Source organism: Polynucleobacter sp. MWH-S4W17 (assembly GCF_018687535.1).
In the GTDB taxonomy this organism is placed as follows: domain Bacteria; phylum Pseudomonadota; class Gammaproteobacteria; order Burkholderiales; family Burkholderiaceae; genus Polynucleobacter.
Map to the genome: position 1 here is coordinate 1 of NZ_CP061295.1, position 111,873 is coordinate 111,873.

General features: G+C 46.1%; 122 protein-coding genes, 7 tRNA genes, 3 rRNA genes and 2 pseudogenes (1 of these 134 only partly in view). 116 read left to right on the forward strand and 18 right to left on the reverse strand.

All coding sequences use genetic code 11. The annotated features are described in order from the left end of the window. The 26 genes from dnaA to priA all read left to right on the forward strand — a co-directional run bounded on the left by dnaA (position 1) and on the right by priA (position 26,720). Positions 1 to 1,428, forward strand: coding sequence for a chromosomal replication initiator protein DnaA (gene dnaA / locus C2755_RS00005; RefSeq protein WP_251368483.1), 1,428 nt, complete (start codon positions 1 to 3; stop codon positions 1,426 to 1,428). Between the two features lie 264 nt (positions 1,429 to 1,692). Next, positions 1,693 to 2,808: a DNA polymerase III subunit beta gene (gene dnaN / locus C2755_RS00010; RefSeq protein ID WP_215321242.1), complete on the forward strand. Its 1,116-nt coding sequence runs from the start codon at positions 1,693 to 1,695 to the stop codon at positions 2,806 to 2,808. An 11-nt stretch (positions 2,809 to 2,819) separates the two neighbouring features. Continuing rightward, positions 2,820 to 5,318, forward strand: coding sequence for a DNA topoisomerase (ATP-hydrolyzing) subunit B (gene gyrB, locus C2755_RS00015; protein ID WP_215321243.1), 2,499 nt, complete (start codon positions 2,820 to 2,822; stop codon positions 5,316 to 5,318). A gap of 3 nt (positions 5,319 to 5,321) precedes the next feature. Continuing rightward, a complete protein-coding gene (locus C2755_RS00020) occupies positions 5,322 to 5,816 on the forward strand; it encodes an SET domain-containing protein (protein WP_215321244.1) in 495 nt (164 codons plus the stop codon). Positions 5,817 to 5,826: 10 nt separating this feature from the next. Beyond that, complete coding sequence (locus tag C2755_RS00025) at positions 5,827 to 6,042, forward strand: DUF3717 domain-containing protein (protein WP_215321245.1); 216 nt, start codon at positions 5,827 to 5,829, stop codon at positions 6,040 to 6,042. 106 nt (positions 6,043 to 6,148) lie between these two features. Then, positions 6,149 to 6,916 (forward strand): ABC transporter ATP-binding protein, encoded by a 768-nt coding sequence (locus C2755_RS00030; protein WP_215321246.1) that lies wholly within the window; start codon positions 6,149 to 6,151, stop codon positions 6,914 to 6,916. Then, positions 6,913 to 7,617, forward strand: a complete 705-nt coding sequence (locus tag C2755_RS00035) for an ABC transporter ATP-binding protein (RefSeq protein ID WP_215321247.1) — start codon at positions 6,913 to 6,915, stop codon at positions 7,615 to 7,617. The genes C2755_RS00030 and C2755_RS00035 overlap by 4 nt, the downstream gene beginning before the upstream one ends. Positions 7,618 to 7,639: 22 nt before the next feature. Then, positions 7,640 to 8,863, forward strand: coding sequence for an ABC transporter substrate-binding protein (locus C2755_RS00040; protein ID WP_215321248.1), 1,224 nt, complete (start codon positions 7,640 to 7,642; stop codon positions 8,861 to 8,863). An 18-nt stretch (positions 8,864 to 8,881) separates the two neighbouring features. Continuing rightward, the gene (locus tag C2755_RS00045; protein WP_215321249.1) at positions 8,882 to 9,802 is read left to right on the forward strand and encodes a branched-chain amino acid ABC transporter permease; all 921 of its coding nucleotides are present in this window, start codon (positions 8,882 to 8,884) and stop codon (positions 9,800 to 9,802) included. 2 nt (positions 9,803 to 9,804) lie between these two features. Then, positions 9,805 to 10,734 carry a branched-chain amino acid ABC transporter permease gene (locus C2755_RS00050; RefSeq protein ID WP_215321250.1) on the forward strand — a complete coding sequence of 310 codons (930 nt, stop codon included), beginning with the start codon at positions 9,805 to 9,807 and terminating at the stop codon, positions 10,732 to 10,734. A 115-nt stretch (positions 10,735 to 10,849) separates the two neighbouring features. Beyond that, entirely contained in the window at positions 10,850 to 11,587 is a 738-nt protein-coding gene (locus C2755_RS00055) for a TSUP family transporter (protein WP_215321251.1), read from the forward strand. A 106-nt stretch (positions 11,588 to 11,693) separates the two neighbouring features. Then, on the forward strand, positions 11,694 to 13,616 hold the full coding sequence (gene mnmG / locus C2755_RS00060) for a tRNA uridine-5-carboxymethylaminomethyl(34) synthesis enzyme MnmG (RefSeq protein WP_215321252.1): 1,923 nt from the start codon (positions 11,694 to 11,696) through the stop codon (positions 13,614 to 13,616). Further along, positions 13,609 to 14,277: a 16S rRNA (guanine(527)-N(7))-methyltransferase RsmG gene (gene rsmG, locus C2755_RS00065; RefSeq protein ID WP_215321253.1), complete on the forward strand. Its 669-nt coding sequence runs from the start codon at positions 13,609 to 13,611 to the stop codon at positions 14,275 to 14,277. Before mnmG ends, rsmG begins: the two co-directional genes overlap by 8 nt. A gap of 18 nt (positions 14,278 to 14,295) precedes the next feature. After that, positions 14,296 to 15,066, forward strand: a complete 771-nt coding sequence (locus tag C2755_RS00070) for a ParA family protein (protein WP_072582045.1) — start codon at positions 14,296 to 14,298, stop codon at positions 15,064 to 15,066. A gap of 24 nt (positions 15,067 to 15,090) precedes the next feature. Then, on the forward strand, positions 15,091 to 15,981 hold the full coding sequence (locus tag C2755_RS00075; protein WP_215321254.1) for a ParB/RepB/Spo0J family partition protein: 891 nt from the start codon (positions 15,091 to 15,093) through the stop codon (positions 15,979 to 15,981). A 68-nt stretch (positions 15,982 to 16,049) separates the two neighbouring features. Beyond that, on the forward strand, positions 16,050 to 16,541 hold the full coding sequence (locus C2755_RS00080; protein ID WP_215321255.1) for an ATP synthase subunit I: 492 nt from the start codon (positions 16,050 to 16,052) through the stop codon (positions 16,539 to 16,541). 40 nt (positions 16,542 to 16,581) lie between these two features. Next, on the forward strand, positions 16,582 to 17,457 hold the full coding sequence (gene atpB, locus C2755_RS00085; RefSeq protein ID WP_215321256.1) for a F0F1 ATP synthase subunit A: 876 nt from the start codon (positions 16,582 to 16,584) through the stop codon (positions 17,455 to 17,457). 45 nt (positions 17,458 to 17,502) lie between these two features. Continuing rightward, complete coding sequence (gene atpE, locus C2755_RS00090; protein WP_011901869.1) at positions 17,503 to 17,769, forward strand: F0F1 ATP synthase subunit C; 267 nt, start codon at positions 17,503 to 17,505, stop codon at positions 17,767 to 17,769. Between the two features lie 63 nt (positions 17,770 to 17,832). Further along, positions 17,833 to 18,303 (forward strand): F0F1 ATP synthase subunit B, encoded by a 471-nt coding sequence (locus tag C2755_RS00095; RefSeq protein WP_072582048.1) that lies wholly within the window; start codon positions 17,833 to 17,835, stop codon positions 18,301 to 18,303. A 1-nt stretch (position 18,304) separates the two neighbouring features. Further along, positions 18,305 to 18,841 (forward strand): F0F1 ATP synthase subunit delta, encoded by a 537-nt coding sequence (locus C2755_RS00100; protein ID WP_215321257.1) that lies wholly within the window; start codon positions 18,305 to 18,307, stop codon positions 18,839 to 18,841. A 45-nt stretch (positions 18,842 to 18,886) separates the two neighbouring features. Beyond that, on the forward strand, positions 18,887 to 20,428 hold the full coding sequence (gene atpA, locus C2755_RS00105) for a F0F1 ATP synthase subunit alpha (RefSeq protein WP_072582050.1): 1,542 nt from the start codon (positions 18,887 to 18,889) through the stop codon (positions 20,426 to 20,428). Between the two features lie 17 nt (positions 20,429 to 20,445). Further along, positions 20,446 to 21,315, forward strand: a complete 870-nt coding sequence (gene atpG, locus C2755_RS00110; RefSeq protein ID WP_215321258.1) for a F0F1 ATP synthase subunit gamma — start codon at positions 20,446 to 20,448, stop codon at positions 21,313 to 21,315. Positions 21,316 to 21,370: 55 nt separating this feature from the next. After that, positions 21,371 to 22,771: a F0F1 ATP synthase subunit beta gene (gene atpD, locus C2755_RS00115; RefSeq protein WP_072582052.1), complete on the forward strand. Its 1,401-nt coding sequence runs from the start codon at positions 21,371 to 21,373 to the stop codon at positions 22,769 to 22,771. 12 nt (positions 22,772 to 22,783) lie between these two features. Then, positions 22,784 to 23,200: a F0F1 ATP synthase subunit epsilon gene (locus tag C2755_RS00120; protein ID WP_215321259.1), complete on the forward strand. Its 417-nt coding sequence runs from the start codon at positions 22,784 to 22,786 to the stop codon at positions 23,198 to 23,200. Between the two features lie 9 nt (positions 23,201 to 23,209). Next, positions 23,210 to 24,328 (forward strand): uroporphyrinogen decarboxylase, encoded by a 1,119-nt coding sequence (gene hemE / locus C2755_RS00125; protein ID WP_215322229.1) that lies wholly within the window; start codon positions 23,210 to 23,212, stop codon positions 24,326 to 24,328. Positions 24,329 to 24,593: 265 nt separating this feature from the next. Next, a complete protein-coding gene (gene priA / locus C2755_RS00130; RefSeq protein ID WP_215321260.1) occupies positions 24,594 to 26,720 on the forward strand; it encodes a primosomal protein N' in 2,127 nt (708 codons plus the stop codon). Between the two features lie 13 nt (positions 26,721 to 26,733). Here the strand turns inward: priA and gcvH are convergent, their stop codons facing one another. After that, positions 26,734 to 27,126 carry a glycine cleavage system protein GcvH gene (gene gcvH, locus C2755_RS00135; protein WP_072582056.1) on the reverse strand — a complete coding sequence of 131 codons (393 nt, stop codon included), beginning with the start codon at positions 27,124 to 27,126 and terminating at the stop codon, positions 26,734 to 26,736. A gap of 79 nt (positions 27,127 to 27,205) precedes the next feature. On the opposite strand from gcvH, the gene C2755_RS00140 reads away from it, so the two are divergent. Continuing rightward, positions 27,206 to 27,850, forward strand: a complete 645-nt coding sequence (locus C2755_RS00140) for an MBL fold metallo-hydrolase (protein WP_216860748.1) — start codon at positions 27,206 to 27,208, stop codon at positions 27,848 to 27,850. A gap of 35 nt (positions 27,851 to 27,885) precedes the next feature. Here the strand turns inward: C2755_RS00140 and C2755_RS00145 are convergent, their stop codons facing one another. From C2755_RS00145 to C2755_RS00155, 3 genes are all read right to left on the reverse strand, one after another. Beyond that, entirely contained in the window at positions 27,886 to 28,071 is a 186-nt protein-coding gene (locus C2755_RS00145) for a hypothetical protein (RefSeq protein WP_041396810.1), read from the reverse strand. A 40-nt stretch (positions 28,072 to 28,111) separates the two neighbouring features. Continuing rightward, the gene (locus C2755_RS00150) at positions 28,112 to 29,254 is read right to left on the reverse strand and encodes a fatty acid desaturase (protein ID WP_251368484.1); all 1,143 of its coding nucleotides are present in this window, start codon (positions 29,252 to 29,254) and stop codon (positions 28,112 to 28,114) included. 82 nt (positions 29,255 to 29,336) lie between these two features. Continuing rightward, positions 29,337 to 29,412: transfer RNA gene (locus C2755_RS00155), tRNA-Arg, on the reverse strand. Between the two features lie 104 nt (positions 29,413 to 29,516). Here C2755_RS00155 and C2755_RS00160 point away from each other — a divergent pair. Continuing rightward, entirely contained in the window at positions 29,517 to 29,744 is a 228-nt protein-coding gene (locus C2755_RS00160) for a hypothetical protein (protein WP_251368485.1), read from the forward strand. 51 nt (positions 29,745 to 29,795) lie between these two features. Here C2755_RS00160 and rsmI read toward each other — a convergent pair whose 3' ends face one another. Beyond that, positions 29,796 to 30,689 carry a 16S rRNA (cytidine(1402)-2'-O)-methyltransferase gene (gene rsmI, locus C2755_RS00165; RefSeq protein WP_215321261.1) on the reverse strand — a complete coding sequence of 298 codons (894 nt, stop codon included), beginning with the start codon at positions 30,687 to 30,689 and terminating at the stop codon, positions 29,796 to 29,798. A 104-nt stretch (positions 30,690 to 30,793) separates the two neighbouring features. Here rsmI and C2755_RS00170 point away from each other — a divergent pair, with 104 nt between their 5' ends. The 3 genes from C2755_RS00170 (at position 30,794) to C2755_RS00180 (ending at position 32,453) form a co-directional block, all read left to right on the forward strand. Further along, positions 30,794 to 31,396, forward strand: a complete 603-nt coding sequence (locus C2755_RS00170) for a phosphoheptose isomerase (RefSeq protein WP_215321262.1) — start codon at positions 30,794 to 30,796, stop codon at positions 31,394 to 31,396. Positions 31,397 to 31,430: 34 nt separating this feature from the next. After that, entirely contained in the window at positions 31,431 to 32,081 is a 651-nt protein-coding gene (locus tag C2755_RS00175; protein WP_215321263.1) for a BON domain-containing protein, read from the forward strand. Between the two features lie 78 nt (positions 32,082 to 32,159). Then, positions 32,160 to 32,453, forward strand: coding sequence for a c-type cytochrome (locus C2755_RS00180; protein ID WP_251368486.1), 294 nt, complete (start codon positions 32,160 to 32,162; stop codon positions 32,451 to 32,453). 9 nt (positions 32,454 to 32,462) lie between these two features. Here the strand turns inward: C2755_RS00180 and C2755_RS00185 are convergent, their stop codons facing one another. Further along, entirely contained in the window at positions 32,463 to 33,119 is a 657-nt protein-coding gene (locus C2755_RS00185) for a GNAT family N-acetyltransferase (RefSeq protein ID WP_215321265.1), read from the reverse strand. A gap of 482 nt (positions 33,120 to 33,601) precedes the next feature. On the opposite strand from C2755_RS00185, the gene C2755_RS00190 reads away from it, so the two are divergent. From C2755_RS00190 to dsbD, 53 genes and pseudogenes are all read left to right on the forward strand, one after another. After that, positions 33,602 to 35,134: ribosomal RNA gene (locus tag C2755_RS00190) — 16S ribosomal RNA — on the forward strand. A 58-nt stretch (positions 35,135 to 35,192) separates the two neighbouring features. Further along, positions 35,193 to 35,269 (forward strand) — tRNA-Ile (locus tag C2755_RS00195). Positions 35,270 to 35,299: 30 nt separating this feature from the next. Next, a tRNA-Ala gene (locus C2755_RS00200) sits at positions 35,300 to 35,375 on the forward strand. A 268-nt stretch (positions 35,376 to 35,643) separates the two neighbouring features. Next, positions 35,644 to 38,517: ribosomal RNA gene (locus C2755_RS00205) — 23S ribosomal RNA — on the forward strand. Between the two features lie 106 nt (positions 38,518 to 38,623). After that, positions 38,624 to 38,737, forward strand: a 5S ribosomal RNA gene (gene rrf / locus C2755_RS00210). The 16S, 23S and 5S rRNA genes sit together here with 5 tRNA genes alongside, the layout of an rRNA operon. Positions 38,738 to 38,842: 105 nt before the next feature. Next, positions 38,843 to 38,927: transfer RNA gene (locus C2755_RS00215), tRNA-Tyr, on the forward strand. 5 nt (positions 38,928 to 38,932) lie between these two features. After that, positions 38,933 to 39,006 (forward strand) — tRNA-Gly (locus C2755_RS00220). Positions 39,007 to 39,027: 21 nt separating this feature from the next. Continuing rightward, a tRNA-Thr gene (locus C2755_RS00225) sits at positions 39,028 to 39,102 on the forward strand. 64 nt (positions 39,103 to 39,166) lie between these two features. Next, positions 39,167 to 40,357: an elongation factor Tu gene (gene tuf / locus C2755_RS00230; RefSeq protein WP_215321266.1), complete on the forward strand. Its 1,191-nt coding sequence runs from the start codon at positions 39,167 to 39,169 to the stop codon at positions 40,355 to 40,357. A 27-nt stretch (positions 40,358 to 40,384) separates the two neighbouring features. Then, positions 40,385 to 40,460 (forward strand) — tRNA-Trp (locus C2755_RS00235). Between the two features lie 20 nt (positions 40,461 to 40,480). Then, on the forward strand, positions 40,481 to 40,858 hold the full coding sequence (gene secE, locus C2755_RS00240; protein ID WP_215321267.1) for a preprotein translocase subunit SecE: 378 nt from the start codon (positions 40,481 to 40,483) through the stop codon (positions 40,856 to 40,858). A gap of 7 nt (positions 40,859 to 40,865) precedes the next feature. After that, a complete protein-coding gene (nusG, locus tag C2755_RS00245) occupies positions 40,866 to 41,438 on the forward strand; it encodes a transcription termination/antitermination protein NusG (protein ID WP_215321268.1) in 573 nt (190 codons plus the stop codon). 147 nt (positions 41,439 to 41,585) lie between these two features. Further along, positions 41,586 to 42,017: a 50S ribosomal protein L11 gene (gene rplK, locus C2755_RS00250; protein ID WP_068320088.1), complete on the forward strand. Its 432-nt coding sequence runs from the start codon at positions 41,586 to 41,588 to the stop codon at positions 42,015 to 42,017. Positions 42,018 to 42,019: 2 nt separating this feature from the next. Next, entirely contained in the window at positions 42,020 to 42,721 is a 702-nt protein-coding gene (gene rplA, locus C2755_RS00255; RefSeq protein ID WP_215321269.1) for a 50S ribosomal protein L1, read from the forward strand. Between the two features lie 238 nt (positions 42,722 to 42,959). Beyond that, a pseudogene (gene rplJ / locus C2755_RS00260) lies at positions 42,960 to 43,478 on the forward strand (50S ribosomal protein L10); the annotation flags it as partial. A 159-nt stretch (positions 43,479 to 43,637) separates the two neighbouring features. After that, on the forward strand, positions 43,638 to 44,012 hold the full coding sequence (gene rplL, locus C2755_RS00265; protein WP_173941805.1) for a 50S ribosomal protein L7/L12: 375 nt from the start codon (positions 43,638 to 43,640) through the stop codon (positions 44,010 to 44,012). Positions 44,013 to 44,238: 226 nt separating this feature from the next. Next, on the forward strand, positions 44,239 to 48,339 hold the full coding sequence (gene rpoB / locus C2755_RS00270; protein ID WP_215321271.1) for a DNA-directed RNA polymerase subunit beta: 4,101 nt from the start codon (positions 44,239 to 44,241) through the stop codon (positions 48,337 to 48,339). A gap of 1 nt (position 48,340) precedes the next feature. Beyond that, entirely contained in the window at positions 48,341 to 52,603 is a 4,263-nt protein-coding gene (rpoC, locus tag C2755_RS00275; protein ID WP_215321272.1) for a DNA-directed RNA polymerase subunit beta', read from the forward strand. Between the two features lie 177 nt (positions 52,604 to 52,780). Continuing rightward, entirely contained in the window at positions 52,781 to 53,161 is a 381-nt protein-coding gene (gene rpsL, locus C2755_RS00280) for a 30S ribosomal protein S12 (RefSeq protein WP_072582063.1), read from the forward strand. 161 nt (positions 53,162 to 53,322) lie between these two features. Continuing rightward, positions 53,323 to 53,793, forward strand: a complete 471-nt coding sequence (rpsG, locus tag C2755_RS00285; RefSeq protein WP_011901897.1) for a 30S ribosomal protein S7 — start codon at positions 53,323 to 53,325, stop codon at positions 53,791 to 53,793. 27 nt (positions 53,794 to 53,820) lie between these two features. Continuing rightward, on the forward strand, positions 53,821 to 55,923 hold the full coding sequence (gene fusA, locus C2755_RS00290) for an elongation factor G (RefSeq protein WP_215321273.1): 2,103 nt from the start codon (positions 53,821 to 53,823) through the stop codon (positions 55,921 to 55,923). 50 nt (positions 55,924 to 55,973) lie between these two features. Further along, the gene (tuf, locus tag C2755_RS00295; protein WP_215321266.1) at positions 55,974 to 57,164 is read left to right on the forward strand and encodes an elongation factor Tu; all 1,191 of its coding nucleotides are present in this window, start codon (positions 55,974 to 55,976) and stop codon (positions 57,162 to 57,164) included. 123 nt (positions 57,165 to 57,287) lie between these two features. Next, on the forward strand, positions 57,288 to 57,599 hold the full coding sequence (gene rpsJ, locus C2755_RS00300) for a 30S ribosomal protein S10 (protein ID WP_011901899.1): 312 nt from the start codon (positions 57,288 to 57,290) through the stop codon (positions 57,597 to 57,599). 197 nt (positions 57,600 to 57,796) lie between these two features. Continuing rightward, the gene (gene rplC, locus C2755_RS00305) at positions 57,797 to 58,453 is read left to right on the forward strand and encodes a 50S ribosomal protein L3 (RefSeq protein ID WP_072582122.1); all 657 of its coding nucleotides are present in this window, start codon (positions 57,797 to 57,799) and stop codon (positions 58,451 to 58,453) included. Positions 58,454 to 58,464: 11 nt separating this feature from the next. Next, the gene (gene rplD / locus C2755_RS00310; RefSeq protein WP_011901901.1) at positions 58,465 to 59,085 is read left to right on the forward strand and encodes a 50S ribosomal protein L4; all 621 of its coding nucleotides are present in this window, start codon (positions 58,465 to 58,467) and stop codon (positions 59,083 to 59,085) included. Continuing rightward, the gene (gene rplW, locus C2755_RS00315) at positions 59,082 to 59,396 is read left to right on the forward strand and encodes a 50S ribosomal protein L23 (RefSeq protein ID WP_072582065.1); all 315 of its coding nucleotides are present in this window, start codon (positions 59,082 to 59,084) and stop codon (positions 59,394 to 59,396) included. The genes rplD and rplW overlap by 4 nt, the downstream gene beginning before the upstream one ends. A gap of 2 nt (positions 59,397 to 59,398) precedes the next feature. Next, positions 59,399 to 60,229 carry a 50S ribosomal protein L2 gene (rplB, locus tag C2755_RS00320; RefSeq protein WP_215321274.1) on the forward strand — a complete coding sequence of 277 codons (831 nt, stop codon included), beginning with the start codon at positions 59,399 to 59,401 and terminating at the stop codon, positions 60,227 to 60,229. Between the two features lie 20 nt (positions 60,230 to 60,249). After that, complete coding sequence (gene rpsS / locus C2755_RS00325; RefSeq protein ID WP_046329379.1) at positions 60,250 to 60,528, forward strand: 30S ribosomal protein S19; 279 nt, start codon at positions 60,250 to 60,252, stop codon at positions 60,526 to 60,528. 7 nt (positions 60,529 to 60,535) lie between these two features. Then, complete coding sequence (rplV, locus tag C2755_RS00330) at positions 60,536 to 60,868, forward strand: 50S ribosomal protein L22 (protein ID WP_202816811.1); 333 nt, start codon at positions 60,536 to 60,538, stop codon at positions 60,866 to 60,868. Positions 60,869 to 60,876: 8 nt separating this feature from the next. Next, the gene (rpsC, locus tag C2755_RS00335; protein WP_215321275.1) at positions 60,877 to 61,704 is read left to right on the forward strand and encodes a 30S ribosomal protein S3; all 828 of its coding nucleotides are present in this window, start codon (positions 60,877 to 60,879) and stop codon (positions 61,702 to 61,704) included. A gap of 2 nt (positions 61,705 to 61,706) precedes the next feature. Continuing rightward, complete coding sequence (gene rplP, locus C2755_RS00340) at positions 61,707 to 62,120, forward strand: 50S ribosomal protein L16 (RefSeq protein ID WP_011901907.1); 414 nt, start codon at positions 61,707 to 61,709, stop codon at positions 62,118 to 62,120. A gap of 14 nt (positions 62,121 to 62,134) precedes the next feature. Beyond that, positions 62,135 to 62,329, forward strand: a complete 195-nt coding sequence (gene rpmC / locus C2755_RS00345; RefSeq protein WP_215321276.1) for a 50S ribosomal protein L29 — start codon at positions 62,135 to 62,137, stop codon at positions 62,327 to 62,329. 12 nt (positions 62,330 to 62,341) lie between these two features. Further along, positions 62,342 to 62,611 (forward strand): 30S ribosomal protein S17, encoded by a 270-nt coding sequence (rpsQ, locus tag C2755_RS00350; protein WP_011901909.1) that lies wholly within the window; start codon positions 62,342 to 62,344, stop codon positions 62,609 to 62,611. A 183-nt stretch (positions 62,612 to 62,794) separates the two neighbouring features. Beyond that, positions 62,795 to 63,163 carry a 50S ribosomal protein L14 gene (rplN, locus tag C2755_RS00355; protein WP_072582069.1) on the forward strand — a complete coding sequence of 123 codons (369 nt, stop codon included), beginning with the start codon at positions 62,795 to 62,797 and terminating at the stop codon, positions 63,161 to 63,163. Between the two features lie 9 nt (positions 63,164 to 63,172). Continuing rightward, entirely contained in the window at positions 63,173 to 63,481 is a 309-nt protein-coding gene (gene rplX / locus C2755_RS00360) for a 50S ribosomal protein L24 (protein ID WP_011901911.1), read from the forward strand. Between the two features lie 16 nt (positions 63,482 to 63,497). After that, a complete protein-coding gene (gene rplE / locus C2755_RS00365; RefSeq protein WP_046329383.1) occupies positions 63,498 to 64,040 on the forward strand; it encodes a 50S ribosomal protein L5 in 543 nt (180 codons plus the stop codon). Positions 64,041 to 64,049: 9 nt separating this feature from the next. Beyond that, a complete protein-coding gene (gene rpsN / locus C2755_RS00370) occupies positions 64,050 to 64,355 on the forward strand; it encodes a 30S ribosomal protein S14 (protein WP_011901913.1) in 306 nt (101 codons plus the stop codon). A gap of 24 nt (positions 64,356 to 64,379) precedes the next feature. Continuing rightward, positions 64,380 to 64,775 (forward strand): 30S ribosomal protein S8, encoded by a 396-nt coding sequence (gene rpsH, locus C2755_RS00375; RefSeq protein ID WP_011901914.1) that lies wholly within the window; start codon positions 64,380 to 64,382, stop codon positions 64,773 to 64,775. Positions 64,776 to 64,785: 10 nt separating this feature from the next. Next, positions 64,786 to 65,319 (forward strand): 50S ribosomal protein L6, encoded by a 534-nt coding sequence (gene rplF / locus C2755_RS00380; RefSeq protein WP_215321277.1) that lies wholly within the window; start codon positions 64,786 to 64,788, stop codon positions 65,317 to 65,319. Between the two features lie 13 nt (positions 65,320 to 65,332). Continuing rightward, positions 65,333 to 65,686 (forward strand): 50S ribosomal protein L18, encoded by a 354-nt coding sequence (rplR, locus tag C2755_RS00385; protein WP_046329386.1) that lies wholly within the window; start codon positions 65,333 to 65,335, stop codon positions 65,684 to 65,686. An 18-nt stretch (positions 65,687 to 65,704) separates the two neighbouring features. Next, positions 65,705 to 66,223, forward strand: a complete 519-nt coding sequence (rpsE, locus tag C2755_RS00390) for a 30S ribosomal protein S5 (protein ID WP_011901917.1) — start codon at positions 65,705 to 65,707, stop codon at positions 66,221 to 66,223. Between the two features lie 24 nt (positions 66,224 to 66,247). After that, positions 66,248 to 66,436 carry a 50S ribosomal protein L30 gene (gene rpmD / locus C2755_RS00395; protein ID WP_215321278.1) on the forward strand — a complete coding sequence of 63 codons (189 nt, stop codon included), beginning with the start codon at positions 66,248 to 66,250 and terminating at the stop codon, positions 66,434 to 66,436. Positions 66,437 to 66,463: 27 nt separating this feature from the next. After that, entirely contained in the window at positions 66,464 to 66,904 is a 441-nt protein-coding gene (rplO, locus tag C2755_RS00400; protein ID WP_071464448.1) for a 50S ribosomal protein L15, read from the forward strand. A gap of 17 nt (positions 66,905 to 66,921) precedes the next feature. Beyond that, entirely contained in the window at positions 66,922 to 68,259 is a 1,338-nt protein-coding gene (gene secY, locus C2755_RS00405) for a preprotein translocase subunit SecY (protein ID WP_215321279.1), read from the forward strand. Positions 68,260 to 68,263: 4 nt separating this feature from the next. Then, positions 68,264 to 68,482, forward strand: coding sequence for a translation initiation factor IF-1 (gene infA / locus C2755_RS00410; RefSeq protein WP_068320132.1), 219 nt, complete (start codon positions 68,264 to 68,266; stop codon positions 68,480 to 68,482). 35 nt (positions 68,483 to 68,517) lie between these two features. Then, complete coding sequence (gene rpmJ, locus C2755_RS00415) at positions 68,518 to 68,634, forward strand: 50S ribosomal protein L36 (RefSeq protein WP_012357167.1); 117 nt, start codon at positions 68,518 to 68,520, stop codon at positions 68,632 to 68,634. Between the two features lie 24 nt (positions 68,635 to 68,658). Next, positions 68,659 to 69,024 carry a 30S ribosomal protein S13 gene (gene rpsM, locus C2755_RS00420; protein WP_071464450.1) on the forward strand — a complete coding sequence of 122 codons (366 nt, stop codon included), beginning with the start codon at positions 68,659 to 68,661 and terminating at the stop codon, positions 69,022 to 69,024. Positions 69,025 to 69,042: 18 nt separating this feature from the next. Then, positions 69,043 to 69,450, forward strand: coding sequence for a 30S ribosomal protein S11 (gene rpsK, locus C2755_RS00425; protein WP_011901923.1), 408 nt, complete (start codon positions 69,043 to 69,045; stop codon positions 69,448 to 69,450). A 118-nt stretch (positions 69,451 to 69,568) separates the two neighbouring features. Next, positions 69,569 to 70,192, forward strand: coding sequence for a 30S ribosomal protein S4 (gene rpsD / locus C2755_RS00430; protein WP_215321280.1), 624 nt, complete (start codon positions 69,569 to 69,571; stop codon positions 70,190 to 70,192). Positions 70,193 to 70,215: 23 nt separating this feature from the next. Then, positions 70,216 to 71,196, forward strand: a complete 981-nt coding sequence (gene rpoA / locus C2755_RS00435) for a DNA-directed RNA polymerase subunit alpha (protein WP_215321281.1) — start codon at positions 70,216 to 70,218, stop codon at positions 71,194 to 71,196. Between the two features lie 16 nt (positions 71,197 to 71,212). Beyond that, a complete protein-coding gene (gene rplQ, locus C2755_RS00440; protein ID WP_072582073.1) occupies positions 71,213 to 71,605 on the forward strand; it encodes a 50S ribosomal protein L17 in 393 nt (130 codons plus the stop codon). A 69-nt stretch (positions 71,606 to 71,674) separates the two neighbouring features. Then, positions 71,675 to 72,025, forward strand: a complete 351-nt coding sequence (cutA, locus tag C2755_RS00445; RefSeq protein WP_215321282.1) for a divalent-cation tolerance protein CutA — start codon at positions 71,675 to 71,677, stop codon at positions 72,023 to 72,025. Further along, the gene (gene dsbD, locus C2755_RS00450; protein WP_215321283.1) at positions 72,022 to 73,701 is read left to right on the forward strand and encodes a protein-disulfide reductase DsbD; all 1,680 of its coding nucleotides are present in this window, start codon (positions 72,022 to 72,024) and stop codon (positions 73,699 to 73,701) included. Before cutA ends, dsbD begins: the two co-directional genes overlap by 4 nt. A gap of 17 nt (positions 73,702 to 73,718) precedes the next feature. On the opposite strand, the gene hemB is transcribed toward dsbD, so the two are convergent. Together hemB and yihA are read right to left on the reverse strand one after the other, a co-directional pair. Further along, entirely contained in the window at positions 73,719 to 74,753 is a 1,035-nt protein-coding gene (hemB, locus tag C2755_RS00455) for a porphobilinogen synthase (protein WP_251368487.1), read from the reverse strand. Next, on the reverse strand, positions 74,731 to 75,396 hold the full coding sequence (gene yihA / locus C2755_RS00460) for a ribosome biogenesis GTP-binding protein YihA/YsxC (RefSeq protein WP_215321284.1): 666 nt from the start codon (positions 75,394 to 75,396) through the stop codon (positions 74,731 to 74,733). The genes hemB and yihA overlap by 23 nt, the downstream gene beginning before the upstream one ends. 114 nt (positions 75,397 to 75,510) lie before the next feature. Here yihA and C2755_RS00465 point away from each other — a divergent pair, with 114 nt between their 5' ends. Then, positions 75,511 to 76,236, forward strand: coding sequence for a cytochrome c (locus tag C2755_RS00465; RefSeq protein WP_215321285.1), 726 nt, complete (start codon positions 75,511 to 75,513; stop codon positions 76,234 to 76,236). Between the two features lie 98 nt (positions 76,237 to 76,334). On the opposite strand, the gene lysA is transcribed toward C2755_RS00465, so the two are convergent. Both lysA and C2755_RS10435 read right to left on the reverse strand, forming a co-directional pair. Continuing rightward, the gene (gene lysA, locus C2755_RS00470; protein ID WP_215321286.1) at positions 76,335 to 77,633 is read right to left on the reverse strand and encodes a diaminopimelate decarboxylase; all 1,299 of its coding nucleotides are present in this window, start codon (positions 77,631 to 77,633) and stop codon (positions 76,335 to 76,337) included. Beyond that, a complete protein-coding gene (locus C2755_RS10435; protein WP_223146583.1) occupies positions 77,633 to 77,824 on the reverse strand; it encodes a lipoprotein in 192 nt (63 codons plus the stop codon). The genes lysA and C2755_RS10435 overlap by 1 nt, the downstream gene beginning before the upstream one ends. A 2-nt stretch (positions 77,825 to 77,826) precedes the next feature. On the opposite strand from C2755_RS10435, the gene cyaY reads away from it, so the two are divergent. Continuing rightward, positions 77,827 to 78,249: an iron donor protein CyaY gene (gene cyaY / locus C2755_RS00475; RefSeq protein WP_251368488.1), complete on the forward strand. Its 423-nt coding sequence runs from the start codon at positions 77,827 to 77,829 to the stop codon at positions 78,247 to 78,249. Here the strand turns inward: cyaY and aroB are convergent. From aroB to C2755_RS00495, 4 genes are read right to left on the reverse strand one after another with little or no spacing between them, the layout of a single operon-like run. Further along, entirely contained in the window at positions 78,246 to 79,328 is a 1,083-nt protein-coding gene (aroB, locus tag C2755_RS00480; RefSeq protein WP_251368557.1) for a 3-dehydroquinate synthase, read from the reverse strand. The two genes, cyaY and aroB, sit on opposite strands and share 4 nt — an antisense overlap. 16 nt (positions 79,329 to 79,344) lie before the next feature. After that, positions 79,345 to 79,869, reverse strand: a complete 525-nt coding sequence (locus C2755_RS00485) for a shikimate kinase (protein WP_215321288.1) — start codon at positions 79,867 to 79,869, stop codon at positions 79,345 to 79,347. A gap of 12 nt (positions 79,870 to 79,881) precedes the next feature. Further along, the gene (locus C2755_RS00490) at positions 79,882 to 81,003 is read right to left on the reverse strand and encodes a secretin and TonB N-terminal domain-containing protein (protein ID WP_251368489.1); all 1,122 of its coding nucleotides are present in this window, start codon (positions 81,001 to 81,003) and stop codon (positions 79,882 to 79,884) included. Continuing rightward, positions 81,000 to 81,692 (reverse strand): hypothetical protein, encoded by a 693-nt coding sequence (locus C2755_RS00495; RefSeq protein ID WP_215321289.1) that lies wholly within the window; start codon positions 81,690 to 81,692, stop codon positions 81,000 to 81,002. The genes C2755_RS00490 and C2755_RS00495 overlap by 4 nt, the downstream gene beginning before the upstream one ends. 141 nt (positions 81,693 to 81,833) lie before the next feature. Between C2755_RS00495 and C2755_RS00500 the strand changes: the two genes are divergently transcribed. From C2755_RS00500 to hisD, 16 genes and pseudogenes are all read left to right on the forward strand, one after another. After that, positions 81,834 to 84,170, forward strand: coding sequence for a penicillin-binding protein 1A (locus tag C2755_RS00500; protein ID WP_215321290.1), 2,337 nt, complete (start codon positions 81,834 to 81,836; stop codon positions 84,168 to 84,170). 12 nt (positions 84,171 to 84,182) lie between these two features. Next, positions 84,183 to 84,887: a transposase gene (locus tag C2755_RS00505; RefSeq protein ID WP_215321291.1), complete on the forward strand. Its 705-nt coding sequence runs from the start codon at positions 84,183 to 84,185 to the stop codon at positions 84,885 to 84,887. A 194-nt stretch (positions 84,888 to 85,081) separates the two neighbouring features. Beyond that, positions 85,082 to 89,827: a glutamate synthase-related protein gene (locus C2755_RS00510; protein WP_215321292.1), complete on the forward strand. Its 4,746-nt coding sequence runs from the start codon at positions 85,082 to 85,084 to the stop codon at positions 89,825 to 89,827. Positions 89,828 to 89,874: 47 nt separating this feature from the next. Continuing rightward, positions 89,875 to 91,338, forward strand: coding sequence for a glutamate synthase subunit beta (locus C2755_RS00515; RefSeq protein WP_215321293.1), 1,464 nt, complete (start codon positions 89,875 to 89,877; stop codon positions 91,336 to 91,338). 10 nt (positions 91,339 to 91,348) lie between these two features. After that, positions 91,349 to 92,203, forward strand: coding sequence for an ABC transporter ATP-binding protein (locus C2755_RS00520; RefSeq protein ID WP_215321294.1), 855 nt, complete (start codon positions 91,349 to 91,351; stop codon positions 92,201 to 92,203). Continuing rightward, entirely contained in the window at positions 92,200 to 92,988 is a 789-nt protein-coding gene (mlaE, locus tag C2755_RS00525; protein WP_215321295.1) for a lipid asymmetry maintenance ABC transporter permease subunit MlaE, read from the forward strand. The genes C2755_RS00520 and mlaE overlap by 4 nt, the downstream gene beginning before the upstream one ends. 21 nt (positions 92,989 to 93,009) lie before the next feature. After that, the gene (mlaD, locus tag C2755_RS00530; protein ID WP_215321296.1) at positions 93,010 to 93,492 is read left to right on the forward strand and encodes an outer membrane lipid asymmetry maintenance protein MlaD; all 483 of its coding nucleotides are present in this window, start codon (positions 93,010 to 93,012) and stop codon (positions 93,490 to 93,492) included. Beyond that, the gene (locus tag C2755_RS00535) at positions 93,492 to 94,241 is read left to right on the forward strand and encodes a VacJ family lipoprotein (protein WP_215322234.1); all 750 of its coding nucleotides are present in this window, start codon (positions 93,492 to 93,494) and stop codon (positions 94,239 to 94,241) included. The genes mlaD and C2755_RS00535 overlap by 1 nt, the downstream gene beginning before the upstream one ends. Before the next feature lie 53 nt (positions 94,242 to 94,294). Then, a complete protein-coding gene (locus C2755_RS00540) occupies positions 94,295 to 94,936 on the forward strand; it encodes a phospholipid-binding protein MlaC (protein ID WP_215321297.1) in 642 nt (213 codons plus the stop codon). A 3-nt stretch (positions 94,937 to 94,939) separates the two neighbouring features. Then, positions 94,940 to 95,212 carry a lipid asymmetry maintenance protein MlaB gene (locus C2755_RS00545; RefSeq protein WP_251368490.1) on the forward strand — a complete coding sequence of 91 codons (273 nt, stop codon included), beginning with the start codon at positions 94,940 to 94,942 and terminating at the stop codon, positions 95,210 to 95,212. Continuing rightward, positions 95,212 to 95,901 (forward strand): annotated as a pseudogene (locus tag C2755_RS00550) (ABC transporter ATP-binding protein); the annotation flags it as partial. The gene C2755_RS00545 and the pseudogene C2755_RS00550, both read left to right, overlap by 1 nt. Positions 95,902 to 95,966: 65 nt before the next feature. After that, on the forward strand, positions 95,967 to 96,755 hold the full coding sequence (locus C2755_RS00555; RefSeq protein ID WP_215321299.1) for an ABC transporter permease: 789 nt from the start codon (positions 95,967 to 95,969) through the stop codon (positions 96,753 to 96,755). Positions 96,756 to 96,788: 33 nt separating this feature from the next. Next, entirely contained in the window at positions 96,789 to 97,037 is a 249-nt protein-coding gene (locus C2755_RS00560) for a BolA family protein (RefSeq protein ID WP_215321300.1), read from the forward strand. 56 nt (positions 97,038 to 97,093) lie between these two features. Then, positions 97,094 to 98,368 (forward strand): UDP-N-acetylglucosamine 1-carboxyvinyltransferase, encoded by a 1,275-nt coding sequence (murA, locus tag C2755_RS00565; RefSeq protein ID WP_215321301.1) that lies wholly within the window; start codon positions 97,094 to 97,096, stop codon positions 98,366 to 98,368. A 20-nt stretch (positions 98,369 to 98,388) separates the two neighbouring features. Further along, positions 98,389 to 99,015 carry an ATP phosphoribosyltransferase gene (gene hisG, locus C2755_RS00570; RefSeq protein ID WP_215321302.1) on the forward strand — a complete coding sequence of 209 codons (627 nt, stop codon included), beginning with the start codon at positions 98,389 to 98,391 and terminating at the stop codon, positions 99,013 to 99,015. A 29-nt stretch (positions 99,016 to 99,044) separates the two neighbouring features. After that, positions 99,045 to 100,367, forward strand: a complete 1,323-nt coding sequence (gene hisD / locus C2755_RS00575) for a histidinol dehydrogenase (RefSeq protein WP_215321303.1) — start codon at positions 99,045 to 99,047, stop codon at positions 100,365 to 100,367. 34 nt (positions 100,368 to 100,401) lie between these two features. On the opposite strand, the gene hisC is transcribed toward hisD, so the two are convergent. Beyond that, positions 100,402 to 101,469: a histidinol-phosphate transaminase gene (gene hisC, locus C2755_RS00580; protein WP_215321304.1), complete on the reverse strand. Its 1,068-nt coding sequence runs from the start codon at positions 101,467 to 101,469 to the stop codon at positions 100,402 to 100,404. Between the two features lie 116 nt (positions 101,470 to 101,585). Here hisC and hisB point away from each other — a divergent pair, with 116 nt between their 5' ends. Genes hisB through hisF form a run of 4 tightly spaced genes read left to right on the forward strand, consistent with a single transcriptional unit; the run spans position 101,586 to position 104,419 of the window. Further along, a complete protein-coding gene (hisB, locus tag C2755_RS00585; RefSeq protein ID WP_215321305.1) occupies positions 101,586 to 102,173 on the forward strand; it encodes an imidazoleglycerol-phosphate dehydratase HisB in 588 nt (195 codons plus the stop codon). Positions 102,174 to 102,224: 51 nt separating this feature from the next. Continuing rightward, positions 102,225 to 102,881, forward strand: a complete 657-nt coding sequence (hisH, locus tag C2755_RS00590) for an imidazole glycerol phosphate synthase subunit HisH (protein WP_215321306.1) — start codon at positions 102,225 to 102,227, stop codon at positions 102,879 to 102,881. Between the two features lie 18 nt (positions 102,882 to 102,899). Continuing rightward, on the forward strand, positions 102,900 to 103,661 hold the full coding sequence (gene hisA, locus C2755_RS00595; protein ID WP_215321307.1) for a 1-(5-phosphoribosyl)-5-[(5-phosphoribosylamino)methylideneamino]imidazole-4-carboxamide isomerase: 762 nt from the start codon (positions 102,900 to 102,902) through the stop codon (positions 103,659 to 103,661). Continuing rightward, entirely contained in the window at positions 103,661 to 104,419 is a 759-nt protein-coding gene (gene hisF / locus C2755_RS00600) for an imidazole glycerol phosphate synthase subunit HisF (RefSeq protein ID WP_215321308.1), read from the forward strand. The genes hisA and hisF overlap by 1 nt, the downstream gene beginning before the upstream one ends. 9 nt (positions 104,420 to 104,428) lie before the next feature. Here hisF and C2755_RS00605 read toward each other — a convergent pair whose 3' ends face one another. Together C2755_RS00605 and C2755_RS00610 are read right to left on the reverse strand one after the other, a co-directional pair. After that, a complete protein-coding gene (locus C2755_RS00605; protein ID WP_215321309.1) occupies positions 104,429 to 104,821 on the reverse strand; it encodes a type II toxin-antitoxin system HicB family antitoxin in 393 nt (130 codons plus the stop codon). Between the two features lie 11 nt (positions 104,822 to 104,832). After that, the gene (locus C2755_RS00610) at positions 104,833 to 105,015 is read right to left on the reverse strand and encodes a type II toxin-antitoxin system HicA family toxin (RefSeq protein WP_215321310.1); all 183 of its coding nucleotides are present in this window, start codon (positions 105,013 to 105,015) and stop codon (positions 104,833 to 104,835) included. Between the two features lie 134 nt (positions 105,016 to 105,149). Between C2755_RS00610 and hisI the strand changes: the two genes are divergently transcribed. The 8 genes from hisI (at position 105,150) to tatC (ending at position 108,683) form a co-directional block, all read left to right on the forward strand. Further along, entirely contained in the window at positions 105,150 to 105,539 is a 390-nt protein-coding gene (gene hisI, locus C2755_RS00615) for a phosphoribosyl-AMP cyclohydrolase (RefSeq protein ID WP_215321311.1), read from the forward strand. An 83-nt stretch (positions 105,540 to 105,622) separates the two neighbouring features. Continuing rightward, positions 105,623 to 105,886 carry an antitoxin gene (locus tag C2755_RS00620; RefSeq protein ID WP_370623801.1) on the forward strand — a complete coding sequence of 88 codons (264 nt, stop codon included), beginning with the start codon at positions 105,623 to 105,625 and terminating at the stop codon, positions 105,884 to 105,886. Further along, a complete protein-coding gene (locus tag C2755_RS00625; protein ID WP_251368491.1) occupies positions 105,886 to 106,281 on the forward strand; it encodes a type II toxin-antitoxin system VapC family toxin in 396 nt (131 codons plus the stop codon). The genes C2755_RS00620 and C2755_RS00625 overlap by 1 nt, the downstream gene beginning before the upstream one ends. Positions 106,282 to 106,297: 16 nt before the next feature. Continuing rightward, on the forward strand, positions 106,298 to 106,699 hold the full coding sequence (locus C2755_RS00630) for a phosphoribosyl-ATP diphosphatase (protein ID WP_215321312.1): 402 nt from the start codon (positions 106,298 to 106,300) through the stop codon (positions 106,697 to 106,699). A gap of 24 nt (positions 106,700 to 106,723) precedes the next feature. Then, the gene (locus tag C2755_RS00635; RefSeq protein WP_215321313.1) at positions 106,724 to 107,080 is read left to right on the forward strand and encodes a histidine triad nucleotide-binding protein; all 357 of its coding nucleotides are present in this window, start codon (positions 106,724 to 106,726) and stop codon (positions 107,078 to 107,080) included. 16 nt (positions 107,081 to 107,096) lie between these two features. Beyond that, positions 107,097 to 107,318, forward strand: coding sequence for a Sec-independent protein translocase subunit TatA (tatA, locus tag C2755_RS00640; protein WP_215321314.1), 222 nt, complete (start codon positions 107,097 to 107,099; stop codon positions 107,316 to 107,318). A gap of 57 nt (positions 107,319 to 107,375) precedes the next feature. After that, a complete protein-coding gene (gene tatB, locus C2755_RS00645) occupies positions 107,376 to 107,852 on the forward strand; it encodes a Sec-independent protein translocase protein TatB (RefSeq protein WP_072582109.1) in 477 nt (158 codons plus the stop codon). Positions 107,853 to 107,891: 39 nt separating this feature from the next. Beyond that, the gene (gene tatC, locus C2755_RS00650; protein WP_215321315.1) at positions 107,892 to 108,683 is read left to right on the forward strand and encodes a twin-arginine translocase subunit TatC; all 792 of its coding nucleotides are present in this window, start codon (positions 107,892 to 107,894) and stop codon (positions 108,681 to 108,683) included. On the opposite strand, the gene C2755_RS00655 is transcribed toward tatC, so the two are convergent. After that, the gene (locus C2755_RS00655) at positions 108,659 to 110,119 is read right to left on the reverse strand and encodes a sel1 repeat family protein (protein WP_215321316.1); all 1,461 of its coding nucleotides are present in this window, start codon (positions 110,117 to 110,119) and stop codon (positions 108,659 to 108,661) included. The genes tatC and C2755_RS00655 overlap by 25 nt on opposite strands. Positions 110,120 to 110,327: 208 nt before the next feature. On the opposite strand from C2755_RS00655, the gene C2755_RS00660 reads away from it, so the two are divergent. After that, positions 110,328 to 111,578: a porin gene (locus tag C2755_RS00660; RefSeq protein WP_215321317.1), complete on the forward strand. Its 1,251-nt coding sequence runs from the start codon at positions 110,328 to 110,330 to the stop codon at positions 111,576 to 111,578. A gap of 222 nt (positions 111,579 to 111,800) precedes the next feature. Then, on the forward strand, positions 111,801 to 111,873 hold the beginning of the coding sequence (locus C2755_RS00665) for an amino acid ABC transporter substrate-binding protein (protein ID WP_215321318.1). Its footprint extends 836 nt past the window's final position; the window shows 73 of its 909 coding nt (coding positions 1-73); its start codon is at positions 111,801 to 111,803; its stop codon lies off the right edge, out of view.

A 111,873-nucleotide genomic window follows, 5' to 3' on the forward strand; every position in this document is an offset into this window, starting at 1 on the left:
ATGAGCAACCTACACAATCCTCCCGCCTTGAATTCAATTAGCCCACTGGGGTTCTGGGATGATGCTATAGGCATTTTATCCCGCGAACTGTCGCCCCAACAGTTTAAAACATGGATTCAACCCCTTACTTTATTGTCTTTTATTGAAAGTGATGACTCACTAACAATTGGAGCCCCCAATCGATTTAAGTTGGACTGGACCAAAAAGACCTTTGCAGACCGATTCCAAGAGTTAGCCTCCCAGTATTTTGGGCGCCCCATTAATGTCGGTTTTACGCTTTCTGTAGAGGGTGGCACAACCAATACCGCGCCCTCCATAACAACGGAAGAGCCTATAGAAAAAAATGTTTCTATAGAGGTCCCGGCACCAAACATATCGGTAGAGGAGAGCGCTTTTGAGATTGAGGACCACTCAAAGCTCAATCCAAACCTCACTTTTGAAACATTTGTTACTGGCAAAGCCAATCAACTTGCCAGGGCGGCATCGATTCAGGTGGCGCATAACCCTGGAACCTCTTACAACCCCATGTTCTTATATGGTGGGGTAGGTCTGGGTAAGACCCATTTAATTCATGCGATTGGTAACCACCTCTTAAAAGAAAAGCCTAACGCCCGAATTCGTTATATCCACGCTGAGCAGTATGTTTCTGATGTGGTTCGTGCCTATCAGCAAAAAGCGTTTGACCGCTTTAAGCGCTACTACCACTCCTTAGACCTCTTGCTAATTGACGACATTCAATTCTTTAGCGGTAAATCCAGGACTCAGGAAGAGTTTTTCTATGCTTTTGAGGCTTTATTAAGCAATAAGGCTCAAGTTATTATTACTAGTGACACCTACCCCAAGGAAATGGCGGGTATCGATGATCGCCTTATTTCCCGTTTTGATTCTGGATTGACAGTTGCAATTGAGCCCCCAGAACTTGAAATGCGTGTAGCCATTTTGATGAAAAAAGCTATTAGTGAAGGCATCCCCATGAGTGAGGATGTTGCATTTTTTGTGGCAAAACACTTACGCTCAAACGTTCGTGAGCTAGAGGGGGCTTTGAGAAAGATTTTGGCGTTTGTTCGGTTCCACGGTCGTGAAGTAACGATTGAGGTTGCCAGAACAGCCCTAAAAGACCTGCTTTCTATTCAAAACCGGCAAATTTCTGTCGAGAATATTCAGAAGGCGGTTGCTGATTTCTATAGTATCAAGGTCGCAGACATGTATTCCAAGAGGCGCCCAGCCAACATTGCTCGACCCCGTCAAATTGCAATGTTTATGGCCAAAGAGTTGACACAAAAAAGCCTGCCGGAGATTGGTGAATTATTTGGCGGTAGGGACCACACAACAGTCCTTCACGCCGTTCGTAAAATTGCAGAGGAACGAGCACACGATGGGCAGCTAAACCATGAAATTCACGTTATTGAGCAAACTTTAAAAGCGTAGTTTTTTACTTGTGGATAAGGTTGTGGACAACCCTAGGGATAAGTTTGGGGATTAGATGTGGATAAATTGTGGAAAGATTCAGCTTCATGCAAAAATAGGGTGTTGATAAAAAGTTATCCCCTTTTTATGCAGCGCTTATACAAGAGTTTTCCACAGGTTTTTTAGTCTCCAATGTGTTGTTTTGTAAGGGGTTTTTGACTTATCCACGGAATTTCGAACCCTTATTACTATTACTACTAAGATATATACAAGGATTTAAAAGCAATGCAACTCGTTAACACTTCTCGCGATAGCCTACTAAAACCACTTCAGGTTGTTAGTGGAATTGTTGAACGTAGACATACGCTGCCAATTTTGGCAAACCTCTTATTTAAAAAAGTTGGGGAAAAAGTTTCATTCATCTCCACTGATATTGAAATTCAAATTACAACGAACGCTAATTTTGGTGTTGGTACGGAGGATGTAACAACAACCGTTGCCGCCAGAAAACTTCTAGATATATTGCGTGCATTACCAGAGGGCCCGGTATCCTTAAATCTTAAAGATAACAAAATGGTTGTTCAAAGCGGCAAAAGCCGCTTCTCTTTGCAAACACTTTCTGCAACTGAATTTCCAGTAATGCAAAGTGTGGGTGAAGTAACCGCTGCTTGGAAGATGTCACAAAAGAGTTTCCGTCAACTCATTAGCCAAGTACATTTTTCAATGGCTCAACAAGATATTCGCTACTACTTAAACGGGATGTTGTTGGTGGTTGAAGGTAAAGAGGTGGTTGCGGTGGCAACAGATGGCCACCGCCTTGCTTACTCTCAAGTTGAACTGGCAGAGACCCCATCGGGCTCTGGTCAAAAACAAGAAATTATTATTCCCCGCAAAACAATTTTGGAGTGCCAACATTTACTTGAGGATTCTGATGAATCTTTAGAAATTAGCTTGACAGCTAATCAAGTGAAGTTTGCATTTGGTGATATTGAATTAATTTCGAAATTAGTTGAAGGTAAGTTTCCAGATTTCCAAAGGGTCATTCCAAAGGGTCATAAAAACTCACTCGTAGTTGGTCGTGATACCCTTCAATCAGCACTACAGCGTGCCGCTATCTTGACAACAGACAAATTTAAGGGTGTCCGTTTCTCTCTTTCCCCAAACCGCATCACCATTCAATCAACCAATGCTGAGCAGGAAGAAGCTCAAGAAGAGATTGAGACTGACTATGCTGGTGATGCAGTAGAAATTGGATTTAACGTTAGCTACTTGTTGGATGTTTTATCAAACCTAAAGAGCGAAAAGATTCAAATTAGCTTAGGTGATGCAAACAGCAGTGCTGTAATTACTCTGCCTGGCTCAGAGAGTTTTAAGTATGTTGTGATGCCAATGCGTATTTAACTTAGAAAAAAATGACTGAAGAAAAAAAAGTAGTAGAGCAGTACGGCGCTGCATCGATTCAAATCCTAGAGGGTCTTGAGGCTGTTCGTAAACGTCCTGGGATGTATATCGGAGACACATCCGATGGCACGGGTTTGCACCACCTTGTATTTGAGGTTTTGGATAACTCCATTGACGAAGCTTTGGCTGGTTATTGTTCTGAAATCACAGTAGTTATCCAAACTGATAACTCTATTTCTATTGTCGATAATGGTCGTGGTGTCCCAACAGGGATTAAATATGACGATAAGCATGAGCCGAAACGTAGTGCTGCTGAAATTGTCATGACTGAGCTCCATGCTGGTGGTAAGTTCGATCAAAATAGTTATAAAGTTTCTGGCGGCCTTCATGGTGTGGGTGTTAGTTGTGTAAATGCGCTATCTAAATGGTTAAAGTTAACCATTCGTCGTGATGGTAAAGCTCACTACATGGAATTTGCACGCGGCGTTATTCAAAATCGCAATGTTGTTGATGAGAATGGTGTTTTAGTTTCTCCAATTACCGTTACTGGCGACACTGAGTTATCGGGAACTGAAGTTCACTTTTTGGCCGACGAGACAATTTTTGGAAATGTTGAGTTTCATTATGAAATCTTGGTTAAACGTATTCGTGAACTCTCGTTTTTAAATAATGGTGTTCACATCAAACTTATTGACCAACGTACCGGTCAAGAAGAAGATTTTGCTTTCTCTGGTGGTGTAAAAGGCTTTGTGGAGTACATCAACCAAACTAAAAACGTACTGCACCCTAATATTTTTTATGCTGAGGGTAATCGCCCTTCAGACTTAGGTGGTCAAATTACCGCTGAAGTATCTATGCAGTGGAATGACAGCTTTAGTGAGCAAGTACTTTGCTTTACTAATAACATTCCACAACGGGATGGTGGAACACATTTGACCGGTTTGCGTGCCGCAATGACACGCGTCATTAACAAATACATTGATGAGCATGAAGTTGCTAAGAAAGCAAAAGTAGAAATTTCTGGCGACGATATGCGTGAGGGTTTAGCCTGTGTTTTGTCGGTGAAAGTTCCAGAGCCAAAATTCTCTAGCCAAACAAAAGATAAATTAGTTTCCAGTGAGGTCCGTGGGCCTGTTGAGGAGATTGTTGCTGAGGCCTTAAGTGCATATCTGCAAGAGCGCCCAGCGGATGCCAAGATTCTGTGCGGCAAGATTGTTGACGCTGCCCGCGCTAGAGAGGCGGCACGCAAAGCGCGTGATATGACCAGGCGTAAAGGTGTGTTGGATGGACTTGGTCTGCCCGGCAAGTTAGCCGACTGCCAAGAAAAAGACCCAACGAAGTCTGAACTCTTTATTGTTGAGGGAGACTCTGCGGGGGGCTCTGCGAAACAGGGGCGTGATCGTCGCTTCCAAGCAATTCTTCCTTTAAAAGGAAAAATCCTTAACGTTGAAAAAGCTCGTTTTGACAAAATGCTTGCTAGCCAAGAGGTGGTTACTTTAATTACCGTTCTGGGCACCGGCATCGGGATCGAAGAATATAAAGCAGACAAATTGCGCTATCACCGCATCATCATCATGACCGACGCGGACGTTGACGGTAGCCACATTCGCACCCTGCTATTAACCTTCTTTTATAGACAGATGCCTGAGTTGATCGAGCGTGGCCATATCTATATTGCCCAACCACCCCTTTACAAAGTAAAGTTTGGTAAGAATGAGCAGTACATTAAAGACGACAACGAGCTAAATCAGTTGTTATTAAAAATTGCACTTGAAACAGCATCCCTACAAACACCATTGGGTGAAATTATTGAGGGTGAGGCGCTCAATGAGTTAGCAAAACACTATCAAGTGATTCAGTCCATTGTTGACCGCTTGTCTCGCACCATTGATGAAGATGCTCTGCGAGCAATTGCTTCAGGAACACCATTAAATTTGGATACAGAAAAATCAGCAAATGAATCTGCTGATCGTTTAAGGCAAGCGCTTGCGGACTCTTTGAATCCTTTAGCTTTGCCACCAGAAATTATTGTTCAAAAAGAAGACCGTACTGAGCGCTTCCGTTTATTGTTATCGCGCCGCATTCATGGGAATCTGAAGCTCTCTTCCATTAATTCTGACTTTGTTCATGGCGATGATTATCAAAGCCTTGCAAATGCCGCAGCTGTTTTATCAGGTAAAGTTGTGGCGGGCTCCAAGGTTCGTCGTGGCGACCCAGACAAAAACCAAAAAGAGCAAACTATTGGCGACTTTAGAGCAGCCTTTGCCTGGTTGTTGTCTGAGGCGGAGCGCGTATTGAGTCGTCAACGCTATAAGGGTCTTGGTGAGATGAACCCTTCGCAGCTATGGGAAACCACGATGGATGCAAGCTCCAGGACACTTTTGCAGGTAAAGATTGAAGATGCAATTGCTGCAGACCAAGTCTTTACTACACTCATGGGGGATGAGGTGGAGCCTCGTCGTGCATTTATTGAAAAAAATGCCCTCATTGCCCGCAACTTAGACGTTTAATTTATGACATCCAAAAAATTAAAACCACCTAAGGTGGACCGATCCTCTATTGTTGTGAAGTCTTCGCCGATTCATGGAAAAGGGGTCTTTGTTGCTAAGCCCATTAAAAAGGGTCAAGCAATCATTGAATATAAAGGCGAGCGCATTAGTTGGAAGCTTGCTGAGAAGCGCCACCCACATGACCCCAAAGACCCCAATCACACCTTTTACTTTTCCTTAGAAGATGGCCGTGTGATTGATGCGAAATATGGCGGGAATGCTGCGCGCTGGATCAATCATTCATGTAAGCCAATTTGCGAAACTCGGGAAGATAGTTTTGATGGTGAGCCCCGCGTGTTTATTTATGCAAAGCGCGCCCTTAAGGTTGGTGAAGAGTTGTTTTATGACTACTCACTTGATATTGAGGGCAAAATTACCAAGCAAATGAAAAAAGATTACGAGTGCCGTTGTGGTGCAAAAAAATGCCGTGGCACTATGCTTGCAACCAAAGATAAGTAAAAACAATTTAATGTTGTTTGTAACAATCCAAGAATTAGAGGCTGCCATCAATTACTGGCGCAGCCAGTCCCCATCAGAGGGTGATGAGTTGCGGCTCTGCCCTGAAGCTTCGGCCCTCGCCAAACCATATGCGTTAATGATTGTGCAGGGCGCCCAAAGGGTTCCGGTTGACGTCTTAGACGAATTGGCCCGTTCAGCAATTCAGGAATTTCAAAAACTTTCCTAAAATTTTTTTAGCGTTGCCACTTTAATTGTTTAGGGTTATTGCTATATAAACCCAAGTCATCTTCGGGTATTCTCGTATTCTTGCTCCCAAGTAGGGGGTAGAGGGTATGACATTGCAAGAAACAATATTAAAAACAATTGGACTGGGGAAATCCTTCAAGGGATTTTCCGCGGTCACCGATGTGAACCTAGATGTCGCTCGGGGAACCATTCACGCTTTAATTGGGCCCAATGGAGCCGGTAAAACAACTTGCTTCAATTTGCTGACTAAATTTTTAGAGCCCAGCAGCGGACAAATCTTATTCAACGGTTTTGACATTACTAAAGAGGCCCCCGCACAAATTGCGAGACGGGGCATTATTCGCTCTTTTCAGATTTCTGCAGTTTTTCCACATTTAACGGTTATTGAAAATGTTCGTGTTGCACTGCAGCGAGAATTGGGTACCGAGTTTCACTTCTGGAAATCTGGAAATTCCTTGAATGTGCTTAACGAGCGCGCACTAGAGCTGCTTCATGAGGTTGGCTTAGAAGATTTTGCCAACGAGGAAACTCTCAACCTAGCTTATGGCCGTAAAAGGGCGCTTGAAATTGCAACAACTTTAGCTATGGAGCCAGAGTTAATGCTTTTGGATGAGCCCACCCAGGGAATGGGCCACGAAGATGTTGAGCGTGTAACAGAGTTGATTGATCGAGTGGCCAAGGGCCGTACTATTCTGATGGTTGAACACAATATGAAGGTGGTTTCTTCAATTGCAGATCGTATTACCGTTTTACAGCGTGGATCCGTGCTGGCTGAGGGTTCTTATCATGAGGTTTCAAACAACCCATTGGTTGTTGAGGCTTATATGGGTAGCCACGGGGGAGATAACTCATGAGCACCATGGCGCTAGAGGTTAAAAATTTAGAGTCTTGGTATGGCGAATCCCATATTTTGCATGGCGTGAATTTTGCTGTGCGTGATGGTGAGGTGGTTACTTTACTTGGACGAAATGGCGCCGGTCGAAGCACCATTCTGAAGACCATCCTAGGATTAACTAGCAAAAGAGCTGGTTCTGTAGAGGTGTATGGGGCGGAAACCATCTTCATGCCCACTTATAAGATTGCTCGTCTGGGGGTTGGTTTTTGCCCAGAAGAAAGAGGCATTTTTGCTAGTTTGAGTACAGAGGAAAACCTTTTGCTATTACCGGAGATTGCTCCTGGCGGCATGGGTTTGGATGAGATTTATGAAATGTTTCCAAATCTCTATGAAAGAAGAAATAGCCCTGGCACCCGCCTATCTGGTGGTGAGCAGCAAATGCTAGCGATGGCGCGAATTCTGAGAACCGGCGCAAAGCTATTGTTATTGGATGAGATTACTGAGGGGTTGGCGCCCGTGATTGTGCAAAAGCTTGGTGAAGTTGTTACCAGTTTGCGCAACAAAGGTTTCACGATTGTGTTGGTTGAGCAAAACTTTCGTTTTGCTGCACCCTTGGCTGATCGTCATTATGTTGTTGAGCATGGAAATGTGGTTGAGGTAGTGCAACAAAGCGAGCTTGCCGAAAAAGCAACCTTATTAAATGAGTATCTTGGTGTTTAGTGGATTTCTATAGGAGACGGTAATGAAGTTAAAGCAAATAACCGCGTGTCTGGTTGCGGCGACTATGTTTGGTACAAACCCAGCGTTTGCACAAAGTGGATCTAAGGTAAGTGGCGATGTTGTAAAGATTGGTGTATTAACCGACCTTTCATCAACCTACTCTGATTTGGCTGGCCCTGGTGCGGTAATTGCGGCAAAGATGGCGATTGCCGACTTTTCCAAAGACGGCACTGTAATTGGCAAGAAGATTGAGCTCGTAAGCGCTGACCACCAGAACAAAGCCGACATTGCTGCTAACAAAGCACGCGAATGGTACGACAAAGATGGTGTGGATGTAATTGTTGAATTGGTTTCAACCAACGTTGCCTTAGCTGTGATGGAAGTCGCAGAGCAAAAGAACAAGATTACTTTGGTTTCTGGCGCAGGCTCTTTAACCATTACCAATGAAAAATGCACGCCAAACAATGTGCATTGGGCTTATGACACCTATGCGCTGTCAAACGGCACAGGTAAAGCAGTTGTAAAACAGGGTAAAAAGAATTGGTACTTTATTACTGCCGACTATGCTTTCGGCGCTGCTCTTGAGAAAGATGCGACAGCTGTTGTGACTGCTAATGGCGGTAAAGTTTTGGGTACCAGCAAACACCCTTTCCCTAATAGCGATTTCTCTTCATACCTTTTAAAGGCGCAAGCTAGTGGTGCAGACGTAGTTGCTTTGGCAAATGCTGGTCAAGATACCATCAACACCGTTAAGCAAGCCTCTGAGTTTGGTATCAACAAAAAACAAACGGTTGTTCCTTTGTTGATGTTTATCTCCGATGTGCATTCTTTGGGCCTGCCTGCCGCACAAGGCATGTACCTTACAGAAGGCTTCTATTGGGACAAGGATGACAAGACCCGCGCATTCTCCAAACGTTTTATCTTGCAACACAAGCGTATGCCAACCATGGTTCAAGCCGGTGTTTACTCATCCGTTCTTGCTTATTTGAATGCGGTTCAAAAAGCTGGTACAGACGATACGCAGGCTGTAATGAAGGCGCTTAAATCAACCAACATCGATGACGGCCTCTTCAAAGGCAAGATTCGTGCGGATGGCAAGTTTGAGCATGACATGTATTTGTTGGAAGTGAAGAAACCTGCTGACTCTAAGAGCCCGTGGGATTATTACAATGTGCGCGCGACGATCCCTGCTGCTGAAGCAACTTTGCCGCTTTCGCAATCGAAGTGCAAGTTAGTTAATAAGTAAGAAATTTAGAAATCAAGAATGTTTGAACTTCTCGGAATTACCCCTCAAGGGCTGGTAGCCCAGCTCTTGGTGGGGCTTATTAATGGCTCGTTCTACGCCATATTGAGTTTGGGATTGGCCATTATTTTTGGCCTTCTCAACATCATTAATTTTGCACATGGCGCTCAGTACACTATGGGCGCTTTTATTGCCTGGATTGGTTTAACCCAGATTAGCCAATGGCTTGGCTTTCCTGACCTATCTATTAATTATTGGTTTGCTCTTATTGTTGTGCCATTGGTTTTGGCGGGATTTGGCTTAATTTTGGAGCGCACGATGTTGCGCCGCCTGTACCACCTTGACCACCTATATGGTTTGTTGTTGACTTTTGGTTTGGCTCTCATTATTGAGGGCATGTTCCGTCATTGGTACGGCATCTCTGGAGAGAGCTATCCAGCCCCTGAGATACTGCAGGGGGCAATCCCCCTTGAGTCTCTTGGCATCATCTTGCCGAAGTATCGCATCTGGGTTGTGGTCATTTCTATGACGGTATGTTTCTCAACCTGGTATGTGATTGAGAGAACAAAGTTGGGTGCCTATTTGCGCGCTGGAACCGAAAATCCTAAATTACTACAAGCCTTTGGTATCAATGTCCCGCTGATGATTTCTTTGGCCTACGCCTATGGCGTTGGTCTAGCAGGTTTTGCTGGTGTATTAGCAGCCCCCATTTTCCAGGTGAACCCGTTGATGGGTTCCAACCTCATCATTGTTGTGTTTGCGGTGGTGGTGATTGGTGGTATGGGCTCGATTATGGGTGCCATCCTTACTGGTTTGGGCTTGGGTCTGGTTGAGGGCCTGACTAAGGTCTTTTATCCAGAGGCCTCCGGCGTTGTGATTTTTGTGATCATGGCAATTGTTCTTTTGATTCGCCCTGCTGGACTGTTTGGGCGGGAGAAATAAGCATGAGTCCAAAAACAAAATTGCTTTACGGCATCTTGGTTTTAATTGCCCTGTTATTGCCCTTCCAAGATTTTATTTATCTCGTGTTTGCAATGAAGGTGTTGTGCTTCGCCCTTTTTGCATGCGCATTCAATTTGCTTTTGGGTTTTACCGGGCTTCTATCTTTTGGCCATGCAGCATTTTTTGGAACTGCTGCTTACATTACCGCCTACTTCTGCAAAGAAGCGGGCCTCTCCCCTGAGTTAGGAATTCTGTTGGGCGTTGTTGGCTCTGGTGTTTTGGGATTCTTAATTGGATCGTTGGCCATTCGCAGACAAGGCATTTACTTTGCGATGGTGACTTTGGCTCTTTCGCAAATGGTTTACTTTTTAGCTGTTCAGCTTCCATTTACGGGTGGCGAAGATGGAATACAGGGTGTCCCCCGCGGCATGTTATTTGGCTTGATTGACCTAAAGGACGATGTTGCGATGTATTACTTTGTTTTGGCGGTTTTCTTATTTGGTTTTGCCGTCATCATGCGTACAGTGCACTCTCCGTTTGGTCAGGTTCTTAAGGCAATTCGCGAGAATGAGCCCCGCGCTATTTCCCTGGGCTATGACGTTGATCGTTTTAAGTTGATGTCTTTTGTGATCTCGGCCGCATTATCTGGCTTGGCTGGTTCCATGAAATCTTTGGTATTCCAGTTGGCAACACTGACCGATGTTCATTGGCATATGTCTGGCGAGGTTGTGTTGATGACCTTGCTTGGTGGTATGGGAACCATTCTGGGCCCAGTGGTTGGCGCGGGAATTGTCGTTGGCCTGCAAAATTATCTTGCCAATATTGGCTCATGGAGCACAATTGCAACAGGCTTCATTTTTGTCATTTGTGTTTTAGCATTCCGTCGAGGCGTTGTTGGCGAGATTGCTGCGCACTATAAAAACAAAAACTGAGTTTTTGTTTTTCCTTTTATTATTTGATTTTTAGTGCGGCGCTTTCGCCGCACTCATTCAATTAAAAGAGACTCTCATCGAATTTTCAATTTTCATATGGCCACTGCTTTTGGCAATGGCTTTCTTTGCTGGTCTGGTTGATGCCGTAGCCGGAGGTGGTGGCTTGATTCAGGTGCCCGCCCTGTTTGCTGCTTACCCCAATGTTCCACCCGCAACTTTGCTAGCGACGAATAAGGTTGCTGCGGTTGGTGGGACTTTTAATGCTGCGCGTAAATTTTTGCGCCATGTTTCTTTACCCTGGGCAATTGTTTTACCAGCAATTGTTGCGGGTTTTGTAGGCTCTCTTTTGGGTGCAAATGCAGTGAGCAATTTTCCAGCCGAGCCTTTGCGCAAAGCGTTGCCATTTGTTTTGTTGTTCCTGCTTCTGTACACCTGGTTTCAACCTTCGCTTGGAGAGGCGCATGCGCCGAAAATTCTTGGGCGTTTTCAACAGCTCAAGGGTTTAGTCCTTGGTTTAACAATTGGTTTTTATGACGGCTTCTTTGGTCCTGGTACCGGCAGTTTTTTGTTGTTTGGTTTCGTGCGCTTTTTTGGTTTTGATTTTCTTCATGCGTCTGCGGCAACGAAATTGGTAAATGTGGCAACCAATCTGGCAGCTATTTTGATGTTGGCTAGTCTCGGTCAAATTAACTGGCCTCTTGGGTTTGCAATGATGATTGCTAATATTGCAGGCAGTCAGTTTGGTAGTCGCTTGGCAATTAAGCATGGCAGCGCCTTTGTGAGAAAGGCCTTTTTGCTTATTGTTAGTGTGCTGATATTGAAGTCAGCCTGGAATGCTTATTTTATCAATTAAATCAATTACTTAGAAATCTGCCTATTGTTTTTCTAGGAATTTTTAATCTTTTGTTTCACGTGAAACAAACAAAATGCTATGATCATCGCCCTATCTGAGGCAAATCATGCGTTATTCCAAAAGTTTCGATGTCATTGTGGTTGGAGGCGGTCACGCTGGGACTGAGGCCGCGCTTGCGTCGGCGCGTATGGGGTGCGACACCCTATTAATTACCCATAGCATTGAAAACTTGGGCGCCATGAGCTGCAATCCTTCCATCGGCGGGATTGGTAAGGGCCATCTAGTAAAAGAAATTGATGCCATGGGCGGCGCTATGGCTGCGGCTACTGATGAAGCCGGCATTCAGTTCCGCATTCTAAATTCTAGTAAGGGCCCTGCTGTTCGGGCTACTCGTGCTCAAGGGGACCGAGTTCTGTATAAGGCCGCCATTCGGCGCCGTCTAGAAAATCAACCTAATTTAACCCTCTTCCAGGCCGCAGTTGATGACTTATTGGTTAAGGGTGATGAGGTTCAGGGTGTGGTTACTCAAATGGGCCTAGAGTTTGCTGCAAAGAAAGTTGTTCTTACGGCGGGCACCTTTTTAGATGGAAAGATCCATGTAGGCTTAAATAACTACGCCGGTGGGCGTGCGGGTGATCCTGCAGCAGTTTCCTTATCGGCTAGATTAAAGGAATTGAAGCTTCCTCAGGGAAGATTGAAGACTGGTACTCCACCTCGCATTGATGGTCGAACAATCGACTTTTCAGTCATGCTTGAGCAGCCTGGGGACTTGGATCCAGTGCCGGTATTTTCTTATTTGGGGCGTCCAGAGCAGCACCCCAAGCAGGTTCCTTGCTGGATTTCTCATACAAACGAAAAGACTCACGATATTATTCGAGGCGGTTTAGATCGTTCACCTATGTATACCGGTGTGATTGAGGGAGTTGGCCCCCGTTACTGCCCTTCTATTGAGGACAAGATTCATCGTTTTGCCTCCAGAAACAGTCACCAGATCTTCTTGGAGCCAGAGGGCCTAACAACTAACGAGTTTTACCCCAATGGGATTTCTACCAGCTTACCTTTTGATGTTCAGTGGGACTTAGTCCGCAGCATTCGGGGTATGGAGTCTGCGGTGATTGTCCGCCCTGGGTACGCAATTGAGTACGACTTCTTTGATCCACGCCAATTACGTCATAGCCTTGAGACAAGGGCAATTGGCGGGCTTTACTTCGCTGGCCAGATCAATGGCACCACAGGCTATGAAGAGGCTGCAGCGCAAGGTATGCTGGCCGGAATCAATGCCGGCTTGGCAGCGAAGGGCAAAGAGCCTTGGCTGCCTAAGCGCAGCGAGTCCTATATTGGTGTTTTGGTTGATGATTTGATTACCCGTGGTGTCCAGGAGCCTTATCGCATGTTTACAAGCCGGGCAGAGTATCGCCTGAGTTTGCGGGAAGACAATGCAGATATGCGTCTAACCACGATTGGGCGCGAACTTGGCTTGGTGGATGACTATCGTTGGGAAGTATTTTGCAGAAAACAGGAGGCTGTTTCACGTGAAACATCTCGCTTGCAAGACATTTGGGTTGGGCCAAAACATGAGGCTGCCCCCCTAGTTTCTCAGTTGCTGGGTCAAGACCTGTCCCATGAATGCAACTTAACCGAGTTATTGAGGCGCCCAGGGGTTACTTATGAAGCAATTACCGCTTTGGGTAATGGAATGTGGGCTCCAGCAACTCTAGACGAAGATCTTGGCTTGGCTGCTCAAATTAGCGATCAGGTAGAAATCTCAGTTAAATACCAGGGTTACATCGATCGTCAGGCGACTGAAATCGCTCGTCAAGAACACAATGAATCATTTCCCTTATCGGAATCATTGGATTATTCCCAGGTTATTGGCTTATCTAAAGAGGTTCAGCAAAAGCTGAATTTGCATAAACCCGAAACATTAGGTCAGGCTGGCCGCATTTCAGGGGTCACGCCTGCAGCACTTTCGCTTCTATTGGTGCACCTTAAAAAAGGCTTGGGCCGCACTCAAGAGACCCATGAGTGAGGGTTTGCTTGCTTTAGGGATTGGTGATCTTGGGTTGGAATTAAGCCCAAGCAATATCGCCGATTTAGAGCTATTTTTGCAAGAAATGGGGCGCTGGAACCAGGTTCATAATCTCACGGCAATCGAGGGTGAGAAGGATTCTATTCGACTGCATCTTATTGATTCTATTGCAGTTTTGCCAGTATTGAAACGCTTCTTAAGGGGCCCGTCTCCTAAGATTGCTGACCTTGGTTCAGGAGGCGGGTTACCGGCCATCCCTATTGCCATTGTTCAGCCGGAGTGGCAGCTTTCGCTGATTGAGGCCATCCGCAAGAAGACGGCATTTCTGCAGCATGTGCGCGGAAAACTGAAATTGAAAAACATTGAGGTGCTGTGCGAGAGAGTGGAAGATGCTGCAATGCAACATCCAGCACAATTTGATGCAGTCATTTCTCGGGCATTTACAAATCTCGCACGTTTTTTGGATCTGTCATTGCCCTTCTTAAAGCCCGATGGCCTGGTATTTGCAATGAAGGCCAAGCGCGCTGACGACGAAATGAAAGATGTTTCCATGGACGATTGGCGCTTAGTTGCCGATGTGCCCCTTCACATCCCTAATTTAGCGGTGGAGCGACGCCTTTTGGTGTTGGCCCCCGTGAGAAAATCCACCCTCACCTCTTAAGTAAACTCAAAAGTAGCCATGGCAAAAATTTTCTGTATTGCAAATCAAAAGGGTGGTGTTGGTAAAACCACAACCGCCGTTAATTTGGCGGCAGGCTTAGCGGGACTACAGCAGCGCGTTTTGTTGGTGGACCTTGATCCTCAAGGTAATGCCACCATGGGCTCAGGGATAGAGAAAGCAGATTTAAACGCGAGCGTATATCAGGTGTTAATTGGCATGACATCAGTTAAAGAATGTGTGCAGCTTTGCGAAAGCTCCGGGTACGACGTATTGCCGGCTAATCGTGATTTAGCGGGCGCCGAAATTGAATTGGTAGATTTGGATTTACGCGAAGCGCGTTTGAAAGATGCGCTTGCTCAGGTCGCAAATGATTACGACTTTATTTTGATTGATTGTCCGCCCGCCTTGTCTTTGTTAACGCTCAATGGATTGTGCGCAGCCAACGGAGTGATTGTGCCAATGCAATGCGAATACTTTGCATTGGAAGGCCTGTCTGATTTAGTAAACACCATCAAACAAGTGCATGCAAATTTGAACCCCGACTTGGTCATCATTGGTTTATTACGCGTCATGTTTGATGCGCGAATGACTTTGCAGCAACAAGTCTCCGATCAGTTGCTTGAACACTTCGGTGACAAGGTATTTAAGACCATTATTCCGCGCAATGTACGTCTTGCCGAAGCCCCCTCTTATGGGCTTCCTGGTGTGGCTTTCGATAAATCATCACGTGGCGCAAAAGCCTATTTAGAGTTTGGTGCCGAGATGGTTGAGCGCATCAAGCACATGTAATTTTTAGAAAGAACAGTAAAGATCATGGTTGCCATTAAGAAAAAAGGTTTAGGTAGAGGCCTCGAGGCGTTGCTTGGAGAAAAGACGCAGCAAGCAAGTCCTTCCACCGAAATCAATCGTTTGCCATTAACTGCTTTGCAGGCAGGCAAATATCAGCCGCGTCAAAAAATGGAAGCCGGTGCATTGCAAGAGTTGGCAGAAAGTATTCGTGAGCAAGGTGTTATGCAGCCCTTACTGGTTCGCCTGGTGGCTCCCGGTAAGTACGAAATTATTGCGGGTGAAAGACGTTTTCGTGCGGCAACTATTGCGGGCTTAAAAGAGGTTCCGGTTTTAGTTTCTGGCGCCGATGATCAGGCTGCGGCGGCAATGGCCCTGGTAGAAAATATGCAGCGAGAGGATTTAAATCCTCTCGAAGAATCACAGGGCTTAGCTAGGTTGATTGAGGAGTTTGGATTTACGCACGAGCAGGCAGCAAAGGCTGTAGGCAAGTCTCGCAGTGCAATTACCAACTTATTGCGTCTTGCCCAGCTCGCAAAGCCGGTCCAAGCCATGCTGTTGGCCGGCGATATCGATATGGGACATGCGCGTGCGCTATTGCCCCTTCCCGGGTCGAGCCAGGTGGCTTTGGCCCAGAGAATCTCGGCACAGGGTCTGTCTGTCCGTGAGGCGGAGAGAATGACTGCTGCTTTGGTGATTGCGGGCGGTCAAATTGGAGACAAAAAGGCTAAAAGTAAGCCAAGTACTTCTTCACCCAGCAGCGATCCAGATATGCAGCGTTTGACGCAAGAAATTGCAGATTTGATTGGTCTAAGCACGGAATTCAAGCTTAAAGGCAAGGGTGGAGAGCTCAGGCTTCGCTTCAGCCAGTTCGATGAATTAGATTCCCTATTAAAAAAACTGGGTATTGAGTCTTAAATTAGGTCAAAAATGTACCCAAATCCTTTGACATATTGCACTGCACACACTAAACTTTCGGGGCTAAATTGATTCCTCAAAAAAATCAATTTTCCGAGGTGGATGAGTGGGATGAGCCCGAAGAAGTTGTCCGGGTTTACAGCAAAGAGGAAATTGTTGCGCTGCAGCAAAGTGATGCAACAAAGTACCGATCCCTTTCACCATGGAAAATTATTTTGGCCCAAGTGTTGATTACGGCTATCAGCATGGTGTTTTGGTCAATTTTTGGGGAGCCGGTACGGGTAAGCCTTTATACTCAGTCGGCCTTTTTAGGTGGTTTAATTAGCGTCTTGCCTACAGCCCTGTTTTTAGTCAGGCTGGAGTTAGCAAAAAAATCGCAAAGATTGAATCCGGGAAGATTTTTGGCGGCATTGGTTTCGGGTGAATTTATCAAAATCGCCGTGACATTGATGTTGTTTGTAGGGATTGCGTATTACGTCCCTGGCGTGCTTTGGGTTCCCTTGTTGGTGACTTACCTGCTTGCCTTGAAGTGTGTGTGGCTGGCGTGGTTGTGGCGCTAAGTAGTGACAAATGAGATTGAAACAAAGGACTAGTTAAGAGATGTCTAGCGAAGTACACCAAGCCCACGAGGCAGCCGAGCAAATGACGCCAACTGCGTACATTTCTGAGCATTTACAAAACCTCACCAGCACTGGTGAGCACCAATCCTCCATTGTTGATTTCAGCGTCATCAATTTAGACACCATTTTTTGGGCTTCATTGATGGGCTTCATAGCGGTATTTATTTTGTTGATTGCGGCGCGTCGCGCAACTCCTGGTGTTCCTGGTCGGTTTCAGTCTTTGATTGAGATGATTGTGGAGATGGTCGATACACAAGCCAAGAGCATTGTTCATGGCGATCGTACTTTCATTGCGCCTCTCGCGCTCTTCGTATTTTTCTGGATCATTCTCTTAAACACCCTCGACTTAATTCCTGTGGATTGGGTGTTGGGCGTAAATCATTTCATCGGTAACTTTGGTGGTCATGTACCGCATAACCGCATGGTTCCAACAACCGATTTAAACGCAACGATGGGCATGTCCCTTTCAGTGTTGGTTTTGGTGTTCTTTTACAGCTTCAAGGTAAAAGGTTTCGGCGGCTTCTTGCACGAACTCATTTCCGCTCCTTTTGGCGCGAAATGGTATTTAGCCCCATTTAACCTCGCTTTGAATATTATTGAGTATTTGGCGAAAGGCGTTTCCTTAGGAATGCGACTTTTCGGCAATATGTACGCTGGCGAATTGGTCTTCTTATTGATTGCCTTGCTTGGTAGCGTATGGACCTTTAATTTAGATTTATCCCTGTTCGGATTGGTGGGCCACGTTATTGCTGGATCAGCTTGGGCCATCTTCCACATTTTGGTTATTTTGTTGCAAGCCTTTATTTTCATGATGTTGACTTTGGTTTACATCGGGCAAGCGCATAGCCATCACTAAGATTTTATTTTTAACTTACCTCTTTTAACTTCAGGAGTCAGCAACATGCAAGCATTTTTAGCAACTATTCAAGGTTCAACAGCTATCTGTATCGGCATCATCATCGGCCTCGGCGCGATCGGTGCATGTTTGGGCATCGCATTGATGGGCGGCAAGTACATCGAAGCTTGTGCACGTCAACCAGAATTGATGGAGCCACTCCAAACTAAGATGTTCCTTTTGGCAGGTTTGATCGACGCTGCGTTCTTGATCGGCGTTGGTGTTGCAATGTTGTTTGCTTTCGCAAACCCACTGCTCGCAGTTATTAAGTAATTGTTTTGGCGTGGATGACCAACAAGTCATCCAACTGTTCTCAACAATACTGAAAGGAATATCGTGAATCTGAACGCGACCCTATTCGCGCAAATGATCGTTTTCTTCGTCTTATGGTGGGTTGTTGCACGCTTCGTGTGGCCACCGCTGGTTAAGGCGTTAGATGAGCGTTCAAGCAAAATTGCTGATGGTTTAGCTGCTGCCGAGCGTGGTAAAGAAGCTCTCGCACTAGCCAGCAATGAAGCTGAGCAAGAATTAACTAAAGCACGTCAAGAAGGTGTTCAACGCGTTGCCGAAGCTGAGAAACGTGCACAAATGTCAGCCGAAGAAATTCGTGCTAACGCACAAGCTGAAGCCGCTCGAATCATTTCTCAAGCCCAACAAGATGCAGCTCAGCAAGTTACTCGTGCCCGTGAAGTTCTGCGTGCTGAAGTGGCTGTTCTCGCTGTTAAAGGCGCCGAGCAAATTTTGCGTCGTGAAGTTGATGCAAAAGCGCATGGCCAATTACTTGACCAACTAAAGGCAGAACTTTGATATGGCTGAATTAGCCACTATTGCACGTCCTTACGCTGAAGCGCTTTTTCAAAGCGCTAAGCCAGCTGAGCTTACAGGCTGTTTGGAGCAATTAAACGAATTGGCTCAGCTTGCTGCTTTGCCAGAAGTTGCTGCACTGTCAAACAACCCAAAAGTATCGGCTGATGATTTAAGCAAGTTACTTTCTGGCATGGTGAAAACCAAGCTAGATGGCAAGGTTGCCAGCTTTTTGAATCTTGTTAATCAAAACCACCGCTTAGCAGCCGTTCCTGAAATTGCCCATCAATTTGAAGCAATGAAGAACAAAAGCGAAGGCGCTGCAGAAGTAAATATTACTAGCGCATTCCCTTTAGAGGGTTCTGCGTTAAATGATTTGTTGTCAAGTTTGAAGAAGCGCTTTGGGGGTAAAGAATTGCGCCCAACCATCCAAATTGATCCAACATTGATTGGCGGAGTTCGCATTCAAGTTGGCGATGAAGTAATGGATAGTTCAGTTAAGGCTCAGTTAGCTCAAATGCAAGCAAGTCTTGGCGCATAAGTGATCCCTATTAAGAACATACGAAATAAGACCCAGGAGTAAGTAATGCAACTCAACCCTTCCGAGATCAGCGAGCTGATCAAAAGCCGAATTAGCGAATTGGGCGTTGACTCCCAAGTTCGCAACGAAGGCACTGTAATTTCAGTGACCGACGGTATTTGCCGCGTACATGGCTTGTCAGGCGTTATGCAGGGCGAAATGTTGGAGTTTCCTAACAACACTATCGGCCTTGCATTAAACCTTGAGCGTGATTCTGTTGGTGCCGTAGTGTTGGGTGAATACACCCACATTAAAGAAGGCGACCCAGTGAAATGTACGGGTCGCATTTTGGAGGTTCCAGTTGGCCCAGAGTTGCTTGGTCGCGTTGTAAATGCGCTCGGTCAGCCAATTGATGGCAAAGGCCCAATCAATACTAAGTTAACTGACTTTATCGAAAAAGTTGCTCCAGGCGTTATCGCACGTCAATCCGTTAGCCAGCCAGTACAAACTGGTTTAAAGGCGATTGATGCGATGGTTCCAATTGGCCGCGGTCAGCGTGAGTTGATCATTGGCGACCGTCAAACTGGTAAAACTGCCGTTGCGGTTGACGCGATCATTAACCAAAAAGGTAAAGGTGTTTATTGCGTTTACGTGGCGATCGGTCAAAAAGCTTCAACTATTGCTAACGTTGTTCGTAAGCTCACAGAATTGGGCGCGATGGAGTACACCGTTGTTGTTGCAGCGAGTGCGTCTGAGTCTGCAGCGATGCAGTACCTCTCTGCTTATGCAGGCTGCACCATGGGCGAATACTTCCGCGATCGCGGCGAAGACGCTTTGATTGTTTACGATGACTTAACTAAGCAAGCAGTTGCTTATCGTCAAATTTCCTTATTGCTCCGTCGCCCACCAGGCCGCGAAGCTTATCCTGGCGATGTTTTCTACCTCCACTCACGCTTACTCGAGCGCGCTGCACGTGTAAATGCTGAGTATGTTGAGAAGTTCACCAATGGCGCCGTAAAAGGTAAGACAGGTTCATTGACTGCATTGCCAATCATTGAAACTCAAGCTGGCGACGTTTCTGCATTCGTTCCTACCAACGTAATTTCTATTACTGACGGTCAGATCTTCTTGGAAACTGATTTGTTCAACGCTGGTGTACGTCCTGCGATTAACGCCGGTATTTCTGTTTCCCGCGTTGGTGGTGCTGCACAAACTAAAGTGATTAAGAAGTTATCTGGCGGTATTCGTACTGACTTGGCGCAATATCGTGAATTGGCAGCGTTTGCTCAGTTCGCATCTGACCTTGACGAAGCAACCCGCAAGCAGCTCGAGCGCGGTCGTCGCGTTACGGAATTGTGTAAGCAAGCTCAGTACAAGCCACTCCAAGTCTGGGAAATGGCCGCTTCACTTTATGCTGTTAATAACGGCTACTTCGATGATCTCGAGGTAAAGAACGTATTGCCATTCGAAAAAGGCTTGCAAGATCATTTGAAATCTAAATTCGCTGACTTAGTTGCGCGTATTGAAGAAACCAAGGATTTGAGTAAAGATGACGAAGCTGCATTGCGCGCTGCTATTGAGGATTACAAGCGTTCTGCCTCTTTCTAAGAGGGCTCGCATAAATCATGGCAAGCACAAAAGAGATACGATCTAAGATCAAGAGCGTGCAAAACACGCGCAAGATCACGAAGGCAATGGAAATGGTCGCCGCATCCAAGATGCGTCGCGCCCAAGAGCGCATGCGTAATGCGCGTCCATACGCTGAAAAAATTCGTGAGATTGTTGCCAATCTATCAAAAGCTAATCCTGAGTTCCGCCCTGCTTACATGGCAACTCGTGAGGTGAAGAAAGTTGGCACGATTTTGGTTACTACAGACAAAGGCCTGTGCGGTGGTTTAAATACCAACGTCTTGCGTTTGATTGCTAACCAAGTGCGCGATTTGCAAGAAAAAAATGTTGAGATTGCGTACACCGCAATTGGTTCAAAAGGTTTGCAATTTTTGAATCGCTCAAAAGCAAAATTGATTTCTCAAACAATTCAAATTGGTGATACACCACATATGGATGTTTTGATTGGCGCAATTGTTGCCCAATTAGAAGCGTTTGAGCGTGGCGAGATTGATGCCGTTTATTTGGCATTTACCCGCTTTGTAAATGCAATGAAACAAGAGCCTGTTTTAGAAAAACTCTTGCCTTTGGAGCCAGAAGCTTTGACTCCACAAGAGAAAACAGGCAATTCTTGGGATTACATCTACGAACCTGATGCAGAGTCTATTTTGAATGGCCTGCTTAAGCGTTACGTTGAAGCAATGATTTATCAGGCAGTTGCTGAAAACATGGCTTCTGAGCAGTCTGCACGTATGGTCTCTATGAAGGCCGCTTCAGATAATGCGAAGAACGTCATTGGCGAATTGCAATTGGAATACAACAAAACACGACAGGCTGCTATTACTAAAGAGTTGTCAGAAATTGTTGGCGGAGCGGCTGCGGTTTAAGCAGTCAGCGTTTAGGAATACGAAAGAATTCAGGAATTAAAAGCGGAGAAATGCGATGAGTAACGGAAATATCGTGCAATGTATCGGTCCAGTGGTGGACATTCAGTTCCCACGCGACAAAATGCCAAACATTTATGATGCTTTGACATTAGTTGATAGCGGTGAAAAATCATTTGCTGAAAAAGGTTTGACCTTTGAAGTTCAGCAACAAATTGGTGACGGCGTAGTTCGCGCGATTGCCATGGGCGCCAGCGATGGCTTGCGTCGTGGCATGGAAGTGAAATCTACTGGCGGTCCAATTTCTGTGCCTGTTGGCCCAGCAACACTTGGGCGCATTATGGACGTTTTAGGTCGCCCAATTGATGACGCAGGCCCGATTGCAACTGAAGAGCGTCGTGCTATTCACCAGCCAGCACCGAAGTTTGATGAGCTTTCACCTTCTGTGGACTTGTTAGAAACTGGTATTAAGGTTATTGACTTAGTTTGCCCGTTTGCTAAAGGCGGTAAGGTTGGCTTGTTCGGTGGTGCGGGTGTTGGTAAGACCGTGAACATGATGGAGTTGATTAACAACATCGCTAAGCAACACTCAGGTTTATCAGTGTTCGCCGGTGTTGGTGAGCGTACTCGTGAAGGTAATGACTTCTACCACGAGATGAAAGAATCTAACGTTATCGACAAAGTAGCGATGGTGTTTGGTCAGATGAATGAACCTCCTGGCAACCGTTTGCGCGTTGCGTTAACTGGTTTGACAATGGCTGAAGCGTTCCGTGACGAAGGCCGTGACATTTTGTTCTTCGTTGACAATATTTATCGCTACACATTGGCCGGTACTGAAGTTTCTGCGTTACTCGGTCGTATGCCTTCTGCTGTGGGTTACCAGCCTACATTGGCTGAAGAGATGGGCAAATTGCAAGAGCGTATTACTTCTACCAAGACTGGTTCCGTTACCTCTATTCAGGCCGTTTACGTTCCTGCGGATGACTTGACCGATCCGTCACCAGCTACAACCTTCTTGCACCTTGACTCCACAGTTGTGTTGTCACGTGATATTGCTGCATTGGGTATTTATCCAGCGGTTGATCCATTGGATTCCACTAGCCGTCAGCTCGACCCACAAGTAGTTGGTCAAGAGCACTACGAAGTAGCTCGTGAAGTACAGATGACATTACAGCGTTACAAAGAGTTGCGCGACATTATTGCTATTTTGGGTATGGATGAGTTGTCACCTGAAGATAAGTTATCTGTATCACGTGCTCGTAAGATTCAGCGTTTCTTGTCCCAGCCTTTCCACGTTGCCGAAGTGTTTACTGGTTCACCAGGCAAATACGTTCCATTGAAAGAAACTATTCGTGGTTTCAAAATGATCTGCAGCGGCGAATTGGATCACTTGCCTGAGCAAGCGTTCTACATGGTGGGTTCAATTGATGAAGCCATCGAGAAAGCCAAGAAGCTTTAATCTAGGGAAATTATGTCAACCATACGCGTCGATGTAGTGAGTGCTGAGCAGTCTATTTTCAGCGGGGAAGCCAAGTTTGTTGCGCTTCCTGGCGAAAGTGGAGAGCTCGGCATTTTGCGCGGCCACACTCCTTTGATTACACGTATTCGTCCAGGCTCAGTTCGTATTGAAAAAGCTGATGGTGATGAAGAGTTTGTTTTCGTAGCAGGTGGCTATTTAGAAGTTCAGCCAGATCGCGTTACTGTTTTAGCGGATACCGCTATTCGCGGACACGATCTTGATGAAGCTAAAGCGATTGAAGCTAAGAAACGTGCTGAAGAAGCGATGCAAAACCGTGGCACTGATTTTGATTTGGCTTTGGCTCAATCTGAGTTTGCAATGGCGGCTGCACAGCTAGCTGCAATTGCTCGTTTCCGTCGTAAAAAGTAATAGCCGGTCATCTCCTTGCTGTTAAATGATCGGTTTTTAAAGGCCTGCCTGGGCGAAGCGGTTGATCAAACACCGCTTTGGCTCATGCGTCAAGCCGGTCGATATCTTCCCGAGTACAACGCTACTCGCGCCAGAGCTGGAAGTTTTTTAGGGCTCGCAAAAAATCCTGCATACGCTACTGAAGTAACCCTTCAACCTTTAGATCGCTATCCATTGGATGCGGCGATTTTATTCTCCGATATTTTGACTATCCCTGATGCCATGGGATTGGGCTTGAAATTTACTGCTGGTGAAGGCCCAAGCTTTGAGCATCCTCTTCGCACTGAAGAGGCAGTTAAGAAATTGCGTGTGGCCGATATGGATCAGCTCAAATATGTATTTGATGCGGTTTCAGAAATTCGGAAAGCATTGATACAGGATGGCAAGCAGCGTGTTCCATTAATTGGTTTCTCGGGAAGCCCGTGGACATTGGCGTGCTATATGGTTGATGGTTCAAGTGCCGATGATTTTCGTCATGCCAAAACGATGATGTTTAGTCGTCCTGACTTGATGCAGCATATCCTTGATATTAATGCTCAGTCAGTGGCAGCCTATTTGATAGAGCAAGTTAAAGCAGGCGCTCAAGCTTTGATGATTTTTGATACTTGGGGTGGAATGCTGCCAGATGGCTGGTATCAAAAAATGTCTCTGGCCTCAATGCAAAAAGTGATTTCTTTATTGCCACGCGAACATGAAGGCAGAAAAATTCCAGTAATCATGTTTACCAAAGGCGGCGGGATTTGGTTGAACGATATGGCGCAAGTTGGTGCTGATGTTATTGCCATTGATTGGACAATGTCGCTGAGTCGCGCACGCAAACAATTGCTGGCATTGAACAAGCCATTAGCATTGCAAGGTAATTTAGACCCGCTTATTCTGTTCTCAGAGCCAAAACAAATTGCGCAGCAAGCAAACCTCCTGCTTGAGGATTTGGCGAGTGCTCCAGCCCTTAAATCGGGCTTACATCCTCTAGACGGACATGTCTTTAACCTAGGGCATGGGATTTCTCAATTTACCCCTCCTGAAAGTGTTACGGCTCTCGCCGAAGCGGTCATTGAGCGCTCAAGGGCTCTCAGGATAAAGTCGTAATACTGAGTGATTGCTAACTTGCCGCTAGGATTTTTGGCGAAAGTTATGCACAGATAGCGGGAAAATTCGAAATTCAGTGAGATTGCGAATAAAGATGAAAATTCACTTTCGAATATCTTTGTAAGTTACTGATTTATATAAATAATTACTAAAAAGCTTTAAAAGGGTGCAGAATCCGAAAGCTGATAAATTAGCTTATAAATCAGAATCCTCGGATGATATCCACAGACTTATCCACAAGCAAACTAGAGATTTGAAGTAAATCATGCCCCCTCCAATCGTTGTCCAAGTTGTTGTTGATAAGCCCCTTGCCCAGGGCTTTGACTACTTGTGGGACGAAGAGGCATTAGGGTGCGACCCACAAGTGGGGGCAATAGTTGAGGTTCCCTTTGGGCGCAGTTCACTGGTGGGATTGGTAATTAAAGTAAGCGCTCACTCAGACTATGATCTTGATAAATTAAAAGGGGTAAGCAAAATTGCGCCCCTTCCCCCCTTGGACCCAGCAGTATTGAAGTTAATGAACTTTGCCAGCCAGTATTACATTCATGCGCTAGGCGAGACCATTATTCCCACCATTCCACAGATGTGGAAAAAGCCAGATGATTGGGAAAAGATCCCCAAGAAATTAGCGGCGGACGAAGAAAAACAAAAGAAAAAAATCAAATTAGAAGCAATTGAGGGTTATGTTGATGAGGTCCATCTGAACGATGGCCAAAAACTTGCCTTAAAAAAATTGCGTACCATTCCTTCAAGTGAATTCAAAGCAATACTGTTGCAGGGACAAACTGGTAGTGGAAAGACTGCTGTATTTTTAAATTGGTTGAGTGGTATTTTGGAAGATGCAAGCGCACAGGCATTGCTCTTGGTGCCGGAAATTAATTTAACGCCACAGTTGGAGCGCAGAGTGCGCGCTTATTTTCCAGATAAAAAAATGGTCGTGCTTCACAGTGGCGTGAGTGAAAAAGTTAGAGGCATCGCCTGGCATGATGCGATGAGTGGTAAAGCCCAAATTATTTTGGGAACAAGATTGGCTGCATTAACTCCCCTGCCTAATCTGCGCGCCATTGTTGTTGATGAAGAGCATGATCCATCTTATAAACAGCAAGATGGTATCCGTTACTCTGCAAGGGATCTTGCGATATGGCGTGCCCACGACCTTAAGATACCGATCTTATTGGCCTCTGCTACACCATCGCTTGAGACTTGGATGGCTGCCAGGGCTAGCCGTTATGAATATATTCGTCTGGATCAGCGCGCGCAAGGCGCAAGCTTGCCAAAAGTGCATTTGATCAATACGCGCGATCCACAAACACAATTTAGTCCGGGCGATATAGAGAAGCCAAAATCCAAAAGCCTGATTACTAAAACCCTTGCGAAGGCTGTTAGCCAGAATCTACAAAATAAGCAGCAAAGCCTAATACTCATCAATCGACGAGGTTATGCTCCAGTGCTTAGCTGCGGCGCTTGCTCATGGCTCTCAAGATGCGAGCAATGTAGCTCCTATATGGTGCTGCATAAAGCAGGAGCACTAGGCAGGAAGTCGGTTTTAAGTTGCCACCACTGCGGCTTGGTTAAATCGATTCCAAACCATTGCCCTGATTGTGGCAATGCCGACTTGAAGACCTTGGGACAGGGAACTCAAAAGATTGAAGATGCTATTGAGGAGATGTGGCCGGCTGCAAGAGTGCTGCGAGTCGATACAGACTCCAGCAGAAAGAGTAAGGGTGCCGAAGAGCTCTTTCAGGAAATTCACGAAGGCAATGTCGATATTGTGGTTGGGACCCAGATGATTGCCAAGGGGCACGATTACCAAAATATTGGCTTAGTAGCTGTATTGGATGCTGACAGCAGATTGTTTTCTCAAGATTTTAGGGCTGCAGAGCGATTATTTGCACAGCTAGTTCAGGTTGCAGGACGGGCTGGGCGATCCAATAAGGATGGTGAAGCAGGCGGCGCTATTTATATTGAAACCCAGTTCCCAGAATCTGCGGTTTTTCAGTTTTTACTGCGCCATGACGTAGATGGGTTTTTAAGCTTTACGGCCAATGAAAGAAAAGAAGCGGGTTTGCCGCCATTTGCCTATCAGGCTCTCATCCATGCTGAGGCTAAAAGTTTAGATAAAGCAATTCAGTTTTTGAGTGGTTTGAAAGGATATTTAAAGTCTCGGGGCCACATCAATAAAGGCCTCAGAGTCTATGATCCAGTACCTAAGGCGATGATGCGAGTAGCTGGATCGGAGCGCGCTCAACTTCTGGTGGAGTCTGATGATCGAAAAACCCTGCAAGAAATCTTAGAGGCGATGGATCTTTATTTGCGAGAGAACTCTCAGGGGCGCATTAGTAAAGAAGGGCGCATTCGTTGGTTAATTGAGCGCGACCCTATTTCAATCTGATTGATTTCAGATATCAGGCGCCAGGGCCCGCGTTATATATTTCTGGGGTCAGGAGTTGATTGAGTTCTTCGTTAAGAATTTCATCGGAGGCGGGTTTGATTTTGAATAGCCAAACACCGTATGGATTTTCATTGACGATCTCGGGTGATGCATCCACTGCTTCATTGAGGGCAACAATCTCACCGCTTACTGGCGCATGAATATCACTGGCCGCCTTCACTGACTCAATAACGGCAATAGCCTCCCCCTGCTTTACTTGTTGCCCAAGCTTTGGGGCCTGAAAGAACATCACATCGCCTAGCGCCTCTTGCGCATGATTACTAATACCAACCCACACTAAGCCATCATTTTCCTGATCGGCCCATTCGTGAGTTTCTGCAAATTTAAATGTATCTTGGCTATTCATTGTTTTATCCTTTAGGTGCATTTTATGCCGACTCCCCTAAACTAGCTTTCCCCAATGATTCACTTAACTATTTGTACATATGCCAATTAAATTAGGAATTGTTCCTGTTACTCCGTATGAGCAAAATTGCTCGATTTTGGTTTGCCAGGAGACTGGCGATGCTGCTGTCGTTGATCCTGGCGGGGATATTGAAAAGATCCTTGAGGGCGTTAAGCAGATGGGTGGCAAGGTTAAAAAGATATTACTGACGCATGGACATTTAGATCACTGCGCGGCCGCCAAAGACTTGGCTGATCAGCTTGGTGTGCCTATTGAGGGGCCACAAGAAGAGGAGCGTTTTTGGATTGATCAGCTGCCAGAACAAACAGTGCGTTTTGGTTTTGGGCATGCCAAAGTTTTCGAGCCTGATCGTTGGTTAAATAATGGCGATCATGTGCAGGTGGGAAATATTGATCTAGAGGTATTTCATTGCCCTGGGCACACACCTGGTCACGTTGTATTTTTTGACAAAGAAGATCGTCTTGCAATTGTGGGCGATGTTTTATTCGCGGGCTCAATTGGCAGAACTGATTTTCCGCGTGGTAATCATGCAGATTTAATTAATGCGATTAAAACCAAATTGTGGCCCTTGGGAGATGATGTACAGTTTGTTCCTGGTCATGGACCAATGTCCACGTTTGGTCAAGAGCGCAAAACGAATCCCTATGTGGGAGATGGCGCGTAGCTAATGAATCTAGCCATTTGAACTACAAGTGAGTATTAGGTTTTGGCTGAACCGGTACGATGCGTACGGTTGTATAAACAGCTGGCGCAGATCCAGCGCTGCTTGCGATTACTTGTCGGAATCCATGTGCCACCCTCAAGTCGTTTTTCACGGCTGCAAGAAGAGCAAAATTTCAGGCTCTGGGAGGTTTCTTGGGTAGCTGCTGGAGTCGATGTAGTCATGGGCAATCCGGGTAAGGCAAATCTTATACAGAGATCTATTTTACCCGTTTTGTCCCGCTGGGGCTGGGGTTAGCACAACCCGTACCGAATCGGCCGTTTTGTTCCCGTCAAAATCTAACCAAGCCTTGTTTTCAAAGTCATAGAGCTTGCACTTGCGCGCAGTATCGAAATACCAGCCCCAAGAGAACTTTTGTACAAAAATACGCTCTGGAAGGATCGTTTCTAGGGTCTGTTGGGCCTCTGGCAGGCGATAAAGCGGTACGCTCATATCCACATGATGCGCAGTGTGCTCCATGATGTGGTGCATCAATTTGCCCCAAATCCAGTTAAAAGTCAGGTGAACAGTTGTGGATACAAACGGCTGGGCGCGTAACCACTCCGATTTCTTGTCATACCAAGAGACTTTTGGATGGGTATGGTGCACGTAAACCACAAATCCAATCATGCCGTTCCAGAACAAGAATGGCACCGCAAAGCCAGTGATCAAGCCAATCCAAATAGACTGCCCGGTAGCGATGGCTCCAGCAATTAAGCAACCAATCCAAATGATTGCAAATGCGGTAACAAGCAAATTGTCTTTTAAGAAAATAGGACGATCACCAGGCTTGTTTTTTGCATTTGGGAAGTACTCACGTCTCCACCAAATTTCAATGAGGTAATAAAAAACAGGGCCCCAGCCGCTACGGTAAAGGCGTTCTAGAGCCTTACGCAGCGGGGGAAGCGCGTCGTATTCTGATTTTGATAGGGGTGCCCATACAAAATCAAAACCTTTTAGATTGGTTTGACCATGATGCACAACGTTATGACCAACATCCCACAAGCTATATGGTGTGAGAGATGGCAAGAACGCAATACGACCCAATACTTTATTCAGTTCGCGATTGGGTGTGTAACTTTGATGGCAAGCATCGTGACCCAAAATAAAGATGCGACCTGTTACAAAACCGGCAATCAAACCAAAAACAATTTTGAGTAAAACGCTCTCTACGAAGATCGTTCCTGCAATACAGCCTAGCCAGAGGAAGGCATCGATTGCTAGGAGCATGATTGCGCGCCCAGTTTCGCCTTGTGCCATCGGGATTAGCCAGCTTCGAATGATTTTTCGATGCGGTAATGGCGCCTCTGGGTGCAAAGGGTTAGTTAAGGAAGGCTCTGAAAGGGCGGTATTTAGATGTGTAGACACGATAAGAATCAATAAGTTAGGTGCAAATGATAGCGGTTTTCGCAATTTTCCGCATGATGTAGGTCAAAAACCCCTTGATTTTTGGCGCGCCCGGCAGGAATCGAACCTGCGACCCTTGGCTTCGGAGGCCAATACTCTATCCACTGAGCTACGGGCGCTAGTGGAAAAACTGGTTACCCCTCTATTGTAAGTGTCTATAACCCTTCTCTCTAGTTATAATCTCGACAAAACCACCCTAAAACCCGTCAAACGATAAATTCTTATGAGCAACGAGCACGGAAGTCTAATTAAGTCCCCAAAACAACTCATCATCATGGTGTTTGCAAGCTTTTTTGTGCCACTCATCATCATTTTGTTGTTAATGGTTTTTGTGAACAATGGCAAGCGCGCAGATTCATCTGCTTCTGCTGATCAAATCATTAAGCCAGTAGCGCAATTGAATTTTAAAGATGCTAACGAGCCTGCGGCTCCTGCCACTAGCGCCAAATAAGCCCTCGGTGCATATTGAAGAGCTGGCCTTGTGCCAGCTTTTTATTTTTAACTACTCACTCTTTGCATCTAAAGCAATTTGGTAGGCTTCTTTTTTTGTGAGGCCTAAAGTTTGCGAAAGAACGGCAGCAATTTCTTTGCTCCCCATATAGGGGCTCAGCGCATTAGCCCACAACAAGAGAGCTGAATGCTCTGGAGTTTCATCGCTATTGGCTGATCGCCCTGCAACCACAATGACAAATTCACCCTTAAGGCTCTCTGCTGCCTCTAGCCAGTGAGTAACGTCTTGCGCTTGAAGTGGCACCAGCTGCTCAAATTTTTTGGTTAATTCACGGCAGACTAAAAGCTGACGATCGGCCTCTAAATTTTTTGCAAGCAATGTAAGGGTATCTCTAATATGGTGTGGAGACTCAAAAAAGATGCTTGCCTTTTTACTGCTGGAGATGTCCTGCAGTAGAGCATCGCGTTCTTTAGTTTTGTTGGGCCAAAAACCTAAAAACTGAAAGCGCCCTTCCGAGTGATGCATCACTGAGCCGGCTGCTGAGATGGCGCTTGATACAGCGCTTGCGCCCGGAATGGGAATTACTCTTAGCCCTGCTTTTTGAACCTCATTTACCAGCTTTGCCCCTGGGTCCGAGACTCCTGGGGTTCCGGCATCTGAAATATAGGCCCAGCGCTCATTATTTAAGAGGTGTTGTATGACTGTTTGAGCGCCGCCAATTTCATTGTGTTCGTGCAACGCTAAACATTTTTTATGAATGCCAAATTGTTGGAGTAATGCCGCGCTATGTCTAGTGTCCTCACAGGCGATCCCATCGACTGAATTGAGAACATGCAGGGCCCGCAAAGTAATGTCACCCAAATTGCCGATAGGTGTCGCAACCATGTACAAAGCCCCAGCAGGCAAGTCCTGCTGCTTTAAAAAATCGAAAGAGCTAAATTCCATGGGGGTTGCCTGCAAAAAGTTAAACAATTAGTAAGAGGATACGTTGCTTTTGGGATAAGCTGATTGCTACTGAGATTAGGACATCTTTGGCGCATAATATTGTTATGGAAAAAGATATCAACGAACGTTTGCGTCAGCGTGCCTCCCAGCATTTTCTGGATAGCATTGCCGTAAAACAAGAGGCTGAAAAACTGCTCCCCGAATCTGTTGCTAGGGGCGTACTGGCGATGGTGGATTGTTTGCGTACCGGCGGTAAGATCATGGCCTGTGGCAATGGCGGCTCTGCCGCTGATGCGCAACACTTTGCAGCAGAACTCGTTGGTCGCTTTGAGAGAGAGCGTCAAGAGTTGGCTGCGATTGCTTTGACGACAGACACTTCAATTCTTACGGCTATTGGAAATGACTATAGCTACGACGAGATTTTTAGTAAGCAAGTTCGCGGTCTTGGGAAAAAAGGCGACATTCTGTTGAGTATTTCAACCTCAGGGAATTCGAAGAACGTGATTAAAGCCATTGAGGCTGCCAAAAAGCTTGGTATGAAAGTCATCGCATTCACTGGCAATGGTGGTGGCAAGATTGCACAACTATTAGATAAAGATGATGTCCACTTGTGTGCACCATCTACGCGAACTGCGCGCATTCAAGAAACGCATTTGGTTTTGCTACATGCTTTATGTGATGGCGTAGATCACGTACTACTCGACTGAAAATTATTGTTACTTCAATACAGAAATTACCCAAATGAAAATCTCATTCCTCAGAAAACTGTTTCTCGCTACTCTCGTTGTTTCACAACTTTCTGCATGCGCAGTGGTTGCTGTTGGCGGGGTAGCGGCGGGCGCTGCCGTTATGGCGGATCGACGCACACCAGCCGTGCAAGCAATTGACAAAGGCATTGAGTTAGAGGCAGAGAATGCGCTAGCAAAAAGATTTGGTGATAACGCACACATTAACGTGACTTCGTTTAATCAAAAAGTATTGCTCACTGGCGAAGTGAAGGATGCTGATATTAAGGGTGACGCAGGAGCTTATGTCAAGGCGATGAAGAATGCGCGCTCCGTGTTTAATGAATTGGTTGTTGGGCCAAACAGTAACTACACATCACGCGCAAATGACTCTTATCTGGAGTCTAAGATCAAAACACAAATGGTCTTTACTGACCAGTTACCGTCAAACTCTATGGTTATAGTGGCGGAAGGGGGTAGCGTCTATCTTATGGGGATCTTGACGCAAAGTGAAGCTGACCTTGCCAAGAAAATTGCGAGCAATACCAATGGCGTAAAAGATGTTTATGTTTACTTCGACATCATTTCTCAAGAAGAAAAAGTTCGCTTAGAAAAGCAAGGCAAAGCAGATCAAACTCAATCTAGTAGCCCTCCAAAATTTCAATAATTTTTTCGTAGGTTGTCGATGCTAAAAAAGCGAGTGATTGTAAAAATAGTTTTTTTATTTACAACGCTCGCTCTTTTCATGTCTGTTGCGCAGGCGAATGTTGAAGATGAGAATGCATTCGTACTTGCAAAACAAAACGCTTGCTTGGGTTGTCATGCAGTGAATAAAAAAATTGTGGGCCCTAGTTTTCAAGCGGTGGCAGAAAAATATAAAAACGATTCAAACGCTCAAGTATTTTTAAAAAATAAGATTGCTAAAGGGGGGTCTGGTTCATGGGGCGTTGTACCTATGCCGGCCAACTCAAAATTAAGTAATGCAGATCTATCTACATTAAGCGGCTGGATCTTGCGTGGAGCGCCCTACAAAAACTAGAGCTGTAAATTAGCGCGCTAAGCCTGGTCTGCCTAGAAACCACCACCAGGCTTCATTAGAGCGCTTGAGGTTTTCTTTTAGGGCGTAGTCCATGCCAGCCCACTGCTCATTGGCGGCCTCTTCCACAATAGTTGCGGTATTTGCTGGGGGCAGCTTAAGGCAAGCATCAGCATCGCCATAGGCGTACTCAACTGTCATCCCTGCCTTTTGCGCCAGATGCATCATGGCTTTGTTATTGGCAAGGCAATGAACGTAAAGGGTTTCAATGCTGGTATTGCGTGAGTGAACGGCTGAGCGTTGTAACAATGCTGTGCCCAGGCCCTGAGAGCGCCCTTCTGGTAGCACTGACACACCAAATTCAGCAGCTCGTGCCTCGCCTTTGTGCTCTGGCAAATAGGCTAAATGGGCCATGCCAACAAGTTTCAGATCTAAGTTGAAAACACCAAAAATGACATCCCGATTGAAATCTAGACCCTCAACATAGTGACGAATCACTTCGTCGGGGGTCTGAGTACCAAATCGTAGACGTCTATCTTCATCATTTAGTTGCAATAAATGATTCAGTATTTCCTGTTTATATCCAGCGTGAAGTTCGCGAACAGGCACAGCTCTCCCGGCAGAATGCGGGCTTGAGGGTGAGTGGCTATTCGCTAATTTATTGTGCATAGCAATATTTTAGCAGGGATAAGGGAAAATTTCAGGGTTTTCCCTATGTTTGTTGGAAATACGCCAAATAAGAATGAAAAAACAGCGTAATTTTTGGGTTGACTAGGCCTAAACCTTAAAAAATAGGATTTTTTTAAAAAAAGTTGAAATTTTTTTTAAAATCTAAACCATTGTTTTAATTGACTATATTTTTAAAGTAAGAAAAAACTTAGCCTTTTTTAAGTAAAAGAGTACGAAAGGTGTTGACGACCCTGAAAATGTGGGATATAGTCTCACCTCTCTGCTGAATGTTTTATGAAATACGAAACAAGTCAGCCCTCTTTAAAAATTAGTCAACCGATAATTGTGGGTACTAAGTGAAAGCATCCAGTCCTTCGGGACAGATGTAAATAAATAGTACTCATAGACAGTAAAAAGATTTGGTTTTATTACCAAGTCAATTTCTTGAATGAGTGCGACGATCCGCAAGGATCACAGGAATTGAACTGAAGAGTTTGATCCTGGCTCAGATTGAACGCTGGCGGCATGCCTTACACATGCAAGTCGAACGGCAGCACGGGTGCTTGCACCTGGTGGCGAGTGGCGAACGGGTGAGTAATACATCGGAACGTACCTTATCGTGGGGGATAACGCAGCGAAAGCTGTGCTAATACCGCATACGCCCTGAGGGGGAAAGCGGGGGATCGAAAGACCTCGCGCGATTAGAGCGGCCGATGCCTGATTAGCTTGTTGGTGGGGTAAAAGCCCACCAAGGCGACGATCAGTAGCTGGTCTGAGAGGACGATCAGCCACACTGGGACTGAGACACGGCCCAGACTCCTACGGGAGGCAGCAGTGGGGAATTTTGGACAATGGGGGAAACCCTGATCCAGCAATGCCGCGTGAGTGAAGAAGGCCTTCGGGTTGTAAAGCTCTTTTGTCAGGGAAGAAACACCGGCTCTAACACAGTCCGGGAATGACGGTACCTGAAGAATAAGCACCGGCTAACTACGTGCCAGCAGCCGCGGTAATACGTAGGGTGCGAGCGTTAATCGGAATTACTGGGCGTAAAGCGTGCGCAGGCGGTTATACAAGACAGGCGTGAAATCCCCGGGCTTAACCTGGGAATGGCGCCTGTGACTGTATAGCTAGAGTGTGTCAGAGGGGGGTAGAATTCCACGTGTAGCAGTGAAATGCGTAGATATGTGGAGGAATACCAATGGCGAAGGCAGCCCCCTGGGATAACACTGACGCTCATGCACGAAAGCGTGGGGAGCAAACAGGATTAGATACCCTGGTAGTCCACGCCCTAAACGATGCTGACTAGTTGTTCGGGATTTACATCCTGAGTAACGTAGCTAACGCGTGAAGTCAGCCGCCTGGGGAGTACGGTCGCAAGATTAAAACTCAAAGGAATTGACGGGGACCCGCACAAGCGGTGGATGATGTGGATTAATTCGATGCAACGCGAAAAACCTTACCTACCCTTGACATGTCACTAACGAAGTAGAGATACATTAGGTGCTCGTAAGAGAAAGTGAACACAGGTGCTGCATGGCTGTCGTCAGCTCGTGTCGTGAGATGTTGGGTTAAGTCCCGCAACGAGCGCAACCCTTGTCTTTAGTTGCTACGCAAGAGCACTCTAAAGAGACTGCCGGTGACAAACCGGAGGAAGGTGGGGATGACGTCAAGTCCTCATGGCCCTTATGGGTAGGGCTTCACACGTCATACAATGGTGCATACAGAGGGTTGCCAACCCGCGAGGGGGAGCTAATCTCAGAAAATGCATCGTAGTCCGGATCGTAGTCTGCAACTCGACTACGTGAAGCTGGAATCGCTAGTAATCGCGGATCAGAATGTCGCGGTGAATACGTTCCCGGGTCTTGTACACACCGCCCGTCATACCATGGGAGTGGGTTTTGCCAGAAGCCGTTAGCCTAACCGCAAGGAGGGCGACTGCCACGGCAGGGTTCATGACTGGGGTAAAGTCGTAACAAGGTAGCCGTATCGGAAGGTGCGGCTGGATCACCTCCTTTCTAGAGAAAAGATGCTGAATCCTAGTGCCCACACTTATCGGTTGACAATAAAAGCCACGGGTCTGTAGCTCAGCTGGTTAGAGCACTGTGTTGATAACGCAGGGGTCGTAGGTTCAAGTCCTACCAGACCCACCACCAGCCAGAAACAAGACTTAGTGGGACGTTGGGGGATTAGCTCAGCTGGGAGAGCACCTGCTTTGCAAGCAGGGGGTCGTCGGTTCGATCCCGTCATCCTCCACCATCATCTAAATGTCAAAACTAAGCGAATATTTAATCGTTTAGTTTTGCCATTTATGGCTGTTCTTTAAAAATTTGAGTAAGCAAAGTGTCAAATGTTTCTTTGAGAGGACATTTGGCAATGTAATAAGGGTAAAGATTGAATCATCAATCAGTAATACAAACGAGTTTTACCAAGTTCTTAACAAAGTACTTACAGTTTGGATTACGGCAAACATGTCAGAAGTAGAAGTAAAACCTTTAACAGGTACTAGCAATGGTGCTCGTTATAGGATCAAGTGAATAAGTGCACATGATGGATGCCTTGGCGATTACAGGCGACGAAAGACGTTATAACCTGCGATAAGCCCCGGGGAGCTGGTAAATAAGCTTTGATCCGGGGATTTCTGAATGGGGAAACCCACCACTTTTGTGGTATCCATACCTGAATACATAGGGTATGAGAAGCGAACCTTGTGAACTGAAACATCTAAGTAGCAAGAGGAAAAGACATCAACCGAGATTCCCAGAGTAGTGGCGAGCGAAATGGGAACAGCCTTCTAGTGATATCTCAGTAATTAACAGAATGGAATGGAAAGTCCAACAATAAAGGGTGATAGTCCCGTATGTGAAAATTATTGAGTGGTACTAGGCTAGAGACAAGTAGGGCGGGACACGTGAAATCCTGTCTGAATATGGGGGGACCATCCTCCAAGGCTAAATACTCGTAATCGACCGATAGTGAACAAGTACCGTGAGGGAAAGGCGAAAAGAACCCCGGGAGGGGAGTGAAATAGATCCTGAAATTGTGTGCATACAAACAGTAGGAGCCTCGTAAGGGGTGACTGCGTACCTTTTGTATAATGGGTCAGCGACTTACATTCAGTAGCAAGCTTAACCGAATAGGGAAGGCGTAGCGAAAGCGAGTCCGAATAGGGCGCTAGTTGCTGGGTGTAGACCCGAAACCAGTTGATCTATCCATGGCCAGGTTGAAGGTGCGGTAACACGTACTGGAGGACCGAACCCACTAACGTTGAAAAGTTAGGGGATGAGCTGTGGATAGGGGTGAAAGGCTAAACAAAACTGGAAATAGCTGGTTCTCTCCGAAAACTATTTAGGTAGTGCCTCGTGTATCACTGTAGGGGGTAGAGCACTGTCATGGTAGTGGGGTCCATTGCGGATTACTGCGCCATAGCAAACTCCGAATACCTACAAGTGCAAGCACGGGAGACAGACATCGGGTGCTAACGTCCGGTGTCAAGAGGGAAACAACCCAGACCGCCAGCTAAGGTCCCTAATATATGCTAAGTGGGAAACGAAGTGGGAAGGCTAAAACAGTCAGGAGGTTGGCTTAGAAGCAGCCATCCTTTAAAGAAAGCGTAATAGCTCACTGATCGAGTCGTCCTGCGCGGAAGATGTAACGGGGCTAAGCATATAACCGAAGCTGCGGATCACAGCAATGTGATGGTAGGAGAGCGTTCTGTAAGCCTGTGAAGGTGTCTTGTAAAGGATGCTGGAGGTATCAGAAGTGCGAATGCTGACATGAGTAGCGATAAAGGGGGTGAAAAGCCCCCTCGCCGTAAGCCCAAGGTTTCCTGTTCAACGTTCATCGGAACAGGGTGAGTCGGCCCCTAAGGCGAGGCAGAGATGCGTAGCTGATGGGAACAAGGTTAATATTCCTTGACCATTGTTAGATGCGATGGGGGGACGGATCGCGGAAAGTTGTCCGGGTGTTGGAAGTCCCGGTTCTTGCGTTGGAGATGGCTATTAGGTAAATCCGGTAGCGTAATTCAAGGGCGTGAGACGAGCGAATTTATTCGCGAAGCAATTGGAAGTGGTTCCAAGAAAAGCCTCTAAGCTTCAGTCTAACAAGACCGTACCGCAAACCGACACAGGTGGGCGAGATGAGTATTCTAAGGCGCTTGAGAGAACTCAGGAGAAGGAACTCGGCAAATTTGTACCGTAACTTCGGGATAAGGTACGCCCTGGTAGTTTGACCCTGTACAAGGGGAGGACGAAAGGGTTGCAATAAAAAGGTGGCTGCGACTGTTTAATAAAAACACAGCACTCTGCAAACACGAAAGTGGACGTATAGGGTGTGACGCCTGCCCGGTGCTGGAAGATTAAATGATGGGGTGCAAGCTCTTGATTGAAGTCCCAGTAAACGGCGGCCGTAACTATAACGGTCCTAAGGTAGCGAAATTCCTTGTCGGGTAAGTTCCGACCTGCACGAATGGCGTAACGATGGCCACACTGTCTCCTCCTGAGACTCAGCGAAGTTGAAATGTTTGTGATGATGCAATCTACCCGTGGCTAGACGGAAAGACCCCATGAACCTTTACTGTAGCTTTGCATTGGACTTTGAATCGGTCTGTGTAGGATAGGTGGGAGGCGTTGATAACAGGATGCTAGTTCTGTTGGAGCCAACCTTGAAATACCACCCTGATTTATTTGAGGTTCTAACCTTGGCCCGTTATCCGGGTCGGGAACAGTGCATGGTAGGCAGTTTGACTGGGGCGGTCTCCTCCCAAAGTGTAACGGAGGAGTACGAAGGTACGCTTGGTACGGTCGGACATCGTACCTAAAGTGCAATGGCAAAAGCGTGCTTAACTGCGAGACCGACAAGTCGAGCAGGTGCGAAAGCAGGTCATAGTGATCCGGTGGTTCTGTATGGAAGGGCCATCGCTCAACGGATAAAAGGTACTCTGGGGATAACAGGCTGATACCGCCCAAGAGTTCATATCGACGGCGGTGTTTGGCACCTCGATGTCGGCTCATCTCATCCTGGGGCTGTAGCCGGTCCCAAGGGTATGGCTGTTCGCCATTTAAAGAGGTACGTGAGCTGGGTTTAAAACGTCGTGAGACAGTTTGGTCCCTATCTGCCATGGGCGTTGGAGATTTGACGGGGGCTGCTCCTAGTACGAGAGGACCGGAGTGGACATTCCGCTGGTGTACCTGTTGTTTCGCCAGAAGCATCGCAGGGTAGCTATGAATGGAAGAGATAACCGCTGAAAGCATCTAAGCGGGAAACTTGCCTGAAGATGAGATCTCCCGTAGGTTTAACCTACATAAAGGGTCGTTGAAGACCACAACGTTGATAGGTCGGGTGTGGAAGTGCAGTAATGCATTAAGCTAACCGATACTAATTGCCCGTTAGGCTTGATCCTATAACCAGCACTATTGTGTTGGATGTTTGCCAGATTTAATCTGCATCCTTATTACATGCTTACTCAAATAGAGTTGTTGATTTAATCAGCAACTCGACCCTCTACGCCCGGTGACCATAGCAAGTTGGAACCACTCCTTCCCATCCCGAACAGGACAGTGAAACGACTTTACGCCGATGATAGTGCGGATTACCCGTGTGAAAGTAGGTAACTGCCGGGCACCAATGCGACGCCCAGACCCTCTTAGGTCTGGGCGTTTTTACTTGTGCAAAGCGTTTAGAGATATTGACAGAAACTCCATTTGGAGTCAGAATATTGGGTTCGCGGAGGGGTGTCCGAGCGGCTAAAGGAGGCAGACTGTAAATCTGTTGGCTATGCCTACGTAGGTTCGAATCCTACCCCCTCCACCAGATGTGCGGGATTAGTTTAATGGTAAAACAGCAGATTTCCAATCTTCGGTCAAGAGTTCGATTCTCTTATCCCGCTCCAGAATTTGTTGCATTAGATTTCGCCCATGTGGCTCAGTGGTAGAGCACTCCCTTGGTAAGGGAGAGGTCGGCAGTTCGATCCTGCCCATGGGCACCATGTTTGATTTTATTAATTGTGTATTTCGTGTTTGGTTTAAGAGTTAACTAAAGGCAGATTAAAAATGGCAAAAGAAAAATTCGAGCGGACAAAACCGCACGTAAACGTAGGCACCATCGGTCACGTTGACCACGGTAAAACCACATTGACAGCAGCAATTGCAACCGTGCTTTCTAAAGCATTCGGTGGCGAAGCTAAAGCATACGATCAGATCGATGCTGCTCCTGAAGAAAAAGCACGTGGTATTACGATTAATACTGCGCACGTTGAGTACGAGACTGCAAACCGTCACTACGCACACGTGGATTGCCCAGGACATGCTGACTACGTGAAGAACATGATTACTGGTGCTGCTCAGATGGACGGCGCAATTTTAGTTTGCTCTGCTGCTGACGGCCCAATGCCACAAACTCGTGAGCACATCCTCTTGGCACGCCAAGTGGGCGTTCCTTACATCATCGTGTTCTTGAACAAGTGCGACATGGTTGATGACGAAGAGTTGTTAGAGCTCGTAGAAATGGAAGTTCGTGAGCTTTTATCTAAATACAAATTCCCTGGCGATGACACACCAATCATCCGTGGTTCTGCTAAGTTAGCTCTTGAAGGCGACGAAGGCCCATTGGGTAAAGAAGCCATCATGAAATTGGCTGAAGCTTTGGATACCTTTATTCCTACTCCAGAACGTGCTGTTGACGGCGCATTCTTGATGCCAGTAGAAGATGTGTTCTCTATCTCCGGTCGCGGTACTGTTGTGACTGGTCGTATCGAGCGCGGTATTGTTAAGGTTGGTGAAGAGATCGAAATTATCGGTATCAAGCCAACACTCAAGACTACTTGTACTGGTGTTGAAATGTTCCGCAAATTGCTCGACCAAGGTCAAGCAGGCGATAACGTTGGTATCTTGTTACGCGGTACAAAACGTGAAGAAGTTGAGCGCGGCCAAGTATTGGCTAAGCCAGGTTCAATCACCCCACATACTCACTTTACAGCCGAGGTTTATATCTTGGGTAAAGATGAAGGTGGTCGTCATACTCCATTCTTTAACAACTATCGTCCACAGTTTTACTTCCGTACTACGGACGTAACTGGTTCAATCGAGTTGCCAAAAGACAAAGAAATGGTGATGCCTGGTGATAACGTTTCGATTACCGTAAAGCTCATCGCTCCAATCGCGATGGAAGAAGGTTTACGTTTTGCGATCCGTGAAGGTGGCCGTACTGTTGGCGCTGGCGTGGTTGCAAAGATTTTGGCTTAAGTAGTAAGTTTTAATTAGTTTTTATAAAGGGGTGTAGCTCAATTGGCAGAGCGTTGGTCTCCAAAACCAAAGGTTGGGGGTTCGATGCCCTCCGCCCCTGCCACGATTTGAACTGAAAGCAAAATGTCTCATCAAACAGCAAGTCATACTGAAGAAAAAAGCGGCTGGGTCTCTGGACTAGCTGCTTTAGTCGTCGTTGCAGCGCTAGTCTTGTACTACACGCTGGTAGATCAATCTATGTTGATTCGTCTCGCTGTTTTGTTTGGCGGTATTGCTGCTGCAGTTTTAATTGTGGCGATTTCACCAGATGGGCGCCGTTTTATCGCCTACGCAAAAGATTCTTGGTATGAAGTAAAAAAGGTTGTTTGGCCAACTCGTAAAGAGACCACCCAAATGACTCTAGTCGTATTTGGCTTTGTTCTGATCATGTCCTTATTTTTATGGATTGCAGACAAATTGATTGAATGGCTAGTTTTTTCAGTCTTTTTGGGCTGGAAGTGAGTAAAAAATGATTGATTCTGAAGTAGCTACTAATCCACAGGCTATCGGCAATATGCGCTGGTACGTCATTCATGCTTATTCCGGAATGGAAAAGAGCGTGAAAAGAGGCCTTGAAGAGCGTATTGCACGCTCTGGAATGCCTGAGAAATTTGGCCGTATTTTGGTCCCTTCCGAAGAGGTTGTGGAGATCAAGTCCGGTACCAAGTCAGTTTCTGAGCGTCGTTTCTTCCCAGGCTATGTCCTAATTGAGATGGAAATGACCGATGAGAGCTGGCATTTGGTGAAAAATACACCAAAAGTAACCGGTTTCGTAGGCGGCGTACGCAACCGCCCAAGCCCGATTTCCACTACGGAAGTAGCAAAAATCATGGATCAAATGCAGGCTGGGGTGGATAAACCCAAGCCTAAGACCCTATTTGAAGTTGGCGAGATCGTGCGAGTTAAAGAAGGACCATTTGTTGATTTCAACGGAAATATCGAAGAAGTCAATTATGAGAAGTCAAGATTGCGCGTTTCTGTTACAATTTTCGGCCGCGGTACCCCAGTTGAGCTGGAGTTCGGCCAGGTAGAAAAGATGTAAAAACAAGGACTTAGTCCTGGTTTTAGTAGTTAGTAGTTAAGTGGTTAGCAATAACCGAGGAGCGGAGCTAGAAAGCCAAAAATTAGCGAAGCGTTTACTCAACGGCGGTCTTTCCTTATGAGGTTAGGCGCGCTTTAAGGAGCACACATGGCAAAGAAGATTATTGGATTTATTAAGCTGCAGATCCCTGCAGGTAAAGCAAATCCATCACCACCCGTAGGTCCAGCATTGGGTCAACGCGGTCTTAACATTATGGAATTCTGTAAGGCGTTCAATGCTCAAACTCAGAGCATGGAACCTGGCCTACCAATTCCAGTCGTGATTACAGCGTTTGCTGATAAGAGCTTCACATTCATCATGAAGACTCCTCCAGCAACCATCATGATTAAGAAGGCTGCGAAGATTGAAAAAGGATCACCACGTCCTCATACCGATAAAGTGGGCTCCATTACTCGTGCTCAGGCGGAAGAAATCGCTAAAGCAAAAATGCCAGATTTGACAGCAGCTGATATGGACGCAGCTGTTAGAACAATCGCTGGTAGCGCCCGTTCCATGGGCATCACTGTGGAAGGTCTCTAATCATGACTAAATTATCTAAACGCGTTAAAGCAATTCAATCTAAGGTTGATAGCAACAAGTTCTATTCATTAGATGACGCATTGAACCTCGTTAAAGAGTGTGCAACTGCTAAGTTTGATGAGTCTATCGATGTTGCTGTTCAGTTAGGCATTGATGCTAAGAAATCTGACCAAGTTGTGCGTGGCGCGGTAGTGCTCCCAGCTGGTACAGGTAAGCATGTTCGTGTAGCCGTTTTTGCTCAAGGCGAGAAGGCTGAACAAGCTAAAGCCGCTGGTGCAGAAATTGTTGGCATGGAAGAGCTTGCAGAACAAATTAAAGGCGGCAAAATTGATTTCGATATTTTGATCGCATCTCCAGACACAATGAAAATTGTTGGTACTTTAGGTCAAGTATTGGGCCCGCGTGGTTTGATGCCGAATCCAAAAGTTGGAACAGTGACTCCTGACGTTGCTACTGCAGTTAAAAATGCAAAAGCTGGTCAAGTTCAGTTCCGTGTGGACAAAGCCGGTATCGTGCACGCAAGCATTGGCCGTCGTTCATTCGAGCCGACTGCATTGAAATCAAACTTGCTCGCATTGCTCGAAGCTTTGAATAAAGCGAAGCCACCTGCATCTAAGGGTATTTATTTAAAGAAGGTTGCCGTAAGCAGCACTATGGGTGCAGGCGTACGCGTAGACCAAGCATCGTTACAGGCAGCAGCTTAATTAGCCTGTAACAAAAAAGAACTTTGGGTCGACTCCTGCTCTTCGAGTGAGAGTCGAACATCAAAGACCGTTGGTGAATGAGCTTGCTTTTATAGAGATGAATTCTTAATCGTTACGAAAGTAATAACCAGCGCAGATGGCGACCCTGAAAAGATTTTCACAAGAACTTTGTGAACAAATGATCAGACGCTGGTGTGTAACCCCAACTGGAAACAGTTGGTTTTTATGGAGTTAAACCGTGCCTTTGAATGTACAAGACAAAAAAGCGATTGTTGCTGATGTCGGCGCTCAATTGGCTGGAGCCCAAACTGTCGTGCTCGCTGAATACCGTGGTATTCCAGTAGAGCAGTTGACAAAGCTACGTGCTAGCGCACGTGACCAAGGTGTATATCTTCGCGTTTTGAAGAACACATTGGCACGCCGTGCTGCACAAGGCACACAGTTTGAGCCCCTTGCTGATTCGATGGTTGGCCCCTTGATCTACGGCATCTCTGCTGATCCGATTGCTTCGGCAAAAGTATTGCAGAACTTTGCTAAGACTCAAGACAAGCTAGTCATTACTGCTGGCTTATATAACGGCAAGTTGTTGGACGTAGCGGGTGTTAAATCCCTCGCGTCTATTCCAAGCCGCGATGAGTTGTTATCTCAGTTGTTGGGTGTGATGTTGGCGCCTGTATCTGCGATGGCTCGCGTATTGGGCGCAGTAGCAGCACAAAAGGCAGAAGGAGCACCTGCTCCTGTTGCAGCACCGGTAGCAGAAGTAGTGGCAGCCCCAGCAGAAGTAGTTGCTGAAGCCGCCGCTCCAGAAGCAAGTGCTGAGCCTGCAGCCGCAGCCCCAGAAGCTGGAACAGAAACACCTGAAACCCCTGCCGCTGAATAAGCGACAAATTAACTATTTAAGTATTAGGAGCTAAAAATGGCGATTACTAAAGAAGAAATCATTGATGCAGTAGGTAGCATGTCCGTTATGGATTTGAACGACTTGGTTAAGGCGTTCGAAGAGAAGTTTGGCGTTTCAGCTGCAGCGATGGCTGTTGCTGGTCCTGCTGGTGCAGCTGGCGGCGCTGCTGCTGAAGAGCAAACAGAATTCACTGTTAACTTGCTCGAAGCTGGCGCAAACAAGGTTTCAGTAATTAAGGCAGTTCGCGAAATTACTGGTCTTGGCTTGAAAGAAGCTAAGGACTTGGTTGATGGTGCACCGAAGCCAATCAAAGAAGCTGTTGATAAGAAGACAGCTGAAGAAGCTAAGAAGAAGCTTGACGAAGCAGGCGCTAAGTCAGAAATCAAGTAATACAAACTTTTCTAGCGCCTCCCAAAAGGAGTCGTTAGTTACGTTGGGTTTGATCTTTAGAGGTCAAACCCGATTTCATTTCTGATTGAAATCGGGTTTGCCTTCTGATACGACTGCAGAATGCAAGTTTGGTCGGACACTAAATCTATCGGTTTAGTGTTGTCCGCCAGTGATTGGTAGTGGCCAATCGCCAAATCTTTGTACAGTCGCTGAATTCGGAGATGAAATGAACTATAGCTTCACCGAACGCAAGCGAGTCCGTAAAAGCTTTGCTAAGCGAGTAAATAACCACCAGGTTCCGTACCTGATCGCAACGCAGCTGGAATCCTACGCTAAATTTTTACAGGCTGAAAAGCCAGCAATGTCTCGTCTTACTGAGGGACTTCAAGCTGCCTTTACATCAGCATTCCCAATTGTGTCTAACAACGGCTATGCACGTATGGAATACGTGTCTTACCAGTTATCACAGCCACCATTTGACGTTAAAGAATGTCAACAGCGTGGTTACACATACCACTCTGCCTTGCGCGCAAAAGTTCGCTTGATTATTTATGATCGCGAAGCGCCTACTAAGGTTAAAGAGGTAAAAGAGAGCGAAGTCTACATGGGTGAAATTCCACTCATGACAGAAAATGGCTCTTTTGTGATCAATGGTACTGAGCGCGTGATCGTTTCTCAGTTGCACCGTTCCCCAGGTGTGTTCTTCGAGCACGATAAGGGTAAAACACATAGCTCAGGTAAGTTGCTGTTCTCAGCACGCATCATTCCTTACCGTGGTTCATGGCTCGATTTCGAGTTTGATCCGAAAGACATTCTCTATTTCCGCGTTGACCGTCGTCGTAAGATGCCTGTCACCATTTTGCTCAAAGCAATTGGTTTAAACAACGAACAGATTCTTGCTAACTTCTTTAACTTTGACCATTTCTCATTAACTGCTAACGGCGGTTCAATGGAATTTGTGCCAGAGCGTTTGCGTGGTCAGTTGGCTAGCTTTGATGTGCTCGACAAGAATGGCGTTGTTGTCATTCAAAAAGACAAGCGTATCAATGCAAAGCATATTCGTGAACTCGAAGCTGCTAAAACTAAAACAATCGCTGTACCAGACGACTATTTAATTGGTCGTGTAGTGGCACGCAATATTGTTGATCCAGATTCTGGTGAAATCTTGGCCTACGCTAATGATGAAATCACTGAAGAGGTATTGGCTACATTGCGCGATGCAGGCATCAAGCAATTAGAAACTATCTACACCAATGATTTGGATTCTGGTGCATACATTTCTCAGACATTGCGTACTGATGAAACAGCGGATCAAATGGCTGCTCGTATCGCCATCTACCGCATGATGCGTCCTGGCGAGCCTCCAACAGAAGATGCTGTTGAAGCCTTGTTCCAGCGCTTGTTCTACAACGAAGATAGTTACGATTTATCACGCGTTGGCCGTATGAAAGTTAACAGCCGTCTCGGTCGTTCTGAGATGGAAGGCAAAATGGTTTTATCGGATGAAGACATCCTCGACACCATCAAGTCTTTGGTTGACTTGCGTAACGGCAAAGGCGAAGTCGATGACATCGATCACTTAGGCAATCGTCGCGTACGTTGCGTAGGTGAATTGGCTGAAAACCAATTCCGTGCTGGTTTGTCACGTGTTGAGCGTGCGGTTAAAGAACGTCTCGGCCAAGCCGAAACAGAAAACCTCATGCCTCATGACTTGATTAACAGCAAGCCAATCTCTTCTGCTATTCGTGAGTTCTTCGGTTCTTCACAGTTGTCCCAGTTTATGGACCAAACCAACCCACTTTCAGAGATCACGCACAAGCGTCGTATTTCTGCATTGGGACCTGGTGGTTTGACCCGCGAGCGCGCAGGCTTTGAAGTGCGCGACGTGCATCCAACCCACTACGGACGTGTTTGCCCAATTGAAACTCCAGAAGGACCAAACATTGGTTTGATCAACTCACTCGCGTTATTTGCGCGTCTGAATGAGCACGGCTTCTTAGAAACTCCGTACCGTAAGGTTTCCAATAGCAAGGTAAGCGACGAAGTGGTTTACCTCTCTGCTATTGAAGAAGCAAAGTATGTGATTGCTCAGGCAAACGCAACAATCGACAAGAGCGGTAAGTTGGCCGACGAATTGGTTTCTGCTCGTCAAGCTGGTGAGACCATGATGGTTAGCCCAGAGCGCATCGATTTCATCGACGTTGCTCCTAGCCAGATTGTTTCTGCTGCTGCTTCACTCGTTCCATTCTTAGAGCACGATGATGCAAACCGTGCGTTGATGGGTGCGAACATGCAGCGTCAAGCAGTTCCTTGCTTGCGTCCAGACAAGCCATTGGTTGGTACAGGTTTAGAGCGTATTGTTGCGGTTGACTCTGGTACTGTGATTTTGGCTTCCCGCGGCGGTATCGTTGATTATGTTGACGCAAACCGTGTAGTTATTCGTGTAAACGATGACGAGACAGCGGCTGGTGAAGTTGGTGTGGATATTTATAACCTCATCAAGTACACCCGTTCAAATCAAAATACCAACATTAACCAACGCCCAATCGTTCAGGCTGGTGATCGTGTTGTCCGCGGCGACGTAGTTGCTGACGGCGCATCTACCGACTTAGGTGAATTGGCTTTGGGTCAAAACATGACTGTGGCATTTATGCCATGGAACGGTTACAACTTCGAAGATTCAATCTTGATCTCTGAAAAAGTTGTTGCTGACGACCGCTACACCTCTATTCATATTGAAGAGTTGTCGGTTGTTGCCCGTGATACCAAGCTGGGTTCAGAAGAAATTACTCGCGATATTTCCAATTTGGCTGAGTCACAACTCTCCCGCTTGGATGAGAGCGGTATTGTTTACATCGGTGCTGAAGTTGAAGCTGGCGACGTATTGGTTGGTAAGGTAACTCCAAAGGGTGAGACAACTCTCACTCCGGAAGAGAAGCTGCTCCGTGCGATCTTCGGTGAAAAAGCATCTGACGTTAAAGATACTTCATTGCGCGTTCCATCTGGAATGATTGGTACTGTTATCGATGTTCAAGTCTTCACCCGTGAAGGTATTGAGCGCGATGCACGTGCACAGTCAATCATTCAAGAAGAATTACAACGCTATCGTTTGGACTTAAACGACCAGCTCCGTATTGTTGAGGGCGATGCCTTCATGCGTTTAGAAAAGCTGTTGATTGGCAAAGTTGCCAACGGTGGCCCTAAGAAATTGGCTAAAGGCACCAAGATCGACAAGGAATATCTTGCTGATTTGGACAAATACCATTGGTTCGATGTTCGTCCAGCGGATGATGAGGTTGCCTCACAAGTTGAAGCGATTAAATCTTCTATCGAAGCGAAGCGTAAACAGTTTGATGAAGCTTTTGAAGAGAAGCGCACCAAGCTTACCCAGGGCGATGATTTACAACCTGGCGTAACGAAGATGGTTAAGGTGTACTTGGCCGTTAAGCGTCGCTTGCAGCCTGGTGACAAGATGGCCGGTCGTCACGGTAACAAGGGTGTGGTTTCTAAAATCGCCCCAGCAGAAGATATGCCATTTATGGCTGACGGACGCCCTGTAGACATCGTCTTGAACCCATTGGGCGTTCCTTCCCGTATGAACGTTGGACAGATCTTGGAAACCCACTTAGGTTGGGCTGCCCAAGGTATTGGTAAGCGTATCGATGAGATGGTTCGTGAGCACGCTAAGCAAACTGAATTGCGTAAGTTCTTCAAGCAGCTTTACAACGAAACAGGTCGTGTTGAAGATATCGACAACTTCACTGATGAGCAGATCACTGTTTTGGCTGAGAATCTCCGCCAAGGCTTGCCATTTGCAACCCCAGTGTTTGACGGTGCTACTGAAGCTGAAATCGGACGTATGCTCGAGTTGGCGTATCCAGAAGATGTTGCTAAATCTTTGAAGATGACGCCATCACGTCAGCAAATGATTTTGTGCGACGGCCGTACCGGCGACCAATTTGAGCGTCCAGTAACTGTTGGCGTAATGCACGTCTTGAAACTCCACCATTTGGTCGATGACAAGATGCATGCTCGTTCAACCGGACCTTACTCTTTAGTAACGCAACAGCCATTGGGCGGTAAAGCTCAGTTCGGTGGTCAGCGCTTTGGTGAGATGGAAGTCTGGGCCCTCGAAGCATACGGTGCTTCATATGTCTTGCAGGAAATGCTGACAGTGAAGTCCGATGACGTCGCAGGCCGTACCAAGGTTTACGAAAACATCGTCAAGGGCGAGCACACGATTGATGCTGGCATGCCCGAATCCTTCAACGTGCTGGTAAAAGAAATCCGTTCGTTGGGTATTGACATTGACATGGAGCGCAACTGATATGAAAGCATTGCTCGATTTATTTAAGCAAACGCAGGGCGAAGAGCAGTTTGATGTCATCAAAATTGGTCTCGCATCTCCTGAGAAAATTCGCTCATGGTCTTTTGGTGAAGTACGCAAACCAGAAACCATCAACTACCGGACTTTTAAGCCCGAGCGTGATGGTTTGTTCTGCGCCAAGATTTTTGGACCAACTAAAGACTACGAGTGCTTATGCGGTAAGTACAAGCGCTTAAAGTTCCGTGGCGTTATCTGCGAGAAGTGCGGCGTTGAAGTTACTCTCGCTAAGGTACGTCGTGAGCGCATGGGCCACATTGAGTTGGCAGCCCCTGTAGCGCACATTTGGTTCTTGAAATCTTTACCATCCCGTTTAGGTATGGTTCTCGATATGACATTGCGTGATATCGAGCGCGTTCTTTACTTTGAAGCATATGTAGTTGTAGATCCTGGTATGACTCCTGAAGGCGCAATGAAGCGCGGTCAGATCATGTCTGAAGATGAATACATTGCCAAGACTGAAGAGTATGGTGACGGTGCATTTACCGCCATCATGGGTGCGGAAGGTATTCGTGACCTCTTACGTTCGATTGATATCGATCGCGAAGTAGAAACGATTCGCGCTGATTTAAAAGCTACTGGTAGCGATGCCAAGATCAAGAAATACGCTAAGCGCTTAAAAGTGCTCGAGGCGTTCCAGACTTCAGGCATTAAGCCTGACTGGATGATCATGGAAGTGCTGCCAGTATTGCCACCAGAATTGCGCCCATTGGTGCCATTGGATGGCGGTCGCTTTGCTACCTCAGATTTGAACGACCTCTATCGTCGTGTAATTAACCGTAACAACCGTTTAAAGCGCTTGTTAGAGTTGCGTGCACCAGAGATCATCGTTCGTAACGAAAAACGGATGTTGCAAGAAGCGGTGGACTCATTGCTCGACAACGGTCGTCGCGGTAAGGCTATGACTGGCGCTAACAAGCGTCCTCTCAAGTCCTTGGCTGAGATGATTAAAGGTAAGAGCGGTCGTTTCCGTCAAAACTTGTTGGGTAAACGTGTTGACTACTCTGGTCGTTCAGTCATCGTGGTTGGCCCTACATTGAAATTGCATCAGTGCGGCTTACCAAAATTGATGGCCTTGGAATTGTTCAAACCATTTATTTTCAACAAGCTTGAGACTTTAGGAATTGCAACCACAATTAAGGCTGCGAAGAAAGAGGTTGAAAGCCAGACTCCAATCGTTTGGGATATTCTCGAAGAAGTGATTCGTGAACATCCAATCATGTTGAACCGTGCGCCTACATTGCACCGTCTCGGTATTCAGGCTTTCGAGCCAATGCTGATTGAAGGTAAGGCAATCCAATTGCACCCATTAGTTTGCGCGGCATTTAACGCAGACTTTGACGGTGACCAAATGGCGGTTCACGTACCTTTGTCGCTCGAAGCGCAAATGGAAGCGCGTACATTGATGTTGGCTTCGAACAACGTATTGTTCCCAGCCAACGGCGAACCATCTATCGTACCTTCACAGGACGTGGTGTTGGGTCTGTATTACGCTACACGTGACAAGATCAACGGTAAAGGCGAAGGCATGGTCTTCGCTAACATTACTGAAGTGGTACGTGCATACGAAGCAGGTCAAGTTGAATTGGCTTCTCGTGTTGCTGTCCGTATTACTGAGTTTGAGATTGTGGACAAGAAGGCAGAGGGCGACGCCCGTTTTGCTGAGAAGACCAAGATCTACCAAACATCAGTTGGCCGCGCAATCTTGTCTGAGATTTTGCCTAAAGGCATGTCTTTCGAGGAAATTAATAAGCCTTTGAAGAAAAAAGAAATCTCACGTTTGATCAACACATCATTCCGTAAGTGCGGTTTGCGTGAAACGGTTATTTTTGCTGACCGCCTCTTGCAGTCTGGTTTCCGTTTGGCAACCAACGCTGGTATCTCAGTTGCGATCGACGATATGTTGATCCCGACCTCTAAAGAGCGCATCATCACTGAGGCTTCTGCCAAGGTTAAAGAGTACGACAAGCAGTTCATGTCAGGCCTCGTAACCAATCAAGAACGTTATAACAACGTGGTTGATATTTGGGGTGCTGCAGGCGACCAAGTTGGTAAGGCGATGATGGACGAGTTGTCACACGTTGACGTACTCGACCGTAACGGTAAGACTGTTCGTCAAGAGTCCTTTAACTCCATCTACATGATGGCGGATTCTGGTGCACGTGGATCTGCAGCGCAGATTCGTCAGTTGGCCGGTATGCGTGGTTTGATGGCTAAGCCTGATGGCTCCATCATTGAAACCCCAATTACTGCGAACTTCCGTGAAGGCTTGAACGTATTGCAGTACTTCATTTCAACTCACGGTGCTCGTAAAGGTCTGGCTGATACAGCGTTGAAGACAGCGAACTCTGGTTACTTGACACGTCGTTTGTGCGACGTTACTCAAGATCTCGTGGTGATCGAAGATGATTGCGGCGCAACTAATGGTGTAACCATGAAGGCGCTGGTTGAAGGCGGCGAAATTATCGAAGCATTGCGTGACCGCATTTTGGGTCGTGTATGTATCGGTGACATCGTTCACCCAGACACACAAGAAGTCATTGTTCCGAACGACACATTGCTCGACGAAGATCACGTTGATCAAATCGTTGCATTGGGTATCGACGAAGTTAAAGTTCGCACAGTATTGTCTTGCTTAACTCGCTTTGGTTTGTGCGCGAAGTGCTACGGACGTGATCTAGGTCGCGGTGGTTTGGTAAACGTTGGTGAAGCAGTTGGCGTGATCGCCGCTCAGTCTATCGGCGAGCCAGGCACACAGTTGACTATGCGTACTTTCCACATTGGTGGCGCAGCGTCACGTGCATTAGTTGCAAGCAATATTGAAGCCAAATCTAACGGTGCTTTGAAGTTCTCTGCCACGATGCGTGTTGTCAAGAACGCGAAGGGTGAGCAGATCGTGATTTCACGTTCTGGCGAAGCCTTGATCGTTGATGAGAACGGTCGTGAGCGTGAGCGCCATAAGGTGCCTTATGGCGCAACTCTCTTGTTAAAAGAAGATGCGGCTGTTAAGGCTGGCGCAAGCTTGGCGACATGGGACCCATTAACACGTCCGATTATTTCTGAGTACGCTGGTATCGCTCGCTTCGACAACGTTGAAGAAGGTGTAACTGTTGCTAAGCAGGTTGACGAAGTTACTGGTCTCTCCACTTTGGTGGTGATTGACGGTAAGCGTCGTTCTGCTGCTAGCAAAGGCGTTCGTCCAATGATCAACTTGGTTGATGACAAGGGTAACGAAGTCATGATCGCCGGTACTGATCATCCAGTAAACATTGGCCTCCAAGTAGGTGCTTTGATTACGGTTAAAGATGGTCAGAAAGTTGAAGTTGGTGAAGTATTGGCGCGTATTCCAATCGAATCACAGAAGACTCGCGACATTACCGGTGGCTTGCCACGCGTTGCTGAATTGTTCGAAGCACGTTCACCAAAAGATGCAGCAGTATTGGCGAAAGTGACTGGAACAGTGTCATTCGGTAAGGAAACCAAAGGTAAACAACGTTTGGTTATTACTGATATGGACGGCGAAGCCAATGAATTCTTGATTCCTAAAGAGAAGCAAGTTCTTGTTCATGACGGTCAAGTTGTGAACAAGGGCGAGATGATTGTGGAAGGTCCTGCTGATCCACATGACATCTTGACTCTCCGCGGTATTGAAGAGTTGGCGATCTACATCGTTGATGAAGTTCAAGACGTTTACCGTTTGCAGGGCGTGAAGATTAATGACAAGCACATTGAAGTGATCGTGCGTCAAATGTTGCGTCGTGTGCAAATTACTGATGGCGGCGATACCGCTTACATCACTGGTGAGCAAGTTGAGCGTTCAAAACTGTATGACGCTAACGATTTAGTGATTGCTGCAGGTAAGCGCCCAGCCCAGTTCGAGAACGTGCTGTTGGGTATTACAAAAGCATCCTTGTCGACCGACAGCTTCATTTCAGCGGCTTCTTTCCAAGAAACCACCCGTGTATTGACTGAAGCCGCAATTATGGGCAAGACCGATACACTCCGTGGCCTCAAGGAAAACGTCATTATTGGTCGCCTGATTCCTGCTGGTACCGGCTTGTCTTATCGCCGTGCACGCAAGGTCAGAGAGCAATTCGAGCGTGATCGCGCTCAAATGATTGCCGCCGAAGAGGAAGCAATGGCCAATATGCCTGTAGAAATCGAGGCTGAAGTCGTTGCTCCTGCTGGGGAGGCTGATCCGAGCTAATTTGGTAATTCTGGCCCGAAATGGCCAGTTTTTTCCCCATTTGGTTGACGGAAAAGGCTGGCCAAGCTAGAATGCTGAGTTCTACTGATTCAGAAGAGGGTCTTTTTGACCTAGAAATTCTCTAAGTCATTGATTTTCTTGAAGAAAGCAACAAAGAAGTACTAACCGAGCTATTTTATGCCAACAATTAATCAATTAATACGTAAGCCAAGATCCAGGCTGATCGTTAAAAGCAAGAGCCCTGCACTGGAAAACAGTCCGCAGCGCCGTGGTGTTTGTACACGTGTGTACACCACTACTCCTAAAAAGCCTAACTCTGCGCTCCGTAAAGTAGCCAAAGTTCGCTTAACCAATGGTTTTGAAGTGATTTCATACATTGGTGGTGAGGGCCATAACCTCCAGGAACACTCAGTAGTGTTAATCCGTGGTGGTCGTGTAAAGGATTTGCCAGGTGTTCGTTACCACATCGTTCGTGGCTCACTTGACTTGCAAGGTGTTAAAGACCGTAAGCAGTCTCGTTCCAAGTACGGTGCTAAGCGCGCTAAGAAATCTGCTTAATCTTTCAATAGATTTTTGCTGAAGTATTTGTAGTAGGTCTTCGTTTGTCAGACTTAAAAGACAAGTAAGTGGTTGTCTCGTCTAAGAATTTTCTTAGATAGTAGGGCGGCCGGAGCGGGTGATCCATGTGGGTCGCCCCTAACTGAACTGAAGGAGTAGTTATGCCACGTCGTCGTGAAGTTCCCAAACGGGAAATTTTGCCGGATCCAAAATTCGGTAATGTAGAAGTAGCTAAATTCATGAACGTCCTCATGTTGGACGGTAAGAAATCGGTTGCAGAGCGTATCGTTTACGGTGCCTTTGATCACATCGAGAAAAAAGCAAACAAAGAACCACTCGAAATTTTCTCAACAGCTATGGGCAACGTAAAGCCAATGGTTGAGGTGAAGAGCCGTCGTGTTGGTGGCGCTAACTACCAGGTTCCTGTTGAAGTTCGCCCATCACGCCGCTCTGCTTTGGCAATGCGTTGGGTGCGCGAAGCCGCTAAAAAGCGCGGTGAGAAATCTATGGCTCAACGCTTGGCCAACGAATTATTAGAAGCTGCAGAAGGTCGCGGCGGAGCAATGAAGAAGCGTGAAGAAGTTCACCGTATGGCAGAAGCTAACAAAGCTTTCTCACATTTCCGCTTCTAATCAAATAGTAAAGAAAAGGCACCAACAGTGGCACGTAAAACCCCCATCGACAGATACCGCAATATTGGTATCTCTGCGCACATTGACGCAGGCAAGACAACAACTACAGAACGCGTTTTGTTCTACACCGGTGTTAATCATAAAATTGGTGAAGTACATGATGGCGCTGCAACCATGGACTGGATGGAGCAAGAGCAAGAGCGTGGCATCACGATTACATCTGCTGCTACTACAACGTTCTGGAAGGGCATGGCTGGTAATTTCGCAGAGCACCGTATCAATATTATTGATACCCCAGGACACGTAGACTTCACTATTGAAGTTGAGCGTTCAATGCGCGTGTTGGATGGTGCTTGCATGGTTTACTGTGCGGTTGGTGGTGTACAGCCACAATCTGAAACTGTTTGGCGTCAAGCTAACAAGTATCAAGTTCCACGTTTAGCTTTTGTAAATAAGATGGACCGCACTGGCGCGAACTTCTTTAAGGTCTATGACCAGATGAAGTTACGCCTTAAAGCAAATCCTATCTTGATCCAGATTCCTATTGGCGCTGAAGAAAACTTCAAGGGCGTTGTGGACTTGGTAAAAATGAAGGCCATCTATTGGGATGAGGCTTCACAAGGCACTAAGTTTAGCTACGAAGAGATTCCTGCTGAATTAAAGGCATCTGCAGATGAGTGGCGCGAAAAGATGGTTGAAGCCGCTGCTGAAAGTTCAGAAGAGTTGATGGAGAAGTATCTTGGTGGCGAAGAGTTAACCGAAGAAGAAATCAAAAAAGCGTTGCGTCAACGTACGATTGCTAATGAAATCATTCCAATGATGTGCGGAACTGCCTTCAAAAACAAAGGCGTTCAGGCGATGTTGGATGCGGTGGTTGAGTTGTTGCCATCCCCATTAGACGTTCCACCAGTTCCTTGTGAATTGGAAGACGGCACCCCAACAACACGTAAAGCTGACGATGCTGAGAAATTCTCTGCATTGGCATTTAAGATTATGACTGACCCATTTGTTGGCCAGCTCATCTTCTTCCGCGTTTACTCGGGCGTAATGAAATCTGGCGACACAATCTACAACCCAATCAAGGGTAAGAAAGAGCGTGTTGGTCGTTTATTGCAAATGCATGCCAACCAACGTGAAGAAATTAAAGAAGTCTACGCAGGGGATATCGCTGCTGCAGTTGGTCTAAAAGACGCAACTACTGGCGAAACATTATGTGACCCAGATAGCATTGTTATTTTGGAGCGCATGGTATTCCCAGAGCCAGTTATCTCACAAGCAGTTGAGCCAAAGACAAAACCAGACCAAGAAAAAATGGGTCTTGCTTTGAATCGTTTGGCACAAGAAGATCCATCATTCCGCGTTAAGACAGATGAAGAATCTGGTCAAACGATTATTTCCGGTATGGGCGAGCTCCACTTGGAAATTTTGGTTGACCGTATGCGTCGTGAGTTTGGTGTTGAAGCAACTGTTGGTAAGCCACAAGTTGCCTATCGCGAAACTATTCGTAAAGTTTGCGAAGAAATCGAAGGTAAGTTTGTTAAGCAGTCTGGTGGTCGCGGTCAATACGGTCACGTGGTATTGAAGCTTGAGCCACAAGAGCCAGGCAAAGGTTTTGAATTCATTGACGCTATTAAGGGCGGTGTGGTTCCACGCGAATACATCCCTGCTGTAGAAAAAGGAATTCGCGAAACATTGAACTCCGGTATTTTGGCTGGTTATCCAGTCGTTGATATCAAAGCTACATTGTTCTTCGGTTCATACCATGATGTTGACTCCAATGAAAACGCATTTAAGATGGCGGGCTCTATGGCATTCAAAGACGGTATGCGTAAAGCAGCGCCAGTGTTACTTGAGCCGATGATGGCTGTTGAAGTAGAAACACCAGAAGATTTCATGGGTAACGTAATGGGCGATCTCTCATCCCGTCGCGGTATTTTGCAAGGTATGGACGACATTCCAGGCGGCGGTAAGATCGTTCGCGCTGAAGTGCCGTTGGCAGAGATGTTTGGTTACTCAACTGGCTTGCGCTCGTTGACCCAAGGTCGCGCTACCTACACCATGGAGTTTAAGCATTATTCCGAAGCACCGAAGAACGTTGCTGAAGCAGTTATGGCTGCTAAAGCGAAGTAATTTATCCACATTAATTTTGAATATTGACTAGCTAAAGAAGGCAGACAAAAATGGCAAAAGAAAAATTCGAGCGGACAAAACCGCACGTAAACGTAGGCACCATCGGTCACGTTGACCACGGTAAAACCACATTGACAGCAGCAATTGCAACCGTGCTTTCTAAAGCATTCGGTGGCGAAGCTAAAGCATACGATCAGATCGATGCTGCTCCTGAAGAAAAAGCACGTGGTATTACGATTAATACTGCGCACGTTGAGTACGAGACTGCAAACCGTCACTACGCACACGTGGATTGCCCAGGACATGCTGACTACGTGAAGAACATGATTACTGGTGCTGCTCAGATGGACGGCGCAATTTTAGTTTGCTCTGCTGCTGACGGCCCAATGCCACAAACTCGTGAGCACATCCTCTTGGCACGCCAAGTGGGCGTTCCTTACATCATCGTGTTCTTGAACAAGTGCGACATGGTTGATGACGAAGAGTTGTTAGAGCTCGTAGAAATGGAAGTTCGTGAGCTTTTATCTAAATACAAATTCCCTGGCGATGACACACCAATCATCCGTGGTTCTGCTAAGTTAGCTCTTGAAGGCGACGAAGGCCCATTGGGTAAAGAAGCCATCATGAAATTGGCTGAAGCTTTGGATACCTTTATTCCTACTCCAGAACGTGCTGTTGACGGCGCATTCTTGATGCCAGTAGAAGATGTGTTCTCTATCTCCGGTCGCGGTACTGTTGTGACTGGCCGTATCGAGCGCGGTATTGTTAAGGTTGGTGAAGAGATCGAAATTATCGGTATCAAGCCAACACTCAAGACTACTTGTACTGGTGTTGAAATGTTCCGCAAATTGCTCGACCAAGGTCAAGCAGGCGATAACGTTGGTATCTTGTTACGCGGTACAAAACGTGAAGAAGTTGAGCGCGGCCAAGTATTGGCTAAGCCAGGTTCAATCACCCCACATACTCACTTTACAGCCGAGGTTTATATCTTGGGTAAAGATGAAGGTGGTCGTCATACTCCATTCTTTAACAACTATCGTCCACAGTTTTACTTCCGTACTACGGACGTAACTGGTTCAATCGAGTTGCCAAAAGACAAAGAAATGGTGATGCCTGGTGATAACGTTTCGATTACCGTAAAGCTCATCGCTCCAATCGCGATGGAAGAAGGTTTACGTTTTGCGATCCGTGAAGGTGGCCGTACTGTTGGCGCTGGCGTGGTTGCAAAGATTTTGGCTTAAGTAGTAAGTTTTAATTAGTAAAAATATTTAGCGGTTTGCTAACCGGTGACATCAGTGCTGCTGATGTCACCGAGCTCTTTAGATGTATAACGTGGCAGCACCACAACGCTCTTTGGAATTAATATGCAAAACCAAAAAATTCGTATTCGCCTTAAAGCATTTGATTACCGTTTAATCGACCAGTCTGCAGCTGAAATCGTTGATACAGCTAAGCGTACTGGTGCAGTTGTTAAGGGTCCAGTTCCTTTGCCAACCCGTATTGAGCGTTTTGATATCTTGCGTTCACCACACGTGAACAAGACATCCCGTGATCAGTTAGAGATCCGCACCCATCTCCGTTTGATGGATATAGTTGATCCTACAGAGAAAACTGTAGATGCTTTGATGAAGTTAGACCTTCCAGCAGGCGTGGACGTTGAAATTAAGTTGCAGTAATTTGTTGTTTCCAGCCTTTTTGCTTGTCAAGACTGGGTTTTCGGGATAGAATCTAAGGCTTCGCTCAATTATTTGGGCGATAATCTTAGTTTTATCAGCACTAAAAACGTTGTAAGTTATTGATTTAGAAGTACTTTTACTTGTAAATCACTTAAATTAATTTTGCCGACCAATCGAAGTCGGCGTGGAGCATGAATATGAGCTTAGGCTTAATCGGCCGCAAGGTCGGCATGACCCGTCTATTTACGGACGAAGGGGACTCAATCCCTGTGACCGTAATTGACGTGAGCGACAACAGAATCGCTCAAATCAAGACCCAGGCAACTGATGGCTATGATGCTATCCAGTTAGCACATGGCACACGTAGAGCTACTCGCGTTACTAAAGCAATGGCTGGTCACTTCGCCAAAGCTGGTGTGATGGCAGGTAACGGCCTCAACGAATTCCAATTAGATGCAGCAAAAATTGCAGAAATGACGCCAGGACAAGTAATTCCTGCTGACACTGCATTTACTGCTGGTCAAAAAGTGGACGTACAAGGTGTGTCTATCGGTAAGGGCTACGCAGGTACCATCAAGCGTTATCACTTCGCTTCTGGTCGTGCATCCCACGGTAACTCACGTTCACATAACGTACCAGGCTCTATCGGTATGGCGCAAGACCCAGGTCGTGTTTTCCCTGGTAAGCGTATGACCGGTCACTTGGGTGACGTTACACGTACAGTTCAAAATTTAGTCATCGCACGCATTGATTCAGAACGTAATCTGATCATGGTTAAAGGCGCTATTCCAGGCGCCCCAGGCGGTAAAGTTATTGTTACTCCAGCGGTTAAAACACCGTTGAAGAAGAAATAAGGAGAGCGAATATGGAACTTAAGCTTCTCCAAGACAACGGTACTTTAGGTGCAGGCGTACAAGCTTCACCAGAAGTATTCGAACGTGAATATAACGAAGCATTGGTACACCAAGTTGTAGTGGCTTACCAAGCTAATGCACGTAGCGGTAACCGTGCACAAAAAGACCGTGAGCAAGTTAAGCACACAACCAAGAAACCTTGGCGTCAAAAAGGTACTGGTCGTGCACGTGCTGGTATGAGCTCTTCCCCGCTGTGGCGTGGAGGTGGCCGTATATTCCCGAATTCTCCAGAAGAGAATTTCAGCCAAAAAGTAAACAAGAAAATGTACCGCGCTGGTATGAGATCTATTTTGTCTCAGTTAGCTCGCGAAGGTCGTTTGAATGTTGTTGATCAATTTTCTCTTGACGCTCCAAAGACTAAAGTTTTAGCTGACAAAGTTAAAGCTATGGGATTGGATTCAGTCTTGATTATTGTTGATCAGGTTAGCGAGAATTTGTACTTGGCATCACGTAACTTGCATAAGGTTGCTGTATGTGAGCCACAGCACGCTGATCCGTTAGCTTTGGTTCAATACAAAAAAGTATTGGTAAGCAAAGCTGCGATCGCAAAAATTGAGGAGTTGCTGAAATGAGCCAAGTCCGTAAAAATGATCACAACCTAATGAGGGTTCTGCTTGGACCGGTTATCTCTGAAAAAGCCACTATGGTTGCAGAGAAAAACGAACAAGTAGTTTTCCAAGTAGCTCGCGACGCAAATAAACTCGATGTAAAACAAGCGGTTGAATTGCTCTTCAAAGTGCAAGTTGATTCTGTTCAAATCGTGAATCAAAAGGGTAAGCCTAAGCGCTATGGCCGTTTTGAAGGTCGTCGTGACCACACTAAGAAGGCCTACGTAAGCTTGAAGCCAGGTCAAGAAATTAACTTTGAAGCGGAGGCGAATTAATCATGCCTTTGATGAAGACAAAACCGACCTCACCAGGTCGTCGTTCAATGGTCAAGGTGGTAAATCCTGACCTGCATAAAGGTAAACCTTTTGCAGCGTTGGTAGAGCCACAATTCCAAAAAGCGGGTCGTAACAATAATGGTCACATCACTACCCGTCATAAAGGTGGTGGTCATAAGCATCACTATCGTGTTGTTGATTTCAAACGCAACGACAAAGATGGTATTCCAGCAAAAGTTGAACGCTTGGAATACGATCCAAACCGTAGTGCAAATATTGCATTGATCGTGTTTGCTGATGGTGAGCGTCGCTACATTCTTGCTGCAAAAGGGATGACTGTTGGTCAGGCATTGATGAGTGGCTCAGAAGCCCCAATCAAGTCTGGTAATAACTTGCCAATTCGCAACATTCCGGTTGGTAGCACGATTCACTGTGTAGAAATCATGCCGGGTAAGGGTGCTCAAGTAGCGCGCTCGGCCGGTGGTTCAGCAGTATTGTTGGCCCGTGAAGGTGTATACGCTCAAGTGCGTTTGCGCTCAGGCGAAGTGCGCCGTGTTCTGATTGAGTGCCGCGCCACTATTGGTGAAGTTGGCAACGAAGAGCACAGCTTGCGTGTTATTGGTAAAGCTGGTGCAAATCGCTGGCGTGGTATTCGCCCAACCGTTCGCGGTGTGGCAATGAACCCAGTAGATCACCCACATGGTGGTGGTGAAGGTAAAACTGGTGAAGGCCGTGTACCAGTATCTCCATGGGGCACTCCAACTAAAGGTTATCGTACACGTCGTAACAAGCGTACAACATCGATGATCGTTCAACGTCGTCAAAAGCGTTAAGCGATTAAGGAAAAATAGATATGACACGTTCAGCTAAAAAAGGCCCATTTTGCGAAGCCAGCTTGGTAAACAAGGTTGAAGTCGCACAAGCCAACAAAGACAAAAAGCCGATCAAAACTTGGTCACGCCGTTCAACAATCCTCCCAGACTTTATTGGTCTGACGATTGCTGTGCATAACGGTCGTCAACACGTTCCGGTTTATGTATCAGAAAACATGGTGGGTCATAAGTTAGGCGAATTTGCCTTGACCCGTACTTTCAAAGGTCACGCTGCTGACAAGAAAGTAACGAAGAAGTAAGGGGATGATGATGGAAGTTAAAGCTATTCACAAGAGCGCCCGCATTTCTGCGCAAAAGACACGTTTGGTCGCAGACCAAATTCGTGGTTTGCCAATTGCACGCGCATTAAACATTTTGAATTTCAGCCCCAAGAAAGCTGCCTTCATTGTGAAAAAAGTGGTTGAGTCTGCAGTGGCCAACGCTGAACACAATAAAGGCGCTGATATTGATGAGCTCAAGGTTTCAACAATTATTGTTGATAAAGGTACTTCCTTGAAGCGCTTCACAGCACGCGCTAAGGGTCGTGGTAATCAAATTGAAAAACAAACATGTCACATTACCGTGACCTTGAGTAACTAAGGAAAGATATGGGACAAAAGATAAACCCAACCGGATTCCGACTCGCGGTAACGAAGAATTGGACATCACGTTGGTATGCAAACAATACTGACTTTGCGAAGATGTTGAAAGAGGACGTAGATGTCCGCATCTATCTCAAAAAGAAGTTGAAGAATGCATCCGTAAGTAAAGTTGTGATTGAGCGTCCTGCAAAGAATGCCCGCATCACCATCTATAGCTCACGTCCAGGCGTTGTAATCGGTAAAAAAGGCGAAGATATTGAAGTGCTCCGCCGCGAATTGCAAAAGCGTATGGGTGTTCCAGTTCACGTGAACATTGAAGAAATTCGTAAGCCAGAAGTTGACGCGCAATTAATTGCCGACTCAATTACTCAGCAGCTCGAAAAACGTATCATGTTCCGTCGTGCGATGAAGCGTGCAATGCAAAATGCAATGCGCCTTGGTGCGCAAGGCATCAAAATCATGTCATCAGGTCGTTTGAATGGTGCTGAGATCGCTCGTCGCGAATGGTATCGCGAAGGTCGTGTTCCACTTCATACATTGAAGGCTGATATTGATTACGCAACATCAGAAGCTGAAACTACATACGGCATCATTGGTGTAAAAGTTTGGGTATACAAAGGCGACACATTGGGTCGTGGTGCAGAAGCTCAAGTGGTTGCTCCATCAGCTGAACCAGCTGCCGAAGAAAAGAAAACTCGTCGTGCCCCAAGCAAGACAGCTGCTCGTAAACCAGCTGCTGGCACAGACAAGCCATTAGTTGCTGCTAAGCCAGCAGTAAAGCGTGTGCGTAAGGTTGAAACACCTGCCGCAGATACGCAGAAGTCAGGAGAGTAAGCATGCTACAACCAAAGCGTCGCAAGTATCGTAAGGAACAAAAAGGTCGCAACACTGGCGTGGCAACACGTGGTAGTTCCGTAGCCTTTGGTGACTTTGGATTGAAGGCCGTTGGCCGTGGTCGTTTGACTGCTCGTCAAATCGAGTCAGCACGTCGTGCAATGACTCGTCACATTAAACGTGGTGGCCGTATTTGGATTCGCATTTTCCCAGATAAGCCAATTTCACAAAAACCTGCTGAAGTACGTATGGGTAACGGTAAAGGTAATCCAGAGTACTACGTAGCTGAAATTCAACCAGGCAAAGTGCTCTACGAGATGGACGGTGTTGACGAGCAATTGGCGCGCGAAGCTTTCAAGCTTGCTGCTGCTAAGTTGCCTTTACAGACCACTTTCGTGATTCGCCACTTAGGTTGATCGGGATAGAGATTATGAAAAATACAGAATTAGCTTCAAAAGATCTGACAGCTTTAAATGCAGAGTTAACCGAGTTGCTTAAGACCGGTTTTAAGCTCCGCATGCAAAAGGGCACTCAGCAACTCACAAATACCAGTCAATTGGGTAAAAATAAGCGCGACATCGCTCGTGTGAAGACTTTTATCACCCAAAAGACTGCACAGAAATAAGGAAAAAGGGATATGACAGAATTATCTAAACCCTTGCGCCGCACCCTCGTGGGCCGTGTTGTTAGCGACAAAATGCAGAAAACTGTGACGGTGTTGGTTGAGCGTCAAGTTAAGCATCCAGTGATTGGTAAGTACGTTGGCCAGTCCAAAAAGTACCATGCTCATGACGAAGCTGGCACATACAAGATGGGTGATACCGTTGAAATTGCTGAATCTAAGCCAATTTCACGTACTAAATCTTGGGTTGTGACCCGTTTGGTAGAGGCTTCAAAGGGTATTTAAAGAAATATTGGGGATTTTGGTGAAGATTCTTCCCAAATCCCTTTTTTTCGTAGTAGAATAGAAGGCTTCTCTGGTTTTATTGGAGAAGCAGTGTTTTTCATTAATTCCGGGTTTTAGCTCTCGTTAAAGCCCATAGACGGAACCAAGACTGTTTGCCTTTGGCCAATAAGTTGGGGATTAGAAATGATACAAACCGAAAGTAGATTACAGGTTGCCGATAACACAGGCGCCAGTGAAGTGTTGTGCATCAAGGTATTGGGCGGCTCTAAGCGTCGTTACGCCAGTATTGGTGATGTCATCAAAGTCAGCGTTAAGTCTGCTGCTCCACGTGGCCGTGTTAAAAAAGGTGATATTTATAACGCCGTAGTTGTGAGAACTGCTAAGGGTGTTCGCCGTCCAGATGGTTCATTGATTAAGTTCGATGGCAACGCTGCGGTATTGCTCAACGCTAAGTTAGAGCCAATTGGCACACGTATCTTTGGACCAGTGACGCGCGAGTTGCGTACTGAAAAGTTCATGAAGATCGTTTCTCTCGCCCCCGAAGTTATTTAAGAGGCTGATATGAAAAAGATTCGTAAAGGTGATTCCGTAGTTCTGTTGACTGGCCGTGATAAGGGCAAGCAAGGAACTGTTACAGCCGTTCTCGAGAACAAGTTAGTGATCGAAGGCGTAAATATTTATAAAAAGAGCGTTAAGCCAAATCCAGCAGCCGGTGTTACTGGCGGCATGATTGACAAGACGATGCCTGTTCACATTTCTAATGTGGCTGTGGTTGACGGTAACGGCAAGCCATCACGTGTTGGTATCAAACTCGTGGATGGTAAAAAGCAACGTTTCCTCAAAACCACTGGCGCAACTTTAAGCGCATAAGGGGCACGGAGAAATTATGAGCACACGTTTTCAAGAACACTATCAAGCAAAAGTTGTTGCAGATTTAATCGCCAAATTTGGTTATAAGTCTGTAATGGAAGTTCCACGTATCACTAAGGTAACCCTGAACATGGGCTTGGGTGATGCAGTGAACGACAAGAAAATTATCGAAAATGCAGTTGGTGATTTAACTAAAGTTGCGGGCCAAAAGCCAGTTGTAACTAAAGCGAAAAAAGCGATTGCAGGTTTCAAAATTCGCCAAGGCTACCCAATCGGTGCAATGGTGACATTGCGTGGTGCACGCATGTACGAATTTTTGGATCGTTTCGTAACTGTTGCATTGCCACGCGTACGTGACTTCCGCGGTATCTCTGGTAAAGCATTTGACGGCCGTGGTAACTACAACATCGGCGTTAAAGAACAGATCATTTTCCCTGAAATCGAATACGACAAAATTGATGCCCTCCGCGGTCTCAATATCAGTATTACGACGACTGCTAAAACCGACGAAGAAGCAAAAGCTTTGTTGGCGGCATTCAAATTCCCTTTCCGCAATTAAGAGGCTAACGTGGCAAAACTATCCCTAATTGAGCGCGAGAATAAGCGCGCAAAAACTGTAGAGAAGTACGCTGTAAAGCGTGCCGAACTCAAAGCGATCATTGCTGATCAATCACGCAGCGATGAAGAGCGCTATGAAGCTCGCTTAAAACTACAGGCACTTCCACGTAACGCAAGCCCGATTCGTCAAAGAAATCGTTGTTCATTAACCGGTCGACCACGTGGCACATTCCGTAAATTCGGTTTGGCTCGTAGCAAGATTCGTGAAATCGCCTTCCGTGGCGAAATCCCCGGTTTAACCAAGGCCAGCTGGTAAGCGGCGAAAGAATTAGGAGAACTCATGAGTATCAGCGATCCAATCGCCGACATGTTGACAAGGATCCGCAATGCGCAAGCAGTGCAGAAACCCGTAGTCTTGATGCCGTCGTCAAAAGTAAAAGTAGCCATCGCAAAAGTTTTGCAAGATGAAGGCTATATCGAAAGTTTTGAAATCAAAGGTGAAGCAGCTAAGCCAGTGCTCCATATTGATCTCAAATACTATGCAGGCCGTCCTGTTATTGAGCGTATTGACCGTGTATCAACACCAAGTCTACGCATCTATAAAGGTCGCCATGACATTCCAGAAGTAATGAATGGCTTGGGCATTGCAATTATTTCAACCCCTCAAGGCGTAATGACAGACCGTAAAGCACGTGCAACAGGCGTGGGCGGCGAAGTTATTTGCTACGTAGCTTAAGGAGCGAAATATGTCCCGCGTAGGTAAATCACCAATTACAGTTCCTAAAGGCGCTGAGATCAGCATCAACGGTGCAAACGTAACTGTTAAGGGTCCATTGGGCACTTTGACACACAACTTGCATCCTTCTGTTGGTTTGAAACAAGAAGATGGCGTATTGACAGTTGTTTTAAATAACAACTCACCAGAAGCTGGTGCACAGTCAGGTACAGCCCGTGCTTTGGTTAACAACATGGTTGTTGGCGTAACTGCTGGCTTTGAGCGCAAGCTCAGCTTAGTAGGCGTTGGTTACCGTGCTGCTGCTCAAGGTGAAACATTGAAGTTGCAGTTAGGTTTCTCACACGACATTATTTACAACCTACCAAAGGGTGTAAAAGCTGAGACTCCATCGCAAACTGAAATCATTATCAAAGGTTCCAACAAGCAGCAAGTTGGCCAGGTCGCAGCTGAAGTTCGCGCATACCGTTCACCAGAGCCATACAAAGGCAAGGGTGTTCGCTACGTGGATGAGGTTGTGCATCTGAAAGAAACTAAGAAGAAGTAAGCGAGATTAGAAAATGAATAAAGACGAATCCAGACAAAGACGCGCTAGGCAGACTCGTATTCGCATTGCCGAAGCATTGGCAAATCGCTTAACAGTTATCCGTAGCAATACTCATATTTCTGCTCAGGTTTATAGCCCATGCGGAACCAAAGTTGTAGCAGCCGCTTCAACAATGGAAAAAGATTTGCGCCAAGCGATCAAAAACGGCGGCAACGCTGAAGCTGCAAAACAAATCGGCAAATTAGTTGCTGAGCGTGCTGTTAAGGCAGGCATTGTTGATGTTGCATTTGATCGCTCCGGTCATCGTTACCACGGCCGTATTAAGGCCTTAGCTGAAGCTGCGCGTGAAGCCGGCCTGAAGTTCTAATAGGGTTTAGGAAAAAACATGGCAAAAATGCAAACTAAGATGCAAAACGAAGAGCGTGATGATGGTCTTCGCGAGAAGATGATCGCTGTTAATCGTGTAACTAAAGTGGTTAAGGGTGGTCGTATTCTCGGCTTCGCCGCACTTACTGTAGTTGGCGATGGCGATGGCCGCATCGGCATGGGTAAGGGCAAATCTAAAGAAGTGCCAGTTGCTGTTCAAAAGGCAATGGATGAAGCTCGTCGCAAGATGATCAAAGTTACTTTACGTAAAGGCACTTTGCAGCACACCGTTACTGGTCAACATGGCGCGTCACGCGTTTTGATTTCCCCAGCTAAAGACGGTACTGGAATTATTGCTGGCGGCCCAATGCGCGCAATTTTCGACGTAATGGGTGTAACTAATGTGGTTGCTAAGTCACTTGGCTCTACAAACCCATACAACTTGGTTCGTGCAACCATTGATGGCTTGAGCAAGATGAGTACTCCTGCTGAGATTGCTGCTAAACGCGGTAAGTCAGTTGAAGAGATTCTCGGCTAAGACCAAAAGATTAGGAATCTACAAATGACAACAACTATCTCCAAAGTCAAACTGCAATTAATACGCAGCTTGATCGGTACACGCGAAAGCCACCGTGCAACTGTACGAGGCTTAGGCCTTCGTCGCATCAATTCAGTTTCTGAATTGGAAGACACTCCAGCTGTTCGCGGCATGATTAATAAAGTTTCTTATCTAGTTAAAGTCGTTGGCTGATAACTAGCAAGTAAATAGGCGAAGAATATGCAACTCAACACAATTAAACCTGCAGAAGGCTCCAAGAAAAACCGTCGTCGCGTTGGTCGCGGTATTGGTTCTGGTCTTGGTAAAACTGCTGGCCGTGGTCACAAAGGTCAAAAATCCCGTTCTGGTGGTTTCCACAAGGTTGGATTTGAAGGCGGTCAGATGCCTATGTATCGTCGTTTGCCAAAACGCGGTTTCGTGTCTTTGACACGTCGTCACGTTGGTCAAATTACATTGAACGATTTAGCAAAAATCAATTTGCCAGAAGTGGACTTATTGGTATTGAAGGCACACGGCTTTGCTGGTGAGCAAATCAATGCAGTTAAGGTTATCAAGACTGGCGAACTCAAGATTGCTGTAACCCTCAAGGGTATTACAGCTACTGCCGGCGCAAAAGCAGCAATCGAAGCAGCTGGCGGCAAATTGGTTGAATTGGTTTAATAGGTCTTTTAGTAGATATGGCATTAGCACCTACCAATAACGCAAGCACTGCAGCAACAGGTGGCAAGTTTGGCGAATTACGCCAACGCTTAGTCTTTCTGGTGTTGGCTTTGCTCGTGTTCCGTTTGGGTGCTCATATTCCTGTCCCTGGAATCGATCCAGATCAATTAGCGCAGTTGTTCTCTGGCCAAAAAGACGGTATCTTGGGAATGTTCAACTTATTCTCTGGTGGCGCTTTATCTCGCTTCACTGTCTTTGCTTTGGGAATCATGCCGTATATTTCCGCATCGATCATCATGCAGTTAATGACGATTGTTGTGCCTTCTCTAGAGTCTTTGAAAAAAGAAGGTCAAGCAGGTCAACGCAAGATTACTCAGTACACGCGCTACGGCACTGTGTTCTTGGCTACATTCCAAGCATTAGGGATTTCTGTTGCTTTACAGGCTCAACCAGGTTTAGTTATTAACCCAGGTTTGATGTTTGAATTGAATACAGTAGTTACTTTGGTAACAGGCACAATGTTCTTAATGTGGTTGGGTGAACAAATTACTGAGCGTGGCTTGGGTAATGGCATCTCTATCATTATTTTTGGTGGCATTGTTTCTGGTTTACCAAATGCATTGGCTAGCTTGTTAGAGCTGGTTCGTACTGGCTCAATGAATATTATTTCTGCGCTTTTGATCGTTGTGATCGTTGCAGCAGTAACTTATTTTGTGGTGTTTGTAGAGCGCGGTCAGCGCCGTATCTTGGTGAACTACGCTAAGCGTCAAGTTGGCAACAAGATTTACGGTGGTCAGTCCTCTTATTTCCCATTGAAGTTGAACATGGCAGGCGTTATTCCTCCAATATTTGCTTCATCTATTATTTTGTTTCCTGCAACGATTGCTGGCTGGTTTACATCAGGCGAGCCAACCAATATGTTCAGCAGAATTATTAAAGACTTAGCAGCGACCTTAGCTCCTGGTCAACCCGTGTATACGATTTTGTACGCAGCTGCGATTATTTTCTTCTGTTTCTTCTATACCGCGTTGGTATTTAACAGTCGTGAGACTGCTGAGAACTTAAAGAAGAGTGGTGCCTTTGTTCCTGGTATTCGTCCAGGCGACCAAACAGCGCGCTACATCGATAAGATCTTGGTGCGCTTAACTCTGGCTGGTGCAATTTACATGGTTCTGGTTTGCTTGTTACCAGAATTCCTGGTCTTGAAGTACAACGTGCCGTTTTATTTCGGCGGTACTTCATTATTAATTATTGTTGTTGTTGCAATGGATTTCATGGCTCAGGTTCAGTCATTTGTCATGCAACAGCAGTATGGCTCTTTGATGAAGAAAGCCAACTTTAAGATGGGCGCTTAACTGAATGTCTAAAGACGATGTAATTCAGATGGCGGGAGAAGTTGTAGAGAATTTGCCGAACGCGATGTTTCGCGTGAAGCTGGAAAACGGACATGTGGTTCTAGGGCACATTTCCGGAAAGATGCGGATGCACTACATCCGTATTTTGCCGGGAGACAAGGTGACGGTGGAGATGACTCCTTACGACCTAACGCGCGCCAGAATCATTTTCCGCGCGAAGTAAAGATTAAGAAGTACCAATTTTTTTAGAGGTGAGTTATGAAAGTTTTAGCATCCGTTAAGTGTATTTGCAGAAATTGCAAGATCATTAAGCGCAAACGCGTTGTTCGCGTGATCTGTTCTTCAGACGCACGTCATAAGCAGCGTCAAGGCTGATCTGGTTAATTAAGAGGAAATCTCATGGCACGTATCGCTGGGGTAAACATCCCAAATCATCAACATACTGTTATCGGTTTAACAGCAATTTTTGGCATTGGCACAACTCGTGCTAACAAAATTTGTCAAACTACAGGTGTTGCAATCAATAAAAAAGTTAAAGATCTTACTGACGCTGACTTGGAAAAGTTACGCGATGAAGTGGGTAAGTTCATTACTGAAGGTGACCTTCGTCGTGAAGTAACTATGAGCATCAAGCGTTTGATGGACTTAGGTTGCTACCGTGGCGTACGTCATCGTAAGGGCTTGCCCGTACGTGGTCAACGTACTAAGACAAACGCTCGTACCCGCAAGGGCCCGCGTAAGTCCGGCGTGCAACTGAAGAAATAATCAAGAAAGTTTATTGACATGGCAAAACAACAATCCGCTTCCGCCGCTTCACAGCGCGCTCGTAAGAAGGTTAAAAAGAACGTTGCTGACGGTATTGCACACGTTCACGCTTCTTTTAATAACACCATTATTACGATCACTGATCGTCAAGGAAATGCACTTTCATGGGCAACTTCCGGCGGCCAGGGTTTCAAGGGCTCACGTAAATCAACACCTTTTGCTGCTCAGGTAGCTGCAGAAGTTGCTGGTAAAGCAGCCGTTGAATGCGGTATTAAGAACTTGGAAGTTCAGATCAAAGGCCCAGGCCCAGGTCGTGAATCAGCAGTTCGTGCATTGAACTCATTAGGCATCAAGATCACTGAGATTCAAGACGTAACTCCAGTTCCACATAATGGTTGCCGCCCTCCTAAGCGTCGTCGTATTTAAGCTTGGAAGTTGGCAGTACAACAGTTTCAGTAGTTTTTTATTAAAGCCCACTGTTCGCCTGATTTAAAGGGCGAACTCACCGTCGGTCGTAAGGCTGCGGCAAAGAAAGGAAAGCATCGTGGCACGTTACTTAGGGCCTAAGGCCAAATTAGCACGTCGGGAAGGTACCGACTTATTTTTAAAGAGCGCTCGTCGCGCCCTGTCAGACAAGTGCAAGTTAGATACTAAGCCTGGTCAACATGGCCGTACATCTGGCTCAAGAACATCTGATTACGGTAATCAATTGCGTGAAAAGCAAAAGGTTAAGCGTATCTATGGCGTATTAGAGCGTCAATTCCGTCGTTACTTCGCAGAAGCTGAGCGTCGCAAGGGCAACACTGGCGAAACATTGCTCCAGTTGCTTGAGTCACGTTTAGACAATGTGGTGTATCGCATGGGTTTTGGTTCAACACGCGCTGAAGCACGTCAGTTGGTTTCTCACTGTGCAATTTTGCTCAATGGTAGCCCTGTCAATATTCCATCAATTCAGGTTAAGCCTGGTGATGTAGTTGCGATTCGTGAAAAAGCGAAGAAGCAAACGCGTATTACAGAATCACTCAATTTAGTCGGACAAATGGCAGCTGTTACTTGGGTTTCAGTTGACGCAGCTAAGCTCGAGGGAACATTTAAGCAAGTGCCTGACCGTGAAGATATTAGCGGTGAAATTAATGAAAGTTTGATCGTCGAATTGTATTCACGCTAATTAGGCACTCTCAAGGAAAAAATATGCAAACAAATTTGCTCAAGCCAAAGATTATTTCTGTTGAAGCGCTTACCGCCAACCAAGCTAAGGTTGTTATGGAGCCGTTCGAGCGTGGCTATGGCCACACACTCGGAAATGCATTACGTCGCGTACTCTTGTCCTCGATGGTTGGTTATGCGCCAACTGAAGTAGCTATTGCAGGCGTTGTTCATGAGTACTCCACTTTGGATGGAGTTCAAGAGGATGTAGTAAACCTCTTGTTGAACCTCAAAGGTATCGTATTTAAGTTGCAGTCACGTGATGAAGTTACTATCAATTTGCGTAAGGAAGGCCCAGGGGTTGTTACGGCAAAAGATATCGATTTGCCACATGATGTAGAGATCATGAACCCTGATCATGTGATCGCTCACTTGTCAGCTGGTGGTAAGTTAGACATGCAGATCAAGGTTGAAAAAGGCCGTGGTTATGTACCTGGTAACGTTCGTCAGTACAGCGACGAAGCTACTAAGATCATTGGTCGTATTGTGCTGGATGCCTCATTCAGCCCAGTAAGCCGTGTTAGCTATGCTGTTGAGTCTGCTCGTGTTGAGCAACGTACCGACCTCGATCGTTTAGTAATGACGATTGAAACAAACGGTGTGTTGTCTCCTGAAGAAGCAATTCGTCAAGCAGCTAGCATCTTGGTTGACCAATTAGTTGTATTCGCGGCTCTTGAGAGCAGCGAAGTTTCTGGTGATTTAGCACCAAGCCGCTCATCAATGGTTGATCCAATGTTGATGCGTCCGGTTGATGATCTCGAGCTGACAGTTCGCTCTGCAAACTGCTTGAAGGCTGAGAACATTTACTACATCGGTGACTTGATTCAACGTACTGAGAATGAATTGTTGAAGACGCCTAATCTGGGTCGCAAATCTTTGAATGAAATCAAAGATGTATTGGCTGCTCGTGGCTTAAGTCTTGGCATGAAACTCGAAAGCTGGCCTCCAGCTAACCTCGAGAAATAATTAGAAAGGAAGCATCATGCGTCACGGAAACGGCTTACGCAAACTAAACAGAACATCATCACATCGCTTGGCGATGCTGCGCAACATGTCCAATTCACTTTTGGAGCACGAGGTCATTAAAACGACTTTGCCAAAAGCAAAAGAATTGCGCATGGTTGTTGAGCCCTTGATTACCTTAGGTAAAAAAGACAACTTAGCAAACCGTCGCTTAGCATTCAATCGCACACGTGATCGCGATATCGTAGCCAAACTCTTTACAGAGCTGGGTCCACGTTACGCAACACGTCCAGGTGGCTATCTTCGTATTTTGAAGTTTGGCTTCCGTCATGGCGACAATGCGCCAATGGCCTTGGTTGAGTTAGTAGATCGCCCAGAAGTTGAAGAAACAGCAGTAACTGAAGAGGCTTAAGTCTCGGTGTTACGGTAAAAAGCCAGGCTTCGGTCTGGCTTTTTTCATTTATCAGGTTATAAATACAGAATGTCTGAAAACTCCCTAGCCAATTCCAGCAAGCTTTTGGTGGTGCTAACGAGCCTTCCTAATTTAGAGGTTGCCACAGCCTTGGCAAGAGCCTTGGTGGAGAGAAATTTCGCCGCTTGTGTGCAGCTTACGGAGGGTATTCAATCAATTTATCGCTGGAAGGGTAAAGTTTGCGAGGAGCATGAAGTATTGCTTTCTGCGAAAACTATCGCAAGTAAATGGCTGGAAATTTCCAGCTTTATTCAAGAACAGCATCCTTATGACCTGCCGGAAATATTGGCCTTTTCCCCTGAGCAATATGAAAAGCAATACGGCAAGTGGGTACAGTCTGAGGTAAATTCGAAGTCATGAGAATGTATTCCTTTGTAGCAAGGATCTTTGCCCTATTTTTATTCCTGTCCGCGCAAGTTTTTGCTGCGCCGGATTTCTTGCCCCCAGAGAAAGCGTTCCGAGTGGAGGCTTCTTGGTTAGAAAATTCCAATCAAGTGGAGCTGGAATTTTTGCCTGCTAAAGGCTATTACATCTACCAAGAATCTTTAAAGTTCCAAGCGGGCACGCAGGCCGAGAAGCTAAGCAATATAGGGCCTTCATTGCCATCAGGCGTGGTGAAGTTTGATGAAACTTTTCAGAAAAAACTGCAAGTTTATAAAGAACCCTTCCTAGTACTTTTAGATGTAAAGCCTGCCGATGGCAAGCCGATCCATGCAGCTGTAACACTGCAAGGTTGCGCCGAGGCAGGCATTTGCTATCCACCTATGACCCTGAAATTTTTACTCGCCGGTCCTGGGGTTAAAGTAGCTCCGATTCCAGATGCTTTAGATGGCATGCCTTTATCTAGCTCCCAGGTTGGCGGCGAATTCGGCTTGGCCGATTTATGGCGTGAGCGTGATGACGTCAATGCTATTGGCCGCTTTTTAGAAAGCACTTCAACTGCTTATTTATTTCTAGCTTTCTTTGTATTGGGGCTTGCGCTCGCTTTTACACCCTGCGTCCTTCCCATGTTGCCTATTTTGTCGAGCGTTATCTTTGGTACTCAAGACGGTAAGGCTGTAACCAAGGGGCGTGCCAGTATCTTAGCGCTAGCCTATGTCTTGGGTATGGCGTTGGTATACGCCTTGGCAGGTGTGCTTATGGCGGCCCTTGGTGGGAGCGTACAGCGTGCATTGCAGAGCCCCATTGCATTAGCTGCTTTTGCCCTACTACTTTTGGCCCTTTCAGGCAGTTTGTTTGGTTTGTATGACCTACGGTTGCCGCAATCATGGCATCACCATGTAGATCGGTTGGCAGGGCGCCAAAAGGGCGGCAATGTATTTGGTGCTTTTGCTTTGGGGGGTATTTCTACTTTAGTAGCCAGCCCCTGTATTACAGCGCCCCTGGCAGGCGTTTTAGCCTTTATTGCGCAAACCGGCTCTATGAGTCTAGGCGCAGGACTCCTTTTTGTAATGGCCCTAGGAATGGGGCTACCACTATTCTTTATTGCGATTGAGGCCCGCATTCTGATTCCATCCACGGGTATTTGGATGGTTTATTTACAGCGTACCTTGGGAGTTCTTCTGGTCGCCACGGCAGCATGGATTGCCTCGCCATTGCTCCAGAAAAATGATGTTGCAGGAGCTACAAAATTAGTGAACGGCCAGAGCATTCATGAGGTTGGTGATTTATCTTTTGTAGTGATTCATTCGCCTGCAGAGTTAGATACGCAACTAAGCAAAGCCAAGGAAGAAAAGAAAGTGGTCCTCCTAGATTTTTATGCGGACTGGTGTATTAGCTGTAAGGAGATGGAAGTAAATACCTTTACAAATCCAGAGGTAAGTAAAGAGCTAAAACAGTTTGTCTTAGTACAAGCTGACGTTACTGCAAATAGTCCTGAGAACCAGGTATTACTTAAGCGCTTCGGTTTATTTGGTCCTCCAGGAATTCTGATCTTCAATCAAAATTCAGGAGAGCTAAAAGACCAACGAGTGATTGGCTACATGCCACCCCAGCGTTTTATAGAACGATTAAAACAAGCAGCAAGCACTCAATAAAAAATCAAATTTGTTTTTTATTTGCCTGCTGCGTTTTTTTTAAGTAGGCGTGCTGCTTCGAGTGCAAAGTAAGTCAAAACACCATCAGCACCTGCGCGTTTAAAGGCGAGCAGCGATTCCATCATCACAGCATCGTGATCTAGCCAGCCATTTTGTGCGGCAGCTTTGAGCATGGCATATTCACCGCTTACTTGATAGGCATAAGTCGGGTAGTCAAACTCTTCACGGACGCGACGCACAATATCCAAATAAGGCATACCGGGCTTCACCATGACCATATCTGCACCTTCGCTGATATCAAGAGCAACCTCCCGCAAAGCCTCGTCGCTATTGGCGCAATCCATTTGATATGTTTTTTTATCGGCCTTACCTAGGTTTTTTGCAGAACCAACTGCATCTCTAAAGGGGCCATAAAAGGCAGAGGCATATTTAGCTGAGTAAGCCATGATTCGGGTGTGAATTAAATTCTTTTGCTCGAGCGCTTCACGAATTTTTCCGATGCGCCCATCCATCATGTCTGATGGTGCAACAATATCAACACCAGCTTCTGCTTGTGTGATCGCTTGCTGAACCAAGATGGCAGTCGTTTCATCATTCAGAATACGACCTTGCTCATCGAGTACGCCATCTTGACCATGGCTTGTATATGGATCAAGCGCTACATCAGTCATGATGCCTAAATTGGGGAAACGTTTTTTGAGTTCGCGAACAGCCGTAGGGATGAGTCCTTTTGAATTAAAGGCTTCCTCACCATCAGGTGTTTTTAATCCGCTATCGATTACTGGAAAAAGCGCAAGAACTGGAATGCCTAAATCCACACATTCTTGTGCAATTGGCATGAGCAGGTCTAATGAAAAGCGGTTAACACCAGGCATAGAGGCAACTGCTTCGGATTTGCCTTGACCTTCAAGTAGAAAGACGGGGTAGATTAAATCATTTGCCGAAACATTGTGCTCTTGCATGAGGCGACGTGACCAATCATCACGACGCATGCGGCGAGGACGGTGTTCTGGAAAACTAAGCAATGAGTTAGCTGGTGATTTCATCTTCATGAGTTTCTGCTTCAAATAGCCATTTAATAATTAAATTATCTGCCTCTTCTAGGCCAATCCGTTTGGTGCTTGAAAATAATTGTGCCGTAAGTTGCTTAGAGTCACCCGTTCCATCCGGTAGGGCTGGGTCATATTGTTGTAATTGCTGGCGTACCGCCTCCAGCACATGCTTGCACTCACTTTTGTTTAGTTTGTCGCATTTGCTGAGTAAAACGTGAATAGGTTTGCCAGTGGGTACAAACCACTGAATCATTTGCTCGTCTAGCTCGGTGATACCGCGCCTTGAGTCCACGATCAGGATCATGCCTACCAACTGCTCTCGCTCCTGTAAATAGTCGCTTAGGAGGGCATTCCAGTGGTATTTGGTCTCGTGATTGACTGCTGCATAGCCATAGCCTGGCAAGTCAACCAAATAAGCTAGCAGGTCATCTTTTGCAAAAACACCGAAATAGTTAATATGTTGGGTGCGTCCAGGCGTTTTACTGGCAAAAGCTAGCCTTTTTTGGTTGCAAAGGATGTTAAGGGCGCTAGATTTGCCTGCATTTGAGCGGCCAGCAAAGGCCACCTCTCGCAGCGGGGTGGCAGGTAGACAATGGGTATCATTGACTGTAGTGGCGAATCGGGCTTGAAAGAGTTTAGACATGTCCAGAAGCTATTGTAAAATCACGCAAAATCATGAAATATCTCATGGTGTTGGGTAAAAAGTTGTAAATGCAGGGCCCAAACACTTTTAGGAATTTTTGCCAAGGTAAACATAATGCGTCAAACCTCTCAAATCTCCAAATTAACTGGCTTACGGGCTGGTTTTGCGGTTCTCTCCATTTTCGCTCTGATCGGCGTATCTGGTGCAGTTTTTGCTGCCGATGCTGCTCCTATGGCAGCCGCTCCAGAAGCTAAAGCAGAAGTTCCAGGTAAACCTAAGGTTGATCCAGCCGCGGGTGAAGCACTGTATTCAAATGGTGATGCAACTCGTGGCGTAACCGCCTGTATCACTTGCCATGGCCCTAAAGGTCAAAGTGCGATTGGTACATGGCCAAAGCTTTCCGCACAGCATGCTGCATACCTTACAAAGCAGTTGAAAAACTTTAAAGAAGGCGCTCGCGCAAATCCAATCATGATGGGTATGGCCGCCACTTTGACTCAAGAAGACATGCAAAATATTTCAGCTTTTTTATCTAAGCAGCCTATCTCCCAGGGTGTTGCTCAAGATAAAGAAACAATCGCATTAGGCCAAAGTATTTATCGTGGTGGTATTGCAGCAAAAGGCGTTCCAGCTTGTGCTGCCTGCCACAGCCCAACAGGCGCTGGTATTCCTGCTCAGTACCCACTCCTTGGCGGTCAATGGGCTGAATACAATAATGCCCAGTTGCTAGCGTTCCGTGAAGGCGTGCGCACCAACAGTAGTCAAATGACAACGATTGCTTCAAAGCTTTCGGATAAAGAAATGAAAGCGGTAGCTGATTACATCGCAGGCTTGCATTAATTAGCTAAAGCCTTAAAACAAAACCCCGCTACTTCAGCGGGGTTTTTTATTGACTAAAACTTTTGCAAAGTGTTTAAATGTGCTCCAATTACTGATTGTTAGCTTGGTAAAACTGTTTCAGAAGAAAACAAGTCAGTAGTTTTTTCGCGAGTGCGAATAACGTAAGCATTTTTTCCATCAACCATAATCTCCGCAGGTTTAGGGCGCGTGTTGTAGTTGGATGCCATTACAAAACCATAAGCGCCAGCAGACAGAATGGCTAGAAGATCGCCTTCCTCTACCGCAAGATGACGATCCCTTCCCAGCCAGTCGCCAGATTCGCAAACAGGACCAACGATGTCATAGGTCAATGCTTTTGCTGCCTTCTTTTGTACGGGCACTATTCCATGATGTGCTTCATATAGGGCAGGTCGCATCAGTTCAGTCATTGCAGCATCAACAATGCAGAAGTTCTTCTCAGCACCGGGCTTTAAATACTCTACAGTTGTTAGTAGCACGCCAGCATTGCCTACTAATGACCTGCCTGGCTCAAGCACAACGTCAAGGTGACCAAAACCACGCTCAGCCACTCGATTCAATAAGGTGTTCGTAAATTCAGTAATGTCTGGCGGGGTTTCATCACTATAAGAAATACCAAGACCACCACCGAGATCAAGATGGTGAATCACAATACCCTCTTTTTTCAGTTGCGCGACAAGATCTAACACTTTATCTAACGCATCTAAGTAAGGGGCGGTGGTCGTGATTTGAGAGCCAATGTGACAATCAATTCCAACTACATCTATTTGAGAAAGTTGTGATGCTTCACGATAGGTTTTTAAAACCTCGTGATATGCGATGCCAAATTTATTGCCCTTAAGCCCAGTGGAAATATAAGGATGGGTTTGCGCATCTACATCAGGATTAACGCGTAAAGAAATCGGGGCGCGGCAATTGAGTTCAGTAGCTACGCGATTAATCTTATGCAGTTCAGCAATCGATTCAACATTAATACATTTGACGCCAGCTTTGAGGGCTGTAGCGATTTCAGCAGCAGATTTACCTACACCTGCAAATACTAGGCTCTTTGGATCTGCGTCAATTGCTAATGCACGAGCTAACTCACCGCCACTCACTAAATCAAATCCAGCACCCAGTTTTTTAAAGCAATCAATCACCGCTAAATTGCTGTTTGCCTTCATGGCATAGTGCACGCGGGCACGACGTTTGCCATTACTATCAACGCATGCCTTGTCGTAGGCTTGGTAAGCTTCAGTCAATGCTTTTTTGCTGTAGATGTACAGCGGCGTACCAAATTCTTTTGCTAAGTCTGCGAGTGGAATTTCTTCGGCATACCAGTTGCCATCGCGTTCAGTAAACCCGGATAACTTAGGAAGGGGGATTGCTTTGCTTTTCATTACTTGGCCGATGAAGAATTGCTTGGGCTAGCAGGGGTTTGAGGTGGGTATAGCTTGCCTTTAGGTTCCGGCTCTGTAGGAGCTGACGGAACTGGTGGCACATTTGGCATAAATAGCGGTCCTCTTACCCCACACCCAACAAGGGATATTAGAAGGCTAAGGCAGAGGGTTCTATTAAGAATCGCTATCATGAATGTCTCTAAAACGAATGATTGAATATAGCATGCAGGACTCCGGTATGAATCCAAACGATCCAGGCGTAGAAACCATCGATGACAAGCAGTTTTACCAGCTGGGAAGCAATTTATTGCATTCCATAGAGGTGGCGTTGGAGACTGCTGATGAAGCATTAGATCTCGACTTGGATATTGAGCGCCAAGGCGGGAACGTTATTAATATTCGTTTTAAGGATAAAAGTGTCATTGTGATTAATACTCAACCACCTTTGCATGAGATTTGGGTCGCTGCCAAATCGGGTGGATATCACTATCGCTGGGCTGGCACTATGGCACAACCTTTGTGGCTTGATACCAAAACAGGAAAAGAGCTGTTAAGCGATTTGACTGAGTTTGCGAGCGCTCAGGCTGGTCAAGCAGTTAATATGAGCTTGATTTAAGCTGCGCCAGTAGCACTTAAAGTTTCAATCACTTGGGCATCAGCTACGCTTTTAATCTGGGCTTTACCAATCTTTTCTAAAACAACATAACGGATTTGACCGCCCTCGGTTTTTTTATCAACCTGCATAAGTTCCATATAACGCCCTACACCAAACTTTGGCGGCGTAGTTGGTAAATTCATAGATTGGATGATTTTGGTGAGACGCTGGAAATCTGCGTCGCTAATGTAGTTGAGTCGACGTGACAGATCCGCACCCATCACCATGCCACATCCGACTGCTTCACCATGTAGCCATTCGCCGTAGCCCATACCCGCTTCAATTGCGTGACCAAAGGTATGACCAAAATTGAGGGTTGCACGAATACCGCCCTCTCTTTCATCTGCGGAAACTACTGCAGATTTAATTTCACAGGAACGTAAGACGGCATGACCCATTGCTTCTGTGTCGCAGGCTAGCAGCGGTGAGGCATTAGATTCAATCCAATTTAAGAACTCGGCATCTGCAATAGCGCCATGCTTCACAACTTCAGCAAGCCCAGCAGATAGCTCTCTCGGGGGTAGAGTCTTTAAGGTATTGAGATCGGCAATCACAGCGGCCGGCTGATGAAAGGCGCCAATCATATTTTTACCTAGCGGATGATTGATGCCCGTTTTACCGCCAACGGAAGAGTCTACCTGTGCAAGCAAGGTAGTGGGTACTTGGATAAAGCGAATGCCGCGCATAAAGCTAGCCGCAGCAAATCCAGTCATATCGCCTATAACGCCACCACCCAGGGCAACCAACATGGTGTGGCGATCAGCGCCAAACTTTAAAAGATCATCAAAAATCAACTGAAGATTTTTCCAGTCTTTGTATGACTCGCCATCAGGTAGAACAATTGTCCTAACAGGCTTCCCAAAGGTGCTCAGCGTCTTAGTTAGGCGCTCAGCATAGAGCGGGGCAACCGTAGTGTTACTAACAATGTAAATAGAGGTTGCTTTTTCACAGGCCTTAAATAAGCTTGCTTGATCAATCAGATCTTTGCCAATATAAATCGGGTAACTGCGATTGCCAAGATCAACTTCAAGTGTTTTCATCATAGTGCCAATATATTTAAGCGGAAAGTTCAAGCTGCATGATTAAGGTATTGACCAGCTGATTAACGCTAGGCTTGCCAGTCTCAATCACATGGTCAGCGATTTCACGATACAGAGGATCGCGAACGGCATATAAGTTTTCTAAAATCTTTTTGGCATCCCCATTTTTTAATAAGGGGCGACCCTCGCCACCTTTGGTGCGATGCCAAAGTTCAATTGGGTTTGCGTGAAGATAAATCACGGTGCCACCCTCACTTAATGCCTGCCGATTTTCTGGTGAGAGAACAGCGCCACCGCCGGTTGCCAAAATAATATCTTGCTCGGCAGTGATTTCACGGATGGCTTGAGCTTCTCTTTTGCGAAATCCTTCTTCGCCTTCCATTTCAAAAATGACGGGGATTTTTACGCCACAGCGCTCTTCAATCACATGGTCGGCATCTAGAAAGCGGCGCCCTAATTTTTTGGCCAAGACCTTACCAACGGTCGACTTCCCAGCGCCCATGAGGCCGATTAGAAAGATATTGTTTGTCGAGGAGTTCACCCTCCGATTTTATTAGGGTTTGTCGAGAACAGTCGGAGTTAAAAAGACAAGTAGCTCTGTTTTATCTTGTAATTTGGATTTATGGCGAAAAAAATGACCAATGAGGGGTATATCGCCTAAGAGCGGGATTTTGACTTCGTCTTCCCGTTCAGTGGTTTGGAAAATGCCACCAATGATGGCTGTCCCGCCATTTTCAACGGTGACCTCTGAACTCAGGCTTTTGGTGTCAATGGCATATCCCTGTTCTGTTTTCATGCCTACCGTGTCCTTATTAATGCCCACTAGCATTGATATCTTTCCATCTGGATGGATTTTTGGCAAAACCTCTAGGCGAAGGTTTGCCTTTCTAAATTGCAATTTACTGCCATTTTGATTCGAGGTTTGGTAGGGCAGTTCTGTACCTTGCTCAATGGTTGCCTTCACCTGGTCGCCAGTCATGATGCGTGGGTTAGAAAGAATCTTTCCCTGACCTTCAGACTCAAGCGCAGAAAGTTCTGCCTGCAGAATGCGGCTCCCATTTCTGGAGACTAAGGTTGCGGCTATAGTTGCTGGATTAAAACCACTCAAACCAGCGCCACCCAGATCCATGCTGCCAATTAATTTTTGATCTGTTTTATCTCCGATACCATTAGCTTGATATCCCAGCTTAACCCCTAGCTCACGGGCAAAGCGTTCATCAGCCTCAACTATTCGGGCTTCTATGAGGATTTGCCTGGGACTATTCATGTGGTCTCCACCAAACGGAAGGGCGGCCTCTTCACGCCGGAATTTCTGAAAGGCTTGGATTTCTGCGTGAGGCCCAATCCAGTAGATTTCTCCGTTGCGCACCAGTCGTAAACCGCGGCTCGCCAGAATAGAGTGAAGGGCTGTTTGCCAAGGGGTATTTCTAAGGTCTATCGAGATCTTCCCTTTAATGGATTCGCTTAATAAAAAATTGGTATTACCCAATTTCGCCATAGTTTCTAAAAGTTCAGTTAATTCAATACCGGTAAATTGCAGGCTAATAGGGATCAGGAAATGATTTTGTGAGGGCGCATTACCCATTGCTGTATTGCTGGATAAAAGCATCAATACAGCTAACCAAGAGGTGAGCAGTTTGAAGTATTTCTGGGGGTTATTTAGGCTGAGCTTCATTCGCTTTTTGAAGCCTTCAGAACCAGAGATTTGCCCTGGGAATGGGTCAGGGTCACAAGTCCTTTTTCGATAGAGCTTAGGTGCCATCCCCCTAAAACCTGCGCCCCCCTCTCAAAGACAAGATGGCTTTTCCCTGTATGAAAATAGGCTTGCTGGGTGTTGCCCATTTGGGATGTGCCAAGGTACTGCCAGCGGCGTAGCTCGGACTCATGGGTTGGTGCTTGCGGCCTGTTCAGAGTCCTTGTTTCAGGCTTTCTTTCCTTTAATAAGTGAATACTTACTTCTATTTCATCTATTGCTAGATATAGCTCATCTTGATCATTGTTAATTTGATCACGCATTAATAGCATCTCTTTTTTCAATTCCAAAAGCTGTTGTTGGGGTCTCTCCAAGGCATCTTGGGATTGCTTATTCAGTGAGGTGTAGGCCACAAAAAATGCAATAGCTGCTGCCAGCAAGACGCCAATCAAGGCGATTGGAAGCGCAATTCCTTGTAGTGAATTGCGGATCTGAATAGGATTTAAGGACTCCGTAAAGGGATTGCTTCTGCCTTGGTTTGGAGCTCTATGCGGTGTGCTTTGATGGGGAGGGGGCTTGCGTATTCCATGGGGGTCGGGGATGGCTGGGTCATCGCCGAGATCACTCAGAATTTCATCAAAAGATTGGCTGGAAATATGGCGTGCTGGCATACCCATATTCTTCTGTTTTGGGTACCGAAAATCCATCAGCCTAGATTGAACCCACCGTCAGAAATCAGATCTTATCTATAAGCAAAACAAGAATTTTGGAGGTTTTAGGGGAATTGTCTAAGCGCCCTATAATTTGGACATATGGCCTTACCTCCAAAAGACAAGCCGCCGCTGAATCAGCGTCCCATTCGTCCATCCGATAGACGCCCTCGGAATTCACGAGTAGAGCCTGGCTTGCCAGGGAATTCATCAGGCAGCCCTTTAATAAAGGCTTTACTCATTGTTGCCGCTGTAGGCGCGATAGCCCTGTCACTGGTCCTTGGTTATGCTTTTTTAATTGCCAAGCCGAATTTGCCAAAAATTTCCGCTTTAACTGATTACAACCCAAAAACACCTCTGCGGATTTACACCGCAGATAAGGTATTGATTGGTGAGTTTGGTGAAGAGCGTCGTAAAGTCATCCCGCTAAATGAAATTCCGATGGCAATGCGAAACGCCGTTATTGCTACAGAGGACGATCGTTTCTATTCCCATGGCGGGGTTGACTACGTTGGGGTTCTTAGAGCGGGGGTTGCCAATCTCCGCGGACATTTAGCTCAGGGCGCCTCGACCATCACAATGCAGGTGGCAAGAAATTTCTTCTTAAGTAACGAGAAGACATTTAGCCGCAAGATTTACGAAATTCTTTTGGCATGGGAGATTGAATCTCAACTGACTAAAGACAAGATTTTAGAAATCTATATGAACCAAATTTTCTTGGGTCAAAGAGCTTTTGGTTTCTCAAGCGCAGCGCAAATTTACTTTGGTATTGAATTGAAGGACATTAGCATTGCTCAAGCCGCAATGCTGGCTGGCCTGCCTAAGGCGCCTTCGGCTTATAACCCAGTGACCAACTACCGCCGTGCCAAGATTCGTCAAGAGTACATTCTTCAGCGCATGCGCGATCTGGGTTACATCACACCAGAGGAATACCAAAAAGCGATGATTGAAGAATTACATATTCGCGGCTTGGGTAATGAGTTTGCGGTTCGTGCTGACTTCCCCGCTGAAATGGTTCGTCAATTACTCTTCACGCAGTATGGAGAGGCAATCTATTCACAAGGGATCGACGTCTACACGACTATCTTAAAAGCCGATCAAGATGCCGCTTATAAAGCAGTCCGACGTGGAATTTTTGAATACGATTTACGGCATGCTTATCGTGGCCCTGAGGGTTTTATCGATCTTCCCGAAGACTCTGTGAAGCGCCAGCGCGCGATTGACGAGGCATTACTTGCTTATCCGCAGTTGGATGATTTGCAGTCTGGGATTGTGCTCGACGTTAAACCGAAAGAAATGCAAGTCATGATTTCGACTGGTGACACCATCACTATTAAAGGTGAGGGTATGAAATTGGCGGCTGCTTCTATTACTGATAGCACTCAGCCCAAAAAACGCTTGCGCCCTGGCGCTATAGTGCGACTTCTTTCAGATGGAGGGGTTTGGAAATTGGCCCAGCTGCCACAAGTTGAGGCTGCCTTTGTGTCCATGAATGCAGAGACCGGCGCAATTCTATCTTTAGTGGGCGGCTTTGATTTCCGTCGTAACCAATTTAATCACGTGACGCAAGCTTTACGTCAGCCTGGTTCCTCATTTAAACCATTTATCTATGCCGCCGCCATTGAAAAAGGCTTTACCCCAAGTACGATGGTGAACGATGCACCTTTATCTATTGGTGGCATGGAGACTGGCAGTCAGGCTTGGGAGCCAAAAAACTACGATGGCAAATATGATGGCATGATGCGCCTGCGCAATGCCTTGGCAAAATCAAAGAACTTAGTGTCGGTTCGCATTATTCGCGCCATCGGCCCTTCTTATGCGCAAGAATATATTCAGCGTTTTGGCTTTGAGCCAGAAAAGCACCCCCCTTACTTAACAATGGCTTTGGGCGCGGGTTCTGTAACCCCGTTGCAGATGGCCTCTGCTTATAGTGTATTTGCCAATGGGGGCTATCGTGTGGATCCATTCTTGATTGACAAGATGGTGGACTCTAAAGGCACCGTCATGTTCGAAGCAAAGCCTACGCATGCGGGTGAAGATGCGCCTCGTGTATTAGATGCGCGCACTGCATTTGTAATGGATAGCATGCTGCAAGAAGTAACCAAGACGGGTACCGCAGCCTCAGCGCGTGGTAAGTTGGGACGAAGCGACATTGCAGGTAAAACAGGCACAACGAATGATTCGCATGATGCCTGGTTTGCTGGCTATAACCCTAAAGTAGTTGCGATTGCATGGATTGGCTTTGATAAGCCTGCGAGTTTGGGCGATCGAGAGACTGGTGGCGGACTTGCTTTGCCAATGTGGATTTCTTATATGGCGACTGCATTAAAGGATAGCCCTCAGATCTCTCGCGAAGTGCCAAGCGGCGTAACGCAAGTTGATGGCGACTGGTTTATCCCGGACTTTGCTACCAATGGCGGTGTGCGCGAACTGCAATAGTTCGTTTTCAACATGGCACGGCAAGCGCGCACAGTAATACCAGGCCAAGCAATGCATGTGATGGTCCGCGGCAATAATCGTGAAAATATTTTCTTTGCCGATGAAGATCGGCGCACTTATTTAGAGTGGCTGCGTGAAGCTGCTAGGCAGTTTGGTTGTGCCGTGCATGCGTTTGCTTTAATGCCTAACCATGTGCATTTGCTCATGACTCCCCAAAGCGAAGATTCGCTGGCGAAAACAATGCAGTCTCTTGGTCGCCGTTATGCCCAATATTTCAATCAACAGCATCGCCGCTCGGGAACCATTTGGGAGGGGCGATATCGCTCATCTTTGATTGACCCGGATTATTTTTTACGCTGCCAGCGTTATATAGAGCTCAACCCGGTCAGGGCTGGATATGAATCCAATCCCCAAAGCTCTACATGGACGAGTTTTGCAACCCACATTGGTGGCAATGCAGAGCCTTGGTTGGTAGACCATCAGCATTTTTGGAAGTTGGGTAACACCCCTTTTGAGAGGCAGATGAGCTGGTCAAACTTTGTAAAAGAGGGTGCGCCTCACTGGGAAGACCGCCAAATCACAGAATCTCTATTGCGATCCAAGCCTTGGGTCAGTGATATTTATGCCAAAAAGCTCTTTAAAGATACTCCGGAGCTTGCATTAATTCGCCATCGTGGGCGCCCTAGAAAAATTCACTCTTTAAATTCAATCACTTAGTTGATTAATGCTTTCCCTATATTTCCAATAGGGTATTGAGTATTTCGACTCTGTCCCCATATATAGAATTCATATTGGTGCGACATCTAAATAAATGGGACAGACTCATTTTATTTTTATTGCATCGGTGTGGGTATTCACCTATATTGGATCCTCCAAAAGTAATTAGGCCTTTGTCGCCCCTCGGAAATACTATGACTACAAAATTAAATACAGATCTTCGCCCTATCGCTCAAGGTTTATATGACCCTAGAAATGAGCATGACGCTTGCGGCGTAGGATTCGTCGCACATATTAAAGGCAAGAAATCTCATGAGATCGTTTCTCAGGGTTTACAGATCCTTGAGAACTTAGATCACCGGGGAGCGGTTGGCGCTGATCCGTTAATGGGCGATGGCGCCGGTATCTTGATTCAGATCCCAGATACTTTGTATCGCGAAGAAATGGCAAAGCAAGGCGTGACTTTGCCACCATTAGGTGAGTATGGCGTTGGCATGATTTTCTTGCCGAAAGAGCATGCTTCCCGTTTGGCCTGCGAACAAGAGCTAGAGCGCACTGTGCGCTTAGAGGGGCAAGTTGTTTTGGGCTGGAGAGATGTTCCGGTAGATGTGAAATTGCCGATGTCTCCAACAGTACAAATGACAGAGCCATTTATCCGTCAAATTTTTATTGGTCGTGGCCGCGACATCATGACAACCGATGCGCTCGAGCGTAAGTTGTATGTGATTCGTAAAACAGCAAGTCATGCAATTCAAGATTTGCATTTGAAGCATGGCAAAGAATATTTCGTTGCATCAATGTCCGCTAGAACCATTGTTTACAAGGGTTTGCTGTTAGCGAATCAAGTCGGTGCTTATTACCAAGACTTGCAAGACAAGCGCACTGTATCCGCGCTTGCTTTAGTGCATCAACGTTTCTCCACTAATACTTTCCCCGCATGGGAATTAGCGCATCCATATCGCATGATTGCGCACAACGGTGAGATCAACACTGTTAAAGGTAACGTCAATTGGGTTAATGCACGTGAGGGCGCTATTAGCTCCCCAGTTCTTGGCGATGATTTGCAAAAACTCTGGCCGTTGATTTATCCAGGTCAGTCAGATACTGCGTGCTTTGATAACTGCTTAGAGTTGCTGGTGATGTCTGGCTACCCTTTAGCCCAGGCCATGATGATGATGATTCCTGAAGCATGGGAACAGCATGCGTTGATGGATGACAATCGTCGTGCCTTCTACGAATATCACGCAGCAATGATGGAGCCATGGGATGGACCTGCGGCGATGGCATTTACTGATGGTCGTCAAATTGGCGCAACCTTGGACCGAAATGGTTTGCGTCCAGCACGTTATTACGTAACCGACGATGACTTGGTCATCATGGGTTCTGAAGCGGGCGTATTGCCAATTCCTGAAAGTAAGATCGTTCAAAAATGGCGTTTGCAGCCAGGCAAGATGTTCATGATCGACATGGAGCAAGGTCGCATTATTGATGACGTTGAGCTCAAGAATGCCGTTTCTAAAGCCAAGCCATATAAGAGCTGGATCGACGCAGTTCGTGTGAAGTTGGATGAAGTTGATGCCAGCAAAGCAGATTTGATTGACGAGAAAACGACTATTCGTCCGGCAGCTAAATTATTAGACCGTCAACAGGCATTTGGTTATACGCAAGAGGACATCAAATTCTTGATGGCACCAATGGCCATGAATGGTGAAGAGGCTATTGGTTCAATGGGTAATGACAGTCCATTGGCTGTTCTGTCTAATAAGGACAAGCCTCTCTATAACTACTTCAAGCAATTATTTGCGCAGGTGACCAATCCTCCAATCGACTCGATTCGCGAGAATATGGTGATGTCTTTAGTTTCTTTCATTGGGCCAAAGCCTAATTTATTAGATACCAATAACATCAACCCTCCAATGCGTTTAGAAGTTAGTCAGCCCATTTTGGATTTTGATGACATCACCAAGATTCGCCACATTGGTCACTACACCAATGGCAAATTCCGCTCTTACGAATTGGATATTTGCTATCCAGCTTCATGGGGTAAAGCGGGCATTGAAGCTCGCTTGGCATCCTTGTGCGCTGAGGCTGCAGATGCCGTACGTTCTGGCTACAACATTTTGATCGTGAGCGATCGTCAGGTTGATGAGAAGCATGTCGCCATTCCGGCTTTGTTGGCAACATCTGCTATCCATCAGCATTTGGTGCAAAAAGGTTTGCGTACCAGCGTCGGCTTAGTGGTTGAAACTGGCAGCGCCCGTGAGACTCATCACTTTGCGCTCTTGGCTGGCTATGGCGCAGAAGCCATTCATCCATACCTCGCCATGGAAACTTTAGCGGAAATGGCTAAAGGATTGTCTGGAGATTTATCTGCTGAAAAAGCAGTGAAGAACTTTGTAAAAGCTGTAGGTAAGGGTCTGCAAAAGGTCATGTCCAAAATGGGCATCTCTACTTACATGTCCTACACCGGTTCACAGATTTTTGAAGCGATTGGTTTAAATCACGACATCATCGATCAATACTTCAAGGGTACTCCATCAAATGTTGGTGGTATCGGCGTATTTGAAGTGGCTGAAGAAGCTTTACGTATGCACACAGCTGCATTTGGTAACGATCCAGTTTTAACTAATATGCTCGATGCTGGTGGTGAATATGCTTTCCGTATTCGTGGTGAGAATCATATGTGGACTCCAGACACGATTGCGAAGTTGCAGCACTCCACTCGTATTGGTGCTGAGAAGGGCTATCAGACTTATAAAGAGTACGCCAACATCATTAACGATCAAACCAAGCGTCAAATGACTCTGCGTGGTTTGTTTGAATTCAAGCTCGATCCAGCAAAAGCGATTCCATTGGATGAAGTGGAATCTGCAAAAGAAATCGTTAAGCGTTTTGCAACGGGCGCGATGTCTTTGGGCTCGATCTCTACAGAAGCCCATGCTACTTTGGCCATTGCTATGAACCGTATCGGTGGCAAGTCCAATACGGGTGAGGGTGGTGAAGATCCAAATCGTTATGTGAACGAGCTTAAAGGTATCCCAATCAAAAAAGGCGAGACTTTAGCCAGCATCTTGGGTAGCGATGTAGTTGAGGCTAATATTCCATTGTTGGACGGCGACTCATTGCGTTCCAAGATTAAGCAAGTTGCTTCTGGTCGTTTTGGTGTGACTACTGAGTACTTACGTTCTGCCGATCAGATTCAGATCAAGATGGCCCAAGGTGCTAAGCCTGGTGAAGGCGGTCAGTTGCCTGGTGGAAAAGTATCTGATTACATCGGTAAGTTGCGCTTCTCTGTGCCGGGTGTTGGTTTGATTTCTCCTCCTCCGCACCATGATATTTACTCAATTGAAGATATCGCTCAGTTGATCCATGACTTGAAGAACGTTAATCCAAAGGCTGACGTTTCTGTGAAGTTGGTATCTGAAGTGGGTGTTGGAACTATTGCTGCTGGTGTGGCAAAAGCGAAAGCAGACCACGTTGTGATCGCTGGTCATGATGGCGGAACTGGCGCATCTCCGCTGTCTTCAATCAAGCACGCTGGCTCTCCATGGGAACTCGGCTTAGCTGAAACACAACAAACATTGGTTCTCAATGGTTTGCGCAGCCGTATTCGTGTTCAGGCTGATGGTCAGATGAAAACAGGCCGTGACGTAGTGATTGGCGCTTTGTTAGGTGCAGACGAGTTTGGTTTTGCGACAGCGCCATTGGTGGTTGAGGGTTGCATCATGATGCGTAAGTGTCATTTGAATACTTGTCCAGTTGGTGTTGCTACTCAAGATCCGGAATTGCGTAAAAAATTCTCAGGCAAGCCTGAGCATGTGGTGAACTTCTTTTTCTTTATTGCTGAAGAAGCTCGCGAGATCATGGCGCAGCTCGGTATTCGCAAGTTTGATGACTTAATTGGTCGTGTTGATTTGTTGGATACCCGTAAGGGCATTGAAAACTGGAAAGTGCACGGCTTGGATTTCAGCAAGATATTTGCTGAACCACAAGTAGCAAGCGAAGTTCCACGTTACCAAGTGTTAACCCAAGATCACGGCTTAGCCAGTGCTCTGGATAACATCTTGATCGAGAAGAGTGAGCCTGCATTAGAGCGTGGCGAGAAGGTTTCCTTCATTGTTCCGGTGAAGAACGTGAACCGTACTGTAGGCGCAATGCTCTCTGGAGAAGTTGCGCAGCGTTATGGTCACGCAGGTTTGCCAGATGACACGATTCACATTCAATTGAATGGCACAGCTGGTCAAAGCTTTGCAGCCTTCTTGTCACGGGGAATCACATTAGACTTAGTTGGCGACGGTAATGACTATGTTGGCAAAGGTTTGTCAGGTGGACGTGTGATTGTTCGTGCTCCTCATGAGTTCCGTGGCGATACCGCTAAGAACATCATCGTTGGTAATACTGTTCTCTACGGCGCAATTGCTGGTGAAGCCTTCTTTAATGGCGTAGCTGGTGAGCGTTTCGCAGTTCGTAACTCTGGTGCTACAACGGTTGTTGAGGGTACTGGCGACCATGGTTGTGAATACATGACGGGTGGAACAGTAGTTGTATTGGGCGCAACAGGGCGTAACTTTGCTGCAGGTATGAGCGGTGGTATTGCTTATGTTTACGACGAGGATGGATTGTTCGATAAGCGTTGCAATACCAGCATGGCAACACTAGAAAAAGTGCTGCCTTCTGCAGAGCAAATTGCCAAGATGCCGAAGTCTGAATGGCATGCCCCTATCGATGTGAAAGATGGCGGCGAGCGTTTGACGGACGAGCAAATTTTGAAGGGCTTGATCGAGCGTCATTTCCGTCACACTGGCTCTGAGCGCGCTAAGGCAATCTTGGCTGATTGGGAAAATACCCGCAGTCGCTTTGTGAAGGTTCTCCCAACTGAGTACAAGCGTGCTCTAGGTGAATTGTGGGAAAAAGCTCAGAACAAAACCGTTGCGGCATAAGCCACTTAATTAATAAAGACATTAAGAAAAGATACTAAGGATTCGATATGGGTAAGGTCACTGGATTTATGGAGTTTGAGCGCGTCGGTGAGACGTACGAAGCGCCGGTTAAACGCCTCCATCATTACAAAGAGTTTGTGGCAGCACTAACTGATGAAGAAGCGAAGATTCAAGGCGCACGTTGTATGGATTGTGGTATCCCGTTTTGTAATAACGGCTGCCCAGTTAACAACATCATTCCCGACTTCAATGACTTGGTATTTCAGAATGATTGGAAGAATGCATTAGATGTTTTGCAATCAACCAATAACTTCCCAGAATTTACTGGTCGCATTTGCCCAGCTCCTTGCGAAGCTGCTTGTACCTTAGGGATCAATAGCACTGCAGTCGGTATCAAGTCTATTGAGCATGCCATTATTGATAAAGGTTGGGAAAGTGGTTGGGTTAAGCCGCAACCTTCCAAAACGAAGACTGGTAAAAAAATCGCAGTAGTTGGTGGTGGCCCAGCGGGTATGGCGGCTGCACAGCAATTGGCTCGCGTTGGTCATGACGTCACTGTATTTGAAAAGAATGATCGTGTTGGCGGCTTACTGCGTTACGGTATTCCTGATTTCAAGATGGAAAAGTGGTTGATTGATCGTCGTGTTGAGCAGATGCAAGCTGAAGGCGTTAAATTTGAGACGGGTGTTTTCGTTGGTAAAGAGGCGATTGGCGCCGAAGTAAAAAATTACTCCAATAAGACAGTTTCTCCTGAGCAATTGATGAAAGACTTTGATGCGGTAGTGATCACCGGTGGTGCAGAGCAGCCACGTGATTTGCCGGTTCCAGGTCGTGAGTTGGCTGGCGTGCACTATGCGTTGGAATTTTTGATTCCGCAAAACAAAGAAAATGCTGGTGATTTCAAAAATGAAATTCGTGCAACTGATAAGCATGTAGTTGTTATTGGCGGTGGTGATACAGGTTCAGATTGCGTTGGAACATCAAACCGTCACGGCGCAACCAAGATTACTCAGTTTGAATTGCTCCCTCAACCCCCAGAAGTTGAGAACACCCCTTTAGTTTGGCCATATTGGCCAACAAAATTACGCACATCCTCTTCACATGAAGAAGGTTGTGATCGTGACTGGTCTGTTGGAACCAAGCGTTTTGAAGGCAAAAACGGCAAAGTTGAGAAACTGATTGGCGTTCGTCTGGAGTGGAAAGACGGCAAAATGGCTGAAGTGCCAAACTCAGAATTCGAAATTAAGGCAGATTTAGTGCTTTTGGCTATGGGTTTTGTGTCCCCAGTTCAGCAGGTATTGAGCGCGTTTGGCGTTGAGAAAGATGCTCGCGGTAATGCAAAAGCAACCGTAGATGGTCAAAATGCCTACCAAACGAACGTTCCTAAGGTATTTGCTGCTGGCGATATGCGTCGTGGACAGTCTTTGGTGGTTTGGGCAATTCGTGAGGGTCGTCAATGCGCCCAAGCAGTAGACCAGTATTTAATGGGGTCATCTGTTTTGCCCCGATAATATCGAGGATATGAACAGTGGCCAGCCAAATTCTTTGGATGTAAGCAAGCAAGCTGCAGGTGAAGTTGTCGTCGCTATTAAAGACGTCAACTTTTCCTATGCTCTAGGTGAACGTCAGATTTTGTCTGGACTCAATATGGAGTTCCGACGCGGCCAGGTAGTGGCTGTAATGGGCGGCTCCGGATGCGGCAAGACCACCATTCTTCGGTTGATCGGCGGGCAATTTAATGCTCAATCAGGTCAAGTTTTATTTGAAGGTCAAGACATTGGCAAGATGAATGGTCCCGAGTTGATGGCTGCCCGTCGTCGCATGGGAATGCTTTTTCAGTTCGGAGCATTGTTCACTGACCTGAGTGTTTTTGAAAACGTTGCTTTTCCTCTTCGTGAACATACAGATCTCAGTGAAGAGCTATTGCACTCCTTAGTGCTTATGAAATTGAATGCAGTTGGCTTGCGCAGCGCAAGAGACTTAATGCCTTCGCAAATTTCTGGTGGCATGGCAAGACGTGTTGCCCTCGCTAGAGCCATTGCTTTAGATCCACCCCTCATCATGTACGACGAGCCATTTGCTGGCCTGGATCCCATCTCTCTTGGCATCACAGCACGCTTAATTCGTGATCTGAATAACGCCCTAGGAGCCACGAGTTTATTGGTTACGCACGATGTTGAAGAGACTTTTGCAATAGCTGATTATGTATATTTCATTGCGAATGGCCGTATTGGTGCTGAAGGAACTCCTAAGGAATTAAGTCGCTCAGCAGATCCTTTTGTTAGACAATTTTTAGATGCAGCGCCAGATGGCCCTGTACCTTTTCATTACCCAGGAAAAAGCTTAGAAGAAGATTTTGGAATGAGCACCTCATGACCACGCTTCTGAATCTGTTTGGCGACCTTGGATTTTTTGTACGTCGCAACTTAAGTAGTCTGGGTTTAGCTGCTCGTATGTTTGCGGCAGTGATCGCACGCTCAGGATTCTTGCTCAAAAGACCACGTTTAGTGATTGATCAAATTTTGTTTGTCGGCAATCATTCTTTTGTGATCATTGCAGTCTCAGGATTATTTGTTGGATTCGTCTTAGGTTTGCAGGGTTACTACACCTTAAATCGTTATGGCTCAGAGCAAGCACTTGGCCTATTGGTTGCCCTCTCTTTAACTCGTGAGTTGGGTCCTGTCATTACCGCTTTATTGTTTGCCGGTAGAGCCGGCACTTCTTTAACTGCGGAGATTGGCCTCATGAAGGCTGGTGAACAATTGACTGCTATGGAAATGATGGCAGTGGACCCTTTAGGGCGCGTGATTGCGCCGCGACTTTGGGCCGGCATTATTTCTATGCCAATCTTGGCAACTATTTTTACAGCAGTCGGCGTTCTCGGGGGTTACCTTGTGGGCGTTCCTTTGATTGGAGTCGACTCAGGCGCCTTCTGGTCACAGATGCAAGGCGGAGTGGACCTGTTTTCGGATATTGGCAATGGCTTAATTAAAAGCATGGTGTTTGGTGTAGCGGTCACTTTTATTGCTCTTTATCAGGGCTATGAATCCAAGCCCACGCCTGAAGGCGTTTCGCAAGCCACTACTCGTACGGTGGTGATCTCTTCTTTATCGGTTTTAGCATTGGATTTCTTGCTAACCGCGATGATGTTCTCAAATTAGAAAGAATAAACTAGGGCTCTTATGAGAAAAAGTGCAATTGATGTCTGGGTAGGAATCTTTGTTGCTATTGGTTTGCTGGCTGCTCTATTTCTCGCACTGAAGGTTGGCAATATGAATGCAGTGTCGTTTGCGCCAACATACAAAATTTCTGCACGCTTTGACAATATCGGCGGCCTCAAACCTCGCGCACCAGTGAAAAGTGCAGGCGTGGTGGTTGGCAGAATTGCTAATATTTCCTTCGATGACAAAACTTATCAAGCAACGGTGGTGATGACCATTGAAGACTCCTATAAGTTTCCAAAGGATTCATCCGCTAAGATTTTGACATCCGGCTTATTGGGTGAGCAATACATTGGTCTTGAGGCGGGCGGATCAGATGATATGTTGACCAATGGCGAAAAGATTGCGCAGACACAATCAGCCATTGTTTTAGAAAACTTGATCAGCCAGTTCCTTTACAATAAAGCAGCAGATAGCGGCCAAGAAAAGGGCGCAGCAAAGTGATGTTGCTTTTTATGCGCAAAGTCAAGATGGTAATCTTGCTTGGTTTGATGGCCTCTTTGGTTGGCTGCGCATCCATTCCTGCTGGCGTAGAGCGCTCTCCCCAGGATCCTTGGGAGCCATTCAATCGCTCAGTTTTTGAATTTAACGAAGGCTTAGATGCTTATGTCCTTAAGCCGGTAGTTACAGGCTATCGTTTTGTATTGCCTGAATTTGTACGCGATGGAATATATAACTTCTTTAGCAACTACAACGATATTTATACTGCTCTGTATAACTTGCTGCAAGGTAAGCCGGACTATGCCTTTAATGACCTCATGCGCGTGGTGGTCAACACAACAATGGGATTGGGTGGATTCTTGGATCTAGCTACTCCTGGAGGTCTTGAGAAGCACAAAGAAGATTGGGGTCAAACCTTAGGTGTTTGGGGTGTGCCCTCAGGCCCTTATGTAGTTCTTCCGTTCTTTGGCCCAAGTAATGTGCGAGATACTTTTGGCACAGTAGCCGATTTAGAGTCGGACTATCTATTTAAGTATGTGAAGGATGTGGGTCTGCGAAATAGTATTACTGGTTTGCGTGTAGTGAACGCACGTAATACCTATTACGAGGCCGGTGATTTATTGGATGGCGCTGCAATTGATAAGTACAGCTTCTTACGAGATGCTTATATCCAAAGACGTGCCTATCAGATTAACGAGGGCAAAGATGAGGAGGAGCCTAGCATGCCTCCTTACGAGAACGGATATCAGTAAGTCTGAGCGGCTTAATCAACTCGCATTGATGTACAGATAATGAAATGGAACCTATGAAAATTCAAAAAATACTTACTCAATATTTAGCGACAAGTTTGTTTTTGGTTTCTGGTGCTCTTTTTGCACAGGCTCCTGATCAAACAACTCCGCCGGATGTCTTAATTAAAATAGTTGTCACTGAGGTGATGACAACAGTGAAGGCTGATCCCGATATTCAAAAAGGCAATATCCCCAAGATTGTGGAGTTGGTCGAGAAGAAAATTGTTCCATATACCGACATGCGTCGCACTACAGAAATGGCGATGGGTCCTAACTGGAAAAAGGCAACGACCGAGCAACAGGCTCAACTGACTTCCGAGTTTAAGAATCTGCTCATTCGCACTTACTCAGGCGCTTTGAGCCAGCTACGTGACCAAACTGTGCAATTTAAGGCTTTGCGTGCCGCGCCTGACGATAGAGAAGTAGTTGTTAAAACTGTAGTGCTTGGTCGTGGCGATCCAGTACCTTTGGATTACCGCCTTGAAAAAACAGCTAATGGTTGGAAGGTCTACGACATGAACATCATGGGCGTTTGGTTGGTTGAGGCTTATCGCAATCAGTTTTCTAATCAGATCAGTCAAAACGGCATTGAAGGCTTGGTGAAGTTTTTGCAAGACCGCAATAAGCAATTAGCCACTGCTAAACCAGCCAATTAATTGATGAGTACAAACATCATGCCCTTTCTTTTGCCTAAAAAAGTGACGCAAGAAAATGCATTGCAGTTACAAAAAGAAGGCTTGTTAAATAGTCCAAATTTACGCTCGATTGATTGCTCCGAATTGAAAGATTTTGATTCGACAGTGTTAACTGTTTTGTTGGCATGGCAGAAAAAGCTCTTGGCCAGTGGCCAATCTATTTCAGTTGAGCATGCGCCTGAAAAGTTAAAAGTCCTCGCTGGTGTTTACGGCGTAAATGTATTGCTAGGTTTGTAATGACGATACATCCTGCAATTTCCATCCAAAATATATCTAAGCAATACGGAGCACTTCAGGCTTTAGATGATGTTTCATTGAGCATTGAGCCAGGGGAATTTTTCGGTTTATTGGGGCCCAATGGTGCTGGCAAAACTACCTTGATTTCTATTTTGGCTGGTCTAGTGAGGCCTAGCCATGGTCATGCCGCCATCATGGGCGCAGATGTTCAGAAGGGGTTTCGTGAGGCACGCCGGATGTTAGGTGTGGTTCCTCAAGAGTTAGTCTTTGACCCCTTTTTTACTGTTCGTGAAACTTTACGTTTTCAATCCGGTTATTTTGGGATTAAAAATAACGATGCGTGGATTGATGAGATTATGGCTAATCTTGACCTCACCTCCAAAGCAGATAGCAATATGCGTTCTTTGTCTGGCGGAATGAAGCGTCGAGTACTTGTAGCTCAGGCTTTAGTTCATAGACCGCCGGTCATTATTTTGGATGAGCCGACTGCTGGGGTGGATGTTGAGTTACGTCAATCCTTATGGCAATTTATTAGCCGGTTGAATCAAGACGGCCATACGATTGTTCTGACTACCCATTACTTGGAAGAGGCAGAAGCTTTGTGTCAACGCATTGCCATGCTCAAACAAGGCAAGATTGTGGCTCTAGATACCACCGCTAATTTATTAAGTCGTTATGGATCTGTCAAAAAAGATGGTGAAGGTAAAACGGACTTAGAAGAAGTCTTTGTCAACATCATGTCGGGGAGTGCGCAATGAAACATGGCCTCAATCGACCTGCCCTAGAGTACGGCAGCGGTTTTCCTACTCTATTGTTTAAAGAGGTAAAGCGCTTTTATAAAGTGGCTTTTCAGACGGTGGCTGCACCGGTGCTTACAGCTGTCCTCTACCTAATGATCTTTGGCCATGTGCTTGAGGGCAGAGAAGTCTACGGACGTTTAAGTTACACGGCCTTCTTAATTCCTGGTCTTGTGATGATGAGTGTTTTGCAAAATGCTTTTGCAAATACTTCATCTTCTTTGATTCAATCTAAGGTCACCGGCAACTTAGTGTTTGTTTTGTTGGCCCCCCTAAGCCATTTCGAGTTTTACTCTGCTTATATTTTGGCTGCAGTATTTCGGGGAATTGTTGTGGGACTGGGCGTTCTATTAATTACCATCTGGTTCGCAACACCCACTTTGGAATATCCATTATGGATTTTGACGTTTGCTTTCTTGGGGGCAGCTATTTTGGGAAGTCTTGGCTTAATTGCTGGCATCTGGGCTGATAAATATGACCAGTTAGCTGCTTTTCAGAACTTCATCATCATGCCCGCAACGATGCTGTCAGGTGTCTTTTACTCTATTCACTCTTTACCGCCAGCATGGCAAGTGGTGTCGCACTTCAATCCGTTCTTTTACATGATTGATGGCTTCCGTTACGGCTTTTTTGGGGTTTCAGATAACTCCCCTTGGAGCAGCTTAGTCATTGTGTTCTGCTTTTTTGTAGTGGTGTCAGTCATTGCCCTGCGGCTGCTGCAAAAGGGCTATAAGCTCCGCTATTAATTGTTGATACCCCAAGCTTTATTAGGAGAAGAAATGCTACCCACCCCACAACAGATTGAAGGCTATATCAAGCAAGGCATTCAGTGCACTCATATACAGGTTGAGGGTGATGGCCAGCACTTTTTTGCCACCATCGTGAGCCCCGAGTTTGAAGGTAAGCGTTTGGTACAGCGCCACCAATTGGTATACGGTGCAATGGGTGATCGTATGAAGGCAGAAGTTCATGCTTTATCAATCAAGGCATTTACACCTGAAGAGTTTGCGCAAAACTCAGCAGCATAAAAATTACATCATTACTCATTACAAATTAATAAATATGTTTTTACTGGAATCGTTTCATGGATAAATTACGAATGGTTGGCGGCACCCCTCTCAATGGAGAGGTAGTGATTGCCGGCGCTAAAAATGCCGCATTGCCCATTCTGTGCGCTTGTCTATTAACTGATCAACCAGTTGTATTGCGTAATGTTCCTGATTTGCAAGATGTGCGTACTATGCTCAAGCTTTTACAAGAAATTGGTGTAACAGTCGATTTCCCAAGTGCTGGTGATCGTAGTCACATGGTATTGAACGCGGCGGTCATTAAAAGTTCAGAAGCGACTTATGAGATGGTGAAGACTATGCGCGCTTCTATCTTGGTACTTGGCCCACTTTTGGCCAGAATGCATAGCGCAAAGGTTTCGTTGCCGGGTGGTTGCGCAATTGGCGCACGTCCAGTAGATCAGCATATCAAAGGCTTGAAGGCGATGGGCGCGAGTATCAAGATTAAGAGTGGCTACATTCAGGCTGAAACCAAGTCACAGTCAGATCGTCTAAAGGGCGCCTCCATTCTGACTGACATGATTACCGTAACCGGTACTGAGAATTTATTGATGGCGGCCACTTTGGCGTCGGGTACAACTATCTTAGAAAACGCTGCACGCGAGCCTGAGGTTGGTGACTTGGCTGAATTGTTAGTGAAGATGGGTGCGAAGATTTCTGGAATTGGTAGTGATCGTCTGGTTATCGAGGGCGTTGAAAAACTTCATGGTGCAGAACATTCGGTTATTCCGGATCGCATTGAAGCGGGCACATTCTTATGTGCAGTTGCAGCTACTGGTGGTGAGATCACCGTTAAGCATTGCCGTCCCGATACTTTGGATGCCGTGATTGTGAAGTTGAAAGAAGCGGGTCTGCAAATGGAGATTGGTCCAGACTGGATTAAGGCTTCGATGCAGGGTCGTCCTAAAGCAGTCAACTTCCGCACTTCTGAATACCCTGCTTTTCCGACAGATATGCAAGCGCAGCTCATGACAGTCAATGCAATCGCATCGGGTATCTCAACCATTACCGAGACGATTTTTGAAAACCGCTTTATGCACGTTCAAGAACTCAATCGTTTGGGTGCGGACATTGCTATTGAAGGCAATACTGCGATTGCCCAGGGAGTAGAGAAGCTCTCAGGTGCGATTGTGATGGCTACCGATTTGCGGGCCTCGGCTAGTTTGGTGATTGCTGGATTGGCCGCCCAAGGCGAAACCCAAGTAGACCGGATTTACCACTTAGATCGTGGCTATGACCGCATGGAGCAAAAGTTAACCCTCTTGGGCGCCAATATTGAGCGCGTTAAGTAAGGCTGATGGATAATTAGTCCATGAAATTGACTTTAGCCCTCTCCAAAGGGCGCATCTTCGAAGAAACTGCAGAGATCTTGTCCAAGGTTGGCATAGTGCCGCTGGAGGATCCTGAGAAGTCACGCAAACTCATTATTGAGACCTCTAATCTAGATGTTCGCCTGATTATTGTTCGCGCCTCAGACGTGCCTACTTATGTGCAATTTGGCGGCGCTGATTTTGGGGTAGCTGGGTTGGATGTATTGATGGAAAAAGGGAGTGATGGTTTGTACGTCCCTTACGACTTGAATATTGCAAAGTGCCGCATGTCTGTCGCGGTCCGTGAAGGATTTGATTACGCTGCCGCAGTAAAACAAGGTTCTCGTTTAAAAGTTGCTACGAAGTATGTCAATTGCGCGCGTGAACACTTTGCCAATAAAGGTGTGCATATCGATACGATTCAACTGTATGGCTCAATGGAGCTCGCTCCTTTGGTCGGCTTGGCAGATGCGATTGTGGATCTGGTGTCTACTGGTAATACGCTCAAAGCGAACGGCTTAGTGGAAGTTGAGCCAATTGCTGATATCAGCGCTCGCCTAGTGGTCAATCAAGCTTCATACAAACGCAAGCGTGCGCAGCTACAACCTATTTTTGAGCTACTGAAGTAATAGTAGTCAGATCGAGAAGTCTTTTCCCTATGTCTTCAAACATTAACGTAAAACGCCTCAATAGCAAGGATGCAGGCTTCAGAGAAATTCTGTTGTCGAGCTTGTCCTTGCCGTCTGCTGATGATGAGGCGATAGATGCTGCAGTAGTGAAGATTTTGGCAGCAGTTAAAGACAAAGGTGATGAAGCGGTTCTGGGTTTTACAAAACAGTTTGATCGCTTGAATGTGGCAAGTGTTTCAGATTTAGAGATTTCTCGCAAAGATTTAGAGCTGGCTTATCAGTCTTTATCTGCTGAACAAAAAAATGCTCTTGATATTGCTGCGCAAAGAGTGCGTGCTTATCACGAGAGGCAAAAGATTGAAACGGGTTGCCACTCTTGGGAGTACGAAGAGAAAGATGGAACACGTCTCGGTCAAAAAGTAACTCCATTAGATCGTGTTGGCATTTATGTGCCAGGCGGTAAAGCAGCTTATCCCTCGTCCGTATTGATGAATGCTATTCCTGCAAAAGTAGCGGGTGTTGCCGAGGTGATCATGGTGGTACCTACCCCTGATGGTGCGCGCAATCCTTTGGTTTTGGCGGCAGCCTATCTTGCTGGAGTAGATCGCGTCTTTACGATCGGTGGCGCTCAAGCAGTTGGCGCTTTAGCCTACGGCACTAAAACTATTCCGTCGGTTGATAAGATTGTTGGACCTGGCAATGCCTATGTGGCTGCAGCCAAGCGGAGAGTCTTTGGCACTGTTGGCATCGATATGATCGCTGGCCCATCGGAAATTTTGGTTCTTTGTGATGGATCTACTCCTCCGGATTGGGTTGCAATGGACCTGTTTTCTCAGGCTGAGCATGATGAGCAGGCTCAATCGATCCTTCTCTGTCCAGATGCTCAATATATTGAGCAAGTGCAAGCAAGCATCAACCAGCTCCTCCCTGAAATGCCAAGAGCAAAGGTGATTGAAGCTTCACTCACAAATCGCGCTTTGTTAATTCAGGTAAACGATATGTCTGAAGCCTGTGAGATTGCTAATGCGATTGCTGCTGAGCACTTGGAGATTTGCGCTGCCGATCCACGTCAGTGGGCTGACCAAATTCGTCATGCGGGCGCCATCTTCATGGGTAACTACACTAGTGAATCCTTGGGCGATTACTGCGCCGGCCCTAATCACGTTTTACCTACTGCACGCACGGCACGCTTTTCTTCACCATTGGGTGTGTATGACTTTATCAAGCGCTCGAGCATGATCGAAGTAAGTGAAGCTGGCGCCCAAACCTTGGGCGCTGTTGCAAGTACGCTAGCTCACGGTGAGGGCTTACAAGCCCATGCACGTGCAGCTGAGATGCGCTTAAAGAAGTAAGCGTGTAATAAACCTGCGCTGACTTCTTAAAAATTTAATTCAGAATTTCTTTTAAAGCGGCAACAAGTTCATTACTTTGTTCGTCTGTGCCAATCGTAATGCGCAAGAACTCTTCGATGCGTGGTGATTTGAAGTGACGCACGATGATGCCGCGATCCCGCAAGGCTTGATATAGCTTAGCTCCAGCATGCTTCGAATGGCGAGTGAAAATAAAGTTTGCAGTCGAAGGCAGGGTTGCAAATCCCAAAGCATCGAGTTGTTCAATTAACTTTGTACGAGTTTGAATTACCTTGGCTGAAGTTGCTTCTAGGTGCGCTTGGTCTTCAATGGCTGCAACCGCACCAGCTTGAGCAAGGCGTCCCAAGGGGTAGGAATTAAAGCTATTTTTGACTCGTTCCAAGCCCTCAATCAAAGCTGGATGGCCAACGGCAAAGCCGACGCGCAGGCCAGCTAGAGCGCGGGATTTAGAGAGCGTGTGTACTACTAACAAATTTTCTGGACAGTTGGCGCCACGCAATAGTGGAATGCAAGATTCAGTCCCGTAATCTACGTAAGCTTCATCAATAACAAGTACTGAATCTTTGTTGCGCAAGACTAGCGCTTCAATTTCTGAGCGGGGAATCGATCTACCAGTTGGCGCATTAGGGTTAGGGAAAATAATTCCGCCGTTAGGAGATTGGTAGTCAGCAGTTTTAATCTCAAAATTTTCGTCCAAGGGAACTATTTGGGCATTAATTCCAAAAAGTTTGCAGTAGACGGGATAGAAGCTATAGGTAATATCTGGAAAATGCACGGGTTTACTTTGCTTGAGTAAACCAGCAAAGACGTGCGCCAACACTTCATCAGAGCCATTGCCTACAAAGACTTGATTTGCATCTAAGCCATGTAATTTAGCGATAGCTTGTTTTAGGGCTGCGCCTTCCGGATCGGGATAGAGGCGTAAATCGGCAGTATTTTGACCTTCAATAGCAGCAAGCGCTTTGGGCGATGGGCCATAGGGACTCTCGTTGGTATTGAGTTTTACCAGCCGCTGCATTTGCGGTTGTTCCCCTGGAACATAGGGGGTTAGGGTTTGAACAACGGGGCTCCAAAAACGGCTCATGAGGGTTCTCAGGTCAAAAATCGGGATAAAAGTGCAGCAATATCGATATTTAAATCTCTTCTAGGAATGATATTATGAGGCTTCAATCAACACTTCGCCTCGCGGCGCAATGAAGCATGCGGCAAGCCGACGTCACCCGAAACACTTCGGAAACCAAAATTCAGATTTCCATCAATTTAGATGGAACCGGTAAGGCTGAGCTAGCCTCCGGAGTCCCTTTTCTAGACCACATGCTCGATCAGATTGCGCGTCACGGCATGATTGACCTCAAAGTGGTTGCAAATGGCGACACCCATATTGACGATCACCACACAGTTGAAGATGTGGGAATTACGCTAGGCCAGGCTTTTGCCAAAGCAGTGGGTGATAAGGCGGGTATTACGCGCTATGGCCATTCTTATGTGCCTCTAGATGAGACCCTTTCTCGTGTTGTGATTGATTTCTCTGGTCGCCCAGGTTTGGAATTTAATGTCCCATTTACCCGTGCACGTGTAGGCGACTTTGATGTGGATCTCAGCATTGAGTTCTTCCGTGGTTTTGTTAATCATGCTGGAGTCACTTTGCACATCGATAATTTGCGCGGTATTAATGCCCACCACCAAATTGAAACTGTGTTCAAGGCTTTTGGTCGTGCTTTGCGTATGGCCTTGGCGGTTGATCCGCGTGCTTCAGGCGCCATTCCTTCAACTAAAGGAAGTCTTTAATCTAGACTCCCCACGGTTGCTCAGTAGACAACAGTAGACAACAGGTAAATTTTGGCGCAAACCATTGCGATCGTCGACTATGGAATGGGTAATCTCCGTTCCGTATATCAAGCATTTCATCATGTTGCGCCTGATGACAATGTATTGATTGCTCATCAGCCAGAAGAGATTCATTCTGCAGATCGCGTTGTTTTGCCTGGTCAAGGCGCTATGCCAGATTGCATGAGGCATCTAGAGGAATCTGGATTGTTAGACGCCTTACTGGAGGCCTCTAAAAGCAAGCCACTTTTGGGGGTTTGTGTAGGCGAGCAAATGCTATTTGATAGAAGTGCAGAGGTACGCGCTACCGAGCAATGGACACCTTGTTTGGGTTTGATTCCCGGGGAAGTGCGTCGTTTTGAGCTGGTTGGTCAAAAGCAGCCAGATGGCTCCTCATATAAAGTCCCCCATATGGGCTGGAACCAAGTGCGCCAAGACCGAAAACACCCGCTTTGGGATGGCATACCTGATTTAACGAGCTTCTATTTTGTGCATAGCTACTATGTTGTGCCGCAGCGTAATGAAGATACAGCCGGTTCTACAGAATATGGCGATTGGTTTACTTCTGCGGTGGCGCGAGATAATATTTTTGCAACTCAATTTCATCCAGAAAAAAGTGCAGAATACGGTTTAAAGCTTTATAAAAATTTTGTTTCTTGGCAACCTTAATATTCCTAACCATTTGCTATGCTGCTGATTCCCGCAATTGATCTTAAAGACGGCCACTGTGTTCGACTCGAACAAGGTGATATGGATAAAGCTACGGTATTCTCAGAAGACCCTGGCGCAATGGCAGCGCATTGGATTAGCAAAGGTGCTCGACGCTTACATTTGGTAGATCTCAACGGCGCATTTGCCGGCAAGCTCAAAAATGAGGCTGCGATTAAATCGATTCTCAAAGCGGTTGGTAATGAAATCCCTGTGCAACTCGGTGGCGGTATTCGTGATCTTGAAACCATTGAGCGTTTATTAGATGACGGTATTAGCACTGTCATCATTGGCACCGCAGCCGTAAAGAATCCCGGTTTTGTGCAAGATGCCTGCACAGCATTTCCAGGTCATGTCATGGTTGGTTTAGATGCGCGTGATGGCAAAGTAGCAACTGATGGCTGGAGCAAGATTACGGGCCATGAAGTGATTGATCTTGCCAAGAAGTTTGAAGATTGGGGCGTAGAAGCCATTATCTATACCGATATTGGTCGGGATGGCATGCTCAAGGGTGTGAACATTGAAGCCACAATCAAGCTGGCTCAAGCCATTCGCATTCCGATAATTGCCAGTGGTGGACTCTCTAATAATCAAGATATTGATGCACTTTGCAAAGCGGAAGAAGAAGGCGTCATGGGCGTGATTGCTGGTCGCTCTATTTATGCGGGCGATCTTGATCTTGCAGCTGCTCAAAAATATGCTGATGAGTTAACCCTCAAGTACGCAAAGAAAATCATCTAGTGTTAACGAAGCGAATTATTCCTTGTTTGGATGTCACTGCAGGGCGCGTTGTTAAAGGTGTGAACTTTGTAGGCTTACGTGATGCAGGCGATCCAGTCGAAATCGCTAAACGTTATGACACACAAGGCGCTGATGAGCTGACGTTTTTAGATATCACCGCTACTTCTGATGGACGCGATCTGATTTTGCACATCATTGAGGATGTGGCATCACAAGTTTTTATTCCGCTTACTGTTGGCGGCGGTGTGCGTGCAGTGGCTGATGTGCGTCGCTTACTGAATGCCGGCGCAGATAAAGTGAGCATGAATTCTTCTGCGGTAGCCAACCCCGATTTAGTTTCCGATGCAGCCGCTTATTACGGTTCTCAGTGTATTGTGGTGGCGATTGATGCCAAGCAAACTGAAGCTGGCAATTGGGAAGTGTTTACCCATGGCGGTAGAACTGCGACTGGAATGGATGTAGTCACATGGGCTACTGAAGTGGCTAAACGTGGTGCAGGCGAGATTCTTTTAACAAGCATGAACCGCGATGGCAGTAAGGATGGCTTTGACTTGGCTTTAACTGCTGCAGTAAGCGATGCCGTTCCTGTTCCCGTGATTGCCTCTGGCGGCGTTGGTAATTTGCAGCATTTAGTCGATGGTATTACTAAGGGCCATGCAGATGCAGTATTGGCGGCTAGTATTTTTCACTATGGTGATTACACCGTTGGGCAGGCAAAAGAATATATGGCAGCCCAAGGAATTCCGGTTCGGATTTAATCGGTGTTCTTAAGCGCTAATCGCCATATGCGCGATAAAGGCGGAGCGGTTTTCACCAGCAGATTTGGCCTTAGCATCTAATCTTGCTAGAACCCTTTTTGGTAAAGAAATATTTACTCTTTCGATATCGTCCGACAGTAATGCCGGGTCAATCTCAGCAATTGCCCAAATATATCCTTTGAACTCTTTCTTCTTTTGCAGCTCGGTAATAGAACTGGGCTTTGGGATATCTTCGCCCGCGTCTAATGCGGCCTCAATCCAAAGCTCAATCGCTTCTTTGGCATTCTCAATAGCCTCATCAATTCCACTGTCAGCGGCAGAAAAGCAGCCTGGCATGTCAGGAACAATCACACCCCACACCAACTTATGCCCACCTGGTTCAATAGCAATTGGATATTTCATTGTTCATCCTTCTATTTAATTCCTGCTTGTTTCAGTAGTTTTTGAACCAATCCAATTCCTAGACCTTTTTTGGGATGAGGAACCGTAATGTGCCCAGCTTTGCGGGGGTGGTTAAAAACATGATGAGACCCTTTTGAGCCCCGCAAAACCCAGCCATCTTTTTCTAATGCCTTGATGAGTTCTTTGCTATTCATCCTCGAATTATAAATTCTATACACATCATACACACAAACAGGGTTATTGTCCAGAAGGTGGGTTGGGCTGTTGCAGTAAGCCGTAGGCGATTCTGATTTGGGTGACTCTTAATAATTCTGTCAAAATCGGATAAATGTCAGATACAAATAAAAACTCACTAGACCAGGGGCTATTAGCAGCGGTGACTTGGAATGATCAAGGATTGGTTCCAGTAATCGCCCAAGAAGTTGGCAGCAAGGATATCTTGATGATGGCCTGGATGAATCGCGACGCCTTATTGGAAACCTTACGCTTAGGCGAGGCAGTCTACTGGACTCGTTCCAGACAAAAACTGTGGCACAAGGGCGAAGAGTCTGGCCATACCCAGAAAGTAAAAGAAATTCGTCTGGATTGTGATGGGGATACGATTTTGCTGATGGTTGAGCAAAAAGACGGGATTGCTTGCCATACGGGTGAGCATAGCTGCTTCTTTAGGGAGTGGGATTCTGTAAGCTCAAATTGGCAAAAGATCAGTAAAAACTGACCCAAATAAATATTTATGGTCTGTATTTCCACTTTATAGTCGTTTAGAATGGTATATACTTTGATATATACCAAGGGGCTAGGATGATGGGTCTAACAGCAAAAATCTTTATGAATGGGCGTAGTCAAGCAATAAGATTGCCTGCAGCCTTTCGTTTTGAGGAAAAAGAAGTATTTATTCGGCGTGATCCCAGTACTGGCGACTTAATTCTGTCCAGAAGGCCCGAAAACTGGGATAGCTTTTTCGTGGCGCTTGCAAGCGCGGATGTTCCTTTGGATTTCTTAAGTCCCGAAGATCGAAATCAAGACTCGCAAGATCGAGATCCTTTTGCTGGAGTCAATGACTGATGAGATATATGCTCGATACCAATACCGTCAGCAGCCTCATTAAGAAAAACCCAGTAGTAAGTAGAAAAATCGCTAGTGTTCCCATGGAAAGACTATGCTTGTCAGTTATATCTGAAGGTGAAATTCTCTATGGTTTGGCAAAAAAGCCAAATGCAAGGAACTTACATTTGGTTGTGCAAGAGTTTTTAAAGCGAGTGGATGTTTTAGTTTGGGATACCGATGTAGCCGAGCATTATGGTGTTTTAAGGGCCCAGTTAGAGGGCAGTGGAAATGTGTTGGGCTCTCTTGACATGCAAATTGCAGCACATGCTTCTCAGCTTGGAGCAATTCTGGTGACAAATGACCAGGCTTTTAAAAGGATAAAGCAGTTAAAGGTAGAGGATTGGACTGTATAGTCTGCAAAATATATTAATGAAAAAAATACTGAACTCAGACAAAAAAATTGAATCTGCTCTCACCCATTTAGCCGATGTAGTTGATCAACGTCGTGATGCATTTAAGGCAGGCCAAGCAGACCCCAAAACTTCATATACCGCCTTGCTCTTTTCAAAGGGTGATGACGGGATCTTGAAAAAGATTGGCGAAGAAGCGACTGAGGCTGTGATGGCGGCAAAAGATGCGCGTAATTCTAATTTGGCGGCCGATCAACAAAAGCTCTTAGTCGGCGAAATGGCTGATTTGTGGTTTCACTGCTTGATTGCTTTGTCTCAATTTAACCTACGCCCGGAAGATGTCATTGCCGAGCTTGATCGTCGCTTGGGTACTTCTGGCATTGAAGAGAAGGCCGCGAGAAAAGCGGCTGGTAAAGAGTAAGTACGGATAAATACGAGAAAAAGTATGTCACACGATCCTAATTGCCTGTTTTGTAAGATTTCTCAAGGTTTGATTCCCTCCCAGAAGGTCTATGAGGATGAAGAAATCTATGCTTTTAAAGATATCAACCCGGCAGCGCCAGTCCATTTTTTGATGATTCCTAAAAAGCATATCCCCATGCTGGAGTCAGCAGAAAGCGTGGATGCTCCTTTGCTGGGTAAAATGATGGAATTAGCACCGCGTCTTGCCAAAGAGCAAGGCTGTCGTCCTGGTAAGGATGGTGGCTTTAGGTTGATGGTGAACAATGGTGCGGATGGTGGGCAGGAGGTTTATCACTTGCACTTACATGTGATGGGCGGTCCCCGCCCCTGGAAAAAATAATCCAAGGAGATTAAAAATGGGTTCATTTAGCATTTGGCATTGGTTAATTGTTTTGGTGATCGTGATGTTGGTGTTCGGTACCAAAAAATTGCGCAATATCGGCCAAGATTTGGGCGGCGCTGTAAAAGGCTTTAAAGATGGCATGAAATCTGCTGAAGAGCCTAAAGAACAAATTCAACAAAGTACTGCAACAGCAGACAAGACTGTTGATGTGCAAGCTAAAGACGTAAACAAATAACTAACTAATAGCTGAAGCGCACTTGAAACTCATGCTGCATTTAAATAACTGCGTTACATGATTGATCTCGGAGTTTCAAAACTTGCGCTGATTGCTGTAGTTGCTCTGGTGGTGGTTGGACCAGAGCGCCTGCCTAAAGTAGCTCGCATGGCTGGTAATTTGTTTGGCCGTGCACAGCGCTATATGGCGGACGTCAAGTCTGAAGTGAGTCGTCAGATGGAGGTGGAGGAATTTAAAAAGTTTCGAGAAGAAACTGCTGCCACTCTCAAAGAGGTTGAAAACAGTATCGGCTCTACGGTTCAAGAGGCTAGCGCTAACTTAAGCGATCAGGCGGATATTTTTGAAACGAGCTTTGATAAGCCGCCTTTAGATGAAAAAGAAGTGCTTCGCAAAACCAAGCGCCAAGGCCGCAACAGCTGGGGTGTGCGTCGAGCTGCAAGGCCGCTTTGGTTTAAGCGTTCCGCTGGCATTCGTACTCGAGTGCAATCTGGCGCTGCTAGGATGAAGCGCTTTCATCACAGTGCCGGCAAATAAAAATAATAGTAAAAAGTAAAATAATAAAAACACTTACGCATGACTGAAAACAATTCAACTGAAGATTCGGGATTACAAGAAACCTTTCTTTCCCACTTATTTGAATTACGTGATCGCGTAATTAAAGCAGCGCTCGCAATTATTGTTGTCTTCGTATGTCTAGTCTACTGGGCGCCGGATATTTTCCATTTGTTTGCACAGCCTTTATTAAAGGCTTTGCCTGCCGGTGGCAAGATGATTGTGACAGACGTCACAGGTTCATTCTTTGTACCGATGAAGGTCACTATGCTGGTCGCATTCATCATCGCTTTACCAGTGGTGATGTATCAACTTTGGGCATTTATTGCCCCTGGTTTGTATATGCATGAAAGAAAACTCATTCTGCCTTTGGTCGTGAGTAGCTATACCTTGTTCATTGCTGGTATGGCGTTTGCTTACTTTTTAGTATTTCCAACGGTATTTAAGTTCATGGCAAGTTACAACGCACCTTTGGGTGCGGAGATGTCGACCGACATTGATAACTATTTAAGTTTTGCCATGACAACCTTCTTGGCATTTGGTATTACTTTTGAAGTGCCTGTTGTAGTGGTTGTCTTGGTGCGCATGGGTATGGTGCCCCTGGCTAAACTGAAAGAAATTCGCCCTTACGTGATTGTGGGAGCTTTCGTGATTTCAGCTGTAGTGACACCACCCGATGTACTTTCTCAATTATTGCTAGCCGTACCAATGACCTTGCTCTATGAAATAGGGCTATTGGTTGCGCGCTTTTACGTGCCAAAACCCTCCGATGAGGATACCGAAACTGATCAATCGACTTCTGCGTCGACCTGATTCTTGGAGAAAGTCGTTGTAAGCCAGTTGGTAACGCGATCAAAGCGATAGCGTCTTTGGCGTAAATTGCCCTCCAGATCCATCTCCGAGCCAGCAAAGGCTTTGCCAGCCGCCAAGAGGGCGCGACGTTGTTGAATCGTTTCAATCTGAATCAATCTAGGCAAGATCTTTGGTAATTCCCAGCGAATATCCACCACAACACAATGCTCGTGCTGTAGCTGTCCTACCTCGCTCAATAATAATTCTGCTTTACTAAAATTAAATTGGTTAGCAATGATGATGCGATGGCAAAGTAATAACCAATCTTCATCCACCTTATGTTCGGCATGGTGATTAATCGCCTCTTCGGCGCACTGAGCTAATTCATACCATTCATTGGATTTGGGATTAGAGCAACTTTCCAAAATCTTGCTGAGCAATTCTTTAGCTTCTGCCACGCCTTGCTGGTGGGCTTGCCATACCCAATAGGAAGCCTGTAGACCGCGTACCTTCTCTTCGCTCTTTTCACGCTTGCGCCACAGATTAGCGCCTTTACGCAGTTGTGCTTGTGGATGACCAAGATCGGCAGCTCGATCAATACAGCGATCACTTTCTGCGGCGTTGTAACCAGAAAACTGCGGACGACGATAAATTTCACCGAGCGCGAACCAGGCATCGCGATCACCATCTTTGGCAGCGAGCTCTAACCAATAGGCGGCTTTCTTCAGTGAGGCATTGGATTTTGTTTCGGCCACCTCAACCCGTTCGTCGAGTTGTGCGAGGCGCAGGCCTAGCGTAAGTTTTGCAACAGTTAAACCAAGCTCGGCTGCTTGAATTAATGCATCTTCATTTTGATCATCAAGCCATACCTTCCAGAGGGAGGAGAGAGCTTCATTCTTAGGCTGCAATTTAATCAGCAACTCTTTTGCGTTGTTTGCGAAAAGAGATTCTCCATCTGCAAGATCCTGTAAATATTGTTTAGCAATCTTTTGAATGCCGACAAAATCCAAAGAAGACAATTTTTCTAGAGTGGATGATGAATTCTTTTTGAGCCAATCCGCTAGTTGCGATTGGACACTCTGATTGGCAGGATTAATTAATAGGTTAACAAGCTGCCATTTAGCAGCAAGATTGGCATCAGAGGCCTTTTCAGCTTCAGCTAACTTCCAAAAAGAGTCCCAGCCAAACCCAAAGGCAGGTGAGCTAAAGGTTTCAGCAAGCGGAATGTTGGCAATCTGGCTTAAAAGATCAAGAATTTCAGCGTCACCTGAGCTTTTATTTTCAAGTGATTGATTTGTAATGGAAAAATAGGATTTTTCCAACCAAATGAGGGCGTTGGCAGGCTGAATGGGGGTTTTAAAAGCACCCGTTAAATATGCGGAAGCCAGTTTTTGTTGCGCAGAAACGTCACCCAATCGTGCTGAACTGAGGATTTTTAAGAATTCGCGGCTTGCCATATGACAATTTTGTCATCTAAGGCCCATAAAAGACAGAAAACAAAGGTCTTGTTGCCGAGATACAACGAAGAAAGCCAAAAAACTACCTTTTGACAAGCAAAAAGATCTCCTAAATACCCTGACCCCCAGTCTGGTGAGGCAAAAGAAGCAAAATTCGTAGGTCCCAGTTTTATTTGGGCATTACTTTTAATTTTTGGAGATTTAAAGAATGAAAAAATCGCTATTAGCACTCGCAGCATTGTCAGCTATTGCTGGCGTTGCTCAAGCTCAGTCCAGCGTAACCGTTTACGGTATCTTGGACGTTGGTTATATTGGTGGAAACTCACGCGTTTCTGATTCAAGCAAGGGTTCTGCAGGCGGCTACAACAATGGTGTTGCCAAAGGAACTGTTAGCCAGTTTGGCCAAGGCGCTGAGCAAACTAACCGTTTAGGTTTCAAAGGTGTTGAAGATTTGGGCGGCGGCACATCAGCTTTCTTTACAGCTGAATTTGCATTGGCTCCACAAGACCAAACTTTGTCTGGCAATACAAACGGTGGCTTGACTAACCGTCAAACTTTTGTTGGCTTGAAAAAAGCTGGCATCGGTCAAACAGCTATTGGTTTGCAATACACACCAGTATTTAACGCTGCTGCTGCTACTGACGTTGGCCAGTTGAATAACATGGCTGGTAACGTTGTTTACGCATCTTCAACAGCCGTTACATCTGGCAATGCAAACTCAAACAACGTTGCATTCACAAACCGTACAGCCAATACATTGTCAGTTAAGACTGACAGCTTCGGTGGTTTCACTGGTAGCGCAATCTACACATTGAACAACAAGAACACAACTGAAACTGGTTACACTACTTCTGCAACAACTGGCGGCAATACAAACGCTAGCGGTTGGGGCTTAGGTGCTGATTTCACATACAAAAAGTTCTATGCAGCTGCTGCTTACCAAGCTTTGAAGCAATTGACTGTATCCACTACTGATACTTCACTTTGGACAAATGCTCAAGCTAACGGTGCTACTACTGCTGGCGGTGCTGCTGTTGGTACTACTACTATCAACGGTTATGCATCTAACGTACAAGATAACCAGTTCTACGCTGCTGCAACTTATGACTTCGGTATCTTGAAGGCATATGCACAATACGTTAACCGTAAAGCAACATCAACAATCTCTTCAAACTACTACTTGAAGCGTCAAGCTGAGCAAATCGGTGTTCGTAGCTACATTACTCCAACAATCGAAGCTTGGGCTTCTGCTGGTTTAGGTCGTTACACATCTTATGGTGCAAACCAACCAACAGCTAACTTCAACGGCTGGCAGTTAGGTTCAAACTACTACCTAAGCAAGCGTACTAACTTGTATGCAATCTATGGTCAGACTATGACATCAAATGCTGCTGCTGGTTCAACAACAACTAGCGCTGCTTTGAATAACTACGCTGTTGGTGTACGTCACACTTTCTAATTTAAAGCTAGCGTAAGCTAGTTTTGATTGGATTTAAAACCACCCTTCGGGGTGGTTTTTTTATGTACTTAGGGATGAACTTAACTAACTGGGTTAAATCGGCTTTTACTTATCTGCCCTGGATGTTCCATTGATTGCAGTTTAGATATGGAAAAGTGTATTATCAAATTTATTAATGATTTTGTGAAAACCGCTAAATTTTGATTAACAAAAGGATATTCAATGAAACTTAAATCTCTGGCATATTTGTCAGCAGCACTGTTTGTTGTATCAGCAAATGTAATGGCAGCATCCC

Coding starts and splice junctions, on each gene's coding strand:
- C2755_RS00180 (WP_251368486.1), top strand. CDS start 32,160: ATGTCTGTTGCGCAGGCGAATGTTGAAGATGAGAATGCATTCGTACTT.
- secY (WP_215321279.1), top strand. CDS start 66,922: ATGGCATTAGCACCTACCAATAACGCAAGCACTGCAGCAACAGGTGGC.
- hisB (WP_215321305.1), top strand. CDS start 101,586: ATGCGGCAAGCCGACGTCACCCGAAACACTTCGGAAACCAAAATTCAG.
- C2755_RS00035 (WP_215321247.1), top strand. CDS start 6,913: ATGAGCACCATGGCGCTAGAGGTTAAAAATTTAGAGTCTTGGTATGGC.
- C2755_RS00635 (WP_215321313.1), top strand. CDS start 106,724: ATGTCACACGATCCTAATTGCCTGTTTTGTAAGATTTCTCAAGGTTTG.
- secE (WP_215321267.1), top strand. CDS start 40,481: ATGTCTCATCAAACAGCAAGTCATACTGAAGAAAAAAGCGGCTGGGTC.
- rsmI (WP_215321261.1), bottom strand. CDS start 30,689: ATGGAATTTAGCTCTTTCGATTTTTTAAAGCAGCAGGACTTGCCTGCT.
- C2755_RS10435 (WP_223146583.1), bottom strand. CDS start 77,824: ATGATAGCGATTCTTAATAGAACCCTCTGCCTTAGCCTTCTAATATCC.
- cyaY (WP_251368488.1), top strand. CDS start 77,827: ATGTCTCTAAAACGAATGATTGAATATAGCATGCAGGACTCCGGTATG.
- rpsK (WP_011901923.1), top strand. CDS start 69,043: ATGGCAAAACAACAATCCGCTTCCGCCGCTTCACAGCGCGCTCGTAAG.
- atpA (WP_072582050.1), top strand. CDS start 18,887: ATGCAACTCAACCCTTCCGAGATCAGCGAGCTGATCAAAAGCCGAATT.
- tuf (WP_215321266.1), top strand. CDS start 39,167: ATGGCAAAAGAAAAATTCGAGCGGACAAAACCGCACGTAAACGTAGGC.
- rplP (WP_011901907.1), top strand. CDS start 61,707: ATGCTACAACCAAAGCGTCGCAAGTATCGTAAGGAACAAAAAGGTCGC.
- C2755_RS00075 (WP_215321254.1), top strand. CDS start 15,091: ATGGTTGCCATTAAGAAAAAAGGTTTAGGTAGAGGCCTCGAGGCGTTG.
- C2755_RS00520 (WP_215321294.1), top strand. CDS start 91,349: ATGAACAGTGGCCAGCCAAATTCTTTGGATGTAAGCAAGCAAGCTGCA.
- C2755_RS00030 (WP_215321246.1), top strand. CDS start 6,149: ATGACATTGCAAGAAACAATATTAAAAACAATTGGACTGGGGAAATCC.
- rsmG (WP_215321253.1), top strand. CDS start 13,609: ATGAGTGAGGGTTTGCTTGCTTTAGGGATTGGTGATCTTGGGTTGGAA.
- C2755_RS00055 (WP_215321251.1), top strand. CDS start 10,850: ATGGCTTTCTTTGCTGGTCTGGTTGATGCCGTAGCCGGAGGTGGTGGC.
- cutA (WP_215321282.1), top strand. CDS start 71,675: ATGTCTGAAAACTCCCTAGCCAATTCCAGCAAGCTTTTGGTGGTGCTA.
- C2755_RS00605 (WP_215321309.1), bottom strand. CDS start 104,821: ATGAAATATCCAATTGCTATTGAACCAGGTGGGCATAAGTTGGTGTGG.
- C2755_RS00145 (WP_041396810.1), bottom strand. CDS start 28,071: ATGACTACATCGACTCCAGCAGCTACCCAAGAAACCTCCCAGAGCCTG.
- rpsE (WP_011901917.1), top strand. CDS start 65,705: ATGGCAAAAATGCAAACTAAGATGCAAAACGAAGAGCGTGATGATGGT.
- tatA (WP_215321314.1), top strand. CDS start 107,097: ATGGGTTCATTTAGCATTTGGCATTGGTTAATTGTTTTGGTGATCGTG.
- atpB (WP_215321256.1), top strand. CDS start 16,582: ATGTCTAGCGAAGTACACCAAGCCCACGAGGCAGCCGAGCAAATGACG.
- hisA (WP_215321307.1), top strand. CDS start 102,900: ATGCTGCTGATTCCCGCAATTGATCTTAAAGACGGCCACTGTGTTCGA.
- rplK (WP_068320088.1), top strand. CDS start 41,586: ATGGCAAAGAAGATTATTGGATTTATTAAGCTGCAGATCCCTGCAGGT.
- hisD (WP_215321303.1), top strand. CDS start 99,045: ATGTCTTCAAACATTAACGTAAAACGCCTCAATAGCAAGGATGCAGGC.
- hemB (WP_251368487.1), bottom strand. CDS start 74,753: ATGAAGATGAAATCACCAGCTAACTCATTGCTTAGTTTTCCAGAACAC.
- C2755_RS00625 (WP_251368491.1), top strand. CDS start 105,886: ATGAGATATATGCTCGATACCAATACCGTCAGCAGCCTCATTAAGAAA.
- hisC (WP_215321304.1), bottom strand. CDS start 101,469: ATGAGCCGTTTTTGGAGCCCCGTTGTTCAAACCCTAACCCCCTATGTT.
- C2755_RS00045 (WP_215321249.1), top strand. CDS start 8,882: ATGTTTGAACTTCTCGGAATTACCCCTCAAGGGCTGGTAGCCCAGCTC.
- rpsH (WP_011901914.1), top strand. CDS start 64,380: ATGAGTATCAGCGATCCAATCGCCGACATGTTGACAAGGATCCGCAAT.
- lysA (WP_215321286.1), bottom strand. CDS start 77,633: ATGAAAAGCAAAGCAATCCCCCTTCCTAAGTTATCCGGGTTTACTGAA.
- C2755_RS00175 (WP_215321263.1), top strand. CDS start 31,431: ATGAAAATCTCATTCCTCAGAAAACTGTTTCTCGCTACTCTCGTTGTT.
- rplC (WP_072582122.1), top strand. CDS start 57,797: ATGAGCTTAGGCTTAATCGGCCGCAAGGTCGGCATGACCCGTCTATTT.
- C2755_RS00535 (WP_215322234.1), top strand. CDS start 93,492: ATGTTGCTTTTTATGCGCAAAGTCAAGATGGTAATCTTGCTTGGTTTG.
- rpmD (WP_215321278.1), top strand. CDS start 66,248: ATGACAACAACTATCTCCAAAGTCAAACTGCAATTAATACGCAGCTTG.
- C2755_RS00545 (WP_251368490.1), top strand. CDS start 94,940: ATGAGTACAAACATCATGCCCTTTCTTTTGCCTAAAAAAGTGACGCAA.
- rpoB (WP_215321271.1), top strand. CDS start 44,239: ATGAACTATAGCTTCACCGAACGCAAGCGAGTCCGTAAAAGCTTTGCT.
- rplE (WP_046329383.1), top strand. CDS start 63,498: ATGAGCACACGTTTTCAAGAACACTATCAAGCAAAAGTTGTTGCAGAT.
- rpoA (WP_215321281.1), top strand. CDS start 70,216: ATGCAAACAAATTTGCTCAAGCCAAAGATTATTTCTGTTGAAGCGCTT.
- rplQ (WP_072582073.1), top strand. CDS start 71,213: ATGCGTCACGGAAACGGCTTACGCAAACTAAACAGAACATCATCACAT.
- mlaD (WP_215321296.1), top strand. CDS start 93,010: ATGAGAAAAAGTGCAATTGATGTCTGGGTAGGAATCTTTGTTGCTATT.
- C2755_RS00555 (WP_215321299.1), top strand. CDS start 95,967: ATGAAACATGGCCTCAATCGACCTGCCCTAGAGTACGGCAGCGGTTTT.
- C2755_RS00610 (WP_215321310.1), bottom strand. CDS start 105,015: ATGAATAGCAAAGAACTCATCAAGGCATTAGAAAAAGATGGCTGGGTT.
- rpsM (WP_071464450.1), top strand. CDS start 68,659: ATGGCACGTATCGCTGGGGTAAACATCCCAAATCATCAACATACTGTT.
- C2755_RS00510 (WP_215321292.1), top strand. CDS start 85,082: ATGACTACAAAATTAAATACAGATCTTCGCCCTATCGCTCAAGGTTTA.
- aroB (WP_251368557.1), bottom strand. CDS start 79,328: ATGAAAACACTTGAAGTTGATCTTGGCAATCGCAGTTACCCGATTTAT.
- C2755_RS00160 (WP_251368485.1), top strand. CDS start 29,517: ATGAGCAACGAGCACGGAAGTCTAATTAAGTCCCCAAAACAACTCATC.
- mnmG (WP_215321252.1), top strand. CDS start 11,694: ATGCGTTATTCCAAAAGTTTCGATGTCATTGTGGTTGGAGGCGGTCAC.
- C2755_RS00070 (WP_072582045.1), top strand. CDS start 14,296: ATGGCAAAAATTTTCTGTATTGCAAATCAAAAGGGTGGTGTTGGTAAA.
- C2755_RS00140 (WP_216860748.1), top strand. CDS start 27,206: ATGCCAATTAAATTAGGAATTGTTCCTGTTACTCCGTATGAGCAAAAT.
- C2755_RS00050 (WP_215321250.1), top strand. CDS start 9,805: ATGAGTCCAAAAACAAAATTGCTTTACGGCATCTTGGTTTTAATTGCC.
- rpmJ (WP_012357167.1), top strand. CDS start 68,518: ATGAAAGTTTTAGCATCCGTTAAGTGTATTTGCAGAAATTGCAAGATC.
- C2755_RS00170 (WP_215321262.1), top strand. CDS start 30,794: ATGGAAAAAGATATCAACGAACGTTTGCGTCAGCGTGCCTCCCAGCAT.
- gcvH (WP_072582056.1), bottom strand. CDS start 27,126: ATGAATAGCCAAGATACATTTAAATTTGCAGAAACTCACGAATGGGCC.
- rplV (WP_202816811.1), top strand. CDS start 60,536: ATGATGGAAGTTAAAGCTATTCACAAGAGCGCCCGCATTTCTGCGCAA.
- atpE (WP_011901869.1), top strand. CDS start 17,503: ATGCAAGCATTTTTAGCAACTATTCAAGGTTCAACAGCTATCTGTATC.
- C2755_RS00025 (WP_215321245.1), top strand. CDS start 5,827: ATGTTGTTTGTAACAATCCAAGAATTAGAGGCTGCCATCAATTACTGG.
- C2755_RS00020 (WP_215321244.1), top strand. CDS start 5,322: ATGACATCCAAAAAATTAAAACCACCTAAGGTGGACCGATCCTCTATT.
- nusG (WP_215321268.1), top strand. CDS start 40,866: ATGATTGATTCTGAAGTAGCTACTAATCCACAGGCTATCGGCAATATG.
- rplB (WP_215321274.1), top strand. CDS start 59,399: ATGCCTTTGATGAAGACAAAACCGACCTCACCAGGTCGTCGTTCAATG.
- dnaN (WP_215321242.1), top strand. CDS start 1,693: ATGCAACTCGTTAACACTTCTCGCGATAGCCTACTAAAACCACTTCAG.
- atpD (WP_072582052.1), top strand. CDS start 21,371: ATGAGTAACGGAAATATCGTGCAATGTATCGGTCCAGTGGTGGACATT.
- dnaA (WP_251368483.1), top strand. CDS start 1: ATGAGCAACCTACACAATCCTCCCGCCTTGAATTCAATTAGCCCACTG.
- rpoC (WP_215321272.1), top strand. CDS start 48,341: ATGAAAGCATTGCTCGATTTATTTAAGCAAACGCAGGGCGAAGAGCAG.
- dsbD (WP_215321283.1), top strand. CDS start 72,022: ATGAGAATGTATTCCTTTGTAGCAAGGATCTTTGCCCTATTTTTATTC.
- rplA (WP_215321269.1), top strand. CDS start 42,020: ATGACTAAATTATCTAAACGCGTTAAAGCAATTCAATCTAAGGTTGAT.
- rplF (WP_215321277.1), top strand. CDS start 64,786: ATGTCCCGCGTAGGTAAATCACCAATTACAGTTCCTAAAGGCGCTGAG.
- rpmC (WP_215321276.1), top strand. CDS start 62,135: ATGAAAAATACAGAATTAGCTTCAAAAGATCTGACAGCTTTAAATGCA.
- tatB (WP_072582109.1), top strand. CDS start 107,376: ATGATTGATCTCGGAGTTTCAAAACTTGCGCTGATTGCTGTAGTTGCT.
- rpsL (WP_072582063.1), top strand. CDS start 52,781: ATGCCAACAATTAATCAATTAATACGTAAGCCAAGATCCAGGCTGATC.
- C2755_RS00560 (WP_215321300.1), top strand. CDS start 96,789: ATGCTACCCACCCCACAACAGATTGAAGGCTATATCAAGCAAGGCATT.
- rplD (WP_011901901.1), top strand. CDS start 58,465: ATGGAACTTAAGCTTCTCCAAGACAACGGTACTTTAGGTGCAGGCGTA.
- tuf (WP_215321266.1), top strand. CDS start 55,974: ATGGCAAAAGAAAAATTCGAGCGGACAAAACCGCACGTAAACGTAGGC.
- C2755_RS00465 (WP_215321285.1), top strand. CDS start 75,511: ATGCGTCAAACCTCTCAAATCTCCAAATTAACTGGCTTACGGGCTGGT.
- rpsC (WP_215321275.1), top strand. CDS start 60,877: ATGGGACAAAAGATAAACCCAACCGGATTCCGACTCGCGGTAACGAAG.
- yihA (WP_215321284.1), bottom strand. CDS start 75,396: ATGTCTAAACTCTTTCAAGCCCGATTCGCCACTACAGTCAATGATACC.
- rpsJ (WP_011901899.1), top strand. CDS start 57,288: ATGCAAAACCAAAAAATTCGTATTCGCCTTAAAGCATTTGATTACCGT.
- hisG (WP_215321302.1), top strand. CDS start 98,389: ATGAAATTGACTTTAGCCCTCTCCAAAGGGCGCATCTTCGAAGAAACT.
- rplW (WP_072582065.1), top strand. CDS start 59,082: ATGAGCCAAGTCCGTAAAAATGATCACAACCTAATGAGGGTTCTGCTT.
- C2755_RS00040 (WP_215321248.1), top strand. CDS start 7,640: ATGAAGTTAAAGCAAATAACCGCGTGTCTGGTTGCGGCGACTATGTTT.
- C2755_RS00505 (WP_215321291.1), top strand. CDS start 84,183: ATGGCACGGCAAGCGCGCACAGTAATACCAGGCCAAGCAATGCATGTG.
- C2755_RS00100 (WP_215321257.1), top strand. CDS start 18,305: ATGGCTGAATTAGCCACTATTGCACGTCCTTACGCTGAAGCGCTTTTT.
- C2755_RS00515 (WP_215321293.1), top strand. CDS start 89,875: ATGGGTAAGGTCACTGGATTTATGGAGTTTGAGCGCGTCGGTGAGACG.
- C2755_RS00655 (WP_215321316.1), bottom strand. CDS start 110,119: ATGGCAAGCCGCGAATTCTTAAAAATCCTCAGTTCAGCACGATTGGGT.
- atpG (WP_215321258.1), top strand. CDS start 20,446: ATGGCAAGCACAAAAGAGATACGATCTAAGATCAAGAGCGTGCAAAAC.
- C2755_RS00185 (WP_215321265.1), bottom strand. CDS start 33,119: ATGCACAATAAATTAGCGAATAGCCACTCACCCTCAAGCCCGCATTCT.
- C2755_RS00630 (WP_215321312.1), top strand. CDS start 106,298: ATGAAAAAAATACTGAACTCAGACAAAAAAATTGAATCTGCTCTCACC.
- rplR (WP_046329386.1), top strand. CDS start 65,333: ATGAATAAAGACGAATCCAGACAAAGACGCGCTAGGCAGACTCGTATT.
- rplX (WP_011901911.1), top strand. CDS start 63,173: ATGAAAAAGATTCGTAAAGGTGATTCCGTAGTTCTGTTGACTGGCCGT.
- priA (WP_215321260.1), top strand. CDS start 24,594: ATGCCCCCTCCAATCGTTGTCCAAGTTGTTGTTGATAAGCCCCTTGCC.
- rpsQ (WP_011901909.1), top strand. CDS start 62,342: ATGACAGAATTATCTAAACCCTTGCGCCGCACCCTCGTGGGCCGTGTT.
- C2755_RS00120 (WP_215321259.1), top strand. CDS start 22,784: ATGTCAACCATACGCGTCGATGTAGTGAGTGCTGAGCAGTCTATTTTC.
- C2755_RS00500 (WP_215321290.1), top strand. CDS start 81,834: ATGGCCTTACCTCCAAAAGACAAGCCGCCGCTGAATCAGCGTCCCATT.
- tatC (WP_215321315.1), top strand. CDS start 107,892: ATGACTGAAAACAATTCAACTGAAGATTCGGGATTACAAGAAACCTTT.
- rplO (WP_071464448.1), top strand. CDS start 66,464: ATGCAACTCAACACAATTAAACCTGCAGAAGGCTCCAAGAAAAACCGT.
- C2755_RS00620 (WP_370623801.1), top strand. CDS start 105,623: ATGATGGGTCTAACAGCAAAAATCTTTATGAATGGGCGTAGTCAAGCA.
- rpsG (WP_011901897.1), top strand. CDS start 53,323: ATGCCACGTCGTCGTGAAGTTCCCAAACGGGAAATTTTGCCGGATCCA.
- rplN (WP_072582069.1), top strand. CDS start 62,795: ATGATACAAACCGAAAGTAGATTACAGGTTGCCGATAACACAGGCGCC.
- infA (WP_068320132.1), top strand. CDS start 68,264: ATGTCTAAAGACGATGTAATTCAGATGGCGGGAGAAGTTGTAGAGAAT.
- mlaE (WP_215321295.1), top strand. CDS start 92,200: ATGACCACGCTTCTGAATCTGTTTGGCGACCTTGGATTTTTTGTACGT.
- murA (WP_215321301.1), top strand. CDS start 97,094: ATGGATAAATTACGAATGGTTGGCGGCACCCCTCTCAATGGAGAGGTA.
- C2755_RS00495 (WP_215321289.1), bottom strand. CDS start 81,692: ATGCCAGCACGCCATATTTCCAGCCAATCTTTTGATGAAATTCTGAGT.
- C2755_RS00490 (WP_251368489.1), bottom strand. CDS start 81,003: ATGAAGCTCAGCCTAAATAACCCCCAGAAATACTTCAAACTGCTCACC.
- gyrB (WP_215321243.1), top strand. CDS start 2,820: ATGACTGAAGAAAAAAAAGTAGTAGAGCAGTACGGCGCTGCATCGATT.
- C2755_RS00540 (WP_215321297.1), top strand. CDS start 94,295: ATGAAAATTCAAAAAATACTTACTCAATATTTAGCGACAAGTTTGTTT.
- hisI (WP_215321311.1), top strand. CDS start 105,150: ATGTCAGATACAAATAAAAACTCACTAGACCAGGGGCTATTAGCAGCG.
- C2755_RS00660 (WP_215321317.1), top strand. CDS start 110,328: ATGAAAAAATCGCTATTAGCACTCGCAGCATTGTCAGCTATTGCTGGC.
- rplL (WP_173941805.1), top strand. CDS start 43,638: ATGGCGATTACTAAAGAAGAAATCATTGATGCAGTAGGTAGCATGTCC.
- rpsS (WP_046329379.1), top strand. CDS start 60,250: ATGACACGTTCAGCTAAAAAAGGCCCATTTTGCGAAGCCAGCTTGGTA.